Source organism: Paracoccus sp. NFXS7, assembly GCF_040148865.1.
In the GTDB taxonomy this organism is placed as follows: domain Bacteria; phylum Pseudomonadota; class Alphaproteobacteria; order Rhodobacterales; family Rhodobacteraceae; genus Paracoccus; species Paracoccus marcusii.
Map to the genome: position 1 here is coordinate 1 of NZ_JAKEKV010000001.1, position 112191 is coordinate 112191.

The 112191-nt window shown below is 66.1% G+C and carries 115 protein-coding genes and 4 tRNA genes (1 of these 119 only partly in view); 73 read left to right on the top strand and 46 right to left on the bottom strand.

Annotated elements, in window-relative coordinates:
* The first annotated feature begins 232 nt into the window (after positions 1 to 232).
* The 6 genes from LZ686_RS00005 (at position 233) to LZ686_RS00030 (ending at position 4819) form a co-directional block, all read left to right on the top strand.
* Complete coding sequence (locus tag LZ686_RS00005) at positions 233 to 1378, top strand: DUF6456 domain-containing protein (RefSeq protein WP_349546592.1); 1146 nt, start codon at positions 233 to 235, stop codon at positions 1376 to 1378.
* Between the two features lie 74 nt (positions 1379 to 1452).
* Positions 1453 to 2361 (top strand): hydrogen peroxide-inducible genes activator, encoded by a 909-nt coding sequence (locus tag LZ686_RS00010; protein ID WP_045999267.1) that lies wholly within the window; start codon positions 1453 to 1455, stop codon positions 2359 to 2361.
* 93 nt (positions 2362 to 2454) lie between these two features.
* A complete protein-coding gene (gene lipA, locus LZ686_RS00015) occupies positions 2455 to 3411 on the top strand; it encodes a lipoyl synthase (RefSeq protein WP_349546593.1) in 957 nt (318 codons plus the stop codon).
* 110 nt (positions 3412 to 3521) lie between these two features.
* Positions 3522 to 3605, top strand: a tRNA-Leu gene (locus LZ686_RS00020).
* A gap of 112 nt (positions 3606 to 3717) precedes the next feature.
* A complete protein-coding gene (locus tag LZ686_RS00025; RefSeq protein WP_045980861.1) occupies positions 3718 to 4149 on the top strand; it encodes an ElaB/YgaM/YqjD family protein in 432 nt (143 codons plus the stop codon).
* 10 nt (positions 4150 to 4159) lie between these two features.
* Positions 4160 to 4819, top strand: a complete 660-nt coding sequence (locus LZ686_RS00030; RefSeq protein WP_349546594.1) for a phage holin family protein — start codon at positions 4160 to 4162, stop codon at positions 4817 to 4819.
* 35 nt (positions 4820 to 4854) lie between these two features.
* Here LZ686_RS00030 and grxD read toward each other — a convergent pair whose 3' ends face one another.
* Positions 4855 to 5217 carry a Grx4 family monothiol glutaredoxin gene (gene grxD / locus LZ686_RS00035; protein ID WP_349546595.1) on the bottom strand — a complete coding sequence of 121 codons (363 nt, stop codon included), beginning with the start codon at positions 5215 to 5217 and terminating at the stop codon, positions 4855 to 4857.
* A 33-nt stretch (positions 5218 to 5250) separates the two neighbouring features.
* Positions 5251 to 5493, bottom strand: a complete 243-nt coding sequence (locus tag LZ686_RS00040; RefSeq protein ID WP_045999221.1) for a BolA/IbaG family iron-sulfur metabolism protein — start codon at positions 5491 to 5493, stop codon at positions 5251 to 5253.
* A 508-nt stretch (positions 5494 to 6001) separates the two neighbouring features.
* Between LZ686_RS00040 and LZ686_RS00045 the strand changes: the two genes are divergently transcribed.
* The 3 genes from LZ686_RS00045 (at position 6002) to LZ686_RS00055 (ending at position 7728) form a co-directional block, all read left to right on the top strand.
* Positions 6002 to 6556, top strand: a complete 555-nt coding sequence (locus LZ686_RS00045) for a thioredoxin family protein (protein WP_349546596.1) — start codon at positions 6002 to 6004, stop codon at positions 6554 to 6556.
* Positions 6553 to 7230 carry a phosphoglycolate phosphatase gene (gene gph, locus LZ686_RS00050; RefSeq protein WP_164871428.1) on the top strand — a complete coding sequence of 226 codons (678 nt, stop codon included), beginning with the start codon at positions 6553 to 6555 and terminating at the stop codon, positions 7228 to 7230. Before LZ686_RS00045 ends, gph begins: the two co-directional genes overlap by 4 nt.
* A 69-nt stretch (positions 7231 to 7299) precedes the next feature.
* Positions 7300 to 7728: a protein tyrosine phosphatase family protein gene (locus LZ686_RS00055; RefSeq protein ID WP_349546597.1), complete on the top strand. Its 429-nt coding sequence runs from the start codon at positions 7300 to 7302 to the stop codon at positions 7726 to 7728.
* A 38-nt stretch (positions 7729 to 7766) separates the two neighbouring features.
* Here LZ686_RS00055 and LZ686_RS00060 read toward each other — a convergent pair whose 3' ends face one another.
* The 5 genes from LZ686_RS00060 to LZ686_RS00080 all read right to left on the bottom strand — a co-directional run bounded on the left by LZ686_RS00060 (position 7767) and on the right by LZ686_RS00080 (position 13560).
* Positions 7767 to 8111 (bottom strand): arsenate reductase family protein, encoded by a 345-nt coding sequence (locus LZ686_RS00060; RefSeq protein WP_349546599.1) that lies wholly within the window; start codon positions 8109 to 8111, stop codon positions 7767 to 7769.
* A 145-nt stretch (positions 8112 to 8256) separates the two neighbouring features.
* Positions 8257 to 9561, bottom strand: a complete 1305-nt coding sequence (locus tag LZ686_RS00065) for a DUF3422 family protein (protein ID WP_045999217.1) — start codon at positions 9559 to 9561, stop codon at positions 8257 to 8259.
* Between the two features lie 123 nt (positions 9562 to 9684).
* Positions 9685 to 11127 carry an NAD(P)(+) transhydrogenase (Re/Si-specific) subunit beta gene (locus LZ686_RS00070; RefSeq protein ID WP_349546600.1) on the bottom strand — a complete coding sequence of 481 codons (1443 nt, stop codon included), beginning with the start codon at positions 11125 to 11127 and terminating at the stop codon, positions 9685 to 9687.
* A 12-nt stretch (positions 11128 to 11139) separates the two neighbouring features.
* Entirely contained in the window at positions 11140 to 12714 is a 1575-nt protein-coding gene (locus LZ686_RS00075; protein WP_349546601.1) for a Re/Si-specific NAD(P)(+) transhydrogenase subunit alpha, read from the bottom strand.
* A 195-nt stretch (positions 12715 to 12909) separates the two neighbouring features.
* Positions 12910 to 13560 (bottom strand): hypothetical protein, encoded by a 651-nt coding sequence (locus LZ686_RS00080; protein ID WP_148912176.1) that lies wholly within the window; start codon positions 13558 to 13560, stop codon positions 12910 to 12912.
* 182 nt (positions 13561 to 13742) lie between these two features.
* Between LZ686_RS00080 and pepN the strand changes: the two genes are divergently transcribed.
* Together pepN and LZ686_RS00090 are read left to right on the top strand one after the other, a co-directional pair.
* Complete coding sequence (pepN, locus tag LZ686_RS00085) at positions 13743 to 16316, top strand: aminopeptidase N (RefSeq protein ID WP_349546602.1); 2574 nt, start codon at positions 13743 to 13745, stop codon at positions 16314 to 16316.
* 10 nt (positions 16317 to 16326) lie between these two features.
* Positions 16327 to 17238 (top strand): 1-acyl-sn-glycerol-3-phosphate acyltransferase, encoded by a 912-nt coding sequence (locus tag LZ686_RS00090; protein WP_349546603.1) that lies wholly within the window; start codon positions 16327 to 16329, stop codon positions 17236 to 17238.
* An 80-nt stretch (positions 17239 to 17318) separates the two neighbouring features.
* Here the strand turns inward: LZ686_RS00090 and proB are convergent, their stop codons facing one another.
* Positions 17319 to 18434, bottom strand: coding sequence for a glutamate 5-kinase (proB, locus tag LZ686_RS00095; protein WP_349546604.1), 1116 nt, complete (start codon positions 18432 to 18434; stop codon positions 17319 to 17321).
* On the bottom strand, positions 18422 to 19456 hold the full coding sequence (gene obgE / locus LZ686_RS00100; RefSeq protein ID WP_194885443.1) for a GTPase ObgE: 1035 nt from the start codon (positions 19454 to 19456) through the stop codon (positions 18422 to 18424). The genes proB and obgE overlap by 13 nt, the downstream gene beginning before the upstream one ends.
* Positions 19457 to 19566: 110 nt before the next feature.
* Between obgE and LZ686_RS00105 the strand changes: the two genes are divergently transcribed.
* From LZ686_RS00105 to eno, 3 genes are all read left to right on the top strand, one after another.
* Entirely contained in the window at positions 19567 to 20955 is a 1389-nt protein-coding gene (locus tag LZ686_RS00105; protein WP_349546605.1) for a protein adenylyltransferase SelO, read from the top strand.
* A 78-nt stretch (positions 20956 to 21033) separates the two neighbouring features.
* Positions 21034 to 21714 carry an endonuclease/exonuclease/phosphatase family protein gene (locus LZ686_RS00110; protein ID WP_045981399.1) on the top strand — a complete coding sequence of 227 codons (681 nt, stop codon included), beginning with the start codon at positions 21034 to 21036 and terminating at the stop codon, positions 21712 to 21714.
* Between the two features lie 60 nt (positions 21715 to 21774).
* Complete coding sequence (gene eno / locus LZ686_RS00115) at positions 21775 to 23049, top strand: phosphopyruvate hydratase (RefSeq protein ID WP_252929166.1); 1275 nt, start codon at positions 21775 to 21777, stop codon at positions 23047 to 23049.
* A 4-nt stretch (positions 23050 to 23053) separates the two neighbouring features.
* On the opposite strand, the gene LZ686_RS00120 is transcribed toward eno, so the two are convergent.
* On the bottom strand, positions 23054 to 24469 hold the full coding sequence (locus LZ686_RS00120; RefSeq protein ID WP_349546606.1) for an aminotransferase-like domain-containing protein: 1416 nt from the start codon (positions 24467 to 24469) through the stop codon (positions 23054 to 23056).
* Between the two features lie 239 nt (positions 24470 to 24708).
* On the opposite strand from LZ686_RS00120, the gene LZ686_RS00125 reads away from it, so the two are divergent.
* A complete protein-coding gene (locus LZ686_RS00125; RefSeq protein ID WP_148912426.1) occupies positions 24709 to 25827 on the top strand; it encodes a TRAP transporter substrate-binding protein in 1119 nt (372 codons plus the stop codon).
* Positions 25828 to 25920: 93 nt separating this feature from the next.
* Here the strand turns inward: LZ686_RS00125 and LZ686_RS00130 are convergent, their stop codons facing one another.
* From LZ686_RS00130 to cobU, 5 genes are all read right to left on the bottom strand, one after another.
* On the bottom strand, positions 25921 to 27825 hold the full coding sequence (locus LZ686_RS00130; protein WP_349546607.1) for a TRAP transporter large permease: 1905 nt from the start codon (positions 27823 to 27825) through the stop codon (positions 25921 to 25923).
* Entirely contained in the window at positions 27822 to 28433 is a 612-nt protein-coding gene (locus tag LZ686_RS00135; protein WP_045981404.1) for a TRAP transporter small permease subunit, read from the bottom strand. Before LZ686_RS00135 ends, LZ686_RS00130 begins: the two co-directional genes overlap by 4 nt.
* A 117-nt stretch (positions 28434 to 28550) precedes the next feature.
* Entirely contained in the window at positions 28551 to 29273 is a 723-nt protein-coding gene (gene cobS / locus LZ686_RS00140; protein WP_349546608.1) for an adenosylcobinamide-GDP ribazoletransferase, read from the bottom strand.
* The gene (gene cobT / locus LZ686_RS00145) at positions 29266 to 30219 is read right to left on the bottom strand and encodes a nicotinate-nucleotide--dimethylbenzimidazole phosphoribosyltransferase (protein WP_349546609.1); all 954 of its coding nucleotides are present in this window, start codon (positions 30217 to 30219) and stop codon (positions 29266 to 29268) included. Before cobT ends, cobS begins: the two co-directional genes overlap by 8 nt.
* Positions 30206 to 30736 carry a bifunctional adenosylcobinamide kinase/adenosylcobinamide-phosphate guanylyltransferase gene (cobU, locus tag LZ686_RS00150; RefSeq protein WP_295170779.1) on the bottom strand — a complete coding sequence of 177 codons (531 nt, stop codon included), beginning with the start codon at positions 30734 to 30736 and terminating at the stop codon, positions 30206 to 30208. Before cobU ends, cobT begins: the two co-directional genes overlap by 14 nt.
* A gap of 130 nt (positions 30737 to 30866) precedes the next feature.
* On the opposite strand from cobU, the gene LZ686_RS00155 reads away from it, so the two are divergent.
* The 6 genes from LZ686_RS00155 to LZ686_RS00180 all read left to right on the top strand — a co-directional run bounded on the left by LZ686_RS00155 (position 30867) and on the right by LZ686_RS00180 (position 38390).
* Positions 30867 to 32468 carry a peptide ABC transporter substrate-binding protein gene (locus LZ686_RS00155; RefSeq protein ID WP_349546610.1) on the top strand — a complete coding sequence of 534 codons (1602 nt, stop codon included), beginning with the start codon at positions 30867 to 30869 and terminating at the stop codon, positions 32466 to 32468.
* A gap of 85 nt (positions 32469 to 32553) precedes the next feature.
* Entirely contained in the window at positions 32554 to 33477 is a 924-nt protein-coding gene (gene oppB / locus LZ686_RS00160; RefSeq protein ID WP_045981409.1) for an oligopeptide ABC transporter permease OppB, read from the top strand.
* Between the two features lie 3 nt (positions 33478 to 33480).
* On the top strand, positions 33481 to 34407 hold the full coding sequence (locus tag LZ686_RS00165) for an ABC transporter permease subunit (protein ID WP_239441278.1): 927 nt from the start codon (positions 33481 to 33483) through the stop codon (positions 34405 to 34407).
* Positions 34408 to 34409: 2 nt separating this feature from the next.
* Positions 34410 to 35519, top strand: coding sequence for an oligopeptide/dipeptide ABC transporter ATP-binding protein (locus tag LZ686_RS00170; RefSeq protein WP_349546611.1), 1110 nt, complete (start codon positions 34410 to 34412; stop codon positions 35517 to 35519).
* The gene (locus tag LZ686_RS00175; protein WP_349546612.1) at positions 35516 to 36538 is read left to right on the top strand and encodes an oligopeptide/dipeptide ABC transporter ATP-binding protein; all 1023 of its coding nucleotides are present in this window, start codon (positions 35516 to 35518) and stop codon (positions 36536 to 36538) included. The genes LZ686_RS00170 and LZ686_RS00175 overlap by 4 nt, the downstream gene beginning before the upstream one ends.
* 1 nt (position 36539) lies before the next feature.
* A complete protein-coding gene (locus LZ686_RS00180) occupies positions 36540 to 38390 on the top strand; it encodes an ABC transporter ATP-binding protein (protein WP_349546613.1) in 1851 nt (616 codons plus the stop codon).
* Here the strand turns inward: LZ686_RS00180 and LZ686_RS00185 are convergent.
* Together LZ686_RS00185 and LZ686_RS00190 are read right to left on the bottom strand one after the other, a co-directional pair.
* Entirely contained in the window at positions 38387 to 39763 is a 1377-nt protein-coding gene (locus tag LZ686_RS00185) for a GntP family permease (protein ID WP_139085780.1), read from the bottom strand. The genes LZ686_RS00180 and LZ686_RS00185 overlap by 4 nt on opposite strands.
* 102 nt (positions 39764 to 39865) lie before the next feature.
* Positions 39866 to 39942, bottom strand: a tRNA-His gene (locus tag LZ686_RS00190).
* Positions 39943 to 40042: 100 nt separating this feature from the next.
* On the opposite strand from LZ686_RS00190, the gene LZ686_RS00195 reads away from it, so the two are divergent.
* Complete coding sequence (locus LZ686_RS00195; protein WP_045999198.1) at positions 40043 to 40258, top strand: DUF6324 family protein; 216 nt, start codon at positions 40043 to 40045, stop codon at positions 40256 to 40258.
* Here LZ686_RS00195 and LZ686_RS00200 read toward each other — a convergent pair.
* A complete protein-coding gene (locus LZ686_RS00200; RefSeq protein ID WP_252929178.1) occupies positions 40239 to 40700 on the bottom strand; it encodes an MmcB family DNA repair protein in 462 nt (153 codons plus the stop codon). The two genes, LZ686_RS00195 and LZ686_RS00200, sit on opposite strands and share 20 nt — an antisense overlap.
* 99 nt (positions 40701 to 40799) lie before the next feature.
* Between LZ686_RS00200 and LZ686_RS00205 the strand changes: the two genes are divergently transcribed.
* On the top strand, positions 40800 to 41147 hold the full coding sequence (locus LZ686_RS00205; protein WP_045981415.1) for a RidA family protein: 348 nt from the start codon (positions 40800 to 40802) through the stop codon (positions 41145 to 41147).
* On the opposite strand, the gene lpxB is transcribed toward LZ686_RS00205, so the two are convergent.
* The 8 genes from lpxB to LZ686_RS00245 all read right to left on the bottom strand — a co-directional run bounded on the left by lpxB (position 41131) and on the right by LZ686_RS00245 (position 51174).
* The gene (lpxB, locus tag LZ686_RS00210) at positions 41131 to 42285 is read right to left on the bottom strand and encodes a lipid-A-disaccharide synthase (protein ID WP_349546614.1); all 1155 of its coding nucleotides are present in this window, start codon (positions 42283 to 42285) and stop codon (positions 41131 to 41133) included. The genes LZ686_RS00205 and lpxB overlap by 17 nt on opposite strands.
* 63 nt (positions 42286 to 42348) lie before the next feature.
* On the bottom strand, positions 42349 to 43158 hold the full coding sequence (locus LZ686_RS00215) for an LpxI family protein (protein WP_349546615.1): 810 nt from the start codon (positions 43156 to 43158) through the stop codon (positions 42349 to 42351).
* A complete protein-coding gene (lpxA, locus tag LZ686_RS00220) occupies positions 43155 to 43943 on the bottom strand; it encodes an acyl-ACP--UDP-N-acetylglucosamine O-acyltransferase (RefSeq protein ID WP_349546616.1) in 789 nt (262 codons plus the stop codon). The genes LZ686_RS00215 and lpxA overlap by 4 nt, the downstream gene beginning before the upstream one ends.
* The gene (gene fabZ / locus LZ686_RS00225) at positions 43936 to 44412 is read right to left on the bottom strand and encodes a 3-hydroxyacyl-ACP dehydratase FabZ (protein ID WP_045981419.1); all 477 of its coding nucleotides are present in this window, start codon (positions 44410 to 44412) and stop codon (positions 43936 to 43938) included. The genes lpxA and fabZ overlap by 8 nt, the downstream gene beginning before the upstream one ends.
* Positions 44413 to 44472: 60 nt before the next feature.
* Positions 44473 to 46563 (bottom strand): hypothetical protein, encoded by a 2091-nt coding sequence (locus LZ686_RS00230; protein WP_349546617.1) that lies wholly within the window; start codon positions 46561 to 46563, stop codon positions 44473 to 44475.
* The gene (locus tag LZ686_RS00235) at positions 46560 to 49307 is read right to left on the bottom strand and encodes a DUF4159 domain-containing protein (protein ID WP_349546618.1); all 2748 of its coding nucleotides are present in this window, start codon (positions 49305 to 49307) and stop codon (positions 46560 to 46562) included. Before LZ686_RS00235 ends, LZ686_RS00230 begins: the two co-directional genes overlap by 4 nt.
* On the bottom strand, positions 49307 to 50170 hold the full coding sequence (locus LZ686_RS00240) for a DUF58 domain-containing protein (protein WP_045999193.1): 864 nt from the start codon (positions 50168 to 50170) through the stop codon (positions 49307 to 49309). The genes LZ686_RS00235 and LZ686_RS00240 overlap by 1 nt, the downstream gene beginning before the upstream one ends.
* Positions 50167 to 51174 carry an AAA family ATPase gene (locus LZ686_RS00245; protein ID WP_045980722.1) on the bottom strand — a complete coding sequence of 336 codons (1008 nt, stop codon included), beginning with the start codon at positions 51172 to 51174 and terminating at the stop codon, positions 50167 to 50169. The genes LZ686_RS00240 and LZ686_RS00245 overlap by 4 nt, the downstream gene beginning before the upstream one ends.
* A gap of 63 nt (positions 51175 to 51237) precedes the next feature.
* On the opposite strand from LZ686_RS00245, the gene LZ686_RS00250 reads away from it, so the two are divergent.
* The 7 genes from LZ686_RS00250 (at position 51238) to metK (ending at position 59393) form a co-directional block, all read left to right on the top strand.
* Positions 51238 to 51783, top strand: coding sequence for a DUF1285 domain-containing protein (locus LZ686_RS00250; RefSeq protein WP_349546619.1), 546 nt, complete (start codon positions 51238 to 51240; stop codon positions 51781 to 51783).
* Positions 51784 to 52542: a hydroxypyruvate isomerase family protein gene (locus LZ686_RS00255; protein ID WP_295167511.1), complete on the top strand. Its 759-nt coding sequence runs from the start codon at positions 51784 to 51786 to the stop codon at positions 52540 to 52542.
* Between the two features lie 218 nt (positions 52543 to 52760).
* On the top strand, positions 52761 to 53885 hold the full coding sequence (locus LZ686_RS00260; protein ID WP_045980725.1) for a hypothetical protein: 1125 nt from the start codon (positions 52761 to 52763) through the stop codon (positions 53883 to 53885).
* Positions 53886 to 54026: 141 nt separating this feature from the next.
* Positions 54027 to 55847 carry a translational GTPase TypA gene (typA, locus tag LZ686_RS00265; RefSeq protein WP_045999190.1) on the top strand — a complete coding sequence of 607 codons (1821 nt, stop codon included), beginning with the start codon at positions 54027 to 54029 and terminating at the stop codon, positions 55845 to 55847.
* 257 nt (positions 55848 to 56104) lie between these two features.
* Positions 56105 to 56749 (top strand): TetR/AcrR family transcriptional regulator, encoded by a 645-nt coding sequence (locus LZ686_RS00270; protein ID WP_349546620.1) that lies wholly within the window; start codon positions 56105 to 56107, stop codon positions 56747 to 56749.
* 75 nt (positions 56750 to 56824) lie between these two features.
* Positions 56825 to 58210, top strand: a complete 1386-nt coding sequence (ahcY, locus tag LZ686_RS00275) for an adenosylhomocysteinase (RefSeq protein ID WP_349546621.1) — start codon at positions 56825 to 56827, stop codon at positions 58208 to 58210.
* A 4-nt stretch (positions 58211 to 58214) separates the two neighbouring features.
* Entirely contained in the window at positions 58215 to 59393 is a 1179-nt protein-coding gene (gene metK, locus LZ686_RS00280; RefSeq protein WP_349546622.1) for a methionine adenosyltransferase, read from the top strand.
* A 38-nt stretch (positions 59394 to 59431) separates the two neighbouring features.
* On the opposite strand, the gene LZ686_RS00285 is transcribed toward metK, so the two are convergent.
* On the bottom strand, positions 59432 to 59890 hold the full coding sequence (locus LZ686_RS00285) for a type II toxin-antitoxin system RatA family toxin (protein ID WP_045999186.1): 459 nt from the start codon (positions 59888 to 59890) through the stop codon (positions 59432 to 59434).
* Positions 59891 to 59961: 71 nt separating this feature from the next.
* Between LZ686_RS00285 and LZ686_RS00290 the strand changes: the two genes are divergently transcribed.
* On the top strand, positions 59962 to 60141 hold the full coding sequence (locus tag LZ686_RS00290; protein ID WP_349546623.1) for a hypothetical protein: 180 nt from the start codon (positions 59962 to 59964) through the stop codon (positions 60139 to 60141).
* Between the two features lie 137 nt (positions 60142 to 60278).
* Here LZ686_RS00290 and ypfJ read toward each other — a convergent pair whose 3' ends face one another.
* Complete coding sequence (gene ypfJ, locus LZ686_RS00295; protein WP_127898488.1) at positions 60279 to 61115, bottom strand: KPN_02809 family neutral zinc metallopeptidase; 837 nt, start codon at positions 61113 to 61115, stop codon at positions 60279 to 60281.
* A gap of 148 nt (positions 61116 to 61263) precedes the next feature.
* On the opposite strand from ypfJ, the gene LZ686_RS00300 reads away from it, so the two are divergent.
* The 4 genes from LZ686_RS00300 (at position 61264) to LZ686_RS00315 (ending at position 66335) form a co-directional block, all read left to right on the top strand.
* Entirely contained in the window at positions 61264 to 61842 is a 579-nt protein-coding gene (locus tag LZ686_RS00300; RefSeq protein ID WP_139598592.1) for a YqaA family protein, read from the top strand.
* On the top strand, positions 61839 to 62306 hold the full coding sequence (locus LZ686_RS00305; protein WP_349546624.1) for a disulfide bond formation protein B: 468 nt from the start codon (positions 61839 to 61841) through the stop codon (positions 62304 to 62306). Before LZ686_RS00300 ends, LZ686_RS00305 begins: the two co-directional genes overlap by 4 nt.
* A 103-nt stretch (positions 62307 to 62409) precedes the next feature.
* Positions 62410 to 65187: a DNA gyrase subunit A gene (gene gyrA / locus LZ686_RS00310; RefSeq protein ID WP_502921976.1), complete on the top strand. Its 2778-nt coding sequence runs from the start codon at positions 62410 to 62412 to the stop codon at positions 65185 to 65187.
* A gap of 59 nt (positions 65188 to 65246) precedes the next feature.
* Entirely contained in the window at positions 65247 to 66335 is a 1089-nt protein-coding gene (locus LZ686_RS00315) for an AI-2E family transporter (protein WP_349375150.1), read from the top strand.
* Between the two features lie 42 nt (positions 66336 to 66377).
* On the opposite strand, the gene LZ686_RS00320 is transcribed toward LZ686_RS00315, so the two are convergent.
* The 4 genes from LZ686_RS00320 to LZ686_RS00335 all read right to left on the bottom strand — a co-directional run bounded on the left by LZ686_RS00320 (position 66378) and on the right by LZ686_RS00335 (position 71880).
* Positions 66378 to 68840, bottom strand: a complete 2463-nt coding sequence (locus LZ686_RS00320) for a DUF3772 domain-containing protein (protein ID WP_304613707.1) — start codon at positions 68838 to 68840, stop codon at positions 66378 to 66380.
* An 8-nt stretch (positions 68841 to 68848) separates the two neighbouring features.
* Positions 68849 to 69880, bottom strand: coding sequence for a cysteine synthase A (locus LZ686_RS00325; RefSeq protein WP_349546625.1), 1032 nt, complete (start codon positions 69878 to 69880; stop codon positions 68849 to 68851).
* 84 nt (positions 69881 to 69964) lie between these two features.
* The gene (locus LZ686_RS00330) at positions 69965 to 71026 is read right to left on the bottom strand and encodes an NUDIX domain-containing protein (protein ID WP_349546626.1); all 1062 of its coding nucleotides are present in this window, start codon (positions 71024 to 71026) and stop codon (positions 69965 to 69967) included.
* Positions 71023 to 71880, bottom strand: coding sequence for a hypothetical protein (locus tag LZ686_RS00335; protein WP_349546627.1), 858 nt, complete (start codon positions 71878 to 71880; stop codon positions 71023 to 71025). The genes LZ686_RS00330 and LZ686_RS00335 overlap by 4 nt, the downstream gene beginning before the upstream one ends.
* Before the next feature lie 108 nt (positions 71881 to 71988).
* Here LZ686_RS00335 and LZ686_RS00340 point away from each other — a divergent pair.
* Positions 71989 to 72078: transfer RNA gene (locus tag LZ686_RS00340), tRNA-Ser, on the top strand.
* 103 nt (positions 72079 to 72181) lie between these two features.
* Here LZ686_RS00340 and LZ686_RS00345 read toward each other — a convergent pair.
* The 13 genes from LZ686_RS00345 to LZ686_RS00400 form a co-directional block, all read right to left on the bottom strand.
* Positions 72182 to 72256, bottom strand: a tRNA-Val gene (locus LZ686_RS00345).
* Positions 72257 to 72305: 49 nt separating this feature from the next.
* Positions 72306 to 72848 carry a histidine phosphatase family protein gene (locus tag LZ686_RS00350; protein WP_304613710.1) on the bottom strand — a complete coding sequence of 181 codons (543 nt, stop codon included), beginning with the start codon at positions 72846 to 72848 and terminating at the stop codon, positions 72306 to 72308.
* Between the two features lie 96 nt (positions 72849 to 72944).
* Positions 72945 to 74012, bottom strand: coding sequence for a tyrosine-type recombinase/integrase (locus LZ686_RS00355; protein WP_349546628.1), 1068 nt, complete (start codon positions 74010 to 74012; stop codon positions 72945 to 72947).
* Positions 73901 to 74182 (bottom strand): helix-turn-helix domain-containing protein, encoded by a 282-nt coding sequence (locus LZ686_RS18815; RefSeq protein WP_084697134.1) that lies wholly within the window; start codon positions 74180 to 74182, stop codon positions 73901 to 73903. Before LZ686_RS18815 ends, LZ686_RS00355 begins: the two co-directional genes overlap by 112 nt.
* A complete protein-coding gene (locus LZ686_RS00360) occupies positions 74182 to 74757 on the bottom strand; it encodes an MT-A70 family methyltransferase (RefSeq protein ID WP_349546629.1) in 576 nt (191 codons plus the stop codon). The genes LZ686_RS18815 and LZ686_RS00360 overlap by 1 nt, the downstream gene beginning before the upstream one ends.
* A complete protein-coding gene (locus LZ686_RS00365; RefSeq protein ID WP_349546630.1) occupies positions 74754 to 75236 on the bottom strand; it encodes a hypothetical protein in 483 nt (160 codons plus the stop codon). The genes LZ686_RS00360 and LZ686_RS00365 overlap by 4 nt, the downstream gene beginning before the upstream one ends.
* The gene (locus LZ686_RS00370; protein ID WP_349547111.1) at positions 75233 to 75877 is read right to left on the bottom strand and encodes a hypothetical protein; all 645 of its coding nucleotides are present in this window, start codon (positions 75875 to 75877) and stop codon (positions 75233 to 75235) included. Before LZ686_RS00370 ends, LZ686_RS00365 begins: the two co-directional genes overlap by 4 nt.
* Before the next feature lie 41 nt (positions 75878 to 75918).
* Complete coding sequence (locus LZ686_RS00375) at positions 75919 to 76221, bottom strand: hypothetical protein (protein WP_349546631.1); 303 nt, start codon at positions 76219 to 76221, stop codon at positions 75919 to 75921.
* The gene (locus LZ686_RS00380; RefSeq protein ID WP_349546632.1) at positions 76218 to 76385 is read right to left on the bottom strand and encodes a hypothetical protein; all 168 of its coding nucleotides are present in this window, start codon (positions 76383 to 76385) and stop codon (positions 76218 to 76220) included. The genes LZ686_RS00375 and LZ686_RS00380 overlap by 4 nt, the downstream gene beginning before the upstream one ends.
* A 109-nt stretch (positions 76386 to 76494) precedes the next feature.
* Positions 76495 to 76782, bottom strand: coding sequence for a hypothetical protein (locus tag LZ686_RS00385; protein WP_349546633.1), 288 nt, complete (start codon positions 76780 to 76782; stop codon positions 76495 to 76497).
* A complete protein-coding gene (locus LZ686_RS00390) occupies positions 76779 to 77126 on the bottom strand; it encodes a hypothetical protein (protein WP_349546634.1) in 348 nt (115 codons plus the stop codon). The genes LZ686_RS00385 and LZ686_RS00390 overlap by 4 nt, the downstream gene beginning before the upstream one ends.
* Positions 77123 to 77329, bottom strand: a complete 207-nt coding sequence (locus LZ686_RS00395) for a hypothetical protein (protein ID WP_349546635.1) — start codon at positions 77327 to 77329, stop codon at positions 77123 to 77125. Before LZ686_RS00395 ends, LZ686_RS00390 begins: the two co-directional genes overlap by 4 nt.
* Before the next feature lie 274 nt (positions 77330 to 77603).
* Positions 77604 to 78008, bottom strand: a complete 405-nt coding sequence (locus LZ686_RS00400) for a hypothetical protein (RefSeq protein WP_349546636.1) — start codon at positions 78006 to 78008, stop codon at positions 77604 to 77606.
* A 320-nt stretch (positions 78009 to 78328) separates the two neighbouring features.
* Between LZ686_RS00400 and LZ686_RS00405 the strand changes: the two genes are divergently transcribed.
* From LZ686_RS00405 to LZ686_RS00525, 25 genes are all read left to right on the top strand, one after another.
* Complete coding sequence (locus LZ686_RS00405) at positions 78329 to 78604, top strand: hypothetical protein (RefSeq protein WP_349546637.1); 276 nt, start codon at positions 78329 to 78331, stop codon at positions 78602 to 78604.
* Between the two features lie 348 nt (positions 78605 to 78952).
* Positions 78953 to 79243 carry a hypothetical protein gene (locus LZ686_RS00410; protein ID WP_349546638.1) on the top strand — a complete coding sequence of 97 codons (291 nt, stop codon included), beginning with the start codon at positions 78953 to 78955 and terminating at the stop codon, positions 79241 to 79243.
* Between the two features lie 3 nt (positions 79244 to 79246).
* Entirely contained in the window at positions 79247 to 79537 is a 291-nt protein-coding gene (locus tag LZ686_RS00415; RefSeq protein ID WP_349546639.1) for a hypothetical protein, read from the top strand.
* Positions 79534 to 80550, top strand: a complete 1017-nt coding sequence (locus LZ686_RS00420; RefSeq protein ID WP_349546640.1) for a hypothetical protein — start codon at positions 79534 to 79536, stop codon at positions 80548 to 80550. Before LZ686_RS00415 ends, LZ686_RS00420 begins: the two co-directional genes overlap by 4 nt.
* Before the next feature lie 16 nt (positions 80551 to 80566).
* Positions 80567 to 81694 carry a DUF7146 domain-containing protein gene (locus LZ686_RS00425; RefSeq protein WP_349546641.1) on the top strand — a complete coding sequence of 376 codons (1128 nt, stop codon included), beginning with the start codon at positions 80567 to 80569 and terminating at the stop codon, positions 81692 to 81694.
* Positions 81691 to 83550 (top strand): phage/plasmid primase, P4 family, encoded by a 1860-nt coding sequence (locus LZ686_RS00430; RefSeq protein ID WP_349546642.1) that lies wholly within the window; start codon positions 81691 to 81693, stop codon positions 83548 to 83550. Before LZ686_RS00425 ends, LZ686_RS00430 begins: the two co-directional genes overlap by 4 nt.
* Before the next feature lie 455 nt (positions 83551 to 84005).
* Positions 84006 to 84770: a hypothetical protein gene (locus LZ686_RS00435; RefSeq protein WP_349546643.1), complete on the top strand. Its 765-nt coding sequence runs from the start codon at positions 84006 to 84008 to the stop codon at positions 84768 to 84770.
* A 779-nt stretch (positions 84771 to 85549) separates the two neighbouring features.
* Positions 85550 to 85897, top strand: coding sequence for an HNH endonuclease (locus LZ686_RS00440; RefSeq protein WP_349546644.1), 348 nt, complete (start codon positions 85550 to 85552; stop codon positions 85895 to 85897).
* Positions 85878 to 86126: a hypothetical protein gene (locus tag LZ686_RS00445; RefSeq protein WP_349546645.1), complete on the top strand. Its 249-nt coding sequence runs from the start codon at positions 85878 to 85880 to the stop codon at positions 86124 to 86126. Before LZ686_RS00440 ends, LZ686_RS00445 begins: the two co-directional genes overlap by 20 nt.
* Positions 86127 to 86221: 95 nt before the next feature.
* The gene (locus LZ686_RS00450; RefSeq protein WP_349546646.1) at positions 86222 to 86710 is read left to right on the top strand and encodes a hypothetical protein; all 489 of its coding nucleotides are present in this window, start codon (positions 86222 to 86224) and stop codon (positions 86708 to 86710) included.
* Positions 86697 to 88403, top strand: coding sequence for a terminase large subunit domain-containing protein (locus LZ686_RS00455; protein ID WP_349546647.1), 1707 nt, complete (start codon positions 86697 to 86699; stop codon positions 88401 to 88403). The genes LZ686_RS00450 and LZ686_RS00455 overlap by 14 nt, the downstream gene beginning before the upstream one ends.
* The gene (locus LZ686_RS00460; protein ID WP_349546648.1) at positions 88403 to 89671 is read left to right on the top strand and encodes a phage portal protein; all 1269 of its coding nucleotides are present in this window, start codon (positions 88403 to 88405) and stop codon (positions 89669 to 89671) included. Before LZ686_RS00455 ends, LZ686_RS00460 begins: the two co-directional genes overlap by 1 nt.
* Positions 89649 to 90290 (top strand): head maturation protease, ClpP-related, encoded by a 642-nt coding sequence (locus tag LZ686_RS00465; protein ID WP_349546649.1) that lies wholly within the window; start codon positions 89649 to 89651, stop codon positions 90288 to 90290. The genes LZ686_RS00460 and LZ686_RS00465 overlap by 23 nt, the downstream gene beginning before the upstream one ends.
* Before the next feature lie 27 nt (positions 90291 to 90317).
* Complete coding sequence (locus LZ686_RS00470; RefSeq protein ID WP_349546650.1) at positions 90318 to 90482, top strand: hypothetical protein; 165 nt, start codon at positions 90318 to 90320, stop codon at positions 90480 to 90482.
* A gap of 8 nt (positions 90483 to 90490) precedes the next feature.
* Entirely contained in the window at positions 90491 to 91735 is a 1245-nt protein-coding gene (locus LZ686_RS00475) for a phage major capsid protein (protein ID WP_349546651.1), read from the top strand.
* Positions 91736 to 91789: 54 nt separating this feature from the next.
* Entirely contained in the window at positions 91790 to 92146 is a 357-nt protein-coding gene (locus tag LZ686_RS00480; RefSeq protein ID WP_349546652.1) for a hypothetical protein, read from the top strand.
* Entirely contained in the window at positions 92146 to 92667 is a 522-nt protein-coding gene (locus LZ686_RS00485; protein ID WP_349546653.1) for a phage head-tail connector protein, read from the top strand. The genes LZ686_RS00480 and LZ686_RS00485 overlap by 1 nt, the downstream gene beginning before the upstream one ends.
* Positions 92664 to 92993 (top strand): phage head closure protein, encoded by a 330-nt coding sequence (locus tag LZ686_RS00490; RefSeq protein ID WP_349546654.1) that lies wholly within the window; start codon positions 92664 to 92666, stop codon positions 92991 to 92993. The genes LZ686_RS00485 and LZ686_RS00490 overlap by 4 nt, the downstream gene beginning before the upstream one ends.
* Positions 92990 to 93388, top strand: coding sequence for a DUF3168 domain-containing protein (locus LZ686_RS00495; RefSeq protein ID WP_349546656.1), 399 nt, complete (start codon positions 92990 to 92992; stop codon positions 93386 to 93388). Before LZ686_RS00490 ends, LZ686_RS00495 begins: the two co-directional genes overlap by 4 nt.
* Before the next feature lie 292 nt (positions 93389 to 93680).
* The gene (locus LZ686_RS00500) at positions 93681 to 94184 is read left to right on the top strand and encodes an HK97-gp10 family putative phage morphogenesis protein (RefSeq protein ID WP_349546658.1); all 504 of its coding nucleotides are present in this window, start codon (positions 93681 to 93683) and stop codon (positions 94182 to 94184) included.
* On the top strand, positions 94177 to 94371 hold the full coding sequence (locus tag LZ686_RS00505) for a hypothetical protein (RefSeq protein ID WP_349546659.1): 195 nt from the start codon (positions 94177 to 94179) through the stop codon (positions 94369 to 94371). The genes LZ686_RS00500 and LZ686_RS00505 overlap by 8 nt, the downstream gene beginning before the upstream one ends.
* Before the next feature lies 1 nt (position 94372).
* Positions 94373 to 94828, top strand: a complete 456-nt coding sequence (locus LZ686_RS00510) for a hypothetical protein (protein ID WP_349546660.1) — start codon at positions 94373 to 94375, stop codon at positions 94826 to 94828.
* On the top strand, positions 94828 to 95217 hold the full coding sequence (locus tag LZ686_RS00515) for a gene transfer agent family protein (RefSeq protein ID WP_349546661.1): 390 nt from the start codon (positions 94828 to 94830) through the stop codon (positions 95215 to 95217). The genes LZ686_RS00510 and LZ686_RS00515 overlap by 1 nt, the downstream gene beginning before the upstream one ends.
* A gap of 163 nt (positions 95218 to 95380) precedes the next feature.
* Positions 95381 to 97720 carry a hypothetical protein gene (locus LZ686_RS00520; protein WP_349546662.1) on the top strand — a complete coding sequence of 780 codons (2340 nt, stop codon included), beginning with the start codon at positions 95381 to 95383 and terminating at the stop codon, positions 97718 to 97720.
* Entirely contained in the window at positions 97720 to 98355 is a 636-nt protein-coding gene (locus LZ686_RS00525; RefSeq protein ID WP_349546663.1) for a hypothetical protein, read from the top strand. The genes LZ686_RS00520 and LZ686_RS00525 overlap by 1 nt, the downstream gene beginning before the upstream one ends.
* 18 nt (positions 98356 to 98373) lie before the next feature.
* On the opposite strand, the gene LZ686_RS00530 is transcribed toward LZ686_RS00525, so the two are convergent.
* On the bottom strand, positions 98374 to 98559 hold the full coding sequence (locus LZ686_RS00530) for a hypothetical protein (protein ID WP_349546664.1): 186 nt from the start codon (positions 98557 to 98559) through the stop codon (positions 98374 to 98376).
* 95 nt (positions 98560 to 98654) lie between these two features.
* Between LZ686_RS00530 and LZ686_RS00535 the strand changes: the two genes are divergently transcribed.
* From LZ686_RS00535 to LZ686_RS00590, 12 genes are all read left to right on the top strand, one after another.
* On the top strand, positions 98655 to 99269 hold the full coding sequence (locus tag LZ686_RS00535; RefSeq protein ID WP_349546665.1) for a hypothetical protein: 615 nt from the start codon (positions 98655 to 98657) through the stop codon (positions 99267 to 99269).
* Positions 99270 to 99274: 5 nt separating this feature from the next.
* Positions 99275 to 99700: a DUF6950 family protein gene (locus LZ686_RS00540; protein WP_349546666.1), complete on the top strand. Its 426-nt coding sequence runs from the start codon at positions 99275 to 99277 to the stop codon at positions 99698 to 99700.
* Between the two features lie 4 nt (positions 99701 to 99704).
* The gene (locus LZ686_RS00545; protein WP_349546667.1) at positions 99705 to 104204 is read left to right on the top strand and encodes a phage tail protein; all 4500 of its coding nucleotides are present in this window, start codon (positions 99705 to 99707) and stop codon (positions 104202 to 104204) included.
* Complete coding sequence (locus LZ686_RS00550; protein ID WP_349546668.1) at positions 104204 to 104767, top strand: hypothetical protein; 564 nt, start codon at positions 104204 to 104206, stop codon at positions 104765 to 104767. The genes LZ686_RS00545 and LZ686_RS00550 overlap by 1 nt, the downstream gene beginning before the upstream one ends.
* 11 nt (positions 104768 to 104778) lie before the next feature.
* Positions 104779 to 105105, top strand: a complete 327-nt coding sequence (locus LZ686_RS00555; RefSeq protein ID WP_349546669.1) for a hypothetical protein — start codon at positions 104779 to 104781, stop codon at positions 105103 to 105105.
* Positions 105102 to 105344 carry a hypothetical protein gene (locus LZ686_RS00560; RefSeq protein ID WP_349546670.1) on the top strand — a complete coding sequence of 81 codons (243 nt, stop codon included), beginning with the start codon at positions 105102 to 105104 and terminating at the stop codon, positions 105342 to 105344. Before LZ686_RS00555 ends, LZ686_RS00560 begins: the two co-directional genes overlap by 4 nt.
* Positions 105341 to 105520, top strand: coding sequence for a hypothetical protein (locus LZ686_RS00565; RefSeq protein WP_349546671.1), 180 nt, complete (start codon positions 105341 to 105343; stop codon positions 105518 to 105520). Before LZ686_RS00560 ends, LZ686_RS00565 begins: the two co-directional genes overlap by 4 nt.
* On the top strand, positions 105511 to 105906 hold the full coding sequence (locus LZ686_RS00570) for a hypothetical protein (protein ID WP_157020387.1): 396 nt from the start codon (positions 105511 to 105513) through the stop codon (positions 105904 to 105906). The genes LZ686_RS00565 and LZ686_RS00570 overlap by 10 nt, the downstream gene beginning before the upstream one ends.
* Before the next feature lie 227 nt (positions 105907 to 106133).
* On the top strand, positions 106134 to 108698 hold the full coding sequence (locus tag LZ686_RS00575; RefSeq protein WP_349546672.1) for a phage tail protein: 2565 nt from the start codon (positions 106134 to 106136) through the stop codon (positions 108696 to 108698).
* 18 nt (positions 108699 to 108716) lie between these two features.
* Positions 108717 to 111320, top strand: a complete 2604-nt coding sequence (locus LZ686_RS00580; protein ID WP_349546673.1) for a hypothetical protein — start codon at positions 108717 to 108719, stop codon at positions 111318 to 111320.
* Between the two features lie 81 nt (positions 111321 to 111401).
* Positions 111402 to 111968: an N-acetylmuramoyl-L-alanine amidase gene (locus tag LZ686_RS00585; protein ID WP_349546674.1), complete on the top strand. Its 567-nt coding sequence runs from the start codon at positions 111402 to 111404 to the stop codon at positions 111966 to 111968.
* A gap of 2 nt (positions 111969 to 111970) precedes the next feature.
* Positions 111971 to 112191, top strand: the 5' portion of a protein-coding gene (locus tag LZ686_RS00590) for a hypothetical protein (protein WP_349546675.1). It continues 157 nt past the right edge of the window; only the first 221 of its 378 coding nucleotides appear in the window; its start codon is at positions 111971 to 111973; its stop codon lies off the right edge, out of view.

Sequence of the window (112191 nt, forward strand, 5' to 3'; positions counted from 1 at the left end):
TTGGGGAAGAAGGGCTGGAGCCGCGCCATCTGCGCGTCGGTCAGCCAGAAAAGGTTGCTCATCGATCAGGTCTCCTTGAGGAGCCTGAATCATGCCGAACGCGCAGGATCAATGGGTCCTGACCCTAGGGAATGTTGCGGCTATGTGCAGAAACAACCTGTTAACCACAGGGAAAGATTTCAACCCAGGGTAGTCTACTGCCGGGCTGCCCGAGGACGACAAGGGACCTGACATGACCATATTGACCGGTGATTTCGCAATCCACACGGGCATCGCGGAGCACCGTGCGCAGGTGCAAGGGCAGACCTGCGCGCAAGACGACCTGAGCGAGGACGCGCGCCTTTACCTGCGCCATGTCGACCAGGGGGTGACGATCCGTGCCCTGGCGCGCGAGGCCGGTGTTCATGCCTCGACCATCCTGCGCCGCATCCGCCGGTTCGAGGCGCGCCGCGACGATCCGCTGGTGGATGCCGCGCTGGCACCGCGGCCCGAGGGGGCAAATGCGCCTGATGAGCGTCAGGCCCTGCGCGTGCTGCGCCGGTTGGCAGAGCCGGGTGCGTGCATGGCATCGGCCCCCGGCATGGACAAGGCGATCGTCACGCGCGACGACATCCGTACCGCCGTTCTGGAACGCGCCCTGGCAGAGATGATGGCGCTGAAGGGATGGGTCGTGCAGACGCGGGGCGGGGGGCGCATCCAGCGCTATGTCATCGCGCCGGCAGGACGCGAGGCCCTGCGCCAGATGCTGCGGTCGCCCCGCCAGCGCAGCGCCGTGCCGGGGCCATCGTCGTTTGCGGACGCCCACCCGGTCCACGAGGATGCCCAGCCCGTCCACGGCATGGCCGAGGCCCAGGCGGCGTTTGACCACGGCGACCGTCACCGGGTGTGGGAGGATCGCGTCATCGAAGATCCCGAGGATGGTCGCCGCCGCCAGACCCGGGTGAACATCGCGGAAAGCCCGCTTCTGGTGCTGGCGCGGCGGCGTGACCATGATGGGCAGGCATTCCTGACGCCGGGCATGGTCACCGCGGGCGAACGCCTGCGCGAGGATTTCGAGCTGGCTCAGATGGGTCCGCGCGTCACCCAGAACTGGGACGGCTTCATGACCTCGGGGATCGACGTGTCGCGTGGCGGCGGCGGTTATCGCGGCGGATCGGAATCGGCGCGCGACCGGGTGGCCGTCGCGCTGCGCGACCTTGGCCCGGGCATGGGCGACATCGTCCTTCGGGTGTGCTGCTTTCTGGAGGGGATCGAGATGACGGAACGGCGTCTTGGCTGGTCCGCACGGTCTGGAAAGATCGTCCTGCGTCTGGCCCTGATGCGGCTTGAGCGGCACTATGAGGAAACCTACGGCAAGGGATCGCGGCTGATCGGCTGAAGGTCATTGCCGCAGACGGGGGCTGGTCGATAAGATGGTAAGCATTGACCGCGCGTCGTTGATCAGGCCCCCTTATGAATATCACCCTGCGCCAGCTGCGCTATTTCCTGTCCCTGGCGCAGCACACCCATTTCACACGCGCTGCCGAATCGATCAACGTCACGCAACCCGCGCTGTCCATGCAGATCCGCGCGCTGGAGGAGGAGATCGGCGCCCGTCTGGTCGAACGCACCCCGCAGGGTGTCGTCCTGACCCCGCAGGGCCGCGCGCTGCAGGACCACGCCCAACGGGTCATGGCCGCGATGACCGATCTGGAACAGGACTTGCGGCAGCCGGGGCAGGGCGGCCGGTTGATGCTGGGCATGATCCCCACCGTCGCGCCCTATCTGCTGCCCGAGGCGCTGCCCCTTTTGCGGGCGCGCGACATCGGGCGCGACCTGCATCTGCGCGAGGCGCAGACCGACCGCCTGCTGGACGAACTGCAGGCGGGGCGGCTGGATGCCATCGTCGTCGCCAGCCCGCCCGAAGGGCCGGGCCTGCAGGCCATACCGCTGTTCGCCGACCGCTTTCTGCTAGCCGGCAGCGCGGCGCGAATCGCCGATCTGCGCAGCCGACCGCTGTCCCCTGACGCGCTGGATCCCGGCCAGCTTCTGTTGCTGGACGAGGGGCATTGCCTTGGCGACCAGGCCCTGGAGGTCTGCGGGCTGAACCGCCGCGCGGCGCGGCTGGACCTGGGGGCCGCGTCGCTGTCGACGCTGTGCCGCCTTGCCGCGCAGGGCATGGGCCTGACCTTCCTGCCAGAGATCGCCCGCCGGCAGGAGCTGGCGGCGGCACCCGGCCTGACGGCCGTCAGGTTTCCCGACCCCCAGCCCGCGCGGCAGGTCATGCTGATGCGCCGCGCATCGACTCCGGGGCAGGGCTGGTTCGACGATCTGGCCCGCCTGCTGACCGCGGCGGCGCGACCGCTGCTTGATCTGGGCTGATCGCAAGGCAGCCATGTGGACGCAGGGGCAGGGGATGCGTTGCCAAATCGTTGCAAAGCCCCTATTTCTGCCCGAACCGCGACCGAAAGGACCATGACCTTGCGCGACCTCAGGATCCCGGATCAGCGCCACCCGGAAAAGGCGCACCGACCCGATCAGGCCCAGCCCAAGAAGCCGGACTGGATTCGCGTCAAGGCGCCCACCTCTGCGGGGTACAAGCAGACGCGCGACCTGCTGCGCGAGAACCGTCTGTCGACTGTCTGCGAGGAGGCCGGCTGTCCCAATGTCGGTGAATGCTGGAGCCAGGGCCACGCCACCATGATGATCATGGGCGAGATCTGCACCCGCGGCTGCACCTTCTGCAACGTCGCGACGGGTAAGCCGCAGTCGCTGGACACGTTCGAACCCGGCCGCGTCGCCCATGCCGTGCAGAAGCTGGGCCTGAACCACGTCGTCATCACCAGCGTCGATCGCGACGACCTGGACGATGGCGGGGCCGAGCATTTTGCCCAGACCATCCGGGCGATCCGACACCGCTCTCCGACCTCCACGATCGAGGTGCTGGTGCCCGACTTTCTGAAGTCAAAGCCTGGCGCCTTGGAGACCGTGGTCGAGGCGCGTCCCGACGTGTTCAACCACAACCTTGAAACGGTGCCGGGCCTGTACCCGGAGGTCCGTCCCGGCGCCCGCTATTTCCATTCACTGCGCCTGCTGCAGCGGGTCAAGGAACTAGACCCGTCGATGTTCACCAAATCCGGCATCATGGTCGGATTGGGAGAGGATCGCCAAGGCGTGCTGCAGGTCATGGACGACATGCGGGCGGCTGACATCGACTTCATCACTATCGGCCAGTATCTGCAGCCCAGCCCCAAGCACCATCGCGTCGACCGCTTCGTCACGCCCGAGGAATTTTCGGGCTATGAGAAGGCAGCCTATGGCAAGGGTTTCCTGATGGTCTCGGCGACGCCGCTGACCCGGTCGTCGTATCATGCGGGCGATGACTTCGCGCAGCTTCGCGACGCCCGACTGGTCAAGCTGGGTCGCGCCTGAGGCCGCGGGGCAGGGGGCGCACGCCGCCCCTTGCAAATCGTCGCGACTGGATTTACGCCAAGCCCAACGGTCCGCACGGACCGCTGCCGAAAGGGCGCCGGGACCAGTCCGGGGGCGTGGCGGAATGGTAGACGCGACGGATTCAAAATCCGTTTCAGCAATGAGTGTCGGTTCGAGTCCGACCGCCCCTACCACGCCCTTTCGCGTTCAGCACTGGCAAAGATTTTGCTGCAGTGCGGGAACAATCCAGACCTTGTGACGGTTTGTCCATCGACGGTGACAAGACGCCGATGAAAGGACATTACCATGGCACATAACCCCACTGCTGACGACATCAAACGCGACGCCCGTTCGGCTGCGAACGAAGCCCACGGCGACCTGAAGGATGGTGCCCGCAAGATTGCGGACGACGTTCGTGACACCGCGCGCGAACTGTCCGACAATTCGGGTGCGGCACGCCTGAAAGAGCGTGGCGCAGCACTGGCCGATGATGCCGTCGAAACGGGCAAGTACTATGCCGAACGCGCCCGCGAGACCGGTCAGGAATATGCCGACCGCGCGCGTCTGGAGGCAGAGCGCCTGTACGAAGCAGGCCAGCAGAAGGCAACCGAAGTCGCTCACTACGCTGAAGAGCGTTATGATGAAGTGTCCGAGATGGTTCGCCGCAACCCGGCGCAGGCCTTGGGTATCGCGGCCGGTGTCGGCTTCCTGGTCGGTCTGCTGATCTCGCGTCGCTGAGGTCGGGCATATGTTCGATTTCGCCCGACGCGTTCAGGAAGCTGTCGGCGACACGGTCCGGCGCACGGCGATGAAGGCCGTCGCCGGATTGGTCGGACTGATGGCTGGCGGATTCTTGACGGCTGCCCTGTGGTCGTGGCTTGCCAACTATCTGGATTGGGGCTCGACCTTGGCGTCGTTGACCATCGGCGGAGGTTTGATCGTGCTGATGATCATCCTTCTGGCCATGGCGGCAAAGCGCAAGCACACTATGCCGACAACTGATGATCTGAAACGTGAGGTCGAAGCTCGGGTTTCTTTGGCGGCCGATGCGGCGGCGACTCGTGCGCGGGCGGAAGCGACGCGAATTGTCGAACTGGCCGAAGCGAAGGCACATTCGCTGATGGATCAGGCTGGCTCTCGCGCGACCAAACTTGCTTCTGATGCAGAAGAAAAGCTGTTCGGCAGCGTCCGCAATACCGCTCGCGCTGCGGGTCTGACGTCTTCCAACGTTACTGCTGCAAAGCAGTCGTTTCAAAACGGCGCACATCAGTTACGCCAAGCGACCGACAGCAATGCTGGAACGATGACCAAGCTGGTTGGAGCGTTCGCTGTCGGTGTCACGTTGGCCGCAGCAATGCAGCAACGTCGACACGACAGGATGGATTACGATCCCGACGACATGATGTGAAAAAGGGCGCATCGGCGCCCTTTTTTTGTTCCAGATCAGGCATTTGCCTCCCGGATCTTGTTGGCTGCATCCTTGTCGAACGCGACGCCCTGTTTTTCCAGCAGCTGATCAAGTTCTCCTGACAATGTCATCTCGGTGATGATGTCGCAGCCACCTACGAACTCACCCTTGACGTAAAGCTGGGGAATGGTGGGCCAGTCGGAGAAATCCTTGATCCCTTGGCGGATGTCAGCGTCCGATAATACGTTCACGCCCTCGTAGGGCACGCCCATATAGTTCAGAACGCCGGCAACTCTGCTCGAAAAGCCGCATTGGGGCATCTCGGGCGTGCCTTTCATGAACAGGACCACGTCGTTGCGGTCGATCATGTCCTGGATGCGCGTGTTCGCGTCGCTCATATCGGCAATCCTTGTAATGGGGCAGGGGGCGCGTCAGTCAGGCGCCTTGGTGGTCAGGGCAAGCGCATGCAACTCTCCGGCAGGGCCGTCCATCTTGCCCTGAAGGGCGGCATAGACGGCGCGCTGTTGCTGCACGCGATTCAGCCCGCGAAAGCTTTCGTCGATAACTTCGGCGGCATAGTGGTTTCCATCACCGGCCAGATCAGTGATCGTGATCTTTGCCTGGGGAAAAGAGACCCGCAGAAGGGCCTCGATATCATGCGCTTCCATGGCCATGGGCGGATCCTTGTCTTTGTCACACATGATGTAGGGGATGCCGGCAAGGGCTGCAAGACCGGCACGAAAACGGCCGCGTTCCAGAGAAACGCGGCCGCCACGATTAATCTTATCAAGGTTTACTGCGTTGCGCTGACCGCACCCACGGTTCCGCCAACGACCGCGCCGGCCGGACCCGCCACGGCCGCACCGCCGAGACCGCCGGTCGCAGCGCGCTCGCCAACCGTCGTCCCGCATGCCGAAAGGGCCAGAATCGCACCGCACAGTCCCACAGCCACATATTTCATGATGAATGTCCTTTGATGTCAGGTTCTGTCAAACAGACGCAAACAAAGGGTCACAGGTTCCGGGATTGCTGTAGAAAGGCGGTCGAAAGCAGGGGAAGCGTTTTTCTGATAATCTGTATTATGTAACAAAGATGTCTCTCTGGTTAGCCTTTCAACCTTTTCACCACTTGTCCCTATGGCACGTATCTTTCAAGGTTCCGGAAAGTGGATCGGAGGATCACATGGCCGTATCGCCACCTGTCTGCGATTTCGATGCGCCTTGGCACGGCTTTGCGCTGCGCGATACGGACGGAAGCGTCGTGACGCTTTCGCAGGTTGCCGGATCGCGTGGGACGCTGGTGATGTTCATCTGCAACCATTGCCCCTATGTCAGGTCGATCCTGGACCGCATCATCCGCGATGCGCATGCGCTGATGGACCACGGCATCGGCGTCGTTGCCATTTCTTCGAACGACGTCGCGGCCTATCCGGAGGATAGCCCGGCGCTTATGAAGGACTTGGCGCAGCGAAACGGTTTTCGCTTTCCCTACCTGTATGATGCGGATCAGTCGATCGCACGGGCCTATGGCGCCGAATGCACGCCCGACTTTTTTGGCTATTCCGCCGACGGTCGGCTGCAGTATCGCGGTCGACTGGATGCCTCGGCCCGCGCGGCGGCGGCGACGGACGCCCGCCGCGACCTTTATCTGGCCATGGTGCAGATCGCGGAAACCGGGCAAGGTCCGCGCGATCAGGTCGCATCGATGGGATGCTCGATCAAATGGAAGGCCGCATGACCATGGACAGACCCTGCCCGATCGTATTCGACCTGGACGGCACGCTGATCGACAGCGCGCCCGACATCCACGCCTGCGTGAACGCGGTCCTGCGCCAGCATCAGATCGCACCGCTGCCCCTGGCGCGAGTGCGCAGCTTCATCGGTGGCGGTGTCGAGCTGCTGTGGACTCGGATCATCGCCGCCTGCGGTATCGAGCCGGTGCATCGGCCCGCGCTGATCGCGGCCTTCATGGCGCGCTATCATGATGCCACGGCCCTGACACGCCTGTTTCCGGGCGTGATCGAGGCTGTGGGGCGGCTGGCCGATGCGGGTCATCCCTTGGGCATCTGCACCAACAAGCCGATGGGCCCGACGCGCAGCGTGTTGCAGCATTTCGCGCTGGATCGTCTGTTCCCTGTCGTTGTCGGAGGGGACAGCCTGCCGCAGCGCAAGCCCGACCCCGCGCCCTTGCGCCTGGCCCTGCAGATGCTGGGCGTGGAAGGGAATGCCCCCCGTGCGCTGTATGTCGGTGACAGTGAATTTGACGCGAATTGCGCGGCGGCGGTGCCAGTGCCGTTCCTGATCTATTCGGGCGGCTATCGCATGACGGCCATCGCCGATCTGCCGCATCACGCGGCCTTCGATCGCTTTGACGATCTGCCGGGTCTGGTGGATCAGGCGATGGCGCTCTAGGCAGCCGGCTTGACAACCGGCGACGAAAGACGCCACTTCGGGGCGGACCCGTGCACGAAAGGCCCCATGATGGATCTGCGCCAAATCAGCCCCAACCTTGCCGTCTCTCCGCAGATCCTGCCCGAGGATGTCCCGGCCTTGGCCGATGCGGGATTCAAGGTCCTGGTCAACAATCGCCCCGACGAGGAGGTCGAGGCCGAGATCGATCACGATGCGATGGCGCAGGCGGCAGAGGCTGCCGGAATGCGCTATCATTACCTGCCGATCCACCCGGGCCAGATCACGCCGCAGCTGATCGCGGATTTCGGGAAGGCGACCGTGGGACAGGGGCCGGTGATCGCATATTGTCGGTCCGGCAACCGCAGCACGGTCCTCTGGGCCCTGACGCAGGCCGGGCGCATGCCCGAGGATGAGATCCTGAAGACGGCCGACGCCGCCGGGTACGACCTCAGCGGCGTGCGGCCGCTGATCGCGTCGCTGGCCAGCCGCAAGGGCTAGACCGGGCAGGGCAATGCCCCCTGCCCTGCCCCGTGTCGTCAGGCTGGCACGCCAAATGACCGCTTGACATTTGCGGTCCAACCAAGTCCGGAAAGATCGTCGGCGCGAATCGCCGGGCGCTTCATCACGCTCGGCTTTTCGCCCATCATGGCGACCGGATCGGCCGCGCGCTCGTCGTCGGACAGGCCGCGCCATGTCAGGCTGGCGCGGTTGATGATCTTGTCACCGAACTGCGCGACAAGGGCCGCGCGTTCCTCCGCGGACAGCGGCTCCTTCTGGACATCGCGGAACTGTACCGTCCATCCGTTGTCCTGCAGGTCGGCCTGCGCCTTCTGGCAGGTCGAACAATGGGCAAGGCCGTACATCGTCAGCGTCTTGGACATGGATACCTCGTCAGATCAGGGGAACGAAGGGCACGCCGCAGGCAGTCAGGGTCAGGGTTGCCAGCAGGGCAAGGGTCAGGCGCATCGGTCGTGGTCCTTCACGGGTCAGGCCCGATGTATCGCCCCCCGCAGCAGGTGCCACAAGTCACAAATCGTCGCTGCCGGGGTCGTGGAACTGTGCGCGCACCCGGCGCATCGCCCACCAGACGCCCAGCACCGTCAGGGGCGTCAGCACGGCGACGACCAGCGTCTTGTCCAGCCCCGCGCGCCCCGCCAGCGGCGCCAGCGCATAGCTCAGCAGGCCTACCGCGTAATAGCTGATGGCGACGACCGACAGCCCCTCGACCGTGTGCTGCAGCCGCAGCTGCATGTCGGCGCGGCGGTCCATGCGGTGCATGATCTTCTGGTTCTGGGCGCTGCGTTCCACGTCGACACGCGTGCGCAGCAGCTCGGCCGCGCGGGCTGTGCGTTCCAGCATCGTGGCCAGCCGCCGTTCCGCCGATTTCGCCGTGCGCATGGCCGGTTGGTACCGCCTGCGCATGAATTCGGTCAGCATCTGGCGGTCCAGAAACCGCGTCTCCCGCAGGGCGGCGATCCGGTCATGCACGATCGCCTCATAGGCGCTGTTGGCACCGAACCGGAACGAATGCAGGACGGCCTGCGCCTCCAGCTGGGTCGAGACCGCCAGCAGGTCATGCAGCAGCTGTTCTGCGGGCTGCGCGTCGTCGGTCATCGATTCCAGGATCGCGGTCAGGCGCGGCTCCAGCTCGTTCAGGCGGTTGCCCAGACCGCGCGCGCGCCCAAGGCCCAGCATCGACATGGCGCGATAGGTCTCCAGCTCGACCAGGCGATGCACCAGGCGCCCGATGCGGCCGTCCGACGTGCCGGGCCGCACGAAGATGGCGAACCGCATCCAGCCGTCCGCGTCGATGCGGAAATCACCCGCGACCATCGCGGTCTCGTCCAGCACCCAGATCGCGGCCAGGCTGTCGCGCGCGAACCAGCCGTCGATGCGGGCCAGCGCCTCGGCCGGGTCATCGGGCAGCAGATCGACCTGGATCATCACCGCCGCGACGCGCTTGCCCGGCGCGGCGTGCTGCCAGGCGTCGGGAAAGATCGCCGCTGCCGACGGGTCGAACGGACGGATCGGAAGACCCGGCGTCATCGCCATATAGGTCACGAACTCGGTGTGGCTCTCCCATTTCAGTTCGTGACGGCCAAGCTGGCCCTGGTAGTGGCTGTCATCGGGATCGGGGCGTGGACCGCCATGGCGGCTGACCAGTTCGCCCAGATGCGCCAGATCCTGCGCCCGGTCGCGGTTGGCGGCGTCGCGCGGTTCCTTGAACGCCACGAAGACCGCGGTCGCCGGCGCGGTGATCCGCGGCGAGGGCCGGGCATGCAGTTCGTTGACCAGCGCATAGCGCAGGGGATGTTCTGTGGCCGGGTTCATCTGCCGCTCCTGAAGACGGGGCAACGGCCCCTGCCCCATTTCAAGACCACCGCGACAGGCGGCACAAGTGGGAACGCCCGCCGGCTGCGAACCGGCGGGCGTCCGTGGCACGATTGCGCCGGATCAGTCGATCATGGGCAGCAGCTTGTTGATGCTGTCCTTGGCATCGCCATAGAACATCCGGGTGTTCTCCTTGAAGAACAGCGGGTTCTCGATGCCGCTATAGCCGGTGCCCTGCCCGCGCTTGGACACGAAGACCTGCTTGGCGCGCCACACCTCCAGCACCGGCATGCCGGCGATGGGGCTGTTCGGATCGTCTTGGGCCGCGGGGTTCACGATATCATTGGACCCGATGATGATGACGACGTCGGTCGAGGGGAAATCCTCGTTGATCTCGTCCATCTCCAGCACGATGTCATAGGGCACCTTGGCCTCGGCCAGCAGCACGTTCATGTGGCCCGGCAGACGCCCCGCGACGGGGTGGATGGCAAAACGCACCGTCTTGCCCGCCGCGCGCAGCTTGCGCGTCAGTTCGCTGACCGCACCCTGCGCCTGCGCGACCGCCATGCCATAGCCCGGCACGATCACGACGCTGTCCGCCTCGTTCAGCGCGGATGCCACGCCGTCCGCATCGATGGCGATCTGCTCGCCCTCGATCTCGGCTGCGGGGCCGGTCTCTCCGCCGAAACCGCCCAGGATCACGCTGACGAAGTTCCGGTTCATCGCCTTGCACATGATATAGGACAGGATAGCACCCGACGATCCGACCAGCGCGCCCGTCACGATCAGCAGGTCGTTCGACAGGGTAAAGCCGATCATCGCCGCCGCCCAACCGGAATAGCTGTTCAGCATCGACACCACGACCGGCATGTCCGCGCCGCCGATGCCCATAATCAGGTGATAGCCGATGAAGAACGCCAGCAGCGTCACCAGGATCAGCCAGAACACCGCCGGACCGACGCCGGTGAAATACAGCACCCCGATCAGCAGCGACAGCGCCAGCGCGCCCGCGTTCAGCATGTGGCCGCCCGGCAGCTTCTTGGGCTTGCCGTCGACACGGCCCGCCAGCTTGCCGAAGGCGACGACCGACCCGGTGAAGGTCACCGCGCCGATGAAGATGCCCAGGAAGACCTCGATCTTCAGCATGGCGATCTCGGGGGCGGTCTTGTGGGCCAGCAGGGCCGCAAAACCGGTCAGTTCGGCCTCGAACCCTTCGGCATGCAGGCGCAGGACGCGCGACAGCTCGATCTGGGCGTTGAAGCCGACAAAGACCGCGGCCAGACCGACCAGCGAATGCATTGCCGCGACCAGCTGGGGCATCTCGGTCATCTGCACGCGCTTGGCGACCAGCCAGCCGCCGGTGCCGCCGATGGCGATCATGATCAGCGACAGCAGCCAGTTGCCCGCGCCCGGCCCGAACATCGTCGCCACGACCGCAAGGCCCATGCCGACGATGCCGTACCAGATCGCGCGCTTGGCGCTTTCCTGTCCCGACAGCCCGCCAAGCGACAGGATGAACAGGACCGAGGCGACCACATAGGCCGCAGTGGTGAATCCGTATTCCATTGTCCCGACCCCTTACGACTTCTGGAACATGGCAAGCATGCGCCGGGTGACCATGAAGCCACCAAAGATGTTGACCGATGCCATCAGCACGGCCAGCGCGCCCAGGATCACGACCCAGGCCGATCCCGACCCGATCTGCATCAGCGCGCCCAGGATGATGATCGAACTGATCGCATTCGTGATGGCCATCAGCGGCGTGTGCAGCGAATGCGCCACGTTCCAGATCACCCGGAAGCCCACGAAACAGGCCAGCACGAAGACGATGAAATGCGACATGAAGCTGGCAGGCGCGATCAGCCCGATCAGCAGCACGACCAGGCCACCGCCCAGCAGAAGCTTGATCTGGCTGGCGGTCTCGGCCTTGAAGGCCGCGGCGTCGGCGGCGCGGCGTTCGTCGGGGGTCAGCTCCTTCTTCTTCTCCTTGGGCTTTTGCGCCGCGATGGCGGCGACCTTGGGCGGCGGGGGCGGCCAAGTGACGTCATGATCATGCACGACCGTCGCACCGCGGATGACGTCGTCCTCCATGTTGTGGACGATGACGCCATCCTTCTTGGGCGTCAGGTCGGCCACGAAATGGCGGATGTTGTTGCCGTACAGCTCGGAGGCCTGCGCGCCCATGCGCGACGGAAAGTCGGTATAGCCGACGATGACCACGCCGTTGTCGGTGACGATGCGTTCGTCCGGCACGGTCAGGTCGCAGTTGCCGCCCTTTTCGGCCGCCAGATCGATGATGACGCTGCCCTGTTTCATCATGGCCACCATGTCGGCAGTCCACAGCTTTGGCGCGTCGCGTCCGGGGATCAGCGCCGTGGTGATGACGATGTCCATCTGGGGTGCCAGCTCGCGGAACCGGGCCAACTGCTTCTCACGAAACTCGGGGCTCGACGGCGCGGCATAGCCGCCCGTGGCGGCGCCGTCCTGTGCGGGTGCGTCGAACTCAAGGTAGACGAACTCGGCACCCATCGATTCGATCTGTTCGGCCACTTCGGGGCGCACGTCAAAGGCATGGACCTGCGCGCCAAGGCTGACCGAGGTGCCGATGGCCGCAAGACCCGCGACCCCTGCCCCCACGACCAGCACCTTGGCCGGCGGGACCTTGCCTGCCGCCGTCACCTGTCCGGTGAAGAAGCGGCCGAAGTTGTTCGCCGCCTCGATGACGGCGCGATAGCCCGCGATGTTGGCCATCGACGACAGCGCGTCCATCTTCTGCGCGCGGCTGATGCGCGGCACCATGTCCATGGCGATCGCGGTGATGCCCTGGTCCTTGGCCTGCGCCAGCAGTTCGGCGTTCTGCGCCGGATAGAAGAACGAGATCAGCGTCTGCCCCGCCTTCATCTGGCCGATCTCGGCCGTGGTCGGCTGGCGCACCTTGGCCACCACGTCCACCGCATCGATCAGCTCCGCCGCGGTCTGGCAGACCGTCACGCCGGCACCGCGATAGTCGTCGTCAGCGAACCCCGCGCGCGCGCCCGCGCCGCTTTCCACGAACACGTCATGCCCCAGCTTGCCCAGATGCGCGGCGGTGGATGGCGTGATCGCCACCCGCGCCTCGCCTTCAAAGCTTTCCCTCGTTGCGCCAATCTTCATGGCTCTGATGCCCCCCGGTCTGGTGATCTTTCGTCGCAAACGTCATAGCATCGCGAAATATTGTTTCACAAGGCTGCGCTGTCGCGACCGGCTCGGAAAGACCATTGCGGCGGCTTGGGAACAACCGGTCCAGCGCATGTGAAAACGGCCCGGATGCGGATGCATCCGGGCCGTTCCATGACCTGACCGGTCGGATCAGTTGGCCGGGGCCGGCGTCGTGGTGGTCGCCGGCGCGGTGGTCGCAGGCGCAGGGGTGGTCGCGGGCTCTTCGACGCTGACGGCGTCGTCAACGGCGTCAGCCGCACTGTCGGCTGCCTCTGCTGCGGCATCCGCTGCGTTCGATGCGGCCTCGCCTGCACCGTCAACGGCGTTGTCGATCGCGGTGCCGGCTGCGTCGGCTGCGTTGCCTGCGGCTTCGACCGCGCTGTCAGCAGCGGCGCCGGCGGCATCGGCGGCGTCGTCGGCTGCATCGGCGGCACCGGCGGCGGCATCATCGGCGGCCTCGGACGCGCTCTCGGCTGCAGCCTCTGCTTCGGCTGCCGCGTTGTCGGCAGCGGCTTCGGCCTCGGACGCCGCAGCATCAACTTCGGGTTCTTCGACGACGGCGGGGGCCGTGGTCGTCTCGGGGGCGGGTTCGGTGGTCGTCACGGTGGTGGTGTCACCTTCGACGACGGTCGTGTCATCAGCCATGAAACGCTGCAGCACGAAATAGGCCAGCGCCAGCGCCAGCAGGACACCGATGATCAGCGGCAGCGCGGACGACTTGCGCTCCACCGGCTCGACATAGGTTTCCTTGGGGGTGGTGCCGGGTTTCACGCGGTTCGGATCGTTGGGATCATAGCTCATGCAGGTCTCCGATTCAGACTGTATTTTGACCGGGTTAGGTCGCGAAGCTGTGGCGTGTGACCGTTCGGCTGTCAACCGCCAACGCCCGACGCCACGCCTTGCGAGCCGGCGTTCAGGCGATTAACACCGACTAAAGGCCGGGGTTCCGCTTGCGGCCGCATTTTTACGAAAGGCCGCTGACCATGTCCGTCGAGAAACCGCAGCCTGTCCAGCACCTTGCCGATTACCGTCCCTGGCCGTTCACCCTGTCACAGACCCGGCTGGACGTGACCCTGGCCCCGCGCGACACGGTCGTTCTGACCGAACTGGACCTGGAACCGTCGGACCAGCCGGTCGATCTGGTGCTGGATGGCGGCGCGGGGCTGCGGTTGCAGTCGCTGCGCATCGACGGGGTGACCGTGGACCCGGCCCACGTCCTTCGCGATGACGAGACGCTGACCATCCGCGCCGATGCCCTGCCCCGCGTGCCCTTCACGCTGGCGACCGACGTGCGCATCGATCCGCAGGACAACACCGCCTTCGAGGGCCTGTATCTGTCGGGCGGCATCTTCTGCACCCAGTGCGAGGCCGAGGGGTTTCGCCACATCACCTTCTATCCCGACCGCCCGGACGTGATGACCACGTTCCGCGTGACGCTGCGCAGCGACCTGCCGGTGCTGCTGTCGAACGGCAACCCCGTGCGCGCCCAGGACGGCGTCGCGGAATGGGACGACCCCTGGCCCAAGCCTGCCTATCTGTTCGCACTGGTGGCGGGCGATCTGGTGGCGGTCAGCGACAGCTTTACCACCCGGTCGGGGCGCGCGGTCGATCTGAACGTCTGGGTCCGTCCCGGCGATCAGGACCGCGCGGGATTTGCGATGGAGAGCCTGATCAAGTCGATGCGCTGGGACGAGGACGTCTATGGCCGCGAATATGACCTGGACGTGTTCAACATCGTCGCGGTCGACGATTTCAACATGGGCGCCATGGAAAACAAGGGGTTGAACATCTTCAACTCGAAACTGGTGCTGGCCTCTCCGGATACCGCGACTGATGGCGACTATGAGCGGATCGAGGCGGTGATCGCGCACGAGTATTTCCACAACTGGACCGGCAACCGCATCACCTGCCGCGACTGGTTCCAGCTGTGCCTCAAGGAAGGGCTGACGGTCTTTCGCGACCAGCAGTTCACCAGCGACCTGCGCTCGGCCGCGGTCAAACGGATCGAGGATGTGCAGACCCTGCGCGCGCGGCAGTTCCGCGAGGATCAGGGTCCGCTGGCCCATCCCCCGCGTCCCGACCGGTACGAGGAGATCAACAACTTCTATACCGCGACGGTCTATGAGAAGGGCGCAGAGGTCATCGGCATGCTGAAGCGGCTGGTCGGTGACGACGGCTATGCCCGCGCGCTGGACCTGTATTTCGACCGTCACGACGGCGATGCCGCCACCATCGAGGATTGGCTGAAGGTCTTCGAGGATGCCACCGGCCGCGACCTTGCCCAGTTCAAGCGCTGGTACACCGACGCCGGGACCCCTGTCCTGACCCTGCAGGAAACCTGGCAGGACGGCACGCTGACGCTGGACTTCACGCAGCAGACGCCGCCCACTCCCGGCCAACCTGACAAGCCCGCCCGCGTCATCCCGATCGCGGTCGGCCTGATCGGCCCGAACGGTGACGAGGTCGCGCCGACCCGCGTCCTGGAGATGACCGAGGATCGGCAAAGCTTTAGCTTCGAAGGTCTGGGCGCACGGCCCGTCGCCTCGGTCCTGCGCGGGTTCTCTGCCCCCGTGATGCTGCAGCGGCAGATGGACGATGCGACGCGGGCCTTCCTGCTGGCCCATGACACCGACCCCTTTGCCCGGTGGGAGGCGGGGCGCGAACTGGCGCTGTCCGCCTTGACCCAGCTGGCGCGCGGAGCGGATGCGGGCGACGACTACATCACCGCGATCGGCGCGCTGGCCGGCGATGCCGATGCCGATCCGGCATTCCGTGCGCTGTGCCTGAACCTGCCCGGCGAGGAGGAGATCGCGACCCGTCTGGCCACCACCGGCACCACGCCCGACCCCGATGCGATCCACCAGGCGCGTACGGGGCTGGCCCGCCGCATTGCCATGGCGCATCAGGATCTGCTGGCAGAACTGTACGACACGATGACCGTGCCGGGCGCCTATTCCCCCGATGCGGACGCGGCTGCGCGCCGGTCGCTGCGCATCGCGGCGCTGGGGTTGCTGGGGCGGATCGACGGCGGCGACCGGGCCGAGGTGCTGTTCGGCATCGCGGGCAACATGACCGAACGCATGGCCGCACTGGCCGTGCTGCTGCGCCTTGGCCGCGGCGACAGCGCGTTGCGGATGCTGCACGACGAGTTCGCCGACAACCGGTTGGTCATGGACAAATGGTTCGGAATCCAGGTCATGGCCGCGCCCCCGTCTTACACCGTCGCCATCGCGGAACGGCTGGCCGCGCGCCCCGATTTCGACTGGAAGAACCCCAACCGCTTTCGCGCGCTGCTGGGCGGTCTGGCGGCGAACCATGCGGGCTTTCACGCGGCCGACGGGTCGGGCTATGCGTTCACGGCGGATTGGGTGATGCGCATGGATGCGGTCAACCCGCAGATCGCCGCGCGCATGTCCACCGCGTTCGAGACATGGCCCCGCTATGACGCCGCGCGCCGCGATCACGCGCGCAATGCATTGGAACGGATCGCATCTCTCGCGGGTTTGAGCCGCAATACACGCGAGATGGTCTCGCGCATGATCGCTGCGGGACGCTGAGGGGGACGCGATGGGCAAGCATGAGGAGGCCCGCGCCGAGATGCAGGCGCGCCTGGACCCGCTGATCGCGGAGCGGGCGCCCTGGCTGTTTTCCGGACGTCCCCGCGACCGCGTGGCGCGATGGTTGATGATGCATCTTCTGCGCTATCCCCGCACCGTCGATCTGGGCGCCGAGTTTCGCGACCTGCCCCCGGCCGAGATCTTCCGCCGGATGAGCGACCTGATCGTCCGCGATCTGCAGGTCGAAGGGTTGGAGCATATCCCCGCCACCGGCCCTGCCCTGATCGTGGCCAACCATCCCACCGGCATCGCAGACGGGATCTTCCTGAATGCGGTGATCTCGCAGCTGCGCGACGACGTGTTCATCTATGCCAACCACGACATGATCCGCGTCTTGCCGCAGATGATCGACATGATCGCCCCCGTCGAGTGGCGGGTTGAAAAGCGCAGCCATGCCAAGACCCGCGCGACGATGGACTATACTCGCGACGCGATTGCGGCGGGCCGGATCGGCCTGATCTTTCCGTCGGGCCGCCTTGCCAAGCGCACCGGCCTGACCCTGAACGAGCGTCCCTGGATGGCAAGCGCCGCAATGATCGCCCGCAAGTTTGACCTGCCGGTGATCCCGCTGCGCATCCGGGCGCGAAATTCGGCGCTTTTCTACTTGTTCGACAAGATCCATCCGACGCTGCGCGACGTGACGCTGTTCAACGAGGTGCTGAACAAGACCGGCCAACCCTATCGCGTGACCATCGGCGCGCCGATCATGCCAGCGGACCTGCCGCGCAGCAGCGACGAGGCGATCCTGGCGCTGCGGCAGGCCGTCCTGTCGCTGCCCACGCCGGGCAGCACCGCGATCCGCCTGACCCGCAGCCGCGGCGTCGCCCGCCTGACCGGAGCACGGCGCCCCGTCGGCGGCTGATTGCGTCCCGCGACGGCCGGGGGGCCAGCCCCCCGGACCCCCCGCCCGGTGCCTGTGCCCGATAGGGCGTCAGACGTCCGTCACGTCACCATGTCATCGCGATGGATCAGTGCCGCCCGACCGGGATAGCCCAGGATCGTCTCGATCTGTGCCGAGTGATGACCGGCGATGGCCCGCGCTTCGGTTGCGGTATAGCGGATCAGCCCGGTCGCCAGACGCTGGCCGGCGTGGTCGGTGATCGCCACCGGATCGCCGCGCCCGAAATCGCCCTGCACTTGCGTCACGCCCGCAGGCAGCAACGATTTGCCACGGCCAAGCGCCAGGCGCGCACCATCGTCCACCATGACCGTGCCCTTGGGCTTCATCGCGGCGATCCAGCGCTTTCGGGCAAGCTGCGGATCCGCCTCGGGCAGGAACCACGTAGTCCGGGCGCCCTGTGCAACGGCCGACAGCGGGCGGAGGACCGACCCCTCGGCAATCGCCATCGCGCATCCGCCCGCCACCGCGGTGCGCGCCGCCATCAGCTTGGTCTTCATGCCGCCCTTGGACAGGCCCGACACGGGGTCGCCGCCCATCGCCTCGATCTCGGGGGTGATCGTCTCGATCACCGGCAGATGGCGGGCCGTCGGATCGGTCTTGGGGTTCGCCGTATAGAGCCCGTCGACATCCGACAGCAGAAGCAGCTGGTCCGCGCCGCAGGTCACGGCGATCTGCGCGGCCAGGCGATCGTTGTCGCCAAAGCGGATCTCGTCGGTGGCGACGGTGTCGTTCTCGTTCACGATGGGTACCACGCCCAGGCCCAGCAGGGTCTGCATCGTCGCGCGGCTGTTCAGATAGCGGCGACGGTCGGCGCTGTCCTCCAGCGTCAGCAGAACCTGCGCAGTGATGACGCCATGGGGTGCCAGGGCCTCCTCATAGGCGCGGGCCAGGCGGATCTGGCCGACGGCCGCCGCGGCCTGCGCCTGTTCCAGCGGCAGCGCGCCGGAAGGCAGGCCCAGCACCCGCCGCCCAAGTGCGATCGATCCCGAACTGACCAGCACGACGTCGCAGCCTTGCGCCCGCCATGCGGCTACGTCATCGCACAGCCCGCGCAGCCAGTCGCCGCGCAGGCCCTCGGGGCCGACCAGCAGCGCCGAGCCGATCTTGACGACCAGCCTGCGGGCCCCGCCAAGCCGCGGCATGCTCACGGCTGCCATGTCCCCTCGGGCGTTTCGGGGGCAGCGGGCGCGCGCGAGGGCTCGATCTGGGTCCACAGCGCGCGCAGCACGTCGGTCACGCCGGTGCGGGCCACGCCCGACATCAGCATGACCGGATGGCCCAGCTCCGCCTCCAGCGCGGCGCGGCGCTCGGCGATCTCCTCCTCCTCCAGGGCGTCGATCTTGTTCAGCGCGGTCACGCGCGGCTTCTGCATCAGGACCGGCGAATAGGCCTCCAGCTCGGTCAGGATGGTGCGCGCATCCTCGGCCACGGTCTCGGATGTGCCGTCCACCAGATGCAGCAGCACGTTCGACCGTTCGACATGGCCCAGGAACTGATCGCCCAGGCCCCGGCCCTCGCTCGCACCCTCGATCAGCCCCGGAATGTCGGCCATCACGAATTCGCGCCCGTCCACACCGACGACGCCAAGGTTGGGGTGCAGCGTGGTGAAGGGGTAGTCGGCGATCTTGGGACGTGCGTTCGACACGGCGGCCAGAAACGTCGACTTGCCGGCATTGGGCAGGCCCACAAGGCCCGCATCCGCGATCAGCTTCAGCCGCAGCCAGATGGTCCGCTCGACCCCCTCCAGCCCAGGATTGGCGGTGCGCGGGCTGCGGTTGGTCGAGGACTTGAAATGCAGGTTCCCCCAGCCCCCGTTGCCGCCCTTGGCCAACAGCACGCGCTGTCCGACCTCGGTCATGTCCGCGATCACGGTCTCTTCGTCCTCGTCCAGGATCTCGGTGCCGACGGGCACCCGCAGCACGACGTCGTCGGCGGACTTGCCGGTCATCTGGCTGCCCATGCCGTGCTGGCCGGACTTGGCAAAGAAATGCTGCTGATAGCGGAAATCGATCAGGGTGTTCAGCCCATCGACCGCCTCGGCCCAGACATCGCCGCCGCGGCCGCCGTCACCGCCATCGGGACCGCCGTATTCGATGAACTTCTCGCGGCGGAACGACACGCAGCCCGCGCCACCCCCGCCCGAGCGGATATAGACTTTGGCGAGGTCGAGAAATTTCATGGGACAGCTCCTTTTGCCGGATGCCGATACGCCCTTGACGCCTGTGGCGCAAGGGTTCCGGGCTGGCAATGCCGGGATGCGCGCCTATGTAATGGTCAAAGGAGACCGCGATGATCCGTTTCGACAACAGCTATGCCCGGATGCCGCAAGGGTTCTTTGCCCGCGTGGACCCTACCCCCGTAACCGCCCCCAGCCTGCTTGCGCTGAACGGACAGCTGGCGGATCGTCTGGGGCTGGACCGCGACGCGCTGACGGTCGAGATGCTGTCGGGCAATGCCGTCCCCCAGGGTGCGGCGCCGCTGGCCCAGGCCTATGCCGGGCACCAGTTCGGCGGCTTCGTGCCGCAGTTGGGCGACGGGCGCGCCGTCCTTCTGGGAGAGATTGTGGCCCCCGACGGGGCGCGGTTTGACATCCAGCTGAAGGGATCGGGACCGACGCCCTTCTCTCGTAGCGGCGACGGGCGGGCCTGGATGGGGCCGGTGCTGCGCGAATACCTGGTCAGCGAATTCATGGCGGCGATGGGCGTGCCCACAACCCGCGCGCTGGCCGCCGTCGCCACCGGCGATCAGGTGTGGCGCGAACAGGGCGGCCTGCCCGGCGCCGTCCTGACCCGCGTCGCCGCCAGCCACATCCGCGTCGGCACGTTCCAGTACTTTGCCGTGCGCGACCGCAAGGATGCACTGGCGGCCCTGACCGACCACGTGATCGCGCGCCACTATCCCGACGCAGACGGCCCCCTGGCCCTGCTGGACCGGGTCGTCGCCGCGCAGGCCGAAACCATCGCGCAATGGATGGCGCTGGGCTTCATCCACGGGGTGATGAACACCGACAACATGGCGATCTCGGGCGAGACGATCGACTACGGGCCCTGTGCCTTCATGGACGTCTATCACCCCGACACGGTCTTTTCCTCGATCGATCGCCAGGGCCGCTATGCATGGGCGAACCAGCCCCAGATCGCCGTCTGGAACCTGGCCCAGTTCGCGACCTGCCTGATCCCCCTGATGGGAGAGGAGGAGGCCGCGGTCGAGGCCGCGACCACCGCCGTCCATCGCTTTGCACCGCTGTATCAGGCCGCATGGCTGCGCCGGTTCGGCGACAAGCTGGGCATCGACGGTACCGCGAACCAGTCGCTGATCGAGAGCCTGCTGCAGATGATGGCCGAACAGCGGGCCGATTTCACCCGTGTCTTCGCAGGCCTGTCGGACGGGACCGCGCGCGACGAATTCGCAGACCCCGCAGCTTTTGACGCTTGGGCGCGAGACTGGCAGGCGCTGTCGCCCGACACGACCGTGATGGTCCGGGCAAACCCGCGGCGCATTCCGCGCAACCACCGGGTCGAACAGGCGATCGCATCCGCCGTGGCGGGCGACATGGCGCCATTCGAACGACTGTTCGACGCGATCACCCATCCGCGCGACCTGCGCACCGATTGGGCAGATCTGGCGCAGGCACCGACACCTGCGCAGGCGGTTCGCCAGACATTCTGCGGCACCTGACGGGGTTGTGCGCGCCTGCCCCTTGCGCGTGACGCGGACCCCGCCAAGATCACCCGCAACGCCAGTTCGGACGGATTGATGCTGAAGATCGCAAGCTACAACCTGCACAAGTGCCGTGGGATGACCGGCCCGCATGCGCCGCTGCGCAACCTGGCGGTGATCCGGTCGCTGGACCCGGACATCATCGCGCTGCAGGAGGTAGATTTTCGCCTTGGCGCACGCCCCGAGGCCCTGCCGCGCAACCTGATCCAGTCGGAAACGGGGCTGGTGCCTGCCGACATCTACGGCACGACCGAAAGCAGCCTGGGCTGGCATGGCCAGACGATCCTGATGCGCCCGCATCTGGCCGAACAGGCGGTGCTGCGCCGGCTGCCCCTGCCGGGTCTGGAGCCGCGCGGCGCGGTGGCCCTGCGCCTGCCGGGCCTGACGCTGATCGGCGCGCATCTGGGGCTGGCGCGGTCGTCGCGGCGCGCGCAGCTGGCCCGGATCACCGCGCAGGCCTCTCGGATCGCGGACGACCATATCGTGATGATGGGCGATTTCAACGAATGGCGCGACGACCGGGGTCTTGAATCGCTGGCCGGGTTCCGGGTCGTGGCGCCGGGACCGTCCTGGCCCGCGCCCCTGCCCCGGCTGCGGCTGGACCGGATGGCCCTGTCCACGAACCTGCACGTCCTGGAAACCGGCGTCTTCAACGAGGCCGGGGCGCGCGACGCGTCCGACCACCTGCCGATCTGGGCGCGCATCCGCTTTCCGTGAAGATTGCGAAACCGGGCTTGCGGCGCTAACAAGGCGCCAAGCATCAACCGGAGTGCGCTTATGACCGCCATCATCGACATCTTCGCCCGTGAAATCCTGGACAGCCGCGGCAACCCGACCGTCGAGGTCGACGTGACCCTGGAAGACGGCACCATGGGCCGCGCGGCCGTTCCCTCCGGCGCGTCGACCGGCGCGCACGAGGCGGTCGAAAAGCGCGACGGCGACAAGTCCCGCTATATGGGCAAGGGCGTGCTGGAGGCGGTGGCTGCCGTCAACGGCGAGATCGCCGAGAACCTGGTGGGCGAGGATTCGACCGAACAGCGCGCCATCGACATGATGATGTGCGAGCTGGACGGCACGCCCAACAAGGGCCGCCTGGGCGCCAACGCGATCCTGGGCGTGTCGATGGCGGTGGCCAAGGCCGCGGCGGATGCGACCAACCAGCCGCTCTACCGCTATGTCGGCGGCACCAGCGCGCGCATCCTGCCGGTCCCGATGATGAACATCATCAATGGCGGCGAGCATGCCGACAACCCGATCGACATCCAGGAATTCATGATCATGCCGGTCGCCGCGGAGAACATCCGCGAGGCCGTGCGCATGGGGTCGGAAATCTTCCACACGCTGAAGAAGGAGCTGTCGGCGGCGGGCCTGTCCACGGGCATCGGCGACGAGGGCGGCTTTGCCCCGAACCTGTCGTCCACCCGCGACGCCCTGGATTTCATCCTGAAGGCCATCGAGAAGGCCGGCTATCGTCCCGGCGACGACATCATGCTGGCGCTGGACTGCGCCTCCACCGAATACTTCAAGGGCGGCAAGTACGAGATGAAGGGCGAGGGCAAGTCCCTGACTCCCGGCGAGAACGTCGATTACCTGGCCGCGCTCTGCGACGCCTATCCGATCCTGTCGATCGAGGATGGCTGCGCCGAGGATGACTGGGACGGCTGGAAGCAGCTGACCGACCGTCTGGGCGACCGCGTGCAGCTGGTCGGCGACGACCTGTTCGTGACCAACCCCGTGCGCCTGGCCCAGGGGATCGAGCGTGGTTGCGGCAACAGCCTGCTGGTCAAGGTCAACCAGATCGGCACGTTGTCGGAAACGCTGGACGCCGTGCGCATGGCTGACCGCGCGGGCTATACCAGCGTCATGTCGCACCGTTCGGGCGAGACCGAGGACGCGACCATCGCTGACTTGGCCGTCGCCACCAACTGTGGTCAGATCAAGACCGGTTCGCTGGCCCGTTCCGACCGGTTGGCCAAGTACAACCAGCTGATCCGCATCGAGGAAATGCTGGGCGCCACCGCCGAATACGCCGGCCGCAGCATCCTGCGCTGAGGCCTCAGTCCGGCCCCGCCTCGGGGCCGGACCTTGCCATCTGGCCCAGGGTCTGCAGCGCGGCGGCCAGCCTGTCGCGCGGCATCCGACAGTTCAGCGCGATGCGCACTCCCTGCACCGGCGCCTGTGCCGGTCCGCAGAAATCCGACGACGGGCGCACGATCACCCCCGCCGCCGCCGCGCGCGACGCGAAATCGGCGGCCGTCCACGGCGCGGGCAGCGGCAGCCAGACCATCGGCACGCCGGCCTGACCCCGCGCATCCAGACCCGCCAACGCCTCCTGCGCCAAGGCCAGCCGATCCGCCACCTGCGCCTGAACCTCGCGGGCGATCCGATCGCCATCGCCGGACCGCAGCAGCCGCGTTACCAGCCCGGTGATCGGCTGCGACAGGCCCATATGGCTGTGCTGCGCGGCAACGCGCCCCGCCTGGCCCATCCCCTCGGGGCAGATCAGCACGCCGAAGCGCAGGCCCGCGGCGATGATCTTTGACAGGCTGCTGACATGCCAGACCCGCTCGGGCGCCAGGGCGCGCAGGCTGGGGGGCGCATCGGGACGCGGGCTGGGCGCATAGCATTCATCCTCGATGATCTGCAGGTCGTGGCGGCGGGCCACTTCGACGATGCGGTCGCGCCGGGCGGCCCCCATCGACGCCAGCGTCGGGTTCTGCGCCGAGGGCGTCAGGCACACCAGCCGCGCCCCCGTGGCGCGGGCGACGCGGTCCAGATCCTCGGGGATCATGCCCTGATCGTCCAGCGCCACCGCCTGTGTCTGGGCGCGCATCAGGCGTGCCGCGTGGGTGATGCCGGGATAGGTCAGCGCCTCGACCATGACCTGCGCAGTCTGATCCGCCAGGCACAGCGCCATGACCAGCGTGATCGCGTGCTGACCGCCGTGCGTCAGGACCATGTCGTGGTCGGCCACCGTCCCCAGGGGTCGGACGGACATCCAGTTCAATGCCGCGCCCCGGCAATCCTGGTCGCGGCTGAGCGGGGTGTAATCCAGGACCGACGCGTCCATGTCCGCCGCCATCGCCGCCAGATGCGTGGCAAGGACCCGCGCCTGACCGCAATCAGGCAGCTGCGGGATGCGCAGGTCGGCCGGGCCCTGCGGCGATGCGGGGTGGTCCAGGCTTTCGTAAAGCAGCGGCTGCGGCACCGGGCGACGGGGGCGCGCCGCGGCGATGAAGCTGCCGCGTCCCACATGGCTTTCCACGACGCCTTCGGCGGCGGCCACCTGATAGGCCCGGGCGACGGTTCCGGTCGTGACCTTCAGCCGCCAGGCCAAGTCGCGCATCGGCGGCAGGCGCGTGCCGGGCGCCAACTGGCCCGATCGCGCGGCCTCGCGCAGGGCGTTGGCCAGGGCCCGGAACTTGGGTCCGGGCTGGCCGGTCAGGTCGGGCTGCCAATCCTCGATGCGCATCTGAGCCTCCTTGCCGCGACATCCCTGATAATGCGCCGTTTTTGCGGGCACAATCGCCTGCGTACGATTGCGCGACCGCATCAGGGCCGGCGGCGTGAAATAACTTTGGGGGATCGGTCTCAGAACACTCGACAGGCCCGAAAGCGGGGCTAAACTGTCGGCCATGCAGGGTGGGAAGTTGCGGGCCGAGGGGGCCCACCGACCCAAGCGGAGGAGACAGAATGAAAGATTCCAAAGCGTTGGACCGGCGGTCCTTCATCGCGCGGGCGTCCATCGGCGGTGCTGCGGCGGCAGCCGGCAGCGTGCTGGCCGCGCCCGCCATCGCGCAAGAGGCACCGCAGATCAACTGGCGCCTGGCCTCCAGCTTTCCCAAGTCGCTGGACACCATCTATGGCGGCGCCGAGGAAATCTCTCAGCGCCTGTCCGAGGCGACCGACGGCCGCTTCCAGATCCAGGTGTTCTCGGCCGGAGAGATCGTGCCGGGCCTGGACGCCATCAACGCGACCACGGACGGCACCGTCGAATGTTCGCATTCGGTAGGCTACTACAACTGGGGCAAGGACCCGGCCTTCGCCTGCGGTGCCGACCTGCCGTTCACCTTCTCGGCCCGCGCCAAGAACGCCTACAACTATCAGGGCGGCGGCATCGAGAACTACAACACCTTCCTGGAAAAGTACAATCTGGTCAGCTATCCGGGCGGCAACACCGGCGTGCAGATGGGCGGCTGGTATCGCAAGGAAATCAACTCTCTGGCCGACATGCAGGGCCTGAAGATGCGCATTTCCGGCCTGGCGGGCCGGGTCGTCGAAAAGCTGGGCGTGGTGCCGCAGCAGATCGCCGGCGGCGACATCTATCCATCGCTGGAGCGAGGGACGATCGACGCGGCCGAATGGGTCGGCCCCTATGACGACAGCAAGCTGGGCTTCCAGAAGGTCGCGCCTTATTATTACTATCCCGGTTTCTGGGAGGGCGGCCCGACGGTCAGCTTCTTCGTGAACAAGGGCCAGTGGGATTCGCTTCCCGAAAACTACAAGTCGCTGTTCCGGACTTGCGCGCAGGCTACCGACCAGAACATGCTGGCGAAATACGACATGAAGAACCCGACCGCGCTCAAGGAGCTAGTCGGTTCGGGCGCTCAGCTGCGCTCGTTCAGCGAGGAGGTGCTGGCCGCATCCTTCGCCGCCGCGAACGAGGTCTATGCCGAGGTCTCGGCCGAGAACGAGTCCTTCAAGACGCAGTACGAGGCGATGCTGCAGTTCCGCGACGACTGGTACCTGTACCAGCAGACCGCGGAATACACGTTCGACACCTTCATGATGATCCAGCAGCGCAACGGCACCCTGGCCGTCGGCGGCTGATCGGACGACCCCATCGGAATGCGAAACCCCCGCGCAGGTGTTGCGCGGGGGTTTTTCGTTGGTGCATCGGGCCCGCGGTGACGGGCCCGCCCGTCAGTTCCCTGACAGGCCCGGAGGAGGCCCGCCGAAGCCCAGGCCCATCCCGCCGGAGGGTGCCGCCGCCTCGGGTGCCGCGGCTTCCGGCGCAGGTCTGGCCGGTGCTGGTGCGTCCGGGGCGGTTGCGTCCGGGGCCGGCGTCGCAGGGGCCGGCTGCTGCTGGCCAAAGGGCGATCCGCCCAATCCGCCAAGCGTGCCGAACCCGCCGCTGCCACCCTGCGGGGCCGCGCCGCCGCCGCCCAGCCCACCACCGAGGCCGCCACCGAGACCGCCACCAAGCCCCCCGCCAAGGCCGCCGCCCATGGGGATCTCGATCCGCATGTTCGACGTGTCCACGACCGGTCCCTTGTAGTGCATGACCATCCCCGGGAACGCGATCACCGCCGCGATCATCAGGACCTGAAGCCCCACGAAGGGAACCGCGCCGCGATAGATGTTCAGGGTGGTGATCGGGTCCATCATCAGACCGGTGATCTTGTCACGATAGGATTTCCGCGGCGCGACCGAGCGCAGATAGAACAGCGCAAAGCCCACGGGCGGCGTCAGGAACGATGTCTGCATCGTCACCGCCAGGATCACCCCGAACCAGACCAGATCAACGCCAAGCGCATTCGCCGCCGGGATCAGCAGCGGCACGATGACGAAGGCCAGTTCGAAGAAGTCCAGGAAGAAGCCAAGGATGAAGATGATGATGCAGGACACGATCAGGAAGCCCGTGACCCCGCCGGGCAGCGCGGTCAGCAGGTCGCGCACCCAGATATGGCCGTTGACCGAATAGTAGGTCAGCGAGAAGACGGTCGCGCCCAGCAGGATGAACATCACGAAGGCCGACAGCTTGACCGTGGACAGCAGCGCCTGGTTCAGCACGTCGAAGCTGAGGCGGCGCTTGATCGCCGAGAGGATCAGCGCGCCCATCGCACCCATCGCGCCGCCTTCGGTGGGCGTGGCGATGCCCAGGAAGATCGTGCCCAGCACCAGGAACACCAGCGCCAGGGGCGGGATCATCACTATGATGACCTGCCGCGTCATCGGCGACAGCCAGCGTCCACCCGTCGCGCGGTCGGCGACCGCCAGGATCAGCAGGACCACGACCGCCAGGGTCGCCGCCCAGATGGGTGCGTTCGTGACGCCGTTGGCGTCCATCCAGCGGCTGGCCAGTTGGAAGATCACGACGGCCAGCACGATCACCACGGCCAGCGACCAGCCGCCGCCGCCCAGGCTGCGCGCCTCCAGCGGCAGGGCGGGCATGGCCTTGGGGCGCAGGATCGACAGGATCAGGACATAGACGATGTAGACGCCGACCAGCGCCAGCGCCGGAACCATCGCCGCCTTGTACATGTCGCCGACGGAACGGCCCAACTGGTCGGCCAGCACGATCAGCACCAGCGACGGCGGAATGATCTGCGCCAGCGTTCCCGACGCCGCGATCACGCCCGTCGACAGGCTTTTGTCATAGCCATAGCGCATCATGATCGGCAGAGAGATCAGGCCCATCGAGATGACCGATGCCGCGACCACGCCGGTCGTGGCCGCCAGCAGTGCACCCACCAGGATCACCGCATAGGCAAGGCCGCCACGGACCGGGCCGAACAGCTGGCCGATGGTGTCCAGCAGCTCCTCGGCCATGCGCGACCGTTCCAGCACGATCCCCATCAGCGTGAAGAACGGGATGGCCAGCAGCGTGTCGTTGCGCATCACGCCGAAGACCCGGTCGCCAAGCGCCCCCAGCAGGTTCCAGCCCAGGTTCACCTGGTCGGACAGGGGCGTCAGGAACACTCCGAAGAAGAAGAACAGCAGCCCGTTGGCTGCCAGCGCAAAGGCGATCGGATAGCCGAACAGCAGGAACGCCACCATCGAGAAGAACATGATGGGGGCAAGGTTGTGGGCGATAAGGTCGATCACGGGCGGCGCTCCGGTTCATCGGTCTGGTCGGTGCGGCCCGTCAGCATCAGCCCGGCCTCGTGATTGGCGGCCTCATTCGGGCCGGTGTTCTGGTGCGGATCGGGAATGATGCCCCGCATGACGGCGATCTTTTTGACGATCTCGGACAGGCCCTGGGCGAACAGCAGGCCAAAGCCCACCACCAGCACGCCCCGCGCCGGCCAGAGCGGCAGGCCGCCCGCGTTCATCGATATCTCTCCGGTGCGGATGCTGCCCATCAGGGCGGGCCAGGTCAGCCACAGCATGACCGTGGTGAAGGGCATCAGGAACAGGATCGTGCCCAGAAGGTCTATCCAGTGCTGCACCCGGCGCGACCAGCGGCCATAGATCACGTCGATGCGGATATGTTCGTTCTCGAGCAGCGTCCAGGCCGAGGCCAGCATGAAGGCCGCGCCGAACAGGTACCACTGCGCCTCCAGCCAGGCGTTCGACGACATGCTGAACACCTTGCGGACGACCGCGTTGACGGCGCTGATGACGACGGCCAGCAGGATCAGCCAGGCGACGCTGCGCCCGATCAGCGTCGTGACGCGGTCGATGCCGCGCGAAAGGGCCAACAGGCCGCTCATGATATGCTCCTCCCTCAAGGTACGGCCTTTGGCCGCGGTCCGGTTGACCCGGTCGTTCTGGCTGGCAGGATATGCGGCAAGCGGCCTGCGCGGGTCAAGGTTTTCCGCCAGTTGACCCTAGGTCAGCGCGGCCATCCCGACCAGTGCCGCACATTCCGCAAGCAGCACCGACGCGCCCAGCACATCGCCCGTCTGCCCGCCCAGCAGGCGGCAGGCGCGGCGCGAGACCGCCACGACCGACAGCCCGATCAGCGCCATCGCCAAGGCCGCGGCGCCCGGTCCAGGCGCACCCAGCAGCAGTGCCAGAACGCCTGTCAGCGTGGCCGCCACCACCGCCCGGCGCGAGGGCTGTCCGGCCCCCTGACCCAGCCCGTCGCTCCGCGCCGGCGGCAGGGCGCGCATCAGCATCGCCGGTGCCACCCGCCCCGCCGCGGCCGCCGCGATCAGCGCCAGCGGTCCAAGCGCCGCTAGCGCCGCCACGCGGACCAAGCCCGTCGCCACCAGCGCGGCCGCACCATAACTGCCGATTGTCGATTCGCGCATGATCCGCAGCCGGTCGGCGCGGTCCCGCCCGCCGCCCGCATCGGCGAAATCGGCCAGCGCATCCTCGTGCAGCGCACCGGTCAGCCAGACGGCCAGGGCGACGGACAGCGCCGCCGGCAGCAGGCCCGTCCCCATGATCCACAGGGGCACCCCGGCCAGCAGTCCCAGCACCGCCCCCGCCAGCGGAAAGGCCCAGGCCGCGCGGGACAGCGGAAGAACCTCGGACGGCAGCAGGCGGCCAAGCGGCAGCCGCGTCAGGAAGACCAGCGCCAGGACGATCTGGTGCGACCTAGACAATCCCGGCCTCGGCAAAGGTCGCCATGCCGTTGTGGCACTCCAGCGCGGCGCGCAGCACCAGAAGGGCCACGGCGGCGCCGGACCCCTCGCCCAAGCGCATGTCCAGCGACAGGACGGGCTGCATCGCCAGCGACGCGATCAGGCGTCGGTGCCCCGGTTCGGCGCTTTCATGGCCGATCAGGCAATGGGCCAGCGCGTCGGGATCATCGCGGGTCAGCACGGCGGCGGCGGCGGTGCAGATGAACCCGTCCAGGATCACCGGAATGCGCAGGTCCCGTGCACGGCGTACCGCGCCGCAGATGGCCGCCTGTTCGCGACCGCCGAACGCGGCCAGCGTGTCGTGGGTGCCGGTCACGGCGTGGCGGGTCAGCCCTTCCGTCACGACGCGGACCTTGGCGGCCAGCATCGCGCCCTGCGCGCCGGTGCCGGGGCCGACCCAGTCCTCGGCCCGTCCGCCAAAGGTCGCCGCCGCCAGTGCGGCCGAGGTGGTGGAATTGCCGATCCCCATCTCTCCCAGCAGCAGGACCTGGGCGGTGGGATCGACGGCGGCGGCGCCCTGCGCCATCGCATCGTCGACCTCGGCCGACGTCATCGCGGGGCCTTGGGTGAAATCGGCCGTGGGCCGATCCAGATCCAGCGCGACGATGCCCAGATCGGCCCCCGCCACACGGCACAGCTGATTGATCGCCGCGCCGCCTGCACGAAAGTTCGCGACCATCGCCGCCGTCACCGCGGGCGGAAAGGGCGTGACGCCCTGTGCCGTGATCCCGTGATTGCCCGCAAAGACCAGCGCCTGCGCGCGGTCCAACGTTGGGAGGTCGGTCCCCTGCCAGCCTGCCATGAACACGGCCAGCGCCTCCAGCCGGCCAAGCGATCCGGCGGGTTTCGTCAGCGTGGCCTGGCGCGCGGCGGCACGGTCGGCGGCGGTCTGGTCAAATCGGGTCATCGGGGCTCTCTGCCATGGGTTTCAGGCGCAGGGGCATGCCGCTGACGGCCATCCAGACCTGGTCGGCCAGTGCCGCCACCGCCTGGTTCATCCGGCCGTGATCGTCGCGGAACCGGCGGGCCAAGGCATTGTCCGGCACGATCCCCTGCCCCAATTCGTTGCTGACCAGCACGACAGGACAGCATTGCTGACGTAACGTCACCGTCAATGCGCCGATATCCGCCGAACCCATGCAGTTCGACATCCACAGCGTCAGGCAATCCACAAGGCGCACGCCCTGTCCGTCGGTCGCGCGCAGCGTGCCGGCCAGATCCAGCGGTTCTTCGATGGTGCGCCAACCCTGTCCGCGATCCTGTTGATGCGCCTTGATTCTTTCACCCATCTCGGCGTCGCGGGCCTGGGCGGTGGCGATATAGATGCGCGGCATTGCATGGCGCAGGACCAGCCGTTCGGCCAGGGCCGACTTGCCCGACCGCGCGCCGCCCGTCACCAGCGTGATATGTCCCCGTTGCGTCATGCGGGCCTGTTTTCCACAGGGCGATCGGGTTGGAAAGCGCGAAACGCCGCTTGCCCACACCCGTGCTTTCACTAAACCTCGCGCCATTCCGGTGCGACACGACACCGACAGACAACTTGGAGGAGTTGGGATGACCAAGCTTTTCGCGACGACCGCCCTGCTGACCGCGCTGGCGATGCCCGCTTGGGCCGTGCAGCCTGCCGAAGGCGAGACCCTGGCCGAGAACCAGACCTATACCTATTGGCTGCTGGACGCGATCAAGTCGCTTGACCCGGCCAAGAACACCGACGTCGAGGGTTCGGACGCGCTGCGCTCGCTGTTCGAGGGCCTGATGATCGAGGATGCCGCGGGCAACATGATCCCCGGCGTCGCCGAAAGCCACGAGATGTCCGAGGATGGCCTGACCTACACCTTCACGCTGCGCGACGCTAAGTGGTCGAACGGCGACCCGGTGACGGCGGACGACTTCGTCTATGCCTGGCAGCGGGTCGTCACGCCCGAGACCGCGTCGGAATACGCCTGGTACATGGAGCTGATGAACCTGCAGAACGCCACGCAGATCATCGCGGGCGAGATGGAGCCCGACCAGCTGGGCGTCGTCGCGCTGGACGACAAGACGCTGCAGGTGACGCTGACCACGCCCACCCCCTATTTCCTGAACACCCTGTCGCACACCACGACCTATCCCGTGCCCCGCGCGGTGGTCGAGGAGCACGGCGACGCCTGGGTGCAGCCCGCCAACCTGGTCGGCAACGGGGCCTATACCCTGGCCAGCCACAATCTGGGCGTCGAGATCGTCTTCGAAAAGAACCCGGAATACTGGGATGCCGTGAACGTCGCGATGCAGACCGTGCGCGGCGTCACCGTGAACGACAACAACGTGGCCCTGACCCGCTATCAGGCCGGAGAGCTGGACCGCGTGCAGATCCCGGCGGGCCAGTATCCGCGCCTGGCCGAGGCATCCCCCGAAGAGGCCGTGTCTGTCCCCTACGGCTGCTCTTACGCCTATGTGTTCAACCTGTCGGAGAAGGGCCCCGAGGCGCTGAAGGACGAACGCGTCCGCGAGGCGCTGGCCCTGTCGCTGAACCGCGAGGTCATCGTGGATCAGGTCCTGCAGGGCGGACAGGAGCCCGCCTATACCTGGACGCACTGGGCCATCAACGGCTTTGCCGCGCCCGAGGGCGGCATGAAGGACATGTCGCAGGAAGACCGCATGGCCCGCGCCGCCGAGCTGCTGGCCGAGGCCGGTTACGGTCCCGACAACCCGGTGCGCCTGCAGCTGCAGTACAACACCGACGACAGCCACCGCCTGCTGGCCATCGCGGCCCAGCAGTTCTGGCGCCCCCTTGGCATCGAGATCGAGCTGAACAACGTCGAATGGGCCGTCCACACCGACCGCCTGCAGAACCAGGACTTCGAGATCGCACGCTATGCCTGGTGCGCCGACTACAACGAGGCGACGACCTTCCTGGACTGGTTCCGCACCGACGGCTACAACAGCGGCAAGTGGTCGAACGAGGAATACGACAAGCTGCTGGTCGAGGCCCGCACGGCAGAGGACACCACCCCCCTCTATCAGCGCGCCGAGGAGATCCTGGCCGATGAGAATCCTGCGGTCTTCGTCTATCACTATGCCAAGGTCGACATGATCAACCCGGCCATCAAGGGCTTGCCGCGCGAGAACCTGCTGAACACCTGGTACGCCAAGGACCTGTACCGCGTCGCGGAGTAAGCAGCCATCCTGACCGGGGGCCGGGGCGGCACGACCGCCCCGGCCCTGTCATTTTTCAACCATCCCGCAGGGAAGGCCCCACGCGATGTTCGCATTCATCCTGCGACGGCTGGCGGTGGCGATACCCACGCTGCTTCTGCTGATCGTCTTCTCCTTCGTCCTGATGCAGATCGCACCGGGCGGACCTTTCACGGGCGAACGCGCCCTGCCCCCGGCCGTCCTTGCCAACTTGGAGGCGCAGTACGGTCTGAACGACCCGCTGTGGCTGCAGATCTGGAATTATCTGGTCAACGTGGTCGTGCATTTCGACTTCGGTCCCAGCTTCGTCTATCCCGACCGCACCGTGAACCAGCTGATCGCCAGCGGATTCCCGGTGACGCTGACCTATGGCGGGCTGTCCTTCGTGGCGGCCGTCGTCGTGGGCGTGGCCCTGGGCGTGGTGGCGGCGATCTGGCACAACAGCTGGGTCGACTATCTGGCCGTGGGCGTGTCTATCGGCGCGCAGGTGCTGCCGAACTTCGTGATGGCGCCCCTGTTGGTGCTGGTTCTGACCTTGTGGTACGGGCTGCTGCCGGGCGGGGGCTGGTCGTTCAGCAATCCCAGCTTCTGGATCATGCCGGTAATCGCGCTGTCGACCAGCTACATGGCGTCGATCGCGCGGATCACCCGGTCGTCGATGCTGGAGGTGCTGGGGTCGAACCACATCCGCACGGCGCGGGCAAAGGGGATGCCCGAACACCGCGTCATCATCCGCCACGCGCTGAAACCCGCGATGCTGCCGGTGATCAGCTATCTGGGGCCGGTCTTCGTGTCGATGATCACCGGATCGGTGGTGATCGACATCTATTTCTCGACCGGCGGCATCGGCAAGGCCTTCGTGGACAGCGCGCTGAACCGCGATTATGCCGTGATGATGGGCGTTACTATCCTGGTGGGCGCGCTGACCATCCTCTTCAACCTCATCGTCGACGTGCTTTACGCATGGATCGACCCCAAGATCAGGTACTAGGTCATGGTCATCGATCAATCCAAGATGCAGTCCCTGTCCGACCGTTTCGTCGAGGCAGAGGTCCGCGGCCGCAGCCCCTGGGCCGACGCGCGCCGTCGCTTCTTCCGCAACAAGGCCGCGATGCTGGGCCTGACGATCCTGATGCTGGTGTCACTGTTCGCGATCTTCGGCGGCTATGCCGCGCAATGGTCTAACGAGGAGCTGGATTTCAGCGTCATGGGCCAGGTCGCCCAGATGGGTCAGCCGTCGATGGAAAACGGGCACTTCTTCGGCACCGACAACCTGGGCCGCGACCTGTATGCACGCGTCGTGCAAGGCACGCGCATCAGCCTGATGGTCGGCGTCGTGGGTGCTGCCATCGCCGTCATCGTTGGCACGCTCTATGGCGCGACCGCGGGATATGTCGGCGGGCGCACCGACCAGATCATGATGCGGACGGTCGATATCCTGATGTCGATCCCCTACATGTTCGTGCTGATCCTCCTGCTGGTCATGTTCGGGCGGTCGATGTCGATGCTGTTCCTGGGCATCGGCCTGATCTCATGGCTGGATATGAGCCGAATCGTTCGCGGTCAGACGCTTAGCCTCAAGAACCGAGAATTCATCGAGGCCGCGCGCGCCACCGGCGTGTCGTCCTTCCGCATCATCGTCCGCCATATCGTGCCGAACCTGCTGGGCGTGGTGGCGGTCTATGCGACGCTGCTGGTGCCGCTGATGATCCTGACGGAAAGCTTCATCAGCTTCCTGGGTCTGGGCGTTCAGGAACCCCTGACCAGTTGGGGCGCGTTGATTTCCGAAGGGGCGGGCACGATGAACTATGGCACGCTGTGGCAGCTGGCCTTTCCGCTGTTCTTCTTCGTGATCACGCTGTTCGGCTTCTTCTTCGTGGGCGACGGCCTGCGTGACGCCCTCGACCCCAAGGAGCGGTAATCATGGCCCTTCTCGAACTGCGTGACCTGTCGGTCCGCTTCCAGACCAACGATGCCGAGGTGCGGGCCGTCAACGACGTGACCCTGTCCGTCGATGCGGGCGAGACCCTGGGCATCGTCGGAGAATCCGGCAGCGGCAAGTCGCAGCTGTCCTTCGCGATCATGGGCCTTTTGGCGCGCAACGGCCGCGCCTCGGGCAGCGTCCTGTTCGACGGGCAGCAGATCCTGAACGCCCCGCCCAAGGTGCTGAACCGCATCCGCGCCGAACAGATCGCCATGATCTTCCAGGATCCGATGACCTCGCTGAACCCCTATATGCGGGTGGCCGACCAGATGGCCGAGGTGCTGACGCTGCACAAGGGCCTGTCGAAACGCGATGCCGTCGCGCAGGCCGTGCAGATGCTGGACGCCGTCAAGATCCCCGACGCCAAGGGGCGCGTGCGGCTTTATCCGCACGAATTTTCGGGCGGCATGCGGCAGCGGGTGATGATCGCCATGGCGCTGCTGTGCCGGCCCAAGCTGCTGATCGCGGACGAACCCACCACCGCGCTGGACGTGACCGTGCAGGCGCAGATCATGGCGCTGCTGTCGGACCTGCAGCGCGATTTCGGCATGGCGATGATCCTGATCACCCATGATCTGGGCGTGGTCGCGGGGTCATGCGAACGGGTCGCGGTCATGTATGGCGGCCGCATCCGCGAGACCGGGCCGGTGCGCCCGATCTTTGCCGAACCCACGCATCCCTATACCCAGGGCCTTCTGGACGCGATCCCGCGCGTCGATCAGGACGATGAGGACCTGCGCGCCATCCCCGGCCAGCCCCCGAACATGAGCCGCCCGCCCTCGGGCTGCGCGTTCGAGCCGCGCTGCCCCTATCGCCGCGAAGGCTGCGCCAGCATCGACCCCGCGCTGGAGGTCTTTGCCTCCGGCCGCGCCCGCGCCTGCCACGCCCCCGTGGCCGAGGTGCTGGCCCGGCGTATGATCGACGACCCGCAGCCCGACTTGGTCGCGGGGGGCGGCGACGCGCTGCCCGACGCCCTGCCCGAGGGCGCCGTCGCCGGTGCCGGTGCGGCCGGCGCCACCCAGACCCCCGGATCGGAGGCCAAGCCATGAGCGATCTTCTGAGCGTGCGCGACCTGCGCGTGACCTTCCAGATCCGCCCCGAGGGCGCGATGCCCTGGACCCGCCCCAACCCGCTGCGCGCGGTGAACGGCGTCGATTTCGCCCTGGCGCCCGGAGAGACCCTGGGCGTGGTAGGCGAATCCGGCTGCGGGAAGTCGACCTTGGCCCGCGCCCTGATCGGGCTGGTCCCGGCTACGGGCCAGGCTGAATGGATAGACGGCAAGGACCTTCTGGCGCTGACACCCAGGCAGATGATGGCCTATCGCCAAGACATCCAGATGGTGTTCCAGGACCCGTTGGCCAGCCTGAACCCGCGCATGACCGTGGGCCAGATCATCGCCGAACCCCTGACCACGCACCGCCCCGACCTGCCCCGCGCCCAGGTGCGCGAGCGCGTCAAGGCGATGATGGAAAAGGTCGGCCTGCTGCCCAACCAGATCAACCGCTATCCCCATGAATTCAGCGGCGGCCAGTGCCAGCGCATCGGCATCGCGCGCGCCCTGATCGTTGAGCCCAAGCTGATCATCTGCGACGAGCCGGTCTCGGCGCTGGACGCGTCGATCCAGGCGCAGGTGATCAACCTGCTGATCCGCCTGCAGAAGGATCTGGGCTTGGCGCTGATCTTCATTGCGCATGACCTGTCGGTGGTGAAGCATATCAGTGACCGCGTGATGGTGCTTTATCTGGGGAAGGTGATGGAGATGGGTCCGGTGCAGGCGCTGTATTCCGATCCGCATCACCCCTATACGCAGGCGCTGCTCTCGGCCGTGCCGGTGCCCGATCCGACGATCGAGACCGCCAAGACCATCGTGCCGCTGGCGGGCGACCTGCCCTCGCCCATGAACCCGCCCTCGGGTTGCGTGTTCCGCACGCGCTGCCCCCGCGCGCGGGCCGAATGCGCGGCGTCGATGCCGGTGCTGACGGTGGGCGATCATCAGGTCGCCTGCCATTTTCCGGGACCGTTGACCGAGACCGAGATCGCCCACGCCCGCCGGACCGAGGCCGCCTGAGATGCCGCCCGACGCGCCCGCATCCCCCGATTATGCGGCGCGTTGGGCGGCATTGAAGAACATCCCGCCCTTCCTGGTCATGGTCTGGCGGGCCAGCCCCGCGCTGACCCTGGCCATGGTGGCGCTGCGCCTGATGCGCGCGCTGATGCCCGTCGCGATGCTGTGGGTGGGCAAGCTGATCATCGATCAGGTCGTGGCGCTCTCGGCGGCGGGCGGGCCCGACACGCTGGCCGGCTGGTGGGACAGCGGGCTGGCCCATCCGCTGATCGGGCTGGTGGCGCTGGAACTGGCGCTGGCGATCGCACAGGACGTGCTGGGGCGGCTGGTCGCCTATGCCGATGCGCTGCTGCAGGAGAAGCTGGTCATCGACATCTCGATCCGGCTGATGGATCACGCGGCGGATCTGGACCTGGCCTCCTTTGAGGATGCCAGCTTTCAGGACCGCCTGGACCGCGCGCGGCGCCAGACGATGGGGCGCATCCCCCTGCTGAACCAGCTGATGCAGCAGATGCAGGATAGCGTCACCGTCATCAGCTTCGGCGTGGGTCTGGTGGTCTATAACCCGTGGCTGGTGGTGCTGCTCGCGCTGGCGCTGATCCCATCCCTGATGGGAGAGATGCATTTCAACGCCCGCACCTATGCGCTGAACCACGCCCGCGCGGCGGACCGGCGCGAACGCGACTATCTGCGCATGATCGCAGCCACCGCCGAGACCGCGAAAGAGGTTAAGATCTTCAGCCTAAGCCCTTGGCTGCGCGACAGATATCTGACCCTGGCCCGGCGGTTCTATCTGGAGAACCGGGTGATCCAGCGCCGCCAGCTGTCGGTCATGGCGGTGCTGACCGCGCTTGGGACGCTGGCCTATTACGCGGCCTTTCTGTGGATCATCGCGCGCACGCTGACGGGGCAGCTGTCGATCGGCGATCTGACCTTCCTCTCGGGCAGCTTCCTGCGGCTGCGCGGGCTGCTGGAGGGGCTGCTGTCGGGCTTTTCTAGCATGGCGGGTCAGGCCATGTATCTGGACGACCTGTTCGATTTCTTCACCGCCCGCCCGGCCATCGCCAGCCCCGCCGATCCGCTGCCGGTGCCCGCGCCCATCGCGCAGGGCTTCCGCTTCGAGAATGTGGGCTTCCGCTATCCGGGCCGCGAGGATTGGGCGATCCGCGGCATGACGCTGGAGCTGCGCGCCGGAGAGACGGTCGCCCTGGTGGGCGAAAACGGCGCGGGCAAGACCACCATCGTCAAGCTGCTGGCGCGTCTCTATGACCCCGACGAAGGCCGCATCACGCTGGATGGGCGCGACCTGCGCGATTACGACCTGGACCAGCTGCGCGCCACGGTGGGCGTGATCTTTCAGGACTTCGTGCGCTATGCGGTGACCGCGGCGGAGAACATCGCCATCGGCCGGATCGACGCGCGCGACGACCGCCCCCGCATCGTGACCGCCGCCGAACGGTCCCTGGCCGATCAGGTCATTGCCAAGCTGCCCAAGGGCTACGACCAGATGGTCGGCAAGCGGTTCGCCCGCGGCTTGGACCTGTCGGGTGGCGAGTGGCAGAAGCTGGCCATCGCGCGCGCCTATATGCGCGATGCGCAGCTGCTGGTGCTGGACGAACCCACCGCCGCACTGGACGCGCGGGCGGAATACGAGGTCTTTCTGCGGTTCCGCGACCTGACGCAGGGGCGGACGGCGCTGCTGATCTCTCACCGCTTCTCATCGGTGCGGATGGCCGACCGGATCATCGTGCTGGAGGGCGGACGCGTCCAGGACCAAGGCAGCCATGCGGAGCTGGTCGCCCGGCCCGGCCGCTATCGCGAACTGTTCGAGCTGCAGGCTCAGGGGTACCGTTAGAGCACGGTCCCCAGCACGATCACCGTGATCAGGGCGATGACCGGTATCAGCACCGCGACCACGAAGATGTCGGGATAGCTTTTCCTGTGCGTCAGCCCGGTGATGGCCAGCAGGGTGATGACCGCGCCGTTATGCGGCAGCGCGTCGAACCCGCCCGAGGACAGCGCCGTGACGCGGTGCATCAGCTCCATGCTGATCCCCTGTTCCTGGCCCATCGTGGCGAACTGTTCGCCAAGCGTGTTCAGCGCGATCGACATGCCGCCCGAGGCCGACCCGGTGATGCCCGCCAGCACGTTCACCGCCACAGACAGCGACGCCACGGGGTTGTTCGGGAACAGGCCCAGCACCCCGTCGCGGATCAGCGCGAAGGCCGGCAAGGATGCGATGACCGCGCCATAGCCCACCTCGGACGCGGTGTTGAAGATCGGCAGCAGCGACCCCATCGTACCGGAATTGACGCTCTCGCGCAGGTTGGCAAAGCGGCGCAGGTTCAGGCCGACGGCCAGCAGGATCGACGCCACCAGCGACACGATAATCGCCCAGATGCCGGCGACCGAGGACAGGGTCGTCTCTCCATAGCGCGGTTCGGCCAGATAGTCCGCGGACATGTTCGGGAAGACGAACCAGGTCAGGACCGCGTTCAGGACGATCACCGACACAACAGGCAGGATCGCCAGCGCGAATGGTGGCAGGTCCGCATCCTCGGGCAGGGTTGCGTCTGCGGCGGTGACGGGGTGATCGCCATAGCCCTCGGCCCCGGCGGCGCGGGCGCGGCGGTTCAGCCACATCGTGCCGCCCGCCAGCATGATGACCCCGGCCAGCGTGCCCAGCAGCGGCGCCGCGAAGACGTTCGTACCGAAGAACGGCATCGGAATGGCGTTCTGGATCGCGGGGGTGCCCGGGAATGCCGTCATGGTGAAGGTGAACGACCCGAGCGCGATGGCCGCGGGCAGCAGGCGCTTGGGGATGTCGGCGCGACGGAACAGCGCGTTGGCGATGGGATAGACGGCAAAGGCCACCACGAACAGCGACACCCCGCCGAAGGTCAGCACGCCGCAGGACAGGACGACCGCCAGCACTGCGCGCTGAGCGCCCAGCCTGTCGACGATCCATTCCGCGATCGATCGCGCGGCGCCGCTGTCGGCCATGACCTTGCCGAAGATCGCGCCCAGCAGGAACAGTGGGAAGTAGGTGATGACATAGCCGCCAAGCGAATTCATGAAGACCTGGGTATAGGTCGCCAGAATCGGCAGGTCCCCGGACATCACCACCGCCAGTAGCGCCAGCAGTGGCGCCAGGATCAGCACGTTGATCCCGCGATAGGCCAGATACATCAGCAGTATCAGCGACAGAAATATTCCCAGCAGGCCCATGCGGCGTCCCTCTCCCGGTTGCAATGGCGCGCATGGTCTCACGCGCGGGACGCGCTGCGCAAGATGCTGCAGTGCAGAAAGTGGCCGGATGCTGGGGAAAGGTGGTACCGCCTCCCCGGCTTGAACGGGGGACCTCTAGATCCACAATCTAGCGCTCTAACCAACTGAGCTAAGGCGGCACAGGGCGGTTCTTTAGCCCCGTGTCAGCAGGGTTGCAAGCCCCGCTTGCCGTGAAATTGCGTCCGCGATACAGAAAGTTTCACCGCGAAAGGACAAGCCATGGGCATCAACAGCGAAAGCGACATCACCGCGAACATCCAGATCGGCCCGACCGACCTTGGCATGGTGCGGATCTATGTGCAGGGAGAGGGCGTGGACCTGCCGATGGACTTCGACCCCGAGGAGGCGACCGAGATCGCCGAAGAGCTGATGGCCGCGGCCGAGGCCGCCCGCGCCATGGCACAGGGCGGCAAGCCTAAGAAGCCCCGGCGATAAGCGCGCCCGGGTCGCACATCACCTGCAACCGCAGGGCTGCGGCCCGCGCAAAGTCGCGCTGCACCTTGGTGCGGCGCGGACCAGACAGGCGATGTTCGGGGGCCATGCGGGTGATCTCGGCGCCGAAGGCATCGGCATGGATCAGGCCCGTGTCATCGGGCAGCAGATCGGTCGGAAAGTCGCAGTCGACCGCCCAGAAATACCGGTCGCACCAGTCAAGGTACCCCTGCCACTTGCGATCGGCCTGAAAATCGGCGCGACAGCTTTTGCATTCGACGACCCACAGCTCTCCCTTGGGGCCAAGGCTGATCAGGTCGACGCGCAGGCCCCGGACAGGGGTGAACTCGGTCAGCACCGCGTGGTCAAGGCTGCGCAGCAGCCGCCCCGTGCCGCGCGCAAGGCGCTGGCCGGGCATGGCGGGTAAGGGGGACAGGTCGGACATGGGCGCAGGATAGAACGCAACCGGAACGTCCGCAACCCGCCTTGCCGCCCCCGCGCCCCCCGTATAGCGTCCGCGCGCATATCGCCAAAGGAGAGCATCATGACCGATATCAAGCGTCTGGAAACCGGCCCGCGGATGAGCCAGGCGGTCATCGCCAACGGCTTCGTCTTTCTGGCAGGCCAGGTCGGGGAGCCGGGCACCTCGGTCACGGACCAGACCACCGCGATCCTGAACCAGATCGACGCGCTGCTGGCGCAGGCCGGGACCGACAAGACCCGCATCGTCTCTGCCCAGATCTGGATGGCCGACATGGCGAAATTCGCCGAGATGAACGCCGTCTGGGATGCGTGGGTGCCCCAGGGCCACACGCCTGCCCGCGCCACCGGCGAATCCGCGCTGGCGACCCCCGACTACGCGGTCGAGATCATCGTCACCGCGGTCCTGTGATCGCCTGAAGGACGGAGCGCGCCGCGCGCAGGCCCGGCGCCTCTCCCCCCTTGCCCAAGCGGTCCATGGTCAGGTCCATGGCGTCCAGCTGGGCACCCCGCTTTGCACGGTTCTCCAGCGCGTCCTGCAGCGCCTGCGCCATGGGGCCCGGCTGGCATCGGTTGCCCAGGAACTCGGGCACGGCGCGCGTCTCGCTAACCAAGTTGACCAGCGTGACGGTGTCGGTGCGCAGCAGCGCCCCCACGATCAGGCGCGACAGCGGCGCCATGTCATAGCCGATGACCATCGGGATGCGGTTGGCCGCCAGTTCCAGGCTGACGGTCCCCGACGCCGCCAGCGCCAGATCGGCGGCGGCAAAGGCGGCGCGCTTCTCATCCGGCTCCTCGATCACGATGGGGGCTGTGGGCCAGCGGCGGATCATGTCGCGGACCATCCCGGACACGCCCGGAACCGTCGGCAGCACCACGCGGACCTCGGGCACGCGATCCCGCAGGCGGATCAGCGCCTCGTCGAAGCGCGGGCCAAGTCGGGTGACCTCTCCGCGGCGCGAACCGGGCAGGCACAGGACCACCGGCGCGTCGGGCGCGATGCCATGGGCGTTTCGGAACAACTGCGCCTCGTCCGGGCCGGCCACGTCGGCGGTGGCGACGGGATGACCCACGAAATCGCAGGTCATGCTCGCGGCCCGCATCAGCGGCGGTTCGAACGGCAGGATCGCCAGCACGTGATCGATCACCTGCGCCATCTTCAGCGCCCGCCCCGGCCGCCAGGCCCAGACCGAGGGCGCGACGTAATGCACCGTCCGCAGGTCCGGACGCTGCGCACGGACCAGGCGTGCGACGCGCAGGCCGAAATCGGGGCTGTCGATGGTGATCAGGACGTCGGGGGCGGCATCGATGACCGACTGCGCGGTCTGCGCGATGCGGCGTTTCAGGTGGCGGTATTTCGGAAGGACCTCCCAGATGCCCATGATCGACAGCTCGTCCATGGGGAACAGGCTGGTCAGGCCAAGAGGCGTCATGGCGGGGCCGCCGACGCCCAGGAACTCTGCCTGCGGATCAAGCTGACGCAGTCCCGCCATCAGCGCGGCGCCCAACTGGTCGCCCGAAGCCTCGCCCGCGATCAGGAAATAACGCATGCCGTGCCGCCTTCTTGCTGCCAAGTCATGGGTATTGGGACGGACGCGAAAGGGCCAGCCTTTTCAGTCCAGCCCGCCTGCCGCCCACAGGAACAGGCCCGCCGCCTGCGCACGGCGCACCATTTCCGGGCGGTCCAGCAGGATCACCTGTCCCGCCGCCCAGGCAATGCCGGCAAGTCCCGCCGATACGGCCTGATCCACCGTGTCGGGCCCAAGGGTCGGCAGGTCGATGCGCAGATCCTGTCCCGGCTTCGGCGCCTTGTAGAGGACGCCGCGGGCGCCTTTGGGATTGGGGCGCAGGTCGGCATGGCGCGCAGCGAAATCCAGCATCGCGGCAGTGCCAGGCAGCGTTTCCAATGCCAGACACAGGCCCTGCGCAACGACCGCCCCTTGGCCCAGGTCCAGCGGCCCGGTCTGGGCCAGGATTCGCGCGGCCCGGCCCGCGTCCCTGCGGTCTGCATCGGTCGGCTCTCCGGTCAGGATGCCTTCCTCCGGGATAAGATCAGGCGCAATTTCGCTGACGGAACAAACCGTAAGGTCATTCTCTTCGAAAACTTCGAGGACTGTTCGCAACGCCGCGTCATCGCCCGACTGCATGGCGGTCAGGATGCGGGGGACAAGCTGCGCGGTGCGCGGGTCGAACGCCTCGGGGTCCAGCCGCGGCCGGCGGATCGCGCCGGCAAAGACCACGCGGGTCACCCCTTTAGCATGCAGATCATCCAGAAACGGCACCAAGCGTTCCAACTGGAACGTCGTGGCGGTCAGGCCGTCCGGGGCAAAGCCCGGCAAGGCGAAGACCAACGGATCGTCCAGGCAGGCGGCAACGGCCGGGGCCAGGGCGCCCTGCCCCGCGATGATGGCGATCCGGCTCATTCGGGTTTGGGCGCCAGAAAGCTGCGGTCGGACGGGCCAAGGATGAAGTCCAGCACATCGCGTTCCATGCCGGTCACCTGCGCCTCGGCACGCGTACGGGCCGTATCGCGGAAGGATCCGCGGCCCAGGTCGCCCAGCAGGGACCGCAGCGCCGCGATGTCGGACCGGGTCGCGCCGCGGCGCTTCAGCCCGATCAGGTTCAGACCGTCCAGATGCCCGCGCGGCCCCTGGACCAGGCCATAGGGGATCACGTCGGCAGTCACCATCGTCACCGCCCCGATCATCGCGCCGCGGCCGATGCGGACCCATTGATGCACGCCCGACAGCCCGCCCACGATCACGTCATCCTCCAATACGCAATGGCCCGCGATGGCCACGCTGTTGGCCAGGATCACCCGGTCGCCGATCCGGCAGTCGTGGCCCACATGGCTGGACGCCATGAACAGCCCGTCATCGCCCACGGTGGTGATGCTGCCGCCGCCGGCGGTGCCGGGGTTCATCGTCACGTATTCGCGGATGCGGTTGCGGGCGCCGATCTGCAGGCGGACGTCCTCGCCCTTGAACTTCAGGTCCTGGGGGACCTCGCCGATGCTGGCGAAGGGAAAGATCACCGTCCCCTCGCCCACCGAGGTGTCGCCGGTCACGACGACATGGGATTTCAGCTCCACCCCGTCCGCCAGCCGGACCTTGGGTCCGACCACGCAGAACGGGCCGATGCGCACCCCCGCGCCGATCTGGGCGCCGGGTTCGATCACGGCCGAAGGGTGGATCAGGGCATCAGCCATCCTTGCGGGCCATCATCGCGGTGTATTCCGCCGACGCGCACAGCTGGCCGTCGACCATGGCCTTGCCTTCGAACTTCCAGATCTTGCCGCCGCCGCGGATGGCGCGGCAATGCAGTTCCAGAACGTCGCCCGGCACGACCATGCGGCGGAACTTGCAGTTGTCGATGCCCATGAAATAGGTCTGCATTTCCTCGTCGATGACGTTCATGCTGATGCCCACCACGACTGCCGCGGTCTGGGCCATCGCCTCGATGATGGTCACGCCGGGCATGATCGGGTGGTTTGGGAAATGGCCCTGGAAATGCGGCTCGTTGCTGGTCACGTTCTTGATGCCCACCGCACTCTCGAACGGGACGATGTCGCGCACCTTGTCGATGAACAGGAAGGGATAGCGGTGGGGGATGATCCGCTTGATCAGCGACAGGTCGGCCTCGGTATAGGGGGCGGGATTGCGCGTGTCGTCAGCCATTTGCGTTCCTTGAGACGGTTTCGTCGGGGTTACCAACCGGGGGACCGGATGGCAAGCGGGTCAGGCGGGACGGCGCCGCCCCTCGGCCAGCCAGCCGGTCAGGATCAACCCCGCGATCAGCGCCAGCCATGCCCAACCAGGCAGCAGCGGCCGGCGGTCCAGGCCGGTGACGGTCGCGGCATCGCGCGGGGTGACGCCGATCCAGGGGCCGCCCAAGCCATCGCCGCTGGCCGCCCGGCCCGCACGCGTCTGGCGCAGGTCCGGCACGCCGTCGGACAGGCGCTGGACCGAACCGCCGCTGGCCTCGACCAGCGGCGCCAGCAGGGGCGCGTCGGCCACCGTCTCCTCGAATTCGCGGGGCGCCGCGGGGCCAAGCGCCAGCACGCGGCGCATGTCGCCATCCGCAAGGCGGTACAGGCCGGGTTCGGGCGCGGTCCAGTCCGCGACGAACCGGCCCGGCCCGTCGGCGGCCAACGGGACCTGACTGATGCTGCCGTCGGGGGCGGTGACCTGCAGCGGTCCGGCGCTGTCCAGCATCGTGCGGCGGGTGAACCGCACGGCCAGACCGTCGCGGACATCCGCCAGCAGTGCCTCCTCCTCCAGCTCGGGCTCCTTCATCGACCAGTGGGCGATGCGGCGCAGCAGCTCCAGCTGCGGGCCGCCCCCCTCGAACCCGCGCCCCCAAAGCCAGACCTGGTCCGAGGTCAACAACGCGACGCGCCCCTCTCCGACCCGGTCCAGGATCAGCAGCGGCTTGTCCTCGGCCCCGGTCATGGCGACCTGGGCGTCGCCTGTGGGCGTGACCTCGGACAGGCGCAGCCAGCGGCCCCAATCGGGCGCCTCGGGATCGAGGCCGCCCAAGCCCGCGGTCACCGGATGGCGGCGCCCGTCATCGGTCAGGCGCGGCGTGAACGGCTGGTCGATGACGCGACCGGTGGGCCGCGCAGGCAGGATCGGCCCCAGAGGCGACAGGTTCAGGCTTTCGACCGACGCCATCTCGGGGCCGGCCGACACCAGGATCGCGCCGCCTTCCTCGACGTATCGGGCGATGTTCATGTAGTATTCGGGCGGCAGGATCCCCCGCACGCTGTAGCGGTCAAAGATGATCAGGTCGAAATCATCGATCCGTTCCAGGAACAGCTCGCGCGTCGGAAAGGCGATCAGCGACAGCTCGTCCACCGGGACGCCGTCGAACTTGTCGGGCGGCCGCAGGATGGTGAAATGGATCAGGTCGACAGCGGCGTCCGATTTCAGCAGGTTGCGCCAGGTACGCTCGCCCGCATGGGGCTCTCCGGACACCAGCAGCACACGCAGGCGGTCTCGCACGCCGTTGATGCTGACAGCGGCGGCATTGTTGCGGTCGGTCAGCTCTCCGGGTGCGTCGTCCAGCGCGATCTGCACGACGTTCTGGCCGGCATGGCCGGGCGTCACCGGCAGGGACAGGCTGGTGTTCAGGGGAACGGCGACGGTCTGTTCATCCTCTCCGTCCACGGACAGGTGCAGGGTCACGCTGCCGGTGCGGCTGGCCTCGGGGACCAGGCCCTGATCCTCGACACGCAGGCGGATGGTGACCTCCTGCCCGATCAGGCCAAAGGCCGGGGCCTCCTCGATCACCAGGCGGCGGTCCCAGTCCTGCGGTTGTCCCGTCAGCAGCACGTGCAGCGGTGCCGCCATCCCCTGCGGCAGCATCTGCGGGTCGTGCAGGCGGCCATCGGTGACGGCGATCACCCCGGCCAGCCGAGCCTCGGGTTCGGCGGCGATGGCGCGCGACAGGGCGGTGGCCAGCGCCGTGCCGTCATCGCTGTCGCCCACGGTCACGCGGCGCAGGTCGGTGCCGGCCAATGCGGCGATGCCCGCGGACAGGTCGTTCACCGCCTGATCGACCTGCGCGGCGCGCCCCGGCAGGGCCTGGCTGGCAGAGCGGTCATCCAGCAGGATCACGATGTCGGACAGGGCCGCGCGCGTGCCCAGCTCCAACGCCGGACCGGCCAGAGCCAGCGCAGCCGCCAGCCCCGCCAAGCCGCGCCATGCCCAGCCCCGCAGCCCGCGCCACAGCGCGAAGGCCGCGACCAGCACCGCCAGTGCGGCCAGCATGCCGATGGCCCACCACGGCAGGGCCGGGTCGAACCGCAGCTGGGTCAGGGATGTCATGGTGCCAGGATCTCCTCGGTCCGCAGGCGGTCCAGCAGGGCGGGCACATGCACCTGGTCGGATTTATAATTTCCGGTCAGCACGTACATCACCAGGTTCACGCCGAACCGGGCCGCCATCTCTCTCTGGCGGTCACCCTCCCAGCCTTGTCCGATGGGATAGGCGGCATAGCCGTCGGCGTTGACCGCCCAGGCCTCGGCCCAGGAATTGCCGCCGATGATGACCGGGCTGACGCCGTCGTTCAGCTGGCGGAACGGCACGCCGGCCTCGGCCTGGGACGAGACGGTCGGGGCCTCGGCCCAGACCGGATTGCCCTGCCAGCGGCCTGGAAAGTCGTCCAGCAGGTAGAATGTCCGTGTCAGCACGTGATCGTCGGGAATGGGTGCAAGGGGCGGGATGTCCAGCGGCGCGGCCAGGCGGCGCAGCGCCTGCGACATGTCGGGGCCGCCGACACCCGCGATGTCGCCGTCGCGTGTGTCGAACAGGATCATTCCCCCCGACCGCAGAAAGGCGTTCAGCCGCAGATAGGCCTGCGGTCCGGGCGCAGGCTGTGCATCGGTGATGGGCCAGTAGAGGAACGTCAGCAGCGACAGGTCGTCCTGGTCAAGATCGATCCCGATCGGCTGTCCCGGCTCGACCGAGGTGCGGCTGCGCAGCGCCTGCGACAGCCCGGTCAGACCCTGTTCGGAAGCCTGATCGATCCGCGCGTCGCCCGTCACGACATAGGCCAGCGCCACGTCGGCCGCGGCGCGCATCAGATCGGGGTCCAGGTCCTGCGCCTGCGCCCGCGGGCCGGGCAGCATCGCCAAGGCAAGCGCGACCGCCGCCATGGCCCCCCGCCTGCGTCCGCGCCCCAGCCAGGCCGACCCGATGGCATCCAGCGCCAGCAGCAGCGCCACCGCGGCCAGCAGCGCGCCCATAAGGTCGCGTCCCGGCGTGGCGGCGACGGTCTCGACCGTGGCACCGGGCCAGGTCGCCCGCACGAAGGGACCGCCCGCGTTCAGCGCCCGGCGCCGCTCGCCCGCCGCATAGATGCCCGCGGGGCGGTCGGGGCCCGTCCCCTGCGCCAGATCGGCAGCGGGCACCGGGGTCAGGCCTTGGGCCTCGGCGGGACGCCCGAACCCGTCCAGCACGGCCTCGGGCGTCCAGAAGGGTTGGGTCAGGTCCTCGGTCGCAGCCTCGGACGGCGACAGGCGGGCGGTTGCGACAAGGCGCTCCATCATCTGTGGGAACAGGCCCGACAGCGGCAGGTTCGACCATTCGGCGTTGGCCGTCACATGGACCAGCACGACCTGCCCCTGGCCAAGCCGGTCGCGGGTGATCAGCGGCGTGTTGTCGGACAGCGACGCGATGGTGCGCCCCGCCAGATCAGGCGCGGGCTGGGCCATCAGCTGCGCGCGGACGGACACATCATCCGGCACGGGCAGGCCCGCAAACGGACCGTCATCGGGGAACGGCGCCAGCCCGCGCGGGTCGCCCCAGGACAGCGCGCCGCCGATGTCGCGCCCGCCCTGGCGCAGCGCCACAGGCAGCAGCGGTTCTTCGGCCAGGCGGTCGTAACCGGCCATGCGCGGCCCCGCAAAGCGGATCAGCAGCCCACCTTCGGCCACCCATTGCGTCAGGTCCAGCGTCTCGGCCAGCTGCACCTGATCGGCCAGCACAATCACGTCGGGCGCAGTGTCCAGGACATCGCCCAAGGCGCCTTCGACCAAGTCGGTCGTGGGGGCCAGCGCCTGGCGCAGGTAGTGGGTCTGGGCCAACAGCTGCTGGCCTTCGGCCAGCGGATCGCCGACCAGGGCCACCTTGCGGCGGCGCACGCGGTCATCCGCCAGAACGACCGCGCCGGCATGGGTCTCGGCCTCGATCTGAAAGCGGGTGATCCGGTTGCGCAGTTCGGGCGGCAGGTCGATGGCCACGGGGCGGACGGTCAGCCCGTCGGCATCCGTCGCGTCACCGGGCGTGAGGCTGGCCAAGGCGCGTTCGATCCCTTGCGGATCGGGGCCGATGGCCTGGATCGCCGGGGCGGCATCATCGACCGAGGTCAGCGTCAGCGACGGCGTGTCGCCCGCAGCCAGCGCCAGCGTCCGCAGCGGACGGGCGGGCGGCACGACCGTCACCGGGCCGCGATCCGCCAGGGCCGCCAGCCACGCCGCGCGGTTCGGATGATCGGTCCCGTCCGCGATCCACAGCGTCGACAGCGACCCCTCCGGCGCATCGGCCAGCGCGGCGCCCGGATCGTCGGGCAGGCGCGTCGACCAGGGTTGCGGCTGCGCCGCGCGCAGGCCGGACAGCAGGGCATCGGCGGGCTGGAACGCCAGCGCGCCCTGTCCCCGTCCGTCGGCCATCAGCAATGCCGCGGGCCGACCCGCGGCGGCGGCATCCGTCAGGGCGGTTTCGACGCGTGTCTGGCGGGCCGCCCAATCGGGCGCGGCGGCAAAGCCCGCATCCATCACGATCAGCAATGGCCCGTCGGCCGCGGGCTGCACCACGGGGCGCCAGACGGGCCCCGCAAAGGCCAGGATCGCCGCCGCCACCGCCGCCAAGCGGATCAGCAGCAGCCACCATGGCGTGCGGCTGGCGATGGGCGCGCGATCGACAAGCCCCGCCAACAGGGCGACGCCCGGAAAGATCACCCGCCGCGGCGCGGGCGGCATGGCGCGCAGGATCACCCACAGGACCGGCAGCGCGATCAGCGCGCCCAGCAGCCACGGCGCGGCGAAACCCAGGGGCCCCAGCAGCAGCATCAGCGCGCCCCCTGCCCCAAAGCCTGCCACAGCCAGTTCAGCGCCTGTGCGGGGTCGGCGTCCGTCAGATGCGTGCCGAACTGCCAGCCTGCCCGCCGCGCCTGCCCCTCCAGCCAGGCCTGTCGTTCGGCCAGCCGGGCCAGATAGGCCGCGCGCAGCCCGCCGGCATCGCGGCTGTCATGCCGCAGGCTGCCAGAGCGGAACTCGACCGCGCCGTCATAGGGGAAATGCGCCTCGTCCGGGTCCAGGATCTGGAACAGCAGGCCCGACAGGCCCAGGCCCGCCGCCTGCCCCAGCATGTCCGCAACCCAGCCCGGATCGGTCAGGAAATCCGACAGGATCACCACCCGCAGGTTCGGTCGCAGGGCGTGGGCCGGGGCGGCATCCTCGGCGGCGGTACCCGTGGCAAGCTGTTCCGCAAGGCGGTCGGCCTGCATGCGGCCGGCCCGTGCAGGTTGGCCCAGCAGCCCGACCTTTTCCCCCCCGCGCAGCATCAGCATGCCAAGCGCCAGCGTCAGGATCTGCCCGCGTTCGGCCTTGGTCGGGCGGTCGGGCCCGCCGGTGAAATCCATTCCGGGCGCGCGCGACAGCCACAGGGCGGCGGATTGCGCCGTCTGCGCCTCGCGGTCGCGCACGAACTGGCTGTCGGACCGGCCGGACCGCCGCCAGTCGATGCTGCGCGCGCCATCGCCCGCGCCCGCGGGGCGGTACTGCCAGAAATCCTCTCCGGGACCGGCGCGGCGCAGGCCATGGGCGCCCGGGGCCACCATCGCGGCCAGCCGTTCGGCCGACAGGATCAGGCCGGGCAGATGCCCCGCCACGCCTTCGGCGCGGGCGCGCAGATCGGTGGGCGTGACGCTCATGCGGCGCGACGGGTGCCGATGCGGTCGTCCAGCAGGCGGCCGATCACCGCGTCGACCGTCTCTCCGCGTGCACGGGCGGCAAACGACAGCGCCATGCGGTGCCGCAGCACGGGCGCCGCCATCGCGGCCACGTCGTCCAGCGTCGGCGCATAGCGGCCGTTCAGCACCGCACGCGCGCGGCTGACCAGCATCAGCGCCTGCGCGGCGCGCGGACCCGGTCCCCAGGTCAGCGCATCGGTGACGAAGGACGCGGCCTCGGGTGCACCGGGGCGGGCCGCGCGGACAAGGTCCAGGATCGCCTCGACCACGGTCTCTCCGACGGGCATCTGGCGGATCAGGCGCTGTGCCGCGATCAGCTGGTCGGGGGTGAAGGCCGCGTGCGGGGTGTCATCCTCCAGCCCCGTGGTGGCGATCAGGATCTGGCGTTCGGTGTCGCGGTCCGGATAATCGACGTCGATCTGCAGCAGGAACCGGTCCAGCTGCGCCTCGGGCAGCGGATAGGTGCCCTCCTGCTCGATCGGGTTCTGGGTGGCCAGGACGTGGAACGGACGGCCCAGGGGGCGGTGCTGGCCGCTGATGGTGACCTCGCGCTCCTGCATGGCCTGCAGCAGGGCGGACTGGGTGCGGGGGCTGGCGCGATTGATTTCGTCGGCCATCAGCAGCTGGGTGAAGACCGGCCCCTCGATGAAGCGGAACGCCCGACTTCCGTCGGGCCGCGCGTCCAGGACCTCGGACCCCAGGATGTCGGCGGGCATCAGGTCGGGCGTGAACTGGATGCGGGCACTGTCCAGGCCCAGAACCGTCGACAGCGTGTCGACCAGCATGGTCTTGCCCAAGCCCGGCTGTCCGATCAGCAGCGCGTGTCCCCCGGACAGGATCGACGCAAGGACCTGTTCGACCACCTCGTGCTGGCCCACGAAACGGCGTTCGACGCTGGCGCGGGCATCCGACAGGCGGGCGGCCAGGGCCTGGACCTCTTGCACCAGAAATTCGTCCGACGTCATGACATTGCCCCCGCGCTGGTTTAAGGAAAGCATAGGCAGTCCAGACACAGGCGACCAGATCGAATGGCGGAAAACGGTGACAAAAGCGTGAACCCCGACGGGCTGGCGCAGGCCGCGGCGATCGCGGCCAAGGACGGGCCGGCGCCCGTGCATCTGTGGAACCCGCCCTATTGCGGAGAGATGGACCTGACCATCAGCGCGGACGGCACCTGGCTGCACGAAGGCACGCCCATCGGACGCCCCGCGATGGTGCGCCTGTTCGCCAGCATCCTGAAGCGTGAGGGCGACCGATTTTACCTGGTTTCTCCGGTCGAGAAGATCGGCATTCAGGTCGAGGATGCGCCCTTCCTGGTCACCGATGCCGACATTGCCCAGGACGCGATCACCTTCACCACCAACATGGGCGAACGGGTGACGGCGGGTCCGGATCACGCGATCATCATCCGCGGCACGGCCGAGGTTCCGCGGCCCTATGTCCATGTGCGCGGCGGGCTGGAGGCGCTGATCGACCGCAAGACCTTCTACCGTCTGGCGGCCGCAGCCAATCCCGGGCCCGACGGGCGCGCGGCGGTGCGATCCGGCGGACAGTCTTTCGCCCTGGAGCCCTGAATGCCGCAGTTCGCAGCCAATCTGACGACGCTGTTCACCGAACTGCAGATGATCGACCGCTTTGCCGCCGCGGCCGAGGCCGGGTTCACCGGGGTCGAGATCCTGTTCCCCTATGACATCGCGGCGCAGGACCTCTATCGCGCGTCGGTCAAGACGGGGCTGCCGATCGTGCTGATCAACGCGCCGCCGCCGAACTGGGCCGGCGGGCCGCGCGGGTTTGCCGCCGTTCCGGGGCTGGAGGATCGCTTTCGTCGCGATTTCGAACGCAGCCTGCGCGTGGCGCAGGCGCTGCGCGCGCGTCACATCCACATCATGGCCGGTCGCGCCGAGGGCCCACAGGCGCTGGAGACCCTTGTCGCGAACCTGTCCTGGGCCGCGGACCGCGCCCCCCATGCCAGCCTGACGATCGAACCCGTGAACGACACCGACATGCCGGGCTATTTCCTGACAGATTACGGCATGGCCATCGACATCATCGACCGCATCGCCGCGCCGAACCTTGGGCTGCAGCTGGACACCTATCACGCGCAGGTCATCACGGGCGACATGCAGGCCTGCTGGCGCAAGGTCGCCCCGCTGGTGCGCCACATCCAGATCGCGGGCCATCCGGGCCGGAACGAGCCTGACGTCGGCACCCTGGATTATCCCGCCCTGTTCGCGGAGCTGGACGACTGGGGGTACCGTGGCTGGGTGTCGGCGGAATACGCCCCCGTCCGAACCACCCAGTCCGGATTGGGCTGGCTGCACGCCGCCGGTTGAACCCGCGCAACATCCGGTCGGATTTTCCTGTGCAACAGGGAACTTGCGCGCAGCGTGGTCCGTTTGCTGACAGATGCGTCGCCGTGTCGCGCCCCCGGGCGCGGCAGACGCCCAAAGCAAAGGGAAAATGCCATGAACTCGATCATCTACATTGTCGGCCTGGTTGTCGTCGTCCTGTTCGTCCTGTCGTTCCTCGGCCTGCGTTGAGGGTTAACAGCATGAACGAAAACCTCGAAGCAGCCGGCACCGGCTCGCGCCCCCATGTCGACTGGGCATCCATCCTTGCCGGTGCGGCCATCGCCGCAGGCGCCTCGGTCGTCTTCACGGGCTTCACGGCTGCCATCGGCCTTGGTTCCGTCTCGGCAGAGCCGGGAGAAGGTCTGGGCACGTTCGCCCTGATCCTGGTCGGCCTGTTCGCCTTCGCGTCCATGGTGGCTGTCTATGGTCTGGGTGGATACGTGTCAGGGCGGATGCGCCGTCGCACCCATTCCGGTGAGGACCAAACCGACGCACGCGATGGCATTCATGGCCTGACCGTTTGGGCGATTGGCATGATCCTGACGGGCATCCTGGCTGCAGGCGCAGTGTCCAGCGGCGTTCGCGCGGCCGGCAATGCGGCGTCGACCGCAGTCGAGGCTGCGGGTTCCGCCGTGGGTGGTGCCGTTCAGGGCGCGGGTCAGTTGGCCGGCGGCGTGGTTGGTGGCGTTGGCCAGATCGCTGGCGGTGCCGTCAGCGGCGTCGGTCAGCTGGCTGGCGGGGCGATCTCGGGCGCCGGTGAGGCCGCTGGTGGTCAGGACATGGGCGGCAATCCGCTGGACTATGTGACCGACCGTCTGCTGCGCAGCGAGGCTGCGGCACCGGATCAGTTCTCGAACGAGGCGATCCGCAATGAGGTCACCGGCATCCTGGGCACCGTGCTGCGCACGGGCGAGGTGGCCGATGACGATCTGGACTATCTGCGCGACGCGCTTGCTGCCCGTACCGACCTGACCCCGGCCCAGATCGACGCCCGCGTCGAGGAAGCCGTGACCCAGGCCCAGGACCTGCGTGCCGAAGCCGAAGCCCGCATCGAAGAAGCGCGGACCCAGGCCGAGGAAGCCGTGGCCGCTGCCGAACAGCGCGCCCAGGAACTGCAGGCGCAGGCCGAACAGCAGCTGCAGGAGGCACAGGATGCCGCCATCGCCGCTGCCGAATCCGCCCGCCGCGGTGCGGTGTGGAGCGCGCTGTTCCTGGCCGTGTCGTCGCTGGTTGCCGGTCTGGCCGCCTGGATGGGCGCCATCAAGGGCGGTTCGGACCGCGATGCCGGCCGTGTCTGGGGCGGCCTGTCGCGTCGCCGCACCTGACCGGACGTCTCCGTCCGACGCGACGGAACTGTGACAAGCGTGGCCCCCGACCCCCGTGTCGGGGGCCACGCGCATTTGCGGGCTGGCATTCGCGGCCCTTATCGGCTAGGGCAGCCGCGAAACCTACAGATTAAGGCCGTCATGGATATCCGCAACATCGCCATCATCGCTCACGTCGACCACGGCAAAACCACCCTGGTGGACCAGCTGCTGCGTCAGTCGGGCTCCTTCCGCGACAACCAGGCCGTCGCGGAACGCGCGATGGACAGCAACGACATCGAACGTGAACGCGGCATCACCATTTTGGCCAAGGCAACCTCGGTCGAATGGAAGGGCACGCGCATCAACATCGTCGACACGCCCGGCCACGCCGATTTCGGCGGCGAGGTCGAACGCATCCTGTCGATGGTGGACGGCGTCTGCCTTCTGGTCGACGCGGCCGAAGGCCCGATGCCCCAGACCAAGTTCGTGACATCCAAGGCACTGGCCCTGGGCCTGCGCCCGATCGTCGTGCTGAACAAGGTCGACAAGCCTGCAGCCGAGCCCGACGAGACGCTGAACGACGTGTTCGACCTGTTCGCCAACCTGGGCGCCAGCGACGAGCAGCTGGACTTTCCGCATGTCTATGCCTCGGGCATCGGCGGTTGGGCCGACGCGACGCTGGACGGCGAGCGCAAGAACATGGACGCGCTGTTCGACCTGATCCTGAAGCACGTCCAGCCGCCCAAGCAGATCACCCGCGCGGACGAGCCGTTCCAGATGCTGGCGACAACGCTTGGCGCCGACGCCTTCCTGGGCCGTCTGCTGACCGGTCGCGTCGAGGCGGGCACCGCCAAGGCCGGCGACACGCTGAAGGCACTGTCGCGCGACGGCGAGCGGCTGGAGCAGTTCCGCATCAGCAAGATCATGGCGTTCCGCGGCTTGACCCAGACCCCGATCGACGTGGCCGAGGCCGGTGACATCGTGACGATCGCGGGCATGGCCAAGGCCACCGTGGCCGACACGCTGTGCCACCCGGACGTGATGGAGGCCCTGCCCTCGCAGCCGATCGATCCCCCGACCATCAGCGTCACCTTCGGCATCAACGACAGCCCGCTTGCCGGCAAGGACGGCAAGAAGGTCCAGAGCCGCGTGATCCGCGAGCGCCTGATGAAAGAAGCCGAGATCAACGTCGCCATCAAGGTCGAGGACACCCCCGGCGGCGAGGCCTTCGTTGTCTCGGGTCGGGGCGAACTGCAGATGGGCGTCCTGATCGAGAACATGCGCCGCGAAGGGTTCGAGCTGTCGATCAGCCGCCCGCGCGTGATCTACAAGGAAGAGGACGGCCAGCGCCTGGAGCCGATCGAGGAAGTCATCATCGACGTCGATGATGAATACACCGGCGTGGTGATCGAGAAGCTGACCGGCGACCGCAAGGGCGACCTGGTCGAGATGCGTCCTGCCGGCGTCGGCAAGACGCGCATTGTGGCCCATGTCCCGTCGCGGGGCCTGATCGGCTATCAGGGCGAGTTCATGACCGATACGCGCGGCAACGGCGTGCTGAACCGCATCTTCCACGGTTGGGCGCCGCACAAGGGTGCCATCCAGGGCCGTCGCCAGGGCGTGCTGATCAGCATGGAGAACGGCGTGTCCGTGTCCTATGCGCTGTGGAAACTGGAAGATCGCGGCAAGTTCTTCATCGGCGCGCAGGAAGAGCTGTATCAGGGCATGATCATCGGCGAACACAGCCGGGACAACGACCTTGAGGTGAACCCGCTGAAGGGCAAGCAGCTGACCAACGTCCGTGCCTCCGGCACCGACGAGGCCGTCCGCCTGACGCCCCCGGTCCGCCAGTCGCTGGAAGAGGCGATCGCCTATATCAACGACGACGAACTGGTCGAGGTCACGCCCAAGAACATCCGTCTGCGCAAGCGGCACCTGGATCCGCACGAACGCAAGCGCGTCGCACGGTCCGGCGCCTGATACGCGTCTACCGCGAGTTTGCTGAAATCACAGGTCCGCGTGCCCCCCGGCACGCGGACCTGTCCATTTAGATATGTCGCCAAGGCGACACTTCGTGCTATGATTGTCTTATCCGAATTGCGCACCCGTTTAAGATGCACAAATTTGGTTGCTACATAGATTCCACGGCTGCTTTTCTGGGGCATTCTGACCCTAAATCACATTCAAGTCATCTGTTTTCGTTTGGCCCACCCCGCAACGGATCGGATTGCATCGTGATGAAACACCTGTCGGAACACCGTGACCCCAGGGGTCTGCACGACCGCGCCATCAGTGCCGCGATGACGCTTGTTCTGGACCAACGCCGCCAGCCCCCCACGATTGCCGATATTGCCGAAGCCGTCGACGAACCCGTCGAACGGGTCCGTGCCTTGTTCGCCGATGAACGCGCCCTGCTGGTGGCCAGCGTCGAACAGGCGCTGGTTGTGCTGATCGACAGCTGCACCCGCGCGGTGGTCCGCGTCGATCCCGACGACCCCGTTGCGCAGTTCCTGAGCCTGGGCGACACCTATCTGGATTGGGCCTGCCGCTATCCCGCGCAGTTTAGGCTGCTGCAGGACTGCAATCTGACCAACGCGCGGCACGAACCCATCCTGCGGCGCTATACCGACAGCATCGCCGATCTGACGCTGCGCATGCTGGCGCGGGCCCGCGATACCGGTCGCCTGCACCCGCGCGAGGATATCGCGATGCTGGCCCTGTCCGCGCGCTGCTATGTGGTGGGGCTTGCGCGGCTGGTTCTGGACGGCCGCCTGAAGGATTGGACCGAAGAGCGCGATTCCCTGACCACCGCCAAGCATCTGACGCATGATTTCGTGCATCGCATGGCGCGCAGCAGCCAGCCCCATATGGCCGGCATGTGACGGATTAGCCCCTTTCGGACCCATGGTGCTTGCGGTATCCCGGTTGCAACCTGTGAATGACCGAAGAGAGCAGCCGTGACCGATTACATCATCAAGGACATTGCGCTGGCCGAATACGGCCGCAAGGAACTGGACATCGCCGAGACGGAAATGCCCGGCCTGATGGCGCTGCGTTCCGAATACGGCGAGGCCAAGCCGCTGGCGGGCGCCCGGATCGTCGGCAGCCTGCACATGACCATCCAGACCGCCGTCCTGATCGAGACGCTGACCCATCTGGGCGCGGATGTACGTTGGGCCTCCTGCAACATCTACTCGACCCAGGATCACGCCGCTGCCGCCATCGCCGCTGCGGGTGTCCCGGTCTTTGCCATCAAGGGGCAGAGCCTGGCCGAGCATTGGGATTACCTTGATCGCTCGTTCCAGTTCCCCGAGGGCCCGAACCTGATCCTGGATGATGGCGGCGATGCGACGCTGTACATCCTGCTGGGTGCCCGCGCCGAGGCCGGCGAGGACGTGATTCCCGTGCCGCAGTCGGACGAAGAAACCGTCATCAAGGCGCAGATCGCCAAGCGCCTGGCGCAGTCGCCCGGCTGGTTCACGAAGATGCGCAACCAGATCGTCGGCGTGTCCGAGGAGACGACAACCGGCGTCCACCGCCTGTACGACCTGCAGAAGAACGGCCAGCTGCCCTTCCCCGCGATCAACGTGAACGACAGCGTGACCAAGTCGAAATTCGACAACAAGTACGGCTGCAAGGAATCGCTGGTCGACGGCATCCGCCGTGCCACCGACGTGATGATGGCGGGCAAGGTCGCCGTCGTCTGCGGCTATGGCGACGTCGGCAAGGGCTCGGCGGCGTCGCTGCAGGGCGCGGGCGCCCGCGTGAAGGTGACCGAGGTCGATCCGATCTGCGCGCTGCAGGCCGCGATGGACGGGTTCGAGGTCGTGACCCTGGAGGATGTGGCCGACAGCGCCGACATCTTCATCACCACCACCGGCAACCGCGACGTGATCCGGCTGGAGCATATGCGCGCCATGAAGGACATGGCGATCGTCGGCAACATCGGCCATTTCGACAACGAGATCCAGGTCGCGGCGCTGCGCAACCACAAATGGACCAATATCAAGGACCAGGTGGACATGATCGAGATGCCTTCGGGCAACCGCATCATCCTGCTGTCGCAGGGGCGCCTGCTGAATCTGGGCAATGCCACGGGCCACCCGTCGTTCGTGATGTCGGCCAGCTTCACCAACCAGGTGCTGGCGCAGATCGAGCTGTGGACCAAGGGCGACGACTACAAGCCCGGCGTCTACATCTTGCCCAAGGCGCTGGACGAAAAGGTCGCGCGGCTGCACCTGGACAAGATCGGCGCGAAGCTGTCCGTGCTGTCGTCCGAACAGGCCGCCTATATCGGCGTGACGCCGGAGGGCCCCTTCAAATCCGACCATTACCGGTATTGATGTCATGACAGAGTATTCGACCTTCACCTCGGAATCCGTGTCCGAGGGCCATCCCGACAAGATCGCCGACCAGATTTCGGACGCGATTCTGGACGCCATCCTGGCCGAGGACGCGCGCGCCCGCGTGGCGTGCGAGACCATGGTCAAGACCGGCGTCGCCATCATCTCGGGAGAGATCACCACCAGTGCCTGGGTGGATCTGGAATCCATCGTGCGCGGGGTGATCACCGACATCGGCTATAACTCGTCGGATGTGGGGTTTGACGGGGCCACCTGTTCGGTCATCAACATCATCGGCAAGCAGTCGCCCGAGATCAACCAAGGCGTCGACCGCGCCAGCCTTGAGGAGCAGGGCGCAGGCGACCAAGGCCTGATGTTCGGCTATGCCAGCGACGAAACCGACGTGCTGATGCCCGCCGCGATCACCTATGCCCATCGCCTGGTCGAACGCCAGGCGGCGGTACGGCGCGACGGCACCCTGCCCTGGCTGCGCCCAGATGCCAAATCGCAGCTGACGCTGCGTTATGACGCCAACGGCCGCCCCGAGGGGATCGACGCGGTCGTGCTGTCCACCCAGCACAACCCCGAGATCAGCCTGGCCGACCTGCGCGAGGCGGTGATCGAGGAGATCATCCGCCCGGTCCTGCCCGCGGAATGGCTGTCGGATGCCACCAAGTTCTTCATCAACCCCACCGGCAAGTTCGTCATCGGCGGTCCCGTCGGCGATTGCGGCCTGACCGGGCGCAAGATCATCGTCGACAGCTATGGCGGCATGGCCCGTCATGGCGGCGGCGCGTTCTCGGGCAAGGATCCGTCAAAGGTAGACCGTTCGGCGGCCTATGCGGGTCGTTGGGTTGCCAAGAACATCGTGGCGGCCGGTCTGGCCAAGCGCTGCGAGATCCAGGTCAGTTATGCGATCGGCGTGGCCGAGCCCACCTCGATCAGCCTGAACTGCTTTGGCACCGAAACCGTGCCGGTCGACCGGATCGTCGCGGCTGTGCGCGAGGTGTTCGACCTGCGCCCATTCGCGATCATCCGCGAACTGGACCTGCTGCATCCGATCTATCGCCCGACGGCCAGCTATGGCCATTTCGGTCGCGAACCCTACGCGTTGAACGGGGCGACCGCGTTCAGCTGGGAACGCACCGACAAGGCAGAAGCGCTGAAATCGACGCTGAGCTGAATGACGAAGGCCGCCCCACCGGGCGGCCTTTTTCCTTGTCATCCATACAGCTTGCGGGCCCGATCCTCGAAAGCGCGGACGATGCGGGACATCGCCTCGTGGAAGACGACGCCGATCAGGCGTTGCAGGATCGCGTTCTTGAATTCGAAATCGACGAAGAACTCGACATGACAGCCCCCTTCCGGGCGATCCTTGAACGACCAGCCGCTGCGCATGTACTTAAACGGGCCGTCCAGATATTCCGTGTCAATTTTCCAGACGCCGTCCTGTTCAGGCCACAAGACGACCCTGCTTCCAAAGCGTTCGCGAAAGACCTTGAAGCTGATGACCAGATCGGCGGCGATCTCCTCCGCGCCGTCGGGGCGAGTGGTGCGCGTCCGAATGCGGGCGGCACTGTTCCAGGGCAGGAACTGCGGGTAGCTTTCGATGTCGGCCACCAGATCGTACATCTGGCGGGCACTGTAGGGAAGGTTGCGGCTGTCGCGGTGGTTCGGCACGGGCTATCGCTCTTGAGTTTCGTCGCGGCGTCTGTTTCGATTCGGCACCGATTTAACAGGCAGGACGCGCGATGAACATGATATGGCTGCTGCGTGCGGCAAAATGGGCGCGCAACCCTCCCAGTGCCAAGATGGTCAAGCTAGTGATCGCCGTGATAACGATCGGGCTTGCGCTGCTGGCGCTGGAAAAGCTGGGCTGGTGGCCGGACTGGGCCACGCAGGACCAACGCCCGCACCGCCTGCCCCGCTAACGGTCAGTCGCGATCGCGAACGGCAACCGGACGGGGCTTGGGCGCCCCCAGGGCCAAGGTGATGGCGAAAGCGGTCAGAAGGCCCGCGAAAGTCAGGATCAGGGTCATCATTTCCTCCGGTCTGTTTGGTGTCGGAGTCACAGGGCCCCGGCGCCGAACGTGTCACACTGTCTCATATCGCCCGAGTCGAACCCGCGCATCAGCCATTCTTGACGCTGCGCCGCGCTGCCGTGGGTGAAGCTGTCGGGCATGGGGGTCCGGCCCGCACTGGCCTGGATCACGTCATCGCCGACGGCCTCTGCTGCGCGCATCGCCTCGTCCAGATCGCCAACGTCCAAGGTGCCGAAACGTTCCTGCGCCTGGCGTGCCCAGATGCCGGCATAGCAGTCGGCCTGCAGTTCGGTCGCGACGGACAACTGGTTGGCCTGCGTTTCCGAAAGACCCGGCTGCTGTGCGGCGCCAAGGGTGCCGGTCAGGTTCTGGACGTGATGCCCCACCTCGTGCGCGATGACGTAGGCTGCGGCGAAATCGCCCCCCGCGCCCATGCGATCCGCCATCATGTCGAAGAAGTCGGTGTCCAGATAGACGCGCTGATCGCCGGGGCAGTAGAACGGACCCATGGCCGACGACGCACCACCGCAGGCCGACTGCACCACGCCGCTGAACAGGACCAGGGTCGGGTCCTGATAGGCGACGCCCGCCTGCTGCTGCAGCACCGGCTGCCAGACCTCTTCGGTGTCGGCCAGAACCACGCTGACGAATTCGCCCCATTCTTGGTCGCGCTGGCTCAGTTCGGTGGACTGCCCACCGCCCTGATCCAGGCCCTGGACCAGCGGCGTCACGTCGATCCCGAAGAAATAGCCGACCGCCAGCACCACCAGCGTGCCCGCCACGCCCAATCCGCCGACCCCGGCACGGCCCATGCCCCGCCGATCCTCGACATTTCCGCTGCCCCGTCGTCCGCGCCACTGCATGCCCTGGTCCCCCTGCTGGCTGTCGCCCCGAACGCCCCGCCCCGCCGGGGGTTCCCGCCAACCATCACAGCGCCGCGACGGGCGTGCAAGGCGCTTGACGCGACGGCCCTGCGGGGGGATGCACGGGGCACGCGACAAAGGGGCGGACATGCTGCGCAGGCTATACGACTGGACCATGGGGCTGGCGTCGCACCGCCACGCGAACGCGTCGCTGTTCACGGTCAGCTTCATCGAAAGTTCGGTGTTTCCGATCCCGCCCGACGTGCTGATGATCCCGATGGTGCTGGCGCAGCGGGCGCGGGCCTGGGCCATCGCCTTCATCGCCACGGCGGGGTCGGTTCTGGGCGCGCTGCTGGGATACGCGATCGGCGCGATCCTGATGGACAGCGTCGGCATGTGGGTCCTGACCATGTACGGCAAGGAGGCCGCGTTCGACGACCTGGCCGCGCGCTTTGCCGAGTTCGGCGGTTGGGCGGTGCTGGTCGCGGCGCTGACGCCCTTTCCGTTCAAGGTCATCACCATCTTTTCAGGCGCCGTGGGCTTTTCGTTGCCCCTGTTCGTGCTGACCAGCATCATCGGCCGCGCGGGGCGGTTCTATGTCGTGGCCGGGCTGCTGTGGCGGTTCGGGCCGCCGATTCGCGATTTCATCGAACGTCGGCTTGGGCTGATGTTCTCCATCTTCATGGCCTGCCTGATCGGCGGCTTTGCGGCGGTGAGGTACCTGTGACGGGCATCAGGCTTTCCCTTCTGGCGGGCGCGGGGTCCGCGCTGCTGCTGATTGCGGCGCTTGGGTTTCAGGCGGCGGGCTATGCCCCGTGCGAGCTGTGCATCCTGCAACGCTGGCCGCATGTGGCGGCGGCGGGCATCGCGGCGCTGATCTGGCTGACCGGCCGGGTGCCGGCGCTGGCGGTTCTGGGGATGATCGCCGCGGGTGCGGCGATGGGGCTTGCGATCTATCACGTCGGGGTCGAGATGACCTGGTGGGCCGGGCCGGCGCATTGTTCGGGCGGCGTGGGCGATCTGTCGCGGATGACCACGCAGGACCTGATGGCCCGCCTGCAATCCGCCCCCGTGGTCCGCTGCGACGAGATCGCGTGGCAGTTCATGGGCGTGTCGATGGCGGGCTGGAACGCGATCCTGTCGGCGGGTCTGGCGGGCCTGTGGGCAGTGGCCGCCCGCAATGGCGCCTGAGGTCCCCGCAAGGCGTGATTTCCTGACCTTGGGGGCGGGGCGCGATTGCCCCCTGCGGCAGGCTCGGCTATACCGAACCCCAACTAGATGTTGAGGAATACCCGTGGCCGACACCCCAGAAGACGATCTGCCCGAAACCCCCGAAGACGGTGCCGCGGGCCGCGTCGTGATGCATCACGACGGCCCCATGATCGACATCAGCGCCGAGATGCGGACCTCGTATCTGGACTATGCCATGTCGGTGATCGTCAGCCGGGCGATCCCCGACCTGCGCGACGGCCTGAAGCCGGTTCACCGCCGCATCCTCTATGCGATGGACGAAAGCGGCAACACCGCCGACAAGCCCTATCGCAAGTCCGCGCGGTCCGTGGGCGACGTGATGGGCAAGTATCACCCCCATGGCGACAGCGCGATCTATGACGCGCTGGTGCGGATGGCGCAGACGTTCTCGATGTCGCTGCCGCTGCTGGACGGCCAGGGCAACTTCGGGTCGATGGACGGCGATCCGGCCGCGGCCATGCGCTATACCGAAGTGCGGATGGACAAGCCCGCCAACTTCCTGCTGATGGACATCGACAAGGACACCGTCGATTTCCAGGACAACTATGACGGCAAGGACCGCGAGCCGACCGTCCTTCCGGCGCGGTTCCCGAACATGCTGGTCAACGGCGCGGGCGGCATCGCCGTCGGCATGGCGACCAACATCCCGCCGCACAACCTGGGCGAGGTCATCGACGCCACGCTGGAGTTGATCGCCGATCCCGACCTGCCCACCGAGCGCCTGCTGGAGATCATCCCGGGCCCCGATTTTCCCACGGGCGCCACGATCCTGGGCCGGTCCGGGGCGCGCAAGGCCTATCTGGAAGGTCGCGGCAGCGTCATGATCCGCGCCAAGACCCATATCGAGGAACCGCGCAAGGACCGCTTTGCCATCGTCATCGACGAGATCCCGTATCAGGTGAACAAGTCGACCCTGATCGAGCGGATCGCCGAACTGGCCAAGGAGAAGAAGGTCGAGGGCATCGCCACCGTCCAGGACGAATCCGACCGCCATGGCGTGCGCGTCGTGGTCGAACTGAAGCGTGATGCGACCCCCGACGTGGTGCTGAACCAGCTGTTCCGCTTTACCCAGCTGCAGACGACTTTTGGCTGCAACATGCTTGCGCTGAACGGCGGCAAGCCCGAACAGCTGGCGCTGCGCGACTTCCTGACCTACTTTATCAGCTTCCGCGAGGAGGTCGTCGCCCGCCGCACCGCCTACGAGCTGCGCCGCGCCCGTGAACGCAGCCATGTCCTGTGCGGCCTGGCCGTCGCGGTCAGCAATGTCGACGAGGTCGTGGCCACCATTCGCGGCAGCGCCGATGCCGCCGAGGCCCGCGAGAAGCTGATGGAGCGGCGCTGGCCCGCCCATGACATCGTCGAATACCTGCGCCTGATCGACGATCCGCTGCATCCGGTGAACGAGGACGGGACCTACAACCTGTCGGAGACGCAGGCCCGCGCCATCCTTGAGCTGCGCCTGCAGCGTCTGACCCAGTTGGGCGTCAAGGAGATCACGGACGAGCTGCAGTCGCTGGCCGACAGCATCCGCGACTATCTGGCGATCCTGGCGTCGCGCGAACGGATCATGGCGATCATCGCGGACGAGCTGCGCGAGGTCCGCAATCTGTTCGCCGTGCCGCGCCGCACCGAGATCGTCGACTGGTCCGGCGACATGATGGACGAGGACCTGATCGAGCGCGAGGACATGGTCGTCACCATCACCTCTGGCGGCTACATCAAGCGGACCGCGCTGGCCGAATTCCGCGCGCAGCGGCGCGGCGGCAAGGGTCTGTCCAGCATGGCCACCAAGGAAGACGACGTGGTCACCACGCTGTTCGTGGCCAACACCCATACCGAGCTGCTGTTCTTCACCACCGACGGCATGGTCTATCGGATGAAGACCTGGCGCCTGCCGCTGGCGGGCCGCACCTCCAAGGGCAAGGCGATGGTCAACATCCTGCCCATCGGCGCGGGCGTCAGCATCGCGGCGCTGTTGCCGATGGATGCGCCGGAAACGGAATGGGACAACTATCAGGTGGTCTTTGCCACGGATGACGGCGACGTGCGTCGCAACGCGCTGTCCGATTTCGGCAGCGTGCGCGCGAACGGCAAGATCGCGATGAAGCTGCCCGAGGGCGTCACGCTGGTGAACGTGCGGATGGCGACCGAGCAGGATGACGTGATGCTGGTGACCGCGCAGGGTCGCGCGATCCGCTTCCCGACCACGGCGGTGCGGGTCTTCAAGGGCCGCGATTCCACCGGCGTCAGGGGCATCCGTCTGGCCGAGGGCGACAAGGTCGTCAGCATGTCGGTCATCCGCCATTTCGAGGCGGACCCGTCCGAACGCGTGGCCTATCTGAAGATGCGCCGTGCGGTTGCCGGTGCGTTGGACGACGGCGCCGAAGCGGACGAGGATGACGACACCCCCGAGGGCACCGTCACCCAGGAACGCTACATCGAAATGTCGGCGGCCGAAGATCTGATCCTGACCATCACCGCCAAGGGATCGGGCAAGATCAGCAGCAGCCACGACTATCCGGTCCGTGGCCGTGGGGGCCAAGGCGTGATGGCGATGGACCGCGCCATGCGGGGCGGCCCGCTGGTCGCCAGCTTCCCGGTCGAAAGCTTTGACCAGATCATGCTGGCGACATCGACCGGACAGTCGATCCGGGTCCCGGTGCAGGGCATAAGCTTCCGCTCGCGCAGCGCGGGCGGGGTGCGGGTCTTCAACACCGCCGCCGGAGAGGTCGTCGTCTCGGTCGCGCGGATTGCCGAACAGGGCGACGCGGTCGACCTGGACGAGGGCGATCCCGGCCGGACCGAGCCCGCGCAGGACTGACATCATCGACCCGACCCCGGCCGCCGGGGTCGGGTTTTTCCGATCCGCAGGGGCGTCATTTGGACCATTCGAACGAGACCGTGCTGAGAGAGCGCCTGCAGACCGGGTTTCTGGGGCTGATCGCATTCTCGCTGCTGATGTTCATGCTGGTGCAGGCCAAGTTCATCCTGATCTCTCTGGCGATCGCGATCATCCTGTTCTCGCTGACCTCGGATGCGATCCACGCCATCTCGACCCGGCTTCGGGTGCCGAACTGGTTGGCAACCACGCTGGCGCTGATCGGGATCGCGCTTGGACTGCTGTGGGTGTCGACCACCATCGTCGCGCAGGTGAACGAGGTGGTGTTCCTGGCGATCAGCTATGCCGAACGGGCGCAGGCCGCCCTGCCCGCCCTAACCGAGCGTCTTGGCCCCGAGGCGCAGGAACGCATCATCACGGCGCTGACCAACTTCAACATCACCGGCTGGATCCGGTCGCTGGCGGGACAGGCCTCCGGGCTGCTGTCGGGCAGCGTGCTGGTGATCCTGTTCGTGGGATTCATGTTCGCCGAACAGGTGTGGTTCCCGCTGAAGATCGAGCGTTTGGCCAATGACGCCGACCATGCGCGCCAGATCCGCCGCATCATCGCGTCCATCATGCACCGCGTGAACCGCTATCTGGTGGTCAAGACCGGGGTCAGCGCAGTCACGGCCTCGATCGTCTGGCTGATCTTCTGGACGATGGGGCTGGAGCTGGCAACCGCGGTGGCCCTGCTGACCTTCGTCCTGAACTTCATCCCGTCGGTCGGGTCGATCATCGCGACGCTGATCGCGGTCCTTCTAGCCTTCGTGCTGACCGGCGACCCGACGGCCACGGTGATCGTGGGCGTGCTGTGCGCGGTCACGCAGTTCCTGATCGGGAACATCATCGATCCGATGCTGCTGGGCCAGACGCTGCGGCTGTCCAGTTTCGGCATCATTCTGTCGCTTGCCTTCTGGGGGGCGATCTGGGGGGTGCCGGGGATGTTCCTGGCGGTTCCGATCATGGTCGCGCTGATGATCATCTGCGCCCATATCCCCTGGCTGCGGGGCGTTGCGGTGATGCTGTCGCGCGAAGGTTTGCCCGATGACGGTGACAATGACGTCCAATCCGACCGGATGGTGGCCTGATCCGGGGCATGCGGCGACTGGCCCCATGCCCCGGACGGTCGATCAGCGGCTGTCGCCGTCGTCCGGCAGGCCCGGCGCCTCATCGGCGTCATCGCGGGTCAGTTCGGGGCTGACGGTCGTGGGTGCCGTCAGGGCACCCGGCTGCGCGTTCCGCGACGCGGGCCCGTGCGACTGACCGGGCAGCGCCTCGGGGTTGCGCAGCCAGATGTCGCGTTGTGCGAAGGGGATCTCGATCCCCTCTGCGCCAAAGCGCTGGACGATGGAGTGCAGCAGGTCCGACGTCACGCCAAGCCCCGTGCCGACATCCGCCAGGATCGCCCGGATCTCGAAGTTCAGGGCATCTGCCCCAAGGCCTCGGAACAGGATCGCCGGTGCCGGGTCGATGGAGACCAACGGGTGATCCTCGACGATCTCGCGCAGGACATTCTCGACCTTCTTCGTGTCGCTGCCATAGGCAACGCCGACGGGGATGATGATCCGGCCGACCTTGTTGTGGCGCGTCCAGTTGGTCACCGGCTGGCTGATCAGGTCGCTGTTCGGGACGATCACCTCGGTCTTGTCGAAGGTCTCGACCAAGGTGGCGCGGACCGAGATCTTCTTGACGATGCCCTGCTGGCCGCCGGCGCTGATCCAATCGCCGACGCTGACCGGACGCTCGATCAGCAGGATGATCCCGCTGACGAAGTTCGACACGATGTTCTGCAGGCCGAAACCGATACCGACCGACAGCGCACCCGCGACGATCGCAAAGGACGACATGTCGATCCCGGCCGAGGTGATGGCCAACAGCGCTGCCAGGAAGATCCCGACATAGCCCAGGCCCGACACCACGGCGTTCTGTCCGCCCGCATCCAGCCGCGTCTTGGGCAGGATGGAGGTGCGCAGCATCCCCTGCACCCCGCGCGTCAGCGCATAGCCGATGGCGAAGATGATCAGGAAGGTCAGGATCGCGCCCGGCGACAGGTTCACCCCGCCCAGGCTGATGCCCTGGCGGAACCGGACCCAGTATTCGGCAAGCTCGGCGCCGGACGACCCCCAGATGATCAGGAAGATCGGGATCGACGCCAGGACCAGGCCGAATCCGGTCAGCAGCGGGGCCAGCCCCTCGCGTGCGCCCTCGGCCCCGCGCTGCATCATGTTGAACAGGTCGGCGGTGAAGTCCTGCAGCAGGATCAGCAGCCCCACCAGCGCCAGCGAGAACAGCCACGGCCAGACCAGAAGATTGCCGAGGTTGACGAAACCGGCCGCTGTCAGCAGCACCGCGATCGGCGCGATGATCCGCGTCAGACGCCCCGCCCAGGCCGCGATCCAGTGGCGATAGGACAGGTCCTGCGTCACGGCATCGCGTGTCAGCCGCCGCAGGATGTTGCCAAGCCGGAACATCGCCAGCGCGGCCAGCACGATCAGCACAAGGTGCCAGACGCCGGCCGACGCCTCTCCGAACTGGACGGGGACGCGGCCGACCTGCGCCTCGCCCTGTTCATATAGGCCCGACAGCGGCAGCATGGCACGCGACAGGATGTGGTGGATGGCCATCAGCAGGGCCAGCGTCTGGACCATGCGACCTGCCGAGACGCGGGCCTCCTCGGTCATCTGCAGCGAGGTATAGGCGATGGCGGTGCGCGGAAACAGCGCACGGGCCATCCAAATCCCGCCGAACAGGATCACCGCCGCCACCGGCAGCGCATTCAGGAACGGCGTCGTCCAGGGTCCGGGCAGACCGGTGGCCTGGATGGCGCTGATGCCCAGATAGACACCCGCCATCGGCACGGCGATCTGGCCCAGGGACACGACGAACGCCAGCACCGCCTTGGAATATTCCGACGCCCGGCTGGACAGGCGGGTGGGCAGCGCCACGATCCATGCCCGGCCATAGGTCAGGATCAGCAACGCCGCGATCAGATAGCCCGCGACATAGGGCAGCCGGGGACGCAGGTCGGCCCAGATTTCGGGCGTCGCGTCCTGGCCCGACACCTCCCCTCCGACACCCTCCAGCAGCGCAAGGCCGTCCGTCGCCGCCGCGGCCCACGATGCGGGCAGCACCGGCGACGGCGTCTGCTTGGCCAGTTCCAGCGCCTGACGTTGCCGCACGATCTCGTCGATCTGGCCGATGATGGAGTTGGCGCGACTGGTGGCCTCGGTCGCGGCGATGCGTGGGGCCTGGGCGGTGGACAGCTGCTGGTTCAGCTCGGTCCGCCGGTTTGCGACCTCCTCGTCCTCGGTCGCACCTTCTGCGGGCGCGGGGCCAAGGGCCTCGATCTGGTTGCGCAGGGTGGCGATGCGGTCGCCGTTGGCGTTCTGACCCTCCTGCAGCCGATCCCGCCAGTCGACGATCCGCGCCCGCGTGCGGGCCAGTTCCTCGTTGGTGGCCTGAGGGTTCGCGGTCAGCGACTCGGCGCGTTCGGCGACCTGGTTCCAGGTGTCATAGTTTACGGATTGGGCGATGGCGGGCGCGGCTGTCAGGGCCAGCAGCGCCACCAGGAACGTTGCAATCAGATGTCGCATGAAACCTTTCAGTCTTCGTATACCTGCGGCAGATCCGGCGCCGGACGGGTCAGCCATTCCGGTACGGGAAGGCCCTTGGCGCGCAGAAAGTCGGGGTTGAACAGCTTTGTCTGATAGCGGGTTCCGTAATCGCACAGGATGGTGACGATCGTATGGCCCGGCCCCATCTCGCGCGCCATGCGGATGGCGCCCGCGATGTTGATGCCGGACGATCCGCCCAGGCACAGCCCCTCGTCCCGCAGCAGGTCGAAGACGATGGGCAGCGCTTCCTCATCGGAGATGCGCCAGCTGTAATCGGGGGTGAACCCCTCCAGGTTGGCCGTGATGCGGCCCTGGCCGATGCCTTCGGTGATCGAACTGCCGGGGCTGTCGAACTCTCCGGTGGTGTAGAACGAATGCAGGGCCGCGCCTTCGGGATCGGCAAGGCCGATCTTGACGCCCTTGTGCTGCAGCGCGTCCGCGACGCCCGCCAGCGTGCCGCCGGAGCCCACCGCGCAGATGAACCCGTCGACCTTGCCGTCGGTCTGGTCCCAGATCTCGGGTCCGGTCGTCTCGACATGGGCCTGGCGGTTGGCCACGTTGTCGAACTGGTTGGCCCAGATGGCCCCGTTCGGCTCGGTGCGCGCCAGCGCCTCGGCCAGACGGCCGGAATATCGGACATAGTTGTTGGGGTTCTTGTAGGGGGCGGCCGGAACCTCGACCAGGGTCGCGCCGGCCAGCCGCAGCATGTCCTTCTTTTCCTGGCTTTGGGTCTCGGGGATGACGATCACCGACTTGAACCCCATCGATGCGCCGACTAAGGCCAGGCCGATGCCGGTATTGCCGGCCGTCCCCTCGACGATGGTGCCGCCGGGGCGCAGCGCGCCGCGCGCGACCGCATCCTTGATGATGTACAGCGCCGCGCGGTCCTTGACCGACTGGCCGGGGTTCATGAATTCGGCCTTGCCGAGGATCTCGCAGCCGGTCTCCTCGCTGGCGCGGTTCAGGCGGATCAACGGGGTGTTGCCGATCGCGTCGGCCAGATCAGAATAGATTCGCATGGCGATCGACCCTTTGTTCACAGGTGCAGGACTTTCCATTTACCTATACGCCCCCGGGTTGGAGGGGCAACCCCGCCCTGCCCCTCAGACCGGTGCCCGCAGCCGGTCCCGCCGCGCGTCAAGCCACAGGGACAGGGTGGCCAGCGGCCCGTTGGCGATCTGTCCCGCATCCACCAGCGCGGACAGCGTTTCGCGGTCCATCAGGTGGCCGCGAATATCCTCCGCCTCGGAATCCAGCCCGTGGACACCGGCGCAGCCGTCCGGCAAGTCCGCGATGCCGACATAGTGATACAGAAACTCGCACAGCGCGCCGGGGCTGGGATAGGCGTTGAAGGCCGGGATCAGCCGCGTCACCTGCAGCCCCGCTTCCTCCCGCGCCTCGCGCAGGATCGCGGCCTCGGGGGTCTCACCGGCGTCCACGCGACCCGCGACTGGCTCCAGCAGCCATGGCTGCGGATCGCCGCGAAGGGCGGGGGCCATGCGGAACTGCTCGATCACCAGAACGCGGTCGCGGACAGGGTCCCAAGGCAGCATGACGGCAGCATCGCCCGACAGGAACGCCTCGCGGGTCATGGGGGCGGTCTGGCCGCCCTGATGCAGGGCATGGGTCAGCACCTGCCGTTCGACCCCGAAGAACCCCAGGAACGGCTGACTGCGCTGCTGAACGCGCAACGCATCGGCGGGACGCTGCGGGACGATTCCCTGCCCCGACGGCGCCGATGCGCGGGCGCGCAGCCGGCTGCCCGCCCAGATCCCCATCATCGGCAGCCGCCATGCCAGCAGGTCTGCCCCGGTCCCTTCGGGTGCCTGCAGGATCTGGACTGCGATTTCGGCGGCGATCGCGTCACGGTCGACGATCGGCGCGTGATCCGCGGCGGGTCCGGGTCCGATGCCCATGACCTGCATCCCGCCCACCTCCTGCACCGTCAGGCGCATCACCGCGGCATAGCGATCCAGCTGCGGCGTAGGCTGTATGGCCAACCCCGGGACCGACCCCGGCGCAGGCAGCAGCGCGGGCCAGCCGTCAAGCACGACCCCCGCCCAGTGGCCGCCGGTCAGGACACCCGGTACCTCGACGGGCGTTCCGTCAAGGCCCAGCACCGCGCCCAGCTGCGGCTGCGCCAATGCGCCGACGACGACGATCAAAGCTGCTGTCCCTGACCGCGAAGCGCCGCGGCCATGCCCATGTCATACGAGGTCTGTCCGAAAACCCGGTCGAACCCCGCAAACAGCAGCTGCGACAGCGCCTGCCCCTCGGCCGATGCGGCGTGCTGGGCATAATCCGCAAGTTCGGCGTCGCTCAGCGGGCCATAGGCCAGCATCAGGAAACCCTGCAGCCAGACCGTCGCCTCCGCCTCGATCTGGTCGCGCTGCGCCCAGGCATCGGCCATCAGCTGCTGCTGATCCGGAGCCATGTCGAACCCGCCCCCTTCGGCATAGCCGCGGGAAAAGGCGATGGCCGCGTTCAGGCCACCCGCGACATTGGGCGCGATCAGGTCCGCCCCGTTGATCAGCTGGACGATCTGTTCCGCACGCGGATCACCGTTGCGCAGGGCGCGGGCAAAGTCCGCCCGTGCCTGATCCTCGACCCCGTCCTCCAGCAGGGCGCGCCGCGCGGACCCCTCCAGGCGGATGACCCGCTGGCCCAGGCCGGACCCGTGAAAGGCCAGTGCGCGATCCACCAGCTGCGGGTCCATGCGCGCGGCGGCGTCGCGGACGCCCGCCCGGAACAGCGCCTCCATCCGCGGGGTGTCGTGGATTCGCGCGACGACACGGGCCCACGGCAAGCCGCCCCCGGCGATCAGCCCCTCGCCCTCCATCCGGGCGGCCTCGGTCACGGCCTCCTCCTGCAGGATCGGCATCAGCGCGGCTAGGTCCAGGGTGCGCCACATGCGGTCGGCCGGGTCTTGCTGCATCTGCACCAGATGGACGTCCGCGGGCGGCGGCACTGCAGGTACAGGAGGTGCCAGAACGGCAAGCAATCCCAGAATGGTCAGCATGTCCCGCACCTTTCGCGAAAAATTTCGACGGTCGGGATTTTTTCGTCCAAACCCTCTTGCGCTTCAACCCCCACCCCTCTAATTCCGCGTCACCACACCAAGAAGCGCGGAGAGGTGCCGGAGTGGTCGAACGGGGCGGTCTCGAAAACCGTTGAGCCTGCAAGGGTTCCGTGGGTTCGAATCCCACCCTCTCCGCCATTTTCCATCAGTTCCGTTTCGATGGCCAATGTGGCATTTTTCAACAGAATAGTGCCAATGTCCCATTTTGGGGCCATGCTGTCGTGATGTCGGAAATGATGCATGGTGGCCCGTGAGAGATTCGAACTCCCGACCGGCCCGGTGTAAACGGGACGCTCTACCACTGAGCTAACGGGCCACGCTCGCCGCGCATAAAACCGATTTGGGTACCGCTTGGCAAGGGCGGATCAGACATCATCCACGTGGCGCATGACGGTTTCCGCACCGTTGCGGATCATGTGGATTCCACCTTGGTGAATCACCCCCTGGGCCAGATGTGCGGGGGCTTGGCCCAAGGCAAGGCATCGCAGCATGCGCAGGGTGATGCCATGGGTCACGACCAGCGTGGGGCCGGTCAGGTTCATCAGGAATGCCCGGCACCGTACCTCCAGTGCGGCGAACCCTTCGCCGCCCGGGCAGCGGTCGTACCACGCCAAGTCGCCACCTCGGAACAGGTCGGGATGGCTGCGGCGCAGATCACGCTCCAGGTGCCCCGCAAATTCACCCACGCAGATTTCGGAGAGGCGCGCATCATGCCGGAACCTGTCGCCGAACACGATCCGCGCCGTCTGGTCGGCCCGTCCAAGCGGGCTGGAGACGCGAAAGCCGTCGATCCCGCGCGTCAGATGCGCCAGCCATCCGGCCTGACGTATCCCACGGTCGGACAAGGGGGAATTGCCGCGGCCCTGCAGGCGGCCTTCGACGTTCCACAGCGTCTCGCCATGGCGCATCAGATACAGATCGGGAAGTGGAGCGGGTGAAGGGAATCGAACCCTCGTCGTAAGCTTGGGAAGCCCGGTGTCATTCTCTTGCGACATTGTTTCCGTTCACCTTTTCCTGTCGCTTCGGGAGTTTCTTCGGGATTCGGTCCCGCCGAGGACACTGAAGCCGTCTAGCGCCTCGGCCAGATCCTGGTCCAGTACATGGGCATATCGCGTCGTCGTTGTCACGTCGGCGTGGCCGAGGAGGCGGCTGACCAGTTTCAGGTTCCCGGTCTGCCGCAGCAGCCGCGTCGCAAACGTGTGGCGCAAGTCATGAAATCGGAAATCACGTATTTCTGCCGCAGCGAGGGCTTCTCGGAAGTCCTGCATCATCCCGCCGCTGCCGACGATGCGCTTGCGCGGCCGATCCTTCCGCAGCTGGTCCTCATAGGTGAAAACGTATTCGCGGTGATCCGGCAACGTGGCACGAGGCAGCGCCGACAACAGTGCCGCAACTTCCCGGCTGAGCGGGAACCGCATCTGCTTACCGCCTTTCACCCGGAAGAGAATGCGGCGCTCGTGGTGATCGATATCCGCCCATTTCAGATCACAGACCGTCGCCAGGCGCGCACCGGTCAGCAGGGCGAATGTCACGAATGGCTTGAGGTCAGATCTTAGATGCTCGAAGAGGCGTGCCTGCTCGGCTTGCGTCAGTTCACGGACCCTCTCGTCAGGCTCGGCGTTCTCTGCGCGTCGAAGGTCGATGTTCGGCATTTCGGCGCCGTGCACCCGTGCCATATGACGCAATGCGCGGCCAAGGAGTTGCAGCTGGCGATTGACCGTTGCATTCGCGGCTACTGCGCGACGGCGCGCGACGAACTTCATGATGTCGGCATTGGTGATGTCGGCCATTGGGGCCTTACCGTCCATCACGCTAAGGATCATTGCGCTCTGGCTGCGCGCCGTGCTGGCACTAGACTGGTGCTGGCAAATGTCCGTCCAGTATGTCCCGAGCGCTTGGGACAGGGTGAAGCGTTTCGTGATCTCGGGCGCTGCCCGCGCCTTAACACGTTCGGCGGCCTCTACTGCTTTCGCTTCCTCGTAGTCATCCGTGCCGCAACTGCCGTGAAATCGACGACCCCGGATTTGGAAGTCGAAGTGCCAGAAGCGCGAGCCTTTCGGGCGGTAGGGCATTGCTGGACGCGGTCCTCGATGAATGTGGTAAGATCGTCCGGGCGGTACCTGATCGTGCCGCTGGAGATCATGACGTATGGGAGACCTCTATTCCGAAGCCGCTGTAATGTCTTTTGGGAGACCTTTAGATAGGCGGCAGCTTCGTCCGGCGTCCATAAAAGCGGTGGCATCAGCTGGCCTCCTCGAATTTGTCGGACTCGTGACCCCAGTTCGACCACCCTGCCCGCCTCTGACGGCTGAACACCTCGACGCGCCGGGCGCCAGGCATCAGCTTCTCTGCCTCGGCGAAGGCCTCCTCCGGCTTGCGGCTATGCTCGCGGATCTGGCCCATGATGACGGACCTGGTGGAGCTGGTCGTCTTCGGCGCACCGCGCGTGCCGATCAAGAACGGCTCGCCGGCGCCGCGCAGGATGTAGCCCATGCCCATATTCAGCTTGCCGTTCACGGTTGTCTTCACCCAGTGGCCCGACGTCTTGTATTCAAAGCCCCAGGCCTCGATCATTGCCAAGGCCTGAGGAAGCATCGTGTTCAAGCCCCACAGCCACAGCAGGCAGTTTGGTGCGGCCAATGCCGCGACGGGCAGTGCGGCGATCTCGTCGATCGTCATGCAGGCGTACTTGGCCTGCGGGGACCGCGTCTCGCCTTTCTCGGACCGCATCTCATAGCGCCATGGGGGATCGGCCATGATCAGGTCGAAGCCGCCGAAGGGCCGCAGGTCGTTGAACTGGTGCAGGACGGTGGTCATCTGTTCTCGCCGGTGATCTGGTCACGCAGCTGGCGGTCTGTAAGCGGGCCTTTCCCCGCCTGCGCGGGTGATGCGGAAAGGGCTTCGGTGTAAGCCTCGCGTAGCGCGTCCTCTGCTGTCGGACCGGAACCCATGACGGTTCCCTTGTGATTGTCGACAACCACCCACGACCCTTCGGAGATGCCGCTCTCATTGGCTTCGCGCCAAAGCTGCAAAGGCTGGTCGTGGTAGGTCATCCACTCCAGAAGCGTGCCTGAGCAGGGTTCCTCCCGCAGCCCATCAGACGGGGCGGGGGCGGCCTGCGACGCGCGGCGGGCATCGTCACGCTCCCGGATCAGACGCTTTACCTTCACCTCGGCGCGGCGGGCGTCTTTAGTGGTGATATCCTTGCTGCCGTTCACCGCGGAGCATGCTTCGGCATCATCCTCAAAGTGCTGGATCAACCATTGCTCGTCCGTCAGTTTACCCGTGGTGGTCATCCCGTCATCTCCTGTGCCTGGACGGCATGGCCGCCCCACTGATCGGCGCTGGCATCGGCCACGCCTGCGAATGTTCTGCTGCGGATCTTCCATCGGTCCGGGCCCGGCGGCGCGCGGTGGATCGCGCTCCATGCCTTCCACTCTTCGCTTCCGCGTTCCGGCTCGGGCAGCATGTTCGTCGCCACCAGCTGCGGCAGGCCGCGCAGATAGAAACCGGTGGCCTTATAGGCTGGCTCGCCGAACCAGAACGGCTGCACGATCTGCGGCGCAGGCAGGTCTGCCGGCATCCGGTCCTTGGCAAGGTCGTTCATCTCGGGGTTCTCGATCGCGACCCGCTCGATCGGCGCGCGCCAGCAGGCAGTGAACAGGTCCACGCCCGCCTCAAACTCAACGCGCATGCTCGACCAGGTGCGGCCCTTTGGCAGCTGCTTGGGAGGTGTCCACTTGCCCGGCCCGGACATCCAGCGCCGGCCGGAACGGCAGAGGCGGGTGCAGGGTGGGTGCATCACGGCCATCAGGTCCCAGCCATCGCCTAGGATGTCGCGCACGTCGCCCCGGATGTGACGGTTGCTGCCGTCCTCGGCCGCGAGGAGATCGCAGGACCACACGTCATGGCCGCGGGCCGCAAAGGCCCGGCGCATCACGCCAGATGTCTCGCAGGCGATCAGGACGCGAAGGGCAATCAAGCCACCAGCTCCTCGTCGTCATAGCCGCGCCCGCCGTCCATGGCGGCCAGCTCATCGTCCATGCTGAAGGTCTTCGGCGTGCCCTGCATGACCGGAGTGCCGCTGCCGCGCAGGCGGTTGCTCCAACCCTTCTCGCGGGCCACGCGGGCGACGTGGCGAGCGGTAACGCCCCACTCGCGCGGTGCGGGGTACCGGGCGACTAGATCTGCGGCGACCTCGGCCGACGTGCGCGCCCAAGTGTGGGCCGTGCAATCGTAGTGAATGATGGCTGCCAGGGCCATCGTGCGCGGGCTGGTCATGCTGCCTCCTGCTTCGCCAGGTGCGCGTCGATCTGCGCGCGCGCTTGGTCCAAAGTTTCTGCGGTTCCGTGACCGTCGGTTTCGTCGTGGGTCCAGACGTAGGGCGTGCAGGGTATGTCGAACTGACGGATCGTGACGCCGCGGTGGGTGATGGGCTGAGTCATTTCAGCACCCTCCTGACCGACTGCGTCTGCGCGGCCATCGCGGCCTTGAGGTGATCGGTCAGCAGCTTGCCGAGGATTTCCTGCTGAACAGGGAGGTTCTTGATGACAGTCATGACCGGACCCCTTCCTGCAATGCCATCCTCCGGACCCTGTCCCACTGCTGGGCATCATCGCTGACAACGATGGTGATCGCCTGGCTAAGAGCCTCCCAGTTCGGCGGCAGGTGGCTTGCGATGACCGCCCTGCCCCGGTCCAGTGCCTCAACGACGCGGCAGCACTCGGCTGCGGCGGCATGGGCTAGCGGCGGCATGTCGATCGGGTCGACGTCGAAGCGTTCGACGATGCCCAGCATGGCGCTGGTGATCTCGTCGCGCAGTTCTTGCGTGATGCGGGTCATGTCAGTGCTCCAAGGATGCGGGCCGCGCAGCTGGGCAGCGCGGCAGTGCCGTCGCAGACCACCGGCCAGTTGGTGTTGATGGCGTCGTAGAGAGCGATGCCGATCACGAGGCAGACGAAGGGAAGCACCAGTCCGCCCGCGAGACCCACCAGGTGGGCGCGTCGGATCGCGGCGCGGTATTCCGGGGCGTCCTGGTCAAAAGCTTGTGGCGAAAGTCCCTCGCGCATGGCTGCGAGGCGCAGATCCTGTGCCTCGGCATAGGTGCCGCTGTCCCACCCCAAGTGGCGGGTTCGCCTGATCATCTCGGCATCGGCCAGGCTGAGCGGTTTCTGATCGGCGGTCATTGCGGCCCCCGATGAAGGTTGGCCACATGGCGCCGCTGCGTGACGCGGAAGCCCATGCTGCTCATGGCCACGTTCCACGCCATGCGGCGGATGCTCTCCGGCAGGCGGGAGGCGAGGTCAGGGGTCGACAGCACCGCCATCGCGTCAGCGACAGCGGCAGGCGTCACGGGCAGAGAAACGGTATTGCTGTAGACGGGGCGCATGGCCGGGGTCTCCATCGGGTTTCGATGGGACCTAACATTGCGATTAACGAAATGATTGGCAAGCCTGTAATTTGCGTTTTTCGCAAATTAATTGTTGCGACACGTCTGTAGCGCTGTCAGACACCGAGTCTCCGCCCCAGGGCTGGCGCACGACCAAGTTCACACAATTTGCCGAGGCACCTTGTCTGGTAAGCAAATGTTCGCTTAATGTTCTCATATGGAGGCGATAGGTAGATGACCGATGCGGAGAGTGTTTGCGATCAGATCGAACGAATCACGGCTCTTCGTCAGGGTGCTGAGCGATCATACCTTCTGCTGCAGCTAGCAGCAGACCCCGCTCTTGGGCGGTTAGTTTTGGGATGTTTTCCAATAGCCGACGCGTTGTCTCATCCAGGGCCGGAACAGCCGAGCCATCAAGATGAGCTTTAACAGCTAGCATCTCGCCGGGTTGAACGCGCCGTTCACCCTTCAAGATTTTTGTTACGATGTCCGGCTTGACGCCCATCGCCCTGGCAAGATCGGCCAGCTCTCCGCGTTTACCGGTCAGCCGAGCTCGGATCCATTCTGCATCAATGATCTCCATTCCGTCTTGTTGCGCAGATCGCAAGCCGAAGATATTGCGATGATCGCAAAAATGGTACTTGTCATTCATTGCGATTACCGCAATAAACAGCCCCATGATGGAACCTGCGAACACGATCATCGAAATATGTGGTGGCTTCAAAGCCGTTGCACGAATGACGGGCCGGGCGGTGTCCCGTGTCCACCGTTGGACCTATCCCAAGGACCGCGGCGGCACTGGCGGATTGGTCCCGGCAGAAGTCCAGCAGACCCTCCTTCTTGAGGCTGTTCGGGAGGGCATCGCGCTCACACCCGAACACTTCTTTCCCGACTTTGCGGCTAAGTCGCCGCCACCTCCATCCTCCAACCAAGAGAACTCTCATGACCTGTCCCAACCCGATGCTTCGTCGGACGCAGCCTGATGCGTCGCACCGTCAAATGTCCCAGTCCAACCTCCTTGAGGGGCGCGGACGGGGGCACCAGGCGGCCCGTCGCGCCCACGTTCATCATGGTGCCGACCGTGCGGTCTTTGGCCGCAACTGGTCGCTTCTGATGATCGCCAGCTTCTCCAGCCGCGAGGCCTGCGCCGTTCATTTCGGCGTCACCTTTCAGACCGCGTGCAACTGGTTCGACGCCCTGAATGCCCCCTATGGGCACCACGTCGATCACGCGACGCGGACCCTGCCCCGCTATGCCGAGATCATGGCGGGCTGACATGCAGATCGGGTCCACAGGACACCCGAAGGCGGGAGAGATGGGCAGGAAGCACGGCCCGTCCAGGGGTGAGACCCCCCGCCCAAGCCACTATTCCGGCCGCCTTCGGGTGAATGTGGGAACGACCGGGATTGTGGAACCTGCGGCTGGCCCGGCCGAGAGCTGCCAGAAGGTGGCAGGGCACCATTACTCCGCATCCGCCTGTCCGGATCCGGCACCTGGCGCGGCGGCCTGACCGCCGCGTCCTTTTCATCCCCATCCGCGCGGTCCCTCACGCGCGGCTTCCGGGGCGCCCGCCACTCCTCCTCCCTGCGGGCGCCCCGGTTCATCCCAGAGCCGGAGGCTGCGATGCCCACCACCGATCACAGGATTGCCGCGATGCAGATCACCCTTGGCGTCGCCATGCGCGCCAAGCTGGCCACGCCGGACGTGAACTCCCTGCGCTTGGCCGTGATCGCGGTGAACAAAAGCTTTGGGGTCGAGGATCCGCTGCGTGTCGCGCTGACAGATTTCGCCGACCGCTTTCCCTGCGCCAAGCGCGACCCGTCCGCCCTGCAGCAAGCGGGCGACGTGCTGTTCGATGCTGTCCGGCGCGCAACCTGGCCCGCGCCTGTCTCGCGCGCCGATATCGAGGGTTGATCCATGAAGCTGAAGCAATTCGATCGTGCGCTGATCCACGGCCTGGCCGTGTTGTCGCGCCCGCCGCTGACGCCTGATGCGCGCGAGCACGCGATGCTGGCCGACATCGTCGCCAAGTGTGCCGAACAGGCTACGCGCGATGGGGCGATGCTTCCGTTGATCCAGGCGGCAGGCCAAGTCGGCCGGACGCCTGCGATCCACCGCGGCACGGTGCACCAGATCGCGGCCGCCATGAACGATTTTGACCGGTGGGCGCTCGGCGCGCACTGGGATGCCGCGCGGGGTGTGAAATGAGCCGCGCTGACCTGATCCCGCTGGCGCTTCTGCGCGACCTGGCGGCTCGCATGCCTGACCCGATCCGGCCCGCCAGCTTCGTGGACCTGGCGGTCTATGTTTCGCGCACCGCACCGGCTTTGGCCGCCCCGGCGCCTGCGATCGCCGCCGCCCCGGCGACCGCGATCACCGCGCCCGTCGCCGAGGTCGCGCCCGCGCCAGTCGCGATCAACAAGAAGGGCCTGCCTTGGACGCTGGAAGAGCTGCAGCAGGCGCGTGAGCTGCTGACGGGCGGCAAGGGACCCTCCGAGGTCGCTCGCATCCTCGGGCGCCCTGTGGCCGCAACCCAGATCGCCATCAAGCGCTATGGCGTTCGCGGTACCGGTCCGATCACGGTGCCCGGCCGTCCCAAGGGCCGGTTCAAGAAGGCCGACCCCGCTGATGCCCTGACCCCGGCACGCAAGGCCAAGGCCGCACCCGCCAAGACTGCCCCGGCGCGCAGGCCCAAGGCCTCGACCAATGCGAAGTCCACGCCCCCTGCCAAAGCCAAGGCAGTCCAGACGCCCCCGGTGGTCATGCCGCCCCTGACAGTCGCGCCACACGCTGCCCCGAGGATCGCGCCTGCCGCGCCTTTGGCCTCGTCACCCGCACCAAAACCTGCCACTGCACCGGAGCCCGCGCCCCAGGACGCGGATCCGAAGCAGGCGCGCATCCGCGCCACCCTACAGGCCGCCATCGCCGAGAATCAGCCCGGGCGGCAGATCCGTATCCTGTCGCACCTGCTGACCCTGCCGCGCGGCAGCTTCACCGCCGCCGATGACCTGTTCTTGGCCGAGGGCTTGGCAATCCGTCGCGCCCTGGCCGAGATCGCCGACCAGCTGGGCTGCGAACCTGCCGCAGTGACCGGGCGCTGGAAGGCGATGCTGTTCGCGGACCTGACCGATCGGCACGGCCATATCCTGCTGGATGGTCAGGCCGATCTGCTGCGCGCGCTGCGCTGGCTGGTCGACCACGAGGCGCAGACCGGTGCGTGAGGATCCGCGAATCGCCATGGCGCATCAGGTGCCGATGCTGGAGCTGGTCGATAGGCTGGCCATCGGCGGCTTGGTGCGCACCGGCGGCGAGCTGGTCGGTCCCTGCCCCGGCTGCGGGGGCAAGGACCGCTTCTCGATCAATCCGCGCAAGGACGTGATCTTCTGTCGCCGCTGCGATGCCAGGGGCGACCAGATCGCCCTGGTGCAGCTGGTGCTAGGCCTGGACTTCCCGGCCGCATTGGACTGGCTCGTCGGACCCAGGCAGGAACTTACGCCGCAGCAGCTGGCCGAGCAGGAACGAAAGGCCGAAGAGCATCGCCGTGCGCGCGAGGCCGACGCCGCGCGACGCCGCACCGATGCCATCGCCCAGGCCCGCAAGATCTGGGATCATTCGGGCCCGGCTGATGGCACCGTGGTCGTAGACTACCTCGCCCGCCGCGGGATCCGTCCGCGCGCCGGTGCGCAGCTGCCGCGCTGTTTCCGTTTCGAGCCCGCCGCCCGCCTCGTGGTGCCGGGCGATGGCCGCCGGGGCGAGTTCATCACGGTGCACGAGGGTCCGGCAATGCTGGCCGCGATCCTCGGCCCCGACGGCACCCTGACGGGCGTGCATCGCACATGGATCGACCTCGACCAGCCCAAGGGCAAGGTTGTCGTCATTAACCCGGCCAAGCCGGGCGAGCTGGTGCCATCGAAAAAGGTCTACGGCTCGAAGAAGGGCGGCGCGATCCGCATCTTCACCCCGCGCGATGCCACCTGCCTGGTGATGGCCGAAGGCATCGAGACGACGCTGTCGGCGATGGTCGCCGCAGCTCACGCCGCGGGCGCTGCGTACTGGGCCGGGGTCGATCTCGGCAACATGGCCGGAGCGCGCAAGCTGGGGCCCGGCCTCAAGTATGCTGGCATTCCGGATCTGACCGACCTCGATGCCTTCGTGCCGCCCGCTTGGATCAAGCGCCTGGTCTTCGTCCAGGACGGCGACAGCGATCCGAAGCTGACCCGCGCCAAACTCCTTTCCGGCCTTCGCCGCGCCATGGCGCTGCGTCCCGGCCTTACCGCCGCCATCGTCCACCCGGGCGAGGGCATCGACATGAACGACCTGCTGATGGGCGCACAAGACGTCGCACGGCGAAAGGATGACAGATGACCGACGACGGTATCGAGAAGGTCCGGGCCGCCATGGCTGCGGAAGAGGAGGTCGATCTGCCTGATGGCATGGATCTGCCGCAGGACGCCTATGACGGCGACCCCGCCGACAGTTACCCAGAGGGCTATCTGCCGCCACCTCCGCCCCCGGACGATCGCGATGGGCAGGGTGATGGCGAGACCCCCGACCCCGTTGCGGTCGCAGCCGCCGAGCCCCTCAACGACATCGGGAATGCCCGGCGCTTCGTGGTGCATTTTGGTCAGGATGTTCATTACGTCTCGCAGGTGGGCTGGCACATCTGGGACGGGATGCGTTGGCGTAAGGATGCCGAGATCACCAAGGGGCTCTCGCCGCGAATCCGCACCATGGCCCAGCAGATGTCGGCGCTGATCGAGCAGGAGATCGACTTCATCCTGCCTTCGCCTCGCGATCGCAAACTGCTGGAGGAGGAGTTCCAGCTGATCAAGCGCCGGGCCGAGATCGAGAGCACCGCCGGGTATGCTGCCGACGAGGCCCTGCTCGGTGAACTAGGCAACATTGCCGGGCGCCTCCGCAATATTGAGACCGCCCTTAAGGGACATAAGACGGCCATCGGTCGCCGCATCACCCATGCCAAGAACGCTGGCAATTCGGGGCCGATGACGAACATGGCAGCCGAGGCCTCGGTCATGCGCTCGATCACCGTTGACGATCTGGACCAGGACGACCTGGTGGTGAACACGCTGACGGGGACGCTGCGCTTCTACATCGACCCAACTGGCGATTTGGGCATGGGCCCGAAGCCCGCGGTCAAATTGATGCCCCACGACCGGGCCCACATGCTGAGCAAGCTGATGCCGGTGGATTATGACCCCGCCGCGACCTGTCCGCGCTTCGACGACTTCCTGTTGCAGATCCAGCCGAACATCGACGTGCGGCGGTTCCTGCAGCGCTGGTTTGGCCTCTCCATGAGCGGCATCCCCGTCCAGAAACTGGCCTTCTTCCACGGGGCCGGCGCAAACGGCAAATCCGTCCTGGTGGACATCGTCTCACGTATCATGGGCGACTATTCGGCAACTGCGAAGATCGAGAGCCTGACCGGCAAGAACAAGAAGTCCGGCTCGGACTCGCAGCCCGACATGATCCCCCTGATCGGTGCCCGCAGCGTCCGGACCTCGGAACCCGAAGAGGGTGAGCGCTTACAGGAAGCCCTGATCAAGGCGCTGACCGGTGGCGAGCCGATGATGATCCGGGATCTGTTCTCCGGCATGATCGTGGTGCAGCCCTATTTCAAGCTGACGATCAGCGGCAACCACCTGCCCGACATCCGCGGCGGTGACGATGGGATCTGGCGTCGCCTCATGCTGGTCAAGTTCCCGATCCAGATCCCCGAGCATAAACGCATCGCCAAGAAGGACCTAGACGCCATCCTTTGGGAGGAGCGATCAGGCATCTTCAACTGGATGGTCCAGGGCCTGCTCGACTTCCTCGATGGCGGCCTGCAGGAGCCGGACGAGGTCTTGGCCGCCACGGAGGACTATCGCAAGGACAGTGACCCAACCGGAAGCTTCCTGGCCGATGCAACTATCGTCACGGGTTATGAGGGCGACTTCATGACAGCGCGCGAGCTGATCGAGGCCTTCAACTTCTGGATGGAAGAGCGAGGCGAGACGCGATGGGGCGGCAGGACAGTGTCCAACAAGCTTAAAGGCAAGGCAGACAGCTGGCGGCACCCAGAGACCCAGAAAACCTTCACGCCCGGCAAGTCGGGTGTCACCGGCTATCGCGGCATCAGGCTCGGCGAAGACTTCGGCCAGCGCATGCGCGATGCAGAGACCAACGACAAGGGCAATGGATGGACGTCATGGTCCAAATGACCCCGCACCCCATTCTCAGGATTATCGACCAGGCGGGCCTTCGGGCCCGTCGCGCATATCAGCCTTTCGTCGCTGACTTTGGGCCTGACGGGCTTAGTGGCTGTGGCCAGTGGGCGCGACCGAAAGCGGGGTCAGGGGGCCTCGGCTTCAATGCCTTCAAAGGGTTAGGTTGTGTTTTTGGGCCTGAGGGCCTGACGGGCCTGAAAATCTCGCCCACGTGCGCGCGTCTTCCAAACGGGGTCGGGGGGAAAGCCTGCCTTGTGCATGGGTCGAACTTTCGAGCCCATCAAGCCCGTCAGGCCCAAATTCACCACTCAAGCCCATGATTTCATTGGATCAGGCCCTATCAAACACCCTCTCATCTCAAGCCCTCTTCAATCTCTGCTAAGCCCATCAAGCCCAATCCCTAAAGACAAAAAACAACGGATAGACAAATGACTGAGAAGGGACGCAAAATGTTGATCGCAAAGCTCGCCGAGGATCAAAACCACCTTCCCGCAGGGCTGTCCGCCAGACTGAAGGCCCAGGAGGCCGGACGTGCTGCTGCATTGCGCCTGAGGGCCGTGAAGGACGCCGGGGCTATTCCTGAGGCCTGCGGCCCCGACATCGCCCCTGCCCCGGCCCGTGGCGGCTTCGTGCTGGTTCAGAACGTCGAGCTGCTGCCAGTGGGCAGCGATGACGTCAAGGCCGTCCACCGGGGCTATGGCGGGCGCCAGGCTATCCGCCGGGCTGATGTCTTCGATGCTATGCTTGCGGCCGCAGCGCGCCGTAACCAGCCAGCGCCTCTGATGCCCGGTCAGATCGCCGTTGGTCGTCGGTATCACGCCCTTGTGGAATACCTGGCCGCTGACGGAATGAAGCTTTCCAGTTTGCAGGGCGGCGCTGGCGGCAATGATGCACGCGACTGGATGGATCGCCGCCTAGCCCTGTCCGCCGAACTAGAGGGCCTGCGGCGCCGTATCGGCATTGGTCCGGTGATGGTGTTGCGCCGTATTCGTCCCTCTCAGCGCAAGCGGGATCTGGCGCCTGGCGAACGCGCGCCTGAGACCTTCACGGCCCGCGACTTGATCGACGGTGTCTGCGTGAAGGGTCTGACACTGAAGCAAGTGCTGGTCCGCTTTTCATGGCAGGACAATGGGCGCAACGCAAAGGCGGCCCTGCAGGCCCTGAGCGAGACGCTGGATGCCATGATCGGCCTGCGACCGCGAAAAAGTTCTTGACCGCTTATGGCGCTCTGTGCGAACTGAATCACTATTATCCAGACGTGCGCCCGCAGGAATCATCCCTTGCGGGCGCACGTCGTTTCCAGACAAAGACGTTCTAGTCTTTAAACCTCGCGGGGATGTGGGATAACACTCTGGCCCCTAGCAGACCTGTGGTCCAGGGTGGATGCATTGATCCCGGATTCTCAGGATAGAACCCTTGGATGGTCAAGGCGACGCGCCATACCTCATCGGGTATTCTAAAATTCTCTGAGTCTCGCCATCCTTGCTGCTCAATAAGCCCCATTTCTACCATTTTGATGGTTGTTAGCGACGAGGGAAGAGCGTTCACGTACTGTGTCTGCTTTGCAACCGCGTAGAGCAATACGTATTTGATCTCCGGAGTGGAGCTCGTGATGAGCGCCTCAATTCGTTTCTGTCGACGAGGTGCAGACCAGAGGGCAAGCCGTGTCCGAAGTTTTTCCAGAACCTTCGTACCTATCCATACGGACAATGGAATGACCCAAAGCGCGAATGAAAAGATGGCCCCCAATAGGATCGACGGGATTACCCAAGGCGCGACGGCTACGAAAATATCGCTTCTGTAGTACGCAGCAGCAAGGCAAAGGGCGCAAGCAAAGAACACCGTAAATGCGGCCTTCGCACCAATCTTCAACGCGCCTAGGATCTGACTAATAATTTCCATTGATGACCTGTGCCAGTTGGGAAGGCTCAGCTTAACGATGTCGGCAACTCTAAACTATGGCATCTTTACGATTTCGGATGATGGAATTTTCATGGCACGGATGAGGCAGCTTGCACAGCGCGGGCAGCAGATGAAGCAACGAGGCGCCAGCGTCGGTGCACCTATCCGGTCGCGTGACCGGATTGATACTTGGCGCAAGTGGTACAAGACGGCAGCGTGGCAGACCATCCGTTGGGATGTGCTGGTCGCAGCCAATTTCACCTGCGTCCGGTGCAAGCGGGTCTTCGAAAGCGCGCAGCTGGTCGGTGACCACATCAAGGCGCATCGCGGGGATCGTGACATGTTCTTTAATCGCACCAATGTCCAGTGCATGTGCGCCACCTGCCACAACCGAGACAAACAGCGAGAGGAGCGCCGCGATGCTTATCGGAACGATTGAGGGCGTCACTCGCGTCATCGGCAAGTCGCAAGGCTACCTCGGCCTGCCGCTGCGTGATGAGGTCATGAACTGCACGGTGAATGGCGAGGGCACGACTGCCATGGTGACGGCATGGCAACCCACCGATGAAAAGCTGGCACGCCTGAATGCCGGAGCATCGGTGCACCTGCGCGTCCTCGGCACCGTCCACCCGCCCGTGATGGTCGGGGTCGGCGACCCGCCCGCCTGATCCGCGCCGACGTCCCGCAGGGGGGGGGTGGGTCGAAAGTCGGGGGGCCGGTTTGGCCCGGACCCGCGTCCCCCTCATGCGGAGATTTTTTTCTGATGGATGCGATTTTTGACCTCTTCGGCAACCCTGTGGATGCCAAGTCCGGCAAGCCTGGACGCCCCAAGAAGGAGGCCACGCAGGAAGAACGCAACAAGGTCAAGATGTTGCTGGCAGTCGGCTGGAACAACGAACGGATCGCCTCGATCCTGCAGATGTCCCTGCCGACTTTTCGCCGCAATTTTTTTCACGAGCTGAAGGTGCGCCCGGTGGCGCGCGACATGCTCGACGCGCGCCGGCTGGAGCTGGCGATGACCGCGGCCCAGTCCGGCAACGTCGGCGCCATGCGCCAGGTCGATCGTCTGCTGGAGAAGTTCGACCTCATGGAAGCCGAACGCAAGTACGCGGGCAAGGACAAAAGCCCGGAGCCAGCCGCGCCGCGAGAGAAGCTGGGCAAGAAGGGCATGGACGAGAAGCTGGCCCTCGATGCCGACGCGGCGCTGACGGCCGAACTGGACCTGGAGACCAAACGGAATGTCCGCCACTGAGGTCCTGCCACGCTTCGCCTGCCCCGACTGGTGGGAGAAGCTACAGGCGGGTGACGTGCCGATGGCGGACGTACCCATCAACGAGGGCAAGGCGGCGCGCGTCCTGGCATTCTTCAACCGGCTGCGGCTTCCGGACATCTCGGGCAACCCGCCGATGTCGATCGCGTGCGGCGACTGGTTCAAGAGACTGCTGGTCGTGTTCTTCGCGAGCGAGGATCCCGAGACGCAGCGCGAGCTGGTCTGGGAACTGCTCTGCATGGTCCCGAAGAAAAACTCGAAGTCGACCTATGTCGCGGCACTGGCGCTGACGGCCCTTTACATGGAGGAGGCCCCCAATCGGCAGATGCTGCTGGTCGGGCCCAGCCAGAACATCTCGGAGCGGTGCTTCGAGCAGGCGCAGGGCATGGTCGCCCTGGACGAGAAGCTGCAGCTTATCTTTAAGGTACAGGACCACCTGAAGACGATCACCCGGCGCAAGACCGGCACTTCGCTGGACGTTAAGACCTTCGACACGACGATCGTGACGGGCGAGATCCCGGTGCTGACGATCATCGACGAGCTGCACGAGCTGGGCAAGAAGGCCAAGGCGCTGAAGGTCATGCAGCAGATCCGCGGCGGCGGCATCACAATGCAGCGTGGCAAGGTGCTGATGATCACGACGCAATCTGACGAGATGCCCACGGGCATCTGGAAGGCCGAGCTGAAGAAGGCCCGTGCCATTCGTGACGGAAAGGCCGGACCGAAGCCCATCATGCTGCCGATCCTCTACGAGTATCCGGAGGAACAGCAGAAGGACGAGACCTTCTGGCGCGACCGGTCCAACTGGGGAATGCTTCTGCCGAACCTCGGCCTGTCGATCAGCGAACAGGCGCTGGAGGAGGATTACGACAACAACGGCAAGGTCTCGAAGGAGGCCGAACAGATCTGGGCCAGCCAGCATCTGAACATCGAGATTGGTGTCGGCCTCGGCGGCGACAACTGGCGCGGTGTCGACCACTGGGAAGACTGCGGCGACGAGACGCTGACGCTGGAGGAACTGATGCGCCGGTCGGAAGTCTGCGTCGTGGGCGTGGATGGTGGCGGACTCGACGATCTGTTCGCGGTCGCGGTTCTCGGCCGGGAGAAGGTCACACGCCGCTGGCTGCTCTGGACCCATGCCTGGGCATTCCAGGAGGTGTTTGACCGTCGCAAGGACATCGATGCCAAGCTGCGCGACTTCGAGGAAGCCGGAGACCTCACGATCTGTCTGGAGGTCGGCGACGACGTGACGGGTGCGATCGAGGTCATCGAGAAGCTGGAGGCGAAGGGACTGCTGCCGACTGAATCTCCGGCGATCGGTCTGGACGCTGCCGGCATTGCGGAACTGCTGGACGGCCTCGACCAGGCAGGGTTCGGCGAGGAACGCTGGATCAGTGTCGGCCAGGGCTGGAAGCTGCAATCGGCGGTCCTGACCCTTCCGCGCCGCCTGAAGGATCGCAAGCTGATCCATGGCTCGTCGGACTTCATGGCGTGGACCGTGGGCAACGCCAAAACAGAGCTCAAGGGGAGCAATTACATCGTGACCAAGCAAGCCGCCGGAAGCGCGAAGATCGACGCCCTGATGGCGACCTTCAACGCCGCGATGCTGATGTTCGGCAACCCCGAGGCTGCAGGGCCTTCAGTCTATGAGACCCGCGGGCTGAGGTTCGCCTGATGGGCGTCCTGAGCTGGCTGGGATCACTGGGCGGTGGCACGCCAACCTCCGCCGCGACGCCTGGCACCCGGGTGCAGGCCTGCGCTGAAGGCGGCCTGTTCGAGAGCATGAACGATCCCGAGCTGGTGCAGATGCTGCGCGGGGGCGGCATGACGCAAAGCGGCGCGGTCATCACTGCCGAGCAAGCCCTGAAGAACACCGCCGTGTTCCGGTGCGTTTCGCTCCTGTCCTATTCGATCGCCATGCTGCCCCTGCACCTCCATCGGCAGGGCGACGATCTGGAGAAGGCTACGGACCACCCGTTGTTCCGGGTCCTGCACCGCAAGCCGAACGACTGGCAGACGGCGTTCGAGTTTCGCCAGCTGATGCAGACCTGGGCGCTGACCGAGGGCGATGCCTTCGCGGTGAAGGTGAAGCGTGGTGACCAGGTGATTGGTCTGTTGCCAGTCGATCCGCGGCGTATGAGGGTCGAGCAGAAGGACGACTTCTCCGTCGTCTACAGGTTCAGCCCTAAGTCCGGCGGTGAGCGCACGCTGCCTGCCGGTGACATCTTTCACCTGCGCGGCTTTACGACCGATGGCATCCGGGGCCGCTCGCTGGTCAAGCAGGCCGCTGAGGCCATCGGTCTGGCGCTGCAGGCCGAGAAGGCTGCTGCGCGCCTCTTCCGGAACGGCATGATGGTGGGCGGTGCCATGGTCATGCCGCTGAACAAGAAGCTGTCGCAGGAAGCCTACGATCGCTTGCTGGCCAGCATGGAGGAACGCGAGGGGTCCGAGAACGCCCACCGCTGGATCATCGCCGAAGAGGGAATGGAGCCCAAGCCATTCACTCAGACCGCCCAAGGCAGCCAGCATCTGGAGATGCGCGGGCACCAGGTGGAAGAGGTCGCACGCACCTTCGGTGTCCCGCGTCCGCTGCTGATGGTCGATGACACGTCCTGGGGATCGGGTATTGATGTCCTGGGCCAAATGTTCGTCCGCTACGGCCTCAACCCGTGGTTCGAGGCGTGGGAGCAGGCGATCTGGCGCTGCCTGCTGAGCGAGCGGGAACAGGACGGATACTACGCCAAGTTCAATGCTGCCGCTCTCCTGCGCGGCAGCATGAAGGACCAGGCCGAGTTCTTCGCCAAGGGGCTCAGCGTCAACAATCAGCAGTCATTCCTGCACCAAGACGAGGTCCGCGGTTGGCTGGACCTGCCGGCACGCGACGATCTGCCCGGCCCGATCACACGAAAGGATGGGAACAGTGACCCAACGCGCAGCACCTGAGATCAAGGCATCGCGCCCGGCGCAGGTTCAGGCCTATGAACCGTCGCCGCAGATGATGGACAAGTGGCAGTCGAACATCCAGGCGGCCGATGCCGACCGCGACAACGTCATCAGCATCCTGGACATGATCGGCGAGGATCACTGGACCGGCGACGGGGTGACCGCAAAGCGGATCGGCGCGGCCCTGCGGTCGATCAAGGCCGACCGTGTCGTGGTGGACATCAACAGCCCGGGCGGCGACTTCTTCGAGGGCGTGGCCATCTACAACCTGCTGCGGCAGGACTCGCGCCACATCACCGTGCGCATCCTGGGTCTTGCGGCTTCCGCCGCTTCGGTCATCGCCATGGCGGGGGACGAAGTCCAGATCGGACGCGCGGGCTTCCTGATGGTGCACAATGCCTGGGTCGTGGCCGTGGGCAATCGTCACGACATGCGTGCCGCTGCCGAGACCATGGAGCCTTTCGACAGCGCGATGGCGGCTGTCTACGCCGCCAAGGCCGGCGTCGAGCGCGAGAAGGCCGCGGAATGGATGGACGGCGAGACATGGTTCAATGGCGAGGACGCCATTGCCGCGGGGCTCGCCGATACAATGCTGACAGCCGACGTCGAGGAGCGCTAGGACGCGGGCACGAATGCCCTGCGCCGCGTGGACACGATCCTGGCCAAGCAGAATGTTTCCCGGTCGGAACGCCGCGCGCTTCTGGCCGAGATCACGGGGGGCACGTCTGGCGCTGCCACCCACGTCACGCCGGGCGCTGACGCCGAGACGGCTGCATTGCTGCAGTCGATGATCAACACGCTCAAGAAGTGAGGAATCACATGACCAAGCATATCCCTACCGCGCTGCTGACGCGCGGGATCCTCGCTGTGCGCGCTGACGCGTCCGGCGACCCCAAACAGATGATGGCGGCCCTGAACCAGGCTTGGGAAGCCTTCAAGTCGGAGAACGAAGCCGAGGTGAAGGCCCTGAAGAAGGGCCAGGAAGATGTCGTCCGTGCGGCCGCGATGACCAAGCTAGAGGATCGCATCGGCACCTTGCAGTCCGCACTGGATCAGCAGGCGACACAGATGGCCGCCCTGCAGATGGGCGGGCCGGGCACCGACGGCAACCCGACCGATCCGGAATACAGCGGCGCCTTCAGCGCGCACTTCCGCAAGGGCGATGTCCAGGCGGCGCTGAACAAGGGCGCGGCCGAGGAAGGCGGTTATCTGGCACCCGTCGAATGGGACCGCACGATCACCGACCGCCTGGTCGAAGTGTCGCCCATGCGCCAGATCGCCTCGATCCAGACTATCTCGACGGCCGGGTTCCGCAAGCTGTTCAATCAGCGCGGGATGGGCTCGGGCTGGGTTGGCGAGACCGCTCCGCGGCCTCAGACCAACACCCCCGAGTTCGCCCAGCTGACCTATGCCACGGGCGAGCTTTATGCCAACCCGGCGGCCACGCAGCAGATGCTGGACGACGCGGCGGTGAACCTGGAGGACTGGATCGCCAACGAGGTCGAGGCCGAGTTTGCGTACCAGGAGGGCTTGGCCTTCGTCGCCGGTAACGGTGTCAACAAGCCCAATGGCGTCCTGACCTATGTCGAGGGCGCGGCCAATGCCGCCGCGCATCCCTTCGGCGCGATCAAAACCCAGACCACGGCCTCGGCCACCGCCATCACCAGCGACGAGCTGATCGACATGGTCTACGACCTGCCGGGCGCACTGTCGCAGAACGCCCGCTTCGTGCTGAACCGCACGTCGCTCGCGCGGATCCGCAAGCTGAAGGACGGCGACGGCAACTACCTGTGGCAGCCGTCCTTCAGCGCCGGCCAGCCGCAGACCCTGCTGGCCTATCCGGTGACCGAGATGGCCGCGATGCCCAACGTCGCCGCCGGCGCGGTGCCCATCGCCTTCGGCGACTTCCGCCGTGGCTACCTGATCGTCGATCGCACCGGCGTCCGCGTCCTGCGCGATCCCTACACCAACAAGCCCTTCGTGCATTTCTACACCACGAAGCGCGTCGGTGGCGGCCTGCTGGATCCGCAGGCGCTGCGCGCCATGCGCATGGCGGCCGCCTAAGCCCCCGTCCGGCCCCTCTGGGCCGGGCCTTCCCCTCTCTGAAACACAGGAGCCATGACCATGGCGAAGAAACCCGACCAGGCCGCCACCGATGCCAACGAGCAGACCGCCGCCAGCTCTGCCGAGCAGGCACAGGCGACCGCTGTCGACACCGCAGTCCTGGTGGATGCCCCTGCCGATCCGGCACCGGCAACTGAGCTGGAGAACCCCTCGGGGGTGATCATCGAGCCGGAAATTCTGGGCGCGGTGGATCTGGCCCATGAGAGCGTCGACGCCAACCCGCGCGCTGGCACGACCAGCGTGCAGAATGCCGTCGACTGGAACGACGCCAAGCGCGCCAAACCGCAGGACGACGACTTCGCAGGTCAGGGCCTCGACACCTCCGTCTACGGCAAGGACGCGTCGGCCTGATGCATCTCACCCTGGTCACGCCACCGGCGCCCTTCATCACGCTGGACGAGGCGCGCAGCCAATGCCGCGTCGAGAATGACCAGGAGGAGAATGCCGTTCTCGAACGTGCGATCGATGCCGCGATATCCTACCTTGACGGGTATCGCGGCATTCTTCGCCGCTGCATTGTCAATCAGCAGTGGCGGATGGACCTCGCCCGCCCCTGCCGGACCGTCCGGATGCCGTTTCCCGACATCAGCAACGTGACGGTCACCTATCCGGGCACCATTCCCGAGCCGGTCCCGTTCGATCTTTGCCATGATGGGCTTGCCGTCAATTTCGGCCACGCGCCCGGCCGGGCGGTGCAGATCCTGTTCACAGCGGGGTTCGGCGAGGTGTCAGCGGTTCCGGCTGCCGTCAAGGTGGCGGCACTGATGCTCGTGGACTTCTTCTACAACCAGCGCGGCGGCCTCAGCGAGGGGCCCGGCTTCCCGCCGGAGGTCGACGTGATGATCTCGCCGTTCAAGGTGTGGCGCGTATGAAGACGGGCCAGCTGAACCGGCGGATCACGCTCCTGGAGCCGCAGCCCAGCAAGGACGCTGACGGCAAGGTCATCCAGGGCTGGACGAACCGGGGCACGGTGTGGGCGAACATACAGCATCGCCCCGGCAGCGAGGCGTTCCAGCAAGCCCGGATGGAGGCAAGAGATCCCGCCACCATCGCCGTGCGGGCCACCGCCCTGTCCCGCCGCCTGTCGTCGCTCTGGCGCGTTGAGACCGACGACACGATCTACGAGGTCAAGGGCAACCCACATCGGTCGCAGGATAATGCGTTCGTCGTCTTTCAGGTCGAGGGCCAACGCAAATGAGGGCCGGTCGCCGTCTTCGCCAGCTGGTCATCGCCCGTATCGAGGATCAGGTCGCAGCGCTGGCTGGTCAGGTCTTCGACCAGGCGATTGACAGCACCGCATATCCCTACGTGACCATGGGCCCGTCCTATTGGAACGACACCAGCGTGACCTGCGTCAAGGCGCGCACGATGACGCTGCAGATCGATCTCTGGCACAGCCAGGACAGCAAGGGGGCCTGCGAGGATCTGACCGACGACATCGCCGCGGCGATTCAGGGCTGGTCTGACACCACCGCGCTGACCATGCACCCGGCGCAGGTGTCGCTAGTCCGGGTGATGGACGATCCCAGTGGCGACGTGCACGGGATCATCCAGATGGAGGTGCGGATCGAAAACGATCCTGAATTATCTTGAGATTACCACGACCCAGGCTTCGGTGGTGCTGCAGGTTCGACGCTCTTCCCCAACACGGCATAGTATTCACGTCCGACCACCACCAGGATTGGTCCAAGAATGCACCCCGTTGCGACAAGGGTCATCAGGAAGCTTGAGGGCTCCTGAAACGGGAGAGTTGCACTCATTTTCGACGACCATAGGGCGCTCAGGACCATTGGGCAGATGACCGCTAGTGCAAGTCCGATCCAACCAACCGCCGTGAAACTCTGACGATAAACGGTTCTCTGCATGCTAAATCTCCGGGGGCTAAATGGCTGAGCTTAACCCTCGCATCGTCGCCAAGCTAAAGCAAATACCGGATGTGGCCGTTCAGGCAGCTCGGGTTGCGATGGAAGAAGGTGCAGAGGAGATCTGCGCCATGATGCGCAGCCTTGCAAAACGGGGTGACACCGGGGCGCTTCAGGCGAGCATTGGCTGGACGTGGGGCGAAATTCCGGCCGGTTCCTTCATGATCGACGAGATCCGGGCTGGCCCGAGACAGGGTGATCAGTATGCGACACTGCGCCTGAAAATCTATGCGGGTAGCAAAGATGCATTCTACGCCCGGTTCGTGGAGTTCGGCACCCGTCCGCATTCACTGGCTCGCAATGCCTCGGTCGATCGGGGAAAGCGTCAAGACCAGGGTGGTTCCCACCCAGGCACCCCCGCTCGGCCTTTCTTTTATCCGTCGTGGAAAAAGATGCGGGCCGCCTATCGCAACGACATTCGCAATCGCGTTCGCGCAGCAATCAGAAAGGCTTGGCGCAATGGCTAAGGCCGTCTTCAGTCGTCGTTTCGACGCAACCGACACCAAGAAGGGCATCTCCATAAGGGTCAATGCCTTGGAAGATCCGCAGACCCAACCTGAATGGGTCATCGCAAAGGCCGTAGAGGCTGGCGCCGCGGTCCGTCATTCCACCAACAAAGCCCCGGCCAAGGCCGCACAATCCAAGGACAAGTGATATGGCACTTCCCGTTCTGCATAAGCGCGGTGACATCGTGATGATGGTCGCGTTTCAGGCTCCCACGACCTTCATCAACTTCTGCGGTGCCACCTCGATCAGCCTGAACATCGAAAACGCCGTCAGCGAGACGCGCGTAGGCGACTGCGAAGACTGGAATTTGCCCACGAAGACAATCGCCGCTTTCGGGGCGCAGACGGTCAATGCAACGGTCAACGCCCAGTTGGCACGATCGAACCGCGACCGCCTGCTCCGTTGGGCCCACGGTCAACTGATCCTGCCGATCCGCTTCCACATCATTCCGGCCGCAAACGGCGAGGTCGAGTACATTGATGGCATGGGCATGTTGCCGACGCTGAACCTGGAAAACATCGGCAGCACCGATGACGGCGCGGTGGTCACCACGACTCTCAACATCCGCTTCGAGGATGGCATCGAATTCACGAACGCATCCTGATGAACACGCAAATCATTCGCTGGCCGGGCGGGGAGCATGCTTTCCGGCTGGCGCTCGCCGAGCTGGAAACAATCCAGCAGAAGACCGACTACGGTCCGGAGTTCCTGCTGCACCGAATCAATGCCGCGCAGTGGAAAGCTGCTGACCTATTCGAGATCATCCGCAATGGTCTGATCGGGGGCGGCATGCCACCGATCGAGGCTCTAAAGCTGGTCCGCAATGCGTTCGAGATGCACCCGCTGATTAGCTTTAAGGTCCCCGCTGCCGAGGTCCTGGCTCTTTGCCTCTATGGCCCGGCGGACGATCCGGTGGGGGAGCCTTTGCCGGTGGAGCCGACACCGGAAGACGAAAAAACGGCCGCTGGAAATTCAGCACCTATTACGGACTAGGCGCCGCGATGGGGTTCACGCCCGTCCAGGTGGGCGGGATGACGCCATGGCAGTTCATGGCCAGTCTCGAGGGCTTTGGCCGGGCAAACGGATGGCAGCCGCCGTCCAATGAGCAGTCGATGTCGATCGAACGCATGCGAGAGTTGGGTATCGAGGGAGTGTGATGGCTGAAGAACCTGATCTTCTGATTTCGGCAGGCTTCTCCGATGCCCAGCTGGTTCGCGAGACGAACAAGGTGGTGGCCCAGTTCCGCAAACGCGGGGAAGAGGCCCAGAAGGCCTTCCAGGACGCTACCGGACGGATAACCGACACCTCGGCCGCCCGGGCCCACGCCCGTGAGCTGGACCGGCTGAGCAAAGCTTATGATCCGGTCTATCGTGCCGCCAGCACCTATGAGGCAGAGGTGAAGCGGCTGGACCGCGCCCTGGACGTCGGGGCGATCACGCAAACCCAGTACACAGCCAAGGTCAGCGATGCTGCCGCGCAGTTTCAGCGTGCATTTGCCTCGATCGTGGCAGGTGCGGACCAGATGGCCCGAGGCATGCAACGGGCCCATATGGGAACGACGGCACTGACCAGAACGACTGGTCCGGTCGTGGCGAACTTTCGGCGTTTCGGTCCCCAAATCCAGCAGGCTGGATACCAGTTCGGCGATTTCGCCGTGCAGGTCGGTGCCGGAACCTCGGCAATGCAGGCTGCCGGCCAGCAGGCTCCGCAGCTGCTCGGAGCGTTTGGCCCAATGGGCGCAGTGCTGGGCCTCGTCGCCGCGGTCGCTTTTCCGCTGGCGAACGCGTTCCTTGGAATGGGCAAGGAGGCCGATAGCCTCGAGGACAAGGTCAAGGCCTTGGAAGGCGCAATCAGTGACTACACGTCGGCTGCAGAGGCTGCCAATACGCCGACCGACGAGCTGATCCAGAAGTACGGAACCGCAGCGGTCGCCGCCCAAGGTCTCCTTGCGCAGCTTGCCCAGATTGCCAAGATCGAGGCAGGTGCAGCCCTTGCGGCCAACGGGGCCGCCATCGCCGCGACGTTCGAAGACCTCAGCAGCTACATCGCGCTGGCGGATGGCGAGATCTCTCAGTTCGGCGACAGCAGCAGCGGGCTCCTTACGATCGCCGATGCCCTTAAAGATCAGTTCGGTCTGAGCATCGACCAGGCCCGCGAGCTGCAAGGCATCCTCGCCGATCAGGCTGCAGCCAAGACCGTGCAGGACCAGGCTGCCGCCATGCAATCCTTGGCGGCCTTCCTCAATGAGGCAGCCGAGTCGGCTCAATACGCAAACGGAGAACTGAACGCCGCCGCCAAGGCTGCATCAGAAGGATCTCTGGCCGGCCTTGAGCTGGCGACCGCGCTCGAAGCCGCGGACGTCGCAGCCGGCGGCGTTGTTGCCACGGTCGATCAGCTTCCTGGCTCTATTGATAGTGCGACGGCCAGCGCGCTGGCGATGGCTGCAGCTCTGCGCACGGCAATTGGTGTTGCACAGTCGATGCCGGGTGCCATTGGCCCCGATCTGAACCGGTTCGGCGACGGTGCCGATATCACACGCCGTGCGGGCGGTTTGGACCTGCAGGAGCAGCAGGACTTCAGATACGAGAACCTGCAGCGGCTCGCTGAAGAGGCGGCTGAGCGGGCCCGGGCTGCCTCCAGATCCCGAACTGGTCGAGGCAGCGGGAGTAAAAAGAGTGCAAAGGCAGCAACCAAGAATAATGATGAGGAGCCGCTATTTGCGGATGTCGAAAAGGACATTGTTGGCCTTGAACGCCAGATCTCCCTGATCGGCAAATCGAACCAAGAGATCGCGACTGCGCGCGCCCGATGGGAGGCGCTGGACGAGGCAAAGCGCCGTGGCATCCCCGTAAACGATGAAATGTCCGCTCAGATCGAGAGGCAGGCTGCCAAATTTGGGATGCTGACGGCGGAGTTGGAAAAGGCCGAGGCTGCTCAGGCCCAGTTTGACCAGGCGATCGACGGGATCGCCAACGCGATGGCTGGCGCGCTTTTGGCAGGTGAGAGCCTTCGGGAGGGGCTGGCGCAGGTTCTGAAGGGCATTGCGGCAGACATCCTGAACAGCGGCATCCGCAGCGCCATCGCAGGCCAATTCAGCGGCGGTGGTGGTGGGTTCAACCCATTCGCGCTGATCGGCAACGTCTTCAGCGGTGGCGACGCGCTTTCCAATGGCCTTCGAGGGGCTGGCCTCAATCCAGTCGGCTCATGGGACGGTGGTGGTTTCACTTGGTCAGGACCACGCTCCGGCGGCATTGACGGCAAGGGCGGCCAATTGGGCATCCTGCATCCGAACGAGACGGTTCTCGACCACACGCGCGGTCAAGGCGCAGGCGGACAGAGCGTCCTGATGGTCGACCTCTCGCCTGACCTGCAGGCCCGCATCCTGGAGCAGGCCATGGGTCAGAGCATCCAGATCACGCAGCAGGCGCAGGTCGCGCAGGCAAAGGCGCTGCCCGGCAAGGTACAGCGCATCAATGCTAAACCAAGGCAGCGCTGATGGCCCTATCCTTTCCCTATGACCTGGGCTTTCTTGACCAGTGCCTGCTGACTGAGCGGGTCGCGCTAGCCCTGCAGCGATACGACGAGCGGTCCGGCAGCGGCGATGGCCGGATGTGGTCGGCGCAGCTTGCGCTGCCGCTGTGGGGCGCGACGCTTGAACTGTTCTCGACACAGCCCGCCCTGGCCCGCGAGATCAACGCGAAGGTCTATGGCTTGGACGGGATGTCAAAGACGTTCCTATGGTCTGACCGCCATTACACGGGACCCGCCTCGGGGGTCATATCGGGTCTTGGCGGGGTTACGGTCAGCAGCATCCGCGCGGATCGCGGCGCCATCGGGGTGTCTGGCCTGCCGGTAGCTTTCAACCTGAGCGTTGGCGACTACCTGTCGATCGCGCACTCGTCCGGGCGATACTACTTCGGTCAGTTTGTTGAGGGCGGCGTGGCCAACGGAGCCGGGAACATCGCAGCGCGCGAGATCCGGCCGTACCTTCCCTTTGGGGTCACAGTGGGGTCAAGGATCGAGCTGGTACGCCCGCACTTCAAAGCGATGGTCACGGACTTCACCCCATTCGCTAACTTCCGGGGGCGGTGGGGCGACAACGCCGCCATCACCATTCTTCAGAAGCCATGAACTCTTGCTGGCCGCTGATTAGAGCGCTTGTTTGAGGTAATCCAACACGTCCGCAACAGGTGCCGACCTGGCACCGTTCAACAGCGTCACGTTGGTACCAGATCGGGGCTGGCGCATCAGTTGCACGCTGTATGAACCGTTTCCGCGATAAATGAGCCTGACTTCGTCTCCGTCGATGAGGTCCAGCTTCTCGTTGTCTGCCATGTCGCTCGTCCCTTCTTGTCCGCTTCTAAGCAGCAACGATGCAATCCGCCGGGACACGAGTCGAGTCCCGGCGTTTCACTATCCGAAGGCATCTCATGCAAAACCTTGACCTCAACTTCATCACGTCCTTGCAGGCTTCGCGAGATGCCGGAATTGCCCCGGTCTGCTTTGTCTGGATCGAGGCACGCAACCGGACTACCGGCGCGACTGAAACCATGGGTCTCTGGACTGGAGATGAGGACATTGCCCAGAGTGTCCAGACCCCCATGGGCGGCTTGGCAACCCGCCCATATCTAGGCGGCGTCAACCTTGCAGTGACCGAGATCAAGCTGGTTGCTGATTTGACCGACGAGCCAGTCACGGTCAGCATGAGCCAGATTGCCGACGCGGCGCAGCAGCTCGTCCGCGGCTATGACGTGCGCCTCGCCTATTGCGAGATCCATGTGACGAGCCGGGTCGGCGGCGTTTTCGCCAGCGTTCCCCAGCTGCAGTTCATCGGTATCGTTGATGACCTGCAGATCGGAACGCCTGAAGTCGGCGGCGACGGCAGCATCGGTCTGATCGTGAGATCCGAGCTGATGACGCAGCTGCTGGCGCCGAACCCGGCAAAGTCGTCCGACAGCCATCAGAAGCGCCGGCAGGCCGGTGATCGGTTCAGCGAATACTCAGGCTCCATCGGGGCCAAGAAAACCCAATGGCGGAAGGATTGATAAGCATGACCGAGCTTCGCCGCCTCGACGACTGGCGCGCCCGCCTCGCTGCCGAGATGGACCGCCAGCGCCGCGACCCTTTCGCATGGGGCCAGCACGACTGCGCGATCGGGTTCGCTGCCGGCATCGTGGAGGCGCTGACAGGTGTGGACCTGTCAGAGGGCTATCGTGGCACGTATGACGGTCCGCGCAGCGCGATGCGGGTTCTACGGGAGGCGGGGGCCGACAGCCTCTCGGCCTTCGTAGGGGCACGCCTGCCGGAGGTTCTCCCAGCATTCGCCAACGTAGGGGACATCGGCATTGTGGCGGCTGAGGGTCCGCTGGACGAGGCCCTGTGCATGATCGACGCCTCCGGCCTGGTGGTGATGACGGAACAAGGCCATGGACGCCGCCCACGAGCGGACCTGATCCGGGCATTCAAGGTCGGCTGAACGCATGAAAAAGCTGCTTGTTATCGTAACCGCCCTGGCGGTCTTTTCGGCTGGCCCGGCGCACGCCGGATTTATTCCTGCCGCTGTCGCATGGGTGAGCAGCACGTTTGCCGTGACCGCGGCCACCGCTGCGGCTGCCCTCAATTTTGTTGGCGGCATCGCGCTGAATGCAATTGCCGGGGCGCTCTACAGGCCGAAGCTGCCCGGCGCTGACGTCAGCGTTGAAGTCAAGGTGGGCGACAATCTTCCCTTGTCTTTCGTCGTCGGGGAGTCGGCGACCGCGGGGAAGCGGAAATATGTCGGCAACTGGGGCGACAACACACGCTTCATCACGGAGGTTCTCGAGTACTCTGCGCTTCCGCAGGGCATGGACGGCCTCTGGATCAACGACGAGCGGGGCAACATCCGCCTGGCCGATGGAATGGAAACGCTCGGCGGCATTGCGAATGTCGGCTACCGCCTGCGGAACTATAACCGCGATGGCGCGACGCGTATCTGGGTCCGTTGGCTGGACGGCACGCAGATGGCGGCCGACCAGACGCTGATCAACCTGTTCGGCAATGATCCGGATTATCCCTGGACGGCCGCGCATATCGGACGCGGGAAGTCCTATGCGATCGTCACGTCGCTTTATGACGACGAGACCCTCACCAGCTATCCGGATTTCTTGGTGGAGCCGACGCCCCTCCCCCTCTACGACTGGCGCTTCGACAGCACCGTTGGGGGATCTGGTGATCAGCGATGGGGTGATCGGTCCACCCACCGCCCGACGAGGAACCCGGCCGTCATTGCGTACAACATCGCGCGTGGGATCTACTTCGGTACCGAGTGGGTCTATGGCGGAAAGAACCTGCCCGCTTGGCGCCTGCCCATCGCAGAATGGACCGCAGCTGCCAACGCATGCGATCAGCTCGTAACGCTCGCCTCCGGCGCTACGGAGCCGCGCTATCGCTGCGGGCTGGAGATCTCCGTGGATATGGAGCCCGCATCGGTTCTCGATGAGATCGGCAGATCCGCGAACATGAAATTCGCTGAAGTTGGCGGGCGGCTGAAGCCCATTGTCGATCTGCCTGGCGCGGCCGTGTTCTCATTCACCGACGGCGACATCCTGACCACCGAGGGTCAGAGCTTCAGCCCGTTCTATCCGGCCAGCGACACGTTTAACGCCATCACTGCGTCCTATCCCGAACGTGGCGAAAAATGGGCAACGAAAGACGCGCCGGAATACATCGATACGGCGGCACGTGAGGATGATGGCGGGCGTTATCTACCGACATCCATGAGCTATGGAGCCGTCCCATTCGGCCGCCAGGTGCAGCGTCTGATGCGATCCCAGATGCGGGATTTCCGTAGGACACGAATCCATCAGTTCTATTTGGCACCGGATGCTTATGCATTGGAGCCGGGCATCGACATGGTCAGCTGGACCAGTGAACGGAACGGCTACATCAACAAGCTCTTCGTGGTCGAAAGCGTCACCAAGACGCCCGGCATGAATGTCCTCGTCTCCCTGCGCGAGGTCGATCCGAGCGATTACGATTGGTCGAGCGACTTCGAGCGGCCGATCGTCATCACTCCGCCGGTGAACCCGCGCCCGTTCGTGCAGACCTCTGACGGCTTCAATGTGGCCCCGTCTAGCATTCCCGACGAGTCGGGCACTGCGCGCCGCCCCGACGTGCTAGCGACTTATGTCGGTGATCAGGTAGGTATCACCAGCATTCAAATTCGCGCTCGCGTTCGGGGTCAAACCGAACTGGTGGTTGATACCCTACGCGGCTGGAACGCCGAACAGGCGTGGCGGTCTTTCAACGTGCTGCGGTCGACCACCTATGAATTCCAGGCGCGGCTGTACTCCGACCTGACGCCACGGGGGGCATGGTCGCCTTGGCGGCCCGTAACGACATCCGACGTCGGGTTCAGCTGGGAGGACTGGGATGAGGAGCTGCGGGAGAGCATCCAGGGCGAGCTGGCGCTGATCCCCGCTGCCGTGGAAGCCGCAGCCGATGCTCGCGGCCGCGCCGATGCCGTTCGCAGGGACCATGACGCGCTCGTCGAGGGGTTCGTCGGCAAGCTGACAGATCTGACGGCGGCCGATCAGGGGATCCAGCAGCGTATCGATCTGATCGAGCTGTCGGTCAGCAACAGCAGCTACATCCGCAAGACGGATGGAGACGGTCCGTCCATCGGGTCGTGGGCCGGCATCGGCGCCGCTTCCACGCCGACGAGTGCGACGTCGGTACCGCCCGGGCAGACCGGGCGCAGCATCGTCGTCAACGCACCCGGTGCGTTCGAAGGTCCGACCTATACCGGTGCCAGCCTGAACGGGACCACGTTCCGCATCAGGGGGTGGATCTTCGTGAGTGCGGGAGCCACTGCCCGCGCCGCGATCGTCGACGCCGGCGGTGCGACCATCGCTCAGTCCGAACCGATCACGGGTGGCTGGCAGCAGATCGACCGCCAGTTCACCGTCAACGTCGAGACAGGCGAATGGGCCCCTGCGTTCCTGGTGACGGCTGGCGGGACCATGCGGTTCTTCCGCGTGCGTCTGGAGGACTACTCGGCCGCAGCCTCGCTTGAGGCTTCAATCGCGCAGAACGCACAGGCGATCCTCGACGAGCAGACGGCACGGGTAGCCTCCGTCGGCACCTTGACGGCGCGGGCGAACAGCCTTGCCGGTCGGTTGCTACCATCGGACATGCTCAACAACGGAGAGTTCTGGACGAACTCGCTTGCAGGCAGTCCGGAAACCATCGGTGGGTTGGCCTCCGTTATGCAGTTCTACACCAGCCCTGCCGTGGGTCCGGTAGCTCGAATCCCGTTGGGGCAATCCTCCAACATCCATATCGTGTCGAAGGGTGTCACCGAGTACACCACCGGCAAGGTCATCAGACTGACGGTCAAGGTGGCGACGATCGCTGGTACGACGGATCGACTGCGCGCCCTGTTCGTCGCCTTGCGGTCCGACTTCACGTCGTCGCGTGTCTTTGGCACCAACATGATCATCAGGCCTACCATCGGCGGGCAGTTTCAGACGATCAGCGTGGACTTCGTCGTGCCGGCCGCACTGGCGGACGAGGTGTGGCTGCGGATCGGAGTGTTCTCGAACGCGTCGACGACGCCCGATCGCACGATCGACGTCGCCTCGATCCGCATCGACGACATTACGGCATCTGAAGGGGTCCGCGGCGAACTGACTGGAGAGATCACCAGTATCAAGGGACTGGATCTGAACGCTCTGGACGGAACGGCCTTTGGCGTCCTGCTGGATCAGCTGGAAGTCAGCGCCGGAGGAACCAGTGCCAAGATCACAGCCCAGGGGAGCGCGATTGCCGATCTGGAGGGCAATGCGTCGTCGGTCTACGGCGTCCGCGTCCAGGCTGGCGGTGCAGCCTCGATCCTCGACTTGATCGCATCCGATGGCTCCGGGGTTCGGCCCACCTCGATCGCGCGATTGGATGCGGACGATATCCTGCTTGAGGGTTCGGTCTATGCCGACAAGCTAGCGGTGGTGGGCGTTCCCACGCTGGTCCATGATCCGCTCTACAAGCGTCTGCCAGCGTGGCTGGGGCTCTCGTCGGGTGCAAGCTTGGGGACGGTGGCGGCGGCCGACACCGGCACCGGTACCGCGTTCTGGGGCGGCGAGCGGATCCTGCAGATCAACGCCTCGACTACGGCTTATGCGCGGGTCATTTCCCGCAAGGTTCACGTCAAGGCCGGCAATCGGATCAAGATCGAGGTTCCAGTCCGTGCACTCGTCGCTGGCCGGACAGCTGGTGTCCGGGTCTTCTTCTTCGAGACGGAGGCCCAAAGCATCGGCTCGCCAACAGCTATTGCTGGATCCGGGTTCATCGGCACGACAGCAGCCATGGCCACGATCGAGGCGGTGGTTCCGGCCGGCTGCGCGTGGATGGCGCTCGAGCTGGCGAACTCTCCGGCCCAGACAGGCGCAACTGCCGGCGGCGCATGGTTCGGCTTCCCCGAATTGCGCAACATGGATGCGGCCAACCTGATCGTTCAGGGTGGTGTGGTCGCGGACATGATTACGGCCGACACCATGCGAGCGCTTAACGGGCGCTTCAGCAGCCTGGCTGCGGCTAACGTGGCGATCGGCAATGCAGAGATCGGCACGCTGCAGATCGCCGGGAACGCCGTCGTGGTACCTGTCGGTGGGAAAGGGGCAATCGTCTCAAGCGCCGGCGAGGGCAACTGGCGAAACTTGCTGACGCTCAACGTTCCGCTGTTCCGGCCCGCGCCAATCGCCGTCAGCTGGGCCATACGCCACTACTACTACGAGGGCGGCTTTGGTGCCTACGGTCTGCGGATCAGGCTCAACGGCAACATCATCGAGCAGAAGGAGGCAAACGGTCTACCAGCCGACTTCCCGAGCGGTAACGCCTTCGGACAGGGCTTGGCAGGGAACAACAGCGTGGTCCTGCAATGGCAGGGATGGGGCGGCCTCAGGCTGGAGGCACAAGGATCGATGACAGTGCTGGGGATTCAGTGATGATCTACTTCCTGAAATATGTCGTAGCGACGGGAGAGATCACGTTCTCCGGATTTTCACCCGATCCGATCATGGACCAGCCACTGGACGACGGCGAGGCAATGCTGGAAGGCCAGGCCGACCCGTCGCTCTACTATGTCGTGGACGGTGCAATCACGCCTTATCCCGCGCGTCCCAACCCGTGGGCGCGGTTCGATTCCGGAACGCATGAATGGATCGACCCCCGGACGCCGGCGGACATGCAGGCCGCCCTGTATGCTGCCCGGGCCGTCACCAGCATGGACCGCAGCGAGCTCCTGATCCGGATGGCGATGGCCGGCATGATGCCGGCCGAGGATGCCGAGATCGCGGCCGGGGGCATCATACCTCCCACCATCCAGGCAGCGCTGGATGCCTTGCCGCCGGAGGTCTTTCCTCCGGAGGCGCAGATGGTCGCCCGCATCAAGTGGCGCAGCGACAATGTCATCAGCCGCGTGAACCCGGTCATCGTTCTCGCGGCTGCAGCTCTTGGTGTGACCGATGAACAGATGGACGCGATCTTCGAAGTCCGAATCCCCCAGTAGAAGAGGAACGCATGATCGCCTTCATGATCGACCTGCTGCGCACACCTGACGCGCAGCGGGATCCATATGCCTGGAGTTCCACCCTGCTGGCCCATGCATTCATCGGCGTCGCACTGGCGGCGATCCTGCCATGGGGCGTTCCCATTCTCGCCTATGCGGCATGGGAGGCCGTGCAGTGGCGCCGATACGGGGCCAACGCGGCAGACTGCGTCCTTGATTGGTGTGCTGTGTCGTTGGGTGTGTGCCTCACCGCGGCGCTGTCCGCCGGGCATTCCGCGGTCGGGTCCGTCCTGGCGCTGGCGATCGTCCTGTTTGTCGGAGTGAGAGCCCGCCGATGAGCATGGCCGAATGGATTGCCACCCTCGGCGGCGGTCTGCCGGCGGCAGTAATCGCCGTCTCGGGTTGGGCCAACTGGATCCAGTACAAGCGCAACGGCGAGCTGCAGGACAAGATGCTGGAGATGGCGCAGGCGATGGTGAAGGAAAGCCGCGACCTGGTTACCGACACGAACAAGACGAACGCGGCGAGCACTGAAATCATGGGCCGGGCGGTCCGGCTTCTGGAGGATCGGCGATGATGGGGCGGCTCATTCGACAGCTGACCGGCCACGGGCGAAGGGCCGAGAAGGCCGACACGATCATGCGTGAGCACATGACAGACTCGGCCCCGGAAAAACGGGCCATCAAGGCAAGAAACGCGGCGATCGAGCGCCTTGTGCAGCAGCTGGAGAAGGACACCACGACATGGCAATGACTATCGGGCTGATCGCCGTCATCAACGCGCTTGGCTATTTCGCGGTGATCTGGGCGTTCCGTGCCAGCTTCCGCGAGCTGCGGTCCGCAACCTGGTGGTTCGCCACCGGTTTCATGATCCTTGCCGGGGCCATCATACTGCGCGGCCTCTACTGGGACGTGGCCATGCCGCTTCTGCGGATGTGGGTGCCGGGATTTGCCGAGCAGTGGACCGATGCGACCCGCGGGCGGCTCATCAACATCGTCTTTGGCCTCATGAAGATGGCATCGTTCTTCTGCGCCCTGAAATGCCGCCAGCTGCTGATCCCGGAGGATGAGCGGCACCATTGGCCGCTATGGCGCGCCTGGCTGCACCCCACCAAGATCCGCCTGCTGCCCTGGCGGTAAGTCGATTGGCGGTCTCTGTTGTGCGCTGACAGAGACCGCCTGACCGAACAACAACGAATAAGCACGACTCGGCTGCGCATACACTAGCCGCCTGCATACGAATGCCAAGCCTGCCCGCCCTGACCGGCGGGCTTTTTCATGGCCTCTCGATACGTTCCCGGCCGGTGTCGTGCGCGAACGCCCAAGCCGCAATCTAGGCAATGCCGCCCAATCTGAGGATCAGCCACATGGCACTACCTGTCCTGCACAAGCGCGGCGACATCGTGATGATGGTCGCGTTTGATAGCCCTACGACCTATGTCAATTTCTGCGGTGCGACGTCGATCAGCCTGAACCTTGAGAATGCGGTCAGCGAGGTCCGCGTCGGAGACTGCGAGGACTGGAGCCTGCCCACCCGAGTGATCGCCTCCTATGGCGCGCAGACGGTCAATGCGACGGTCAACGCACAGCTTGCCCGCTCGAACCGTGACCGTCTGTTGCGATGGGCCAAGGATCAGATTGCCCTGCCGGTTCGCCTGCATATCGTCTCCGCCCCTTCCGGAGAGGTCGAGTACATCGACGGCATGGGGATGCTGGCCACGCTGAACGTCGAGAACATCGGCAGCACGGATGATGGCGCGGTGGTCACCACGACCTTGAACATCCGCTTCGAGGATGGCGTCGAGTTCATCAACTCCGGCCAGGTGCTGACCGCGCCACAGTTCACCTCCATGCCCTCGCTGCTGGGATCAACAGCTCTTGGCGGCACGATCACGATCAACCTAGGTGCGGCCTCCGGTGTGCCTGCTCCGGTGTTGTCTGGGACGCTTTCGCGCCCAGGTGTTTCGCCTGTCGCGGTGACGCAGGGCCAGCAGATAACGATCGCCTCTGGCGACCAGGGTGGCAGCCTGTCTCTGACAGCAGTTGCGACGAACAGCCAAGGGACCGATACGGAAACGGTTGCACGGTCCGTGCCCGCCGCCGAGCCTACAACGGCTCCAGCCATTACCAGCAGCCCCGTGATCACTGGCAGCGCAACTGCGGGCGGCACGTTGTCGTCCACGCTTGGAGCCGCCAGCGGAAATCCCGCGCCAAACGCAACGCGGCAGTGGCTGGCTGACGGTGTGGCCATCGCTGGCGCGACCGGCGCCACGCTGGACACCACGGGCCGTGCCGGCCAGTCGATCAGCCTTCGCGTGACCTGGTCCAACGGCATCGGTAGCACGGCCGTCGCGACATCCAATGCCATCGCCATCGTGGCTGCAGCAACTGCCCCCGTCCCATTCGCGGCAGGCGACTGGTCCCTCGCCACCGGTCTGGAGGCGAACCAGCTGGTCGTGAACATTGCATCGCTGCCCGCCAACGGCGGGTCGCAGATCACCGCGATCCAGTACTCCGCGAACGGCGGGACGTGGACCGCGCTGCCTGGTGGCGCAGGAACCGGTCCCCGTACGTTGACCATGCCCGCGGCCGCCACGAGCTATTCGATCCGCCTGCGCGCTGTGAACGCGGTGGGCAACAGCACGCCCGGCGACACGAAGACCGCCACCAGCGGCGCTGCAGGAGCTCCGGCCATCGACGCAATCGTCGTGATCGGCGCGTCGCTGATGAACAGCATGTTCGGCCGCAGCCTGACGACGCCCCACGCGACCGCGACGAGCCTGCTGCAGGCCGCGGGCCACAACCTGCCGGTCTATGGCTGGGCCACCAACGGCGCGCAGCTGGCGGAGAGCGACGATCACTACACCGCCGCCCGCGCCGCGTTCCCGAACGCACTGATCCTGTCGCATTTCGGAGGTGGCAACGTCACGTCGATCCGACCCTACCCGGGCGGGCAGGCTGCGTTCGAGGCGGGTCTGGGTGAACTGCTGGCCGTCGCCGCAGGGGATACCCGCTTCTACCCGGCGTCGATGTCCTTCCGGGACTATGACGACACCACGTTCATCACCCCGGCGAACGGCTCGAAGCCCTACAACGAGAACCTGCTGATTCCGTGGATCGCCGCCAACTTCCCGCACGCGATGGCAAGCTATGGCCGCCCGAAGCTGGATTACTACCGGCGCGTCCTGCAGGACTTCGAGACCTGGCTGGTGGCCGACAACATCCACCTGACCAGCACGGGCATCACGCAGTTCCGGCAATGGATCGTGTCGCGGATCGCGGACCTGCTGAACGGCGCGATACCTGCGGAGATCACCGAGCGCGTCTATGTCGCGCCAGAGCCGGAGCCCGGCGTCTACCCGCTGTCGATCATCAACTTCACGGGCGAGACCTTCGGCAGCGAGTTCCAGGCCCCGCGCAACAACGTCTTCGGCAACGCGGCCACGGTGAACCCCAACCCGCTGCCGAACATCCTGGATGTGGACGGCAACCCGACCGGCCTGAGCCTCTCTCATGGCTACACCGGCAACCCTGCCATCGGCGCGACCGCACCGGGCCGCGGGGCGAACAACAACGGCAACGTCGGTGGCCTGCCCGCCTACAACGGCACGCTGCTGTCGGCCAACGTCGTCGGCTCCAGCGCCTACATCACCACCGGCGTCACCATGCCGATGACGATCTCCGGCGCGGTGCCCGGCGCGCAGTACGAGTTCGGGATCGTCGGCAGCCGGAACGCGGCCGACGTCCGCAACACCACGGTGACCATCGCGGGCACTCCGACCACCTGGAACACCTCGGAGGCAACGCCGCAGGAGCGGCGCGTGACCGTGACCGCCGCGGCGGACGGAACCATCCCGATCGTCGTCGCACCCGCGGGCGCTGCCCTTGCCTACCTGGGCGGCCTCTCCATCCGACGGCTCCCCGCCGCCTAAGTCCAGAAAGGACACTTCATGCCCACCGCTGAAATCGCGGCGCGCCTCGGCGTCATCAATGGCGAGTCCGCACGCCCCTTCATCAACGCCTTCAAGCAGGCCTGGTCCTGGCAGGCCGACCGGGGCGGCGCACAATGGGACCAGCTGGTTGCCGCCGGTCACATGACCCCCGGCGGCCAGCTGCTCTCGATCCCGCCGGGGTTGGGCGGGTTCCGCACCCGACTCTTTCACAACATGCCGGCGGAGGCGGGCGGCTCCGGCCGTCACCGTCTGCGGTGGGACGGGACCTGCACCATCGATCTGCATGGGGCCCGCAACATCACCCGCGTGTCGCCGAACGAAATCCAGTTCGACTTCACCGCCAACGGCGCATCCTCGGTCGATCTGATCGTCCGGACGATTGATCCCGCAGGTGGCCCGATCGAGAACATCACGCTGGTGCACCAGGATGATTGGGCCGACGCCGACCGGGGCAAGATCTTCCGTCGGCAGTACCTGACCGAGGTGGCTCCCTATCACGCCCTGCGGTTCGACGAGTGGATCGGCATCCTGACCTCGGAGAACCAGGGCGGGCTGCGGATCACGGACTGGGCCAGCCGGGCGCTGCCGACCGACGAGATCTTCCACCGCTTCGTGCCCTACGAGTGGATGGCAACGCTGTGCCGGGAGGTCGATGCCGCGATGTGGCTGTGCCTGCCGACCGCGGCCACTGACGATCACATGCGCCAGTGCGCGGCCCTGATCCGCGACCTGATGCCCGCGCCGCGCAAGGTGATCTGCGAGCTGAGCACCAAGACGTGGGACCACTCCGGCACGCCGCAGGCCCATTTCTTCGCCAAGCTGGGCCGTGACATCTTCGGCACCAATACCGGCCAGGAGTATCTGAACGGGTACGCGATGCGGGCCACCCGCATGGCGCAGATCTGGCGCGAGGTCTGGGGCGAAGATGCGCGCCTCAAGCTGACCATCCAGTCGCAGACCGACAACGAGGGTTCTGTGATCGATATCCTCGAAGCTCCGCTGTGGCGCAGTGCGTCTGCCGCCGGGCGGCCGGGTGTGCCGCAGTACGTCGCGCCGCATACCGTCTTCGACACGCTGACGGTGCATGCTCAGATCGACGGCGGCATGGCGTACGGAGGTCAGGGGGCACAGATCGAGAAGTGGCGCACCACCCTTCCGCAGGCTGAGGCGTTCAACAGGCTGCGCGACCGTATGCTGACCGGAGGGGGGCGGACCGTCGCCGGACTGCGCCCCAAGTGGCAGCATATCCGCCGGGAAACCGCCAAGAAGGGCTTGAAGCTGTCTTCCTATGAGGTCGGCAACCACATCAACGACCTCAGCCGCAGCGCGGCCTTCCGGTCCTTCATGCATGCGTTCTCCGTCAGCCCGCAGATGGGCGAAGTCTACGCCGCCACCTTCAAGGCATTGGAGGACGTCGGCTTTGACGGCCCCCTTGCCATGTCGGTCGAGTGCCGCAGGCCGGATCAGAACATCATGCATGGCCTACAGCGCTGGCTGGGCGACCGGAACCCGGCCTGGGCCGCCGTGCGGGCGCTGATCGAGGATGCGCCTGTCACGGTGCCTGTGCCGACGCCCGTGCCGGTCCCGGAGCCCGAACCGGTGCCGACGCCCACCCCCACGCCGGATCCTGTCCCGAAGCCGACCCCAACCCCTGAACCGGAGCCCGTTCCGGAACCAACCCCCGAGGAACCCGACATGGCCGACCGCCAACTGCTGATTGCCCTTTTGGCCCTGCTGAAGGAGGGCACTGCCTTGCTGGAAGCCCACCTGTCCGCCGAACCTGCGACGCCGGCCCCGACGCCCGATCCGGAGCCGACCCCCGCTCCTGCGCCCGAACCTGCGCCGGAGCCGGTCCCCGTGCCGCAGCCGACGCCCGAACCAGTTCCCGCGGTCCCGGCCGGTTACCGCGCCGTGCAGGACTTCAAGATCGACCGCAGCCTTTCCTACGACTGGTCGAGCAAAGGCGGCATCAACATCTTTCTGCCGAACTGGGCCGGTGGTGATCGGGGCAACGGTGTGGGGGGCAGTCTCGGCACGCCTTCCCGTGTCCGCTACGAGGACGAGAAGGCCGTCACGATCAACGCCGGCATGGAAGGCGGCAAGTGGCTGAACGGCGCGCTGCAGCTGAACCGGCCAACCGTCGCGCGCGGCAAGTGCGGCGCCGTGGTCACCAGCCACACCAGGACCGCGGTCAACGCGTTCTATGGCCACGCGGCCAACGGCAAGGAACTGGACTTCGAGCTGGTCAAACGTGACGGCGTGATCGGTTGGGCGCCGGCGGTCCACATGCCGCGCACTGGCGGCGGCCGCGCCTCCTCGGACCGTCGCAAGCTGGCCCTGGGCGCGTTTAAGCCGGGTGTCCGGCAACACCTGGAGTTCGAGCTGTTCGCCGATCGCTGCGAATTCTCGATCGACGGCGAGATCTTCGAGACGGTCCGCCCGGCGGACATGGGCGCGGGCTTCATCTGGGACGTCACCACCGGCATGGCGACTTTCGCCACGATCGAGCGGCACGCAGCCTGGGCTGGCTGGAGTGCGACCGACTATGCCCGCGAAAGCCGGATGACCATCCACAGCTTCCTGCTGCCCTCGATGCCGTAAGGCGTCCGATCAATCGAGAGCCCAAGCCCGCCCCGCCTCCGTGCGGGGCTTTTTCATGTCCACACCCACAAGGAGGCAGCCATGCCGCACTTCCCCATCAAGTACATCGTGCTGCACTACAGCGCGACCTATCCCGACCAGGATTACGGCGTGGCTGACATCCGCAAGATGCACCGCGCCCGCGGGTTCAACGATGTCGGCTATCACTACGTGCTCCGGCGCAGCGGGGCTGTCGAGAAGGGCCGCCCGGACACTGTCGTCGGCGCTCACGTCGCGGGCCACAACATGGGCAGCCTGGGCATCTGCTGCATCGGCGGCATCGAGCGGGCGACCGGACCCAATGTCGGCGTCGACAATCGGACCGAGGCGCAGAAGGCTGCGACGGTAAAACTGGTCCGCGAGCTGCTGGCCAAGCATCCCGGCGCCCAAGTCGTCGGACACCGTGATCTTGGCGCTACCCAGTGCCCCGGCTTCGACGTGCGCAGCTGGTGGGCCGCGGCCAATGCCCGGCCACCTGTCATCGACAGCGTCCCGCCGAAGCCCCTGCCCTCTCCGGCTTCCCCTGCCGTCACCGGTCCCGCCAAGGGCGTGATCTACATCCTCGCTGCGCTGGCTGCTGCCGCCGCGGTCTTTTTCGGAGTGAAATAACCATGAACCCGCTGATGCTCTTCAAGACCCTTCGCGATCTGTCGGCGCTGATCGAGCAGGCGAACCGCCTTGCCGGCCCGGACAAGCGCTGGTCGCTGGCCTTCACCAACCGCTCCTTCATTGTCGCCTGCGTGGCCTTCGTGGCTGCGGCCGCGCTGATGATCGGCCTGCCGTTTCCGATGCCGATCGATGTGACGGCGGAGACGGTCTATGCCGTGATCAC

Bases quoted from the DNA above. Each gene is read 5' to 3' on its own strand.
- LZ686_RS00005 (WP_349546592.1), top strand. From the start codon at position 233: ATGACCATATTGACCGGTGATTTCGCAATCCACACGGGCATCGCGGAG.
- LZ686_RS00010 (WP_045999267.1), top strand. From the start codon at position 1,453: ATGAATATCACCCTGCGCCAGCTGCGCTATTTCCTGTCCCTGGCGCAG.
- lipA (WP_349546593.1), top strand. From the start codon at position 2,455: ATGACCTTGCGCGACCTCAGGATCCCGGATCAGCGCCACCCGGAAAAG.
- LZ686_RS00025 (WP_045980861.1), top strand. From the start codon at position 3,718: ATGGCACATAACCCCACTGCTGACGACATCAAACGCGACGCCCGTTCG.
- LZ686_RS00030 (WP_349546594.1), top strand. From the start codon at position 4,160: ATGTTCGATTTCGCCCGACGCGTTCAGGAAGCTGTCGGCGACACGGTC.
- grxD (WP_349546595.1), bottom strand. From the start codon at position 5,217: ATGAGCGACGCGAACACGCGCATCCAGGACATGATCGACCGCAACGAC.
- LZ686_RS00040 (WP_045999221.1), bottom strand. From the start codon at position 5,493: ATGGCCATGGAAGCGCATGATATCGAGGCCCTTCTGCGGGTCTCTTTT.
- LZ686_RS00045 (WP_349546596.1), top strand. From the start codon at position 6,002: ATGGCCGTATCGCCACCTGTCTGCGATTTCGATGCGCCTTGGCACGGC.
- gph (WP_164871428.1), top strand. From the start codon at position 6,553: ATGACCATGGACAGACCCTGCCCGATCGTATTCGACCTGGACGGCACG.
- LZ686_RS00055 (WP_349546597.1), top strand. From the start codon at position 7,300: ATGGATCTGCGCCAAATCAGCCCCAACCTTGCCGTCTCTCCGCAGATC.
- LZ686_RS00060 (WP_349546599.1), bottom strand. From the start codon at position 8,111: ATGTCCAAGACGCTGACGATGTACGGCCTTGCCCATTGTTCGACCTGC.
- LZ686_RS00065 (WP_045999217.1), bottom strand. From the start codon at position 9,561: ATGAACCCGGCCACAGAACATCCCCTGCGCTATGCGCTGGTCAACGAA.
- LZ686_RS00070 (WP_349546600.1), bottom strand. From the start codon at position 11,127: ATGGAATACGGATTCACCACTGCGGCCTATGTGGTCGCCTCGGTCCTG.
- LZ686_RS00075 (WP_349546601.1), bottom strand. From the start codon at position 12,714: ATGAAGATTGGCGCAACGAGGGAAAGCTTTGAAGGCGAGGCGCGGGTG.
- LZ686_RS00080 (WP_148912176.1), bottom strand. From the start codon at position 13,560: ATGAGCTATGATCCCAACGATCCGAACCGCGTGAAACCCGGCACCACC.
- pepN (WP_349546602.1), top strand. From the start codon at position 13,743: ATGTCCGTCGAGAAACCGCAGCCTGTCCAGCACCTTGCCGATTACCGT.
- LZ686_RS00090 (WP_349546603.1), top strand. From the start codon at position 16,327: ATGGGCAAGCATGAGGAGGCCCGCGCCGAGATGCAGGCGCGCCTGGAC.
- proB (WP_349546604.1), bottom strand. From the start codon at position 18,434: ATGGCAGCCGTGAGCATGCCGCGGCTTGGCGGGGCCCGCAGGCTGGTC.
- obgE (WP_194885443.1), bottom strand. From the start codon at position 19,456: ATGAAATTTCTCGACCTCGCCAAAGTCTATATCCGCTCGGGCGGGGGT.
- LZ686_RS00105 (WP_349546605.1), top strand. From the start codon at position 19,567: ATGATCCGTTTCGACAACAGCTATGCCCGGATGCCGCAAGGGTTCTTT.
- LZ686_RS00110 (WP_045981399.1), top strand. From the start codon at position 21,034: ATGCTGAAGATCGCAAGCTACAACCTGCACAAGTGCCGTGGGATGACC.
- eno (WP_252929166.1), top strand. From the start codon at position 21,775: ATGACCGCCATCATCGACATCTTCGCCCGTGAAATCCTGGACAGCCGC.
- LZ686_RS00120 (WP_349546606.1), bottom strand. From the start codon at position 24,469: ATGCGCATCGAGGATTGGCAGCCCGACCTGACCGGCCAGCCCGGACCC.
- LZ686_RS00135 (WP_045981404.1), bottom strand. From the start codon at position 28,433: ATGAGCGGCCTGTTGGCCCTTTCGCGCGGCATCGACCGCGTCACGACG.
- cobT (WP_349546609.1), bottom strand. From the start codon at position 30,219: ATGACCCGATTTGACCAGACCGCCGCCGACCGTGCCGCCGCGCGCCAG.
- cobU (WP_295170779.1), bottom strand. From the start codon at position 30,736: ATGACGCAACGGGGACATATCACGCTGGTGACGGGCGGCGCGCGGTCG.
- LZ686_RS00155 (WP_349546610.1), top strand. From the start codon at position 30,867: ATGACCAAGCTTTTCGCGACGACCGCCCTGCTGACCGCGCTGGCGATG.
- oppB (WP_045981409.1), top strand. From the start codon at position 32,554: ATGTTCGCATTCATCCTGCGACGGCTGGCGGTGGCGATACCCACGCTG.
- LZ686_RS00165 (WP_239441278.1), top strand. From the start codon at position 33,481: ATGGTCATCGATCAATCCAAGATGCAGTCCCTGTCCGACCGTTTCGTC.
- LZ686_RS00170 (WP_349546611.1), top strand. From the start codon at position 34,410: ATGGCCCTTCTCGAACTGCGTGACCTGTCGGTCCGCTTCCAGACCAAC.
- LZ686_RS00175 (WP_349546612.1), top strand. From the start codon at position 35,516: ATGAGCGATCTTCTGAGCGTGCGCGACCTGCGCGTGACCTTCCAGATC.
- LZ686_RS00180 (WP_349546613.1), top strand. From the start codon at position 36,540: ATGCCGCCCGACGCGCCCGCATCCCCCGATTATGCGGCGCGTTGGGCG.
- LZ686_RS00185 (WP_139085780.1), bottom strand. From the start codon at position 39,763: ATGGGCCTGCTGGGAATATTTCTGTCGCTGATACTGCTGATGTATCTG.
- LZ686_RS00195 (WP_045999198.1), top strand. From the start codon at position 40,043: ATGGGCATCAACAGCGAAAGCGACATCACCGCGAACATCCAGATCGGC.
- LZ686_RS00200 (WP_252929178.1), bottom strand. From the start codon at position 40,700: ATGTCCGACCTGTCCCCCTTACCCGCCATGCCCGGCCAGCGCCTTGCG.
- LZ686_RS00205 (WP_045981415.1), top strand. From the start codon at position 40,800: ATGACCGATATCAAGCGTCTGGAAACCGGCCCGCGGATGAGCCAGGCG.
- lpxB (WP_349546614.1), bottom strand. From the start codon at position 42,285: ATGCGTTATTTCCTGATCGCGGGCGAGGCTTCGGGCGACCAGTTGGGC.
- LZ686_RS00215 (WP_349546615.1), bottom strand. From the start codon at position 43,158: ATGAGCCGGATCGCCATCATCGCGGGGCAGGGCGCCCTGGCCCCGGCC.
- lpxA (WP_349546616.1), bottom strand. From the start codon at position 43,943: ATGGCTGATGCCCTGATCCACCCTTCGGCCGTGATCGAACCCGGCGCC.
- fabZ (WP_045981419.1), bottom strand. From the start codon at position 44,412: ATGGCTGACGACACGCGCAATCCCGCCCCCTATACCGAGGCCGACCTG.
- LZ686_RS00230 (WP_349546617.1), bottom strand. From the start codon at position 46,563: ATGACATCCCTGACCCAGCTGCGGTTCGACCCGGCCCTGCCGTGGTGG.
- LZ686_RS00235 (WP_349546618.1), bottom strand. From the start codon at position 49,307: ATGCTGCTGCTGGGGCCCCTGGGTTTCGCCGCGCCGTGGCTGCTGGGC.
- LZ686_RS00240 (WP_045999193.1), bottom strand. From the start codon at position 50,170: ATGAGCGTCACGCCCACCGATCTGCGCGCCCGCGCCGAAGGCGTGGCG.
- LZ686_RS00245 (WP_045980722.1), bottom strand. From the start codon at position 51,174: ATGACGTCGGACGAATTTCTGGTGCAAGAGGTCCAGGCCCTGGCCGCC.
- LZ686_RS00250 (WP_349546619.1), top strand. From the start codon at position 51,238: ATGGCGGAAAACGGTGACAAAAGCGTGAACCCCGACGGGCTGGCGCAG.
- LZ686_RS00255 (WP_295167511.1), top strand. From the start codon at position 51,784: ATGCCGCAGTTCGCAGCCAATCTGACGACGCTGTTCACCGAACTGCAG.
- LZ686_RS00260 (WP_045980725.1), top strand. From the start codon at position 52,761: ATGAACGAAAACCTCGAAGCAGCCGGCACCGGCTCGCGCCCCCATGTC.
- typA (WP_045999190.1), top strand. From the start codon at position 54,027: ATGGATATCCGCAACATCGCCATCATCGCTCACGTCGACCACGGCAAA.
- LZ686_RS00270 (WP_349546620.1), top strand. From the start codon at position 56,105: ATGAAACACCTGTCGGAACACCGTGACCCCAGGGGTCTGCACGACCGC.
- metK (WP_349546622.1), top strand. From the start codon at position 58,215: ATGACAGAGTATTCGACCTTCACCTCGGAATCCGTGTCCGAGGGCCAT.
- LZ686_RS00290 (WP_349546623.1), top strand. From the start codon at position 59,962: ATGAACATGATATGGCTGCTGCGTGCGGCAAAATGGGCGCGCAACCCT.
- ypfJ (WP_127898488.1), bottom strand. From the start codon at position 61,115: ATGCAGTGGCGCGGACGACGGGGCAGCGGAAATGTCGAGGATCGGCGG.
- LZ686_RS00300 (WP_139598592.1), top strand. From the start codon at position 61,264: ATGCTGCGCAGGCTATACGACTGGACCATGGGGCTGGCGTCGCACCGC.
- LZ686_RS00320 (WP_304613707.1), bottom strand. From the start codon at position 68,840: ATGCGACATCTGATTGCAACGTTCCTGGTGGCGCTGCTGGCCCTGACA.
- LZ686_RS00325 (WP_349546625.1), bottom strand. From the start codon at position 69,880: ATGCGAATCTATTCTGATCTGGCCGACGCGATCGGCAACACCCCGTTG.
- LZ686_RS00335 (WP_349546627.1), bottom strand. From the start codon at position 71,880: ATGCTGACCATTCTGGGATTGCTTGCCGTTCTGGCACCTCCTGTACCT.
- LZ686_RS00350 (WP_304613710.1), bottom strand. From the start codon at position 72,848: ATGCGCCATGGCGAGACGCTGTGGAACGTCGAAGGCCGCCTGCAGGGC.
- LZ686_RS00355 (WP_349546628.1), bottom strand. From the start codon at position 74,012: ATGCCCTACCGCCCGAAAGGCTCGCGCTTCTGGCACTTCGACTTCCAA.
- LZ686_RS18815 (WP_084697134.1), bottom strand. From the start codon at position 74,182: ATGCCACCGCTTTTATGGACGCCGGACGAAGCTGCCGCCTATCTAAAG.
- LZ686_RS00360 (WP_349546629.1), bottom strand. From the start codon at position 74,757: ATGACCACCGTCCTGCACCAGTTCAACGACCTGCGGCCCTTCGGCGGC.
- LZ686_RS00365 (WP_349546630.1), bottom strand. From the start codon at position 75,236: ATGACCACCACGGGTAAACTGACGGACGAGCAATGGTTGATCCAGCAC.
- LZ686_RS00370 (WP_349547111.1), bottom strand. From the start codon at position 75,877: ATGCGCCGGGCCTTTGCGGCCCGCGGCCATGACGTGTGGTCCTGCGAT.
- LZ686_RS00375 (WP_349546631.1), bottom strand. From the start codon at position 76,221: ATGACCAGCCCGCGCACGATGGCCCTGGCAGCCATCATTCACTACGAT.
- LZ686_RS00380 (WP_349546632.1), bottom strand. From the start codon at position 76,385: ATGACTCAGCCCATCACCCACCGCGGCGTCACGATCCGTCAGTTCGAC.
- LZ686_RS00385 (WP_349546633.1), bottom strand. From the start codon at position 76,782: ATGACCCGCATCACGCAAGAACTGCGCGACGAGATCACCAGCGCCATG.
- LZ686_RS00390 (WP_349546634.1), bottom strand. From the start codon at position 77,126: ATGACCGCCGATCAGAAACCGCTCAGCCTGGCCGATGCCGAGATGATC.
- LZ686_RS00395 (WP_349546635.1), bottom strand. From the start codon at position 77,329: ATGCGCCCCGTCTACAGCAATACCGTTTCTCTGCCCGTGACGCCTGCC.
- LZ686_RS00400 (WP_349546636.1), bottom strand. From the start codon at position 78,008: ATGGGGCTGTTTATTGCGGTAATCGCAATGAATGACAAGTACCATTTT.
- LZ686_RS00405 (WP_349546637.1), top strand. From the start codon at position 78,329: ATGTCCCAGTCCAACCTCCTTGAGGGGCGCGGACGGGGGCACCAGGCG.
- LZ686_RS00410 (WP_349546638.1), top strand. From the start codon at position 78,953: ATGCCCACCACCGATCACAGGATTGCCGCGATGCAGATCACCCTTGGC.
- LZ686_RS00415 (WP_349546639.1), top strand. From the start codon at position 79,247: ATGAAGCTGAAGCAATTCGATCGTGCGCTGATCCACGGCCTGGCCGTG.
- LZ686_RS00420 (WP_349546640.1), top strand. From the start codon at position 79,534: ATGAGCCGCGCTGACCTGATCCCGCTGGCGCTTCTGCGCGACCTGGCG.
- LZ686_RS00425 (WP_349546641.1), top strand. From the start codon at position 80,567: ATGGCGCATCAGGTGCCGATGCTGGAGCTGGTCGATAGGCTGGCCATC.
- LZ686_RS00430 (WP_349546642.1), top strand. From the start codon at position 81,691: ATGACCGACGACGGTATCGAGAAGGTCCGGGCCGCCATGGCTGCGGAA.
- LZ686_RS00435 (WP_349546643.1), top strand. From the start codon at position 84,006: ATGTTGATCGCAAAGCTCGCCGAGGATCAAAACCACCTTCCCGCAGGG.
- LZ686_RS00440 (WP_349546644.1), top strand. From the start codon at position 85,550: ATGGCACGGATGAGGCAGCTTGCACAGCGCGGGCAGCAGATGAAGCAA.
- LZ686_RS00445 (WP_349546645.1), top strand. From the start codon at position 85,878: ATGCTTATCGGAACGATTGAGGGCGTCACTCGCGTCATCGGCAAGTCG.
- LZ686_RS00450 (WP_349546646.1), top strand. From the start codon at position 86,222: ATGGATGCGATTTTTGACCTCTTCGGCAACCCTGTGGATGCCAAGTCC.
- LZ686_RS00455 (WP_349546647.1), top strand. From the start codon at position 86,697: ATGTCCGCCACTGAGGTCCTGCCACGCTTCGCCTGCCCCGACTGGTGG.
- LZ686_RS00460 (WP_349546648.1), top strand. From the start codon at position 88,403: ATGGGCGTCCTGAGCTGGCTGGGATCACTGGGCGGTGGCACGCCAACC.
- LZ686_RS00475 (WP_349546651.1), top strand. From the start codon at position 90,491: ATGACCAAGCATATCCCTACCGCGCTGCTGACGCGCGGGATCCTCGCT.
- LZ686_RS00480 (WP_349546652.1), top strand. From the start codon at position 91,790: ATGACCATGGCGAAGAAACCCGACCAGGCCGCCACCGATGCCAACGAG.
- LZ686_RS00485 (WP_349546653.1), top strand. From the start codon at position 92,146: ATGCATCTCACCCTGGTCACGCCACCGGCGCCCTTCATCACGCTGGAC.
- LZ686_RS00490 (WP_349546654.1), top strand. From the start codon at position 92,664: ATGAAGACGGGCCAGCTGAACCGGCGGATCACGCTCCTGGAGCCGCAG.
- LZ686_RS00495 (WP_349546656.1), top strand. From the start codon at position 92,990: ATGAGGGCCGGTCGCCGTCTTCGCCAGCTGGTCATCGCCCGTATCGAG.
- LZ686_RS00500 (WP_349546658.1), top strand. From the start codon at position 93,681: ATGGCTGAGCTTAACCCTCGCATCGTCGCCAAGCTAAAGCAAATACCG.
- LZ686_RS00505 (WP_349546659.1), top strand. From the start codon at position 94,177: ATGGCTAAGGCCGTCTTCAGTCGTCGTTTCGACGCAACCGACACCAAG.
- LZ686_RS00510 (WP_349546660.1), top strand. From the start codon at position 94,373: ATGGCACTTCCCGTTCTGCATAAGCGCGGTGACATCGTGATGATGGTC.
- LZ686_RS00515 (WP_349546661.1), top strand. From the start codon at position 94,828: ATGAACACGCAAATCATTCGCTGGCCGGGCGGGGAGCATGCTTTCCGG.
- LZ686_RS00520 (WP_349546662.1), top strand. From the start codon at position 95,381: ATGGCTGAAGAACCTGATCTTCTGATTTCGGCAGGCTTCTCCGATGCC.
- LZ686_RS00525 (WP_349546663.1), top strand. From the start codon at position 97,720: ATGGCCCTATCCTTTCCCTATGACCTGGGCTTTCTTGACCAGTGCCTG.
- LZ686_RS00530 (WP_349546664.1), bottom strand. From the start codon at position 98,559: ATGGCAGACAACGAGAAGCTGGACCTCATCGACGGAGACGAAGTCAGG.
- LZ686_RS00535 (WP_349546665.1), top strand. From the start codon at position 98,655: ATGCAAAACCTTGACCTCAACTTCATCACGTCCTTGCAGGCTTCGCGA.
- LZ686_RS00540 (WP_349546666.1), top strand. From the start codon at position 99,275: ATGACCGAGCTTCGCCGCCTCGACGACTGGCGCGCCCGCCTCGCTGCC.
- LZ686_RS00545 (WP_349546667.1), top strand. From the start codon at position 99,705: ATGAAAAAGCTGCTTGTTATCGTAACCGCCCTGGCGGTCTTTTCGGCT.
- LZ686_RS00550 (WP_349546668.1), top strand. From the start codon at position 104,204: ATGATCTACTTCCTGAAATATGTCGTAGCGACGGGAGAGATCACGTTC.
- LZ686_RS00555 (WP_349546669.1), top strand. From the start codon at position 104,779: ATGATCGCCTTCATGATCGACCTGCTGCGCACACCTGACGCGCAGCGG.
- LZ686_RS00560 (WP_349546670.1), top strand. From the start codon at position 105,102: ATGAGCATGGCCGAATGGATTGCCACCCTCGGCGGCGGTCTGCCGGCG.
- LZ686_RS00565 (WP_349546671.1), top strand. From the start codon at position 105,341: ATGATGGGGCGGCTCATTCGACAGCTGACCGGCCACGGGCGAAGGGCC.
- LZ686_RS00570 (WP_157020387.1), top strand. From the start codon at position 105,511: ATGGCAATGACTATCGGGCTGATCGCCGTCATCAACGCGCTTGGCTAT.
- LZ686_RS00575 (WP_349546672.1), top strand. From the start codon at position 106,134: ATGGCACTACCTGTCCTGCACAAGCGCGGCGACATCGTGATGATGGTC.
- LZ686_RS00580 (WP_349546673.1), top strand. From the start codon at position 108,717: ATGCCCACCGCTGAAATCGCGGCGCGCCTCGGCGTCATCAATGGCGAG.
- LZ686_RS00585 (WP_349546674.1), top strand. From the start codon at position 111,402: ATGCCGCACTTCCCCATCAAGTACATCGTGCTGCACTACAGCGCGACC.